Genomic DNA, 82379 nt, shown 5'->3' with positions numbered 1-82379 from the left:
ACCATGCAACTGTCGTAACTATTGTAGGCGAATCGTACCGATTGAAGGATCATTTCGTTCAAGAGGACAAGTGATTTTGTACATCCTTAAACAAGCAAAAGTGTACATGTTTATGTTGACATTTACACTTGGCTTCAAATTCATCTCTGTCTCTCTCAAAATCCTTCGTCCATTTATACATCATTTTCAACATCTGGATATCCGGTTTATAGTGACACTTTTCAATACCCAGCTTTTGCTTCATGAACCTAACGAATATTCTAATTCTGCGTTTCCATAACGGTGTATCCAGAAAGATGATCGTATCAGCCATTTCATATAAGCATTGATAAGATGCACGATCTGTTCCTTCAAATATCCAATCTCCGTCTTTATCCATTTCCAAAATGACCTCGACCTGTTCATCTGCCGTGCGTTTAACTCGTCCAGCCGCCGTTTGATGATGAACGATAGAATCCAGCTCATGCCAAGGAATATTTATCTTTTCCGATAATCGCTTGGCCAATGTTGTTTTGCCACTAGCTACAATTCCTATGATAAGAACTTTTTTCACATGTGCTCCTTATTTCTCCCAAAGCTCGATCAGTCGACCGTCAGGGTCTTCAATCCAAATAAACTTGCCAAAATCACTAACCTCTTTTTTCTTCGCAAGGGGTACGCCAATTTGTTCAAAATGCTGAATAGTCTCGTTTAGATCATAGACTTGGAAGTTCAGCATCACCTGTTGTTCTGTTGGAAAATAATCGTCATTCTCGGTAAAAAAAGAAAAGATAGTCTCATTTCCTAATTCAGGTTTTATCACAGTCCCATTCCAATTTTCTATTTCAATCTTTAGTACTTCGCTGTACCATTTTTTTATCGCTTCAAGATTCTTAGTTCTCCAAAATATTCCGCCGAAACCTTTTATCATCGTATCCAACTCCTGTCTGTCATCAAATTTTCTGCTTTCCGGCTTACATTAAACGTACTCTATCTCTTCTCGGCCTTCTGTACGCTCGTATCGAATCCAACTCATCTCTTGAATACCGAGCAGCTCCTTAAACGTCTCTACCGCAACAAACTCTTCCTCATCGAACGCGAGATTGCCGGCAAATAGTTGTTCAAGTGATTTTATCTGCTCTTTCTCCAGCTCGAAAACGCTAAAGGCCTCGGCACGAGGACGTAGTTTCATGTATCCGTTCAAAACCGAGGCATCCGCTTCCTCATCTTCATCCATCATTTCTTCGTCTTCGTCGTCCATCAATTCATACAACACCTGAAGGCTCGATATGGCCTCTCCCTTATCGAAGATATCAAACCCCCAGCCATGATCCTCTAAGTGGGTAAAATACAAGATCGGACAACGTTCGGATAACTTCTCAAGCAGCAGCGGAGCTACAAACTCCCCGTCTTCTGGTGTAAAGAATGCAAACCAATCCTCGCTCAGCTTAAGAGTTGGCGTACCTTTAGGCAAGTGCTCGACAAGCTTGGTTTGGTCAACGTTCCGAATAATATTGCCGTAAGTAAATTCACTCATTCATTGTACCTCTTCTCTATATCATTCATTCTTTAAACTCTTTTGAAAGATATTTCTCATTATTCGGGGGTGCCCCGTAAAATTCCTTCATTAACTTTAACTTCCACCTCGCTCGATGCCATTCTCCAGCCTAAGCTTTATTTCCTAGTCTACAACATCCACAACGATACCGGTCTAACCGTTTATTTCCGTTGAACAGCCTTATGATCAAAAAAAATCGCGAAGCCCGCTGCTTCGCGATTTCTCATACCTATAGCCGCTTCAGGAACGATACGATCGTCAGAAGCCCTTTGTCGAAATTGGACAAATTAAAATGTTCATTCGGCGCATGAAGATTCTCGTCCGGAAGACCAAAGCCCATCATAACGACAGGAGCCGCAAGCTCGCGGTAGAAGGTTTCAACGATCGGAATCGACCCTCCGTCTTTCGTGAACAGCGCTCGCGTGCCATAGACATCTTCGTAAGCATCCGCAGCCAACTGCAGCATTCGGTCGGAAGGATCGATGTTGAAAGCACGGGCCTTCTCGCCGTCTTTGACATGCAGCTTCGCACCGGCCTGAATATGCTTCTGCAAATGCCGTTTAATCTTGTCCAGAATATCCTGCGGGTCTTGATCTCCAACTAGGCGGCAAGTGATCTTGGCATGCGCCTCCTTCGGAATGACCGTCTTGGTGCCTTCGCCCTGAAATCCGCCGTAAATGCCGTTCAGTTCAAGCGTCGGCCTTGCTCCGACGCGTTCCACAAAGGAGAAGCCATCTTCGCCGTACAATGCGTCAAGTCCAAGACTTGCCTTTAATTGATCTTCATCCAGCATCTGCTTGGCGAACTCTTCTCTCATGAGCGACGAAAGCTCTGGCACGCCTTCATAGAATCCGTCAACGCTTACGCGGCCCCGATCATCGTGCAAAGTCGTAAGCAATGAGACGAGGGCATGAAGTGCATTAGGTACGCCTCCGCCATAGGATCCGGAGTGCAAATCAGTATTCGCAGTGTTCACGGTAACCTCAAGCGAACACAATCCCCGAAGTCCCGTACTGATGGCGGGCTTGCCTGGCTCGAGCAGCGAGGTGTCCGATATCAGGATAACATCAGCGGCCAGCTTGTCCCGATTCATCGTCAAGAAAGGGGGGAGGCTCCGGCTAGAAACTTCTTCTTCGCCCTCGATACACAGCTTGATGTTGACCGGAAGCTGCTCTTCCTGCTTCAATATAGCTTCTATCGCTTTAATATGTAGAAATACCTGGCCTTTGTCGTCCGTCGCGCCCCGCGCGTACAACTTACCATCCCGGATGTCCGGCTCAAAGGGAGGCGTCGTCCATAAATGCAGCGGATCGACTGGCTGCACGTCGTAATGGCCGTAAACAAGCACGGTAGGTTTACCGGGAGCATGCAGATGATCGGCATACACGATCGGATGCCCGTCGGTTTGATGCACTTCCACATTCTCGAGTCCCGCGCGGGTGAGCGCGTCCGCAAGCCATTCGGCCGCTTTGTTCATATCCGCTGTATGCGCGGACAGAGCAGAAATGCTCGGGATCGACAACCATTGCTTCAGCTCGTCCAACTGCTGTTCCCTTATGTTTTGAAAATAGGCTTCATAACTCATCGGTGATTTCATCCTCCCATTCAATTTATATCCATATCATATACCTCCGCCAAGTAATTATGCCAGAATAGCCTTGATAATACGAATGCAGTAAGCATAGCGATGGCGACACCTAGAGCGTCAATTCAAGTAATGACCAATAAGGCTACCTGCCCTACCACTATTCCGCCGAAGCCCGCTCCTGCAGCCATGGCAAGCTGCTTTATCAAAGCTGCTTTAATAGTATAGCTGCAGCTCCTGAGATGATGGCTGCCGTAAGACAGTGGAACAGGTATTTCTCTTTTTGAAAATAAACCAAAAACATCGTTAGCAGCGCAAATCCAATGGAGATATTCGAAGCAATGAATGCTCCTGCCAATAGATCACCCGCCTTGAACGGAACCATCATAACAATCAAGTTCAGAATGAGGCATATAAAAAAGACCGTTTTTTGTTTCCCTGTTAGTTTTCGATAGCTCCCCTTCCTTCTTACAGCAAAAGTTATTACGGCAGCAATTCCAATTAAGGCAATGATGTACGGAAAAACAAGCTGAAACATGGGTATCTCCCTTCTCATAAATAAATTCCAATTTACTCCATATAAGGTTACCATAATGACCACCATACGTCAGCCTAACTAGTGCCTGATTTTAGCTTGCTTCTAATCTCCCGAACATCAATAATAGATAAACAACAGACATAATTGGAAATGGACATAAAACCCTGTTAAGGAGGAAAAAAAATGCTTAAACCTACTCGGCTGCAACCTGGATCTAAAATTGCCATCCTCTCGCCCTCAAACGGCTTGCCATTTTTGTTCCCGGGCATTTACGAGCTGGGGATTCGCAATTTGCAGGACATTCTGGGCTTCGAAGTCGTTGAGATGCCAAGTGCGCGAATGTCTCCAACTCAGCTGTACAACCAACCGCAATTACGGGCTGATGATTTTAATCAATGCTTTAAGGATGACACCATAGCAGGCATCATCACTTCCATCGGCGGCTATGAATCGATTAGAATACTTCCTTATTTGGATAAGGAGCTCATTTCAGCTAACCCCAAATTCGTTATGGGTTTTTCCGACGCGACGACTTTCCTTACTTATTTCAATCAGTTGGGTCTGGTCACCTTTTACGGCCCTTCGGTCATGGCCGGCTTTGCGCAAATGCAAAGTCTTCCACCTGAGTACACGGAGCACTTAAAAGCTATTTTGCTGGGGGATCAGTATCCCTATGCCTACGCTCCTTATGCGAACTGGACCAACGGCTATAAAGATTGGGGCATAGAGGAGACGCTCGGCGAGTGTCTGCCGTTTCATGCCAATGAGACGGGATGGACATATTTGCAGGGGGAATCCCCCGTGGAAGGACGTTTATGGGGCGGATGCATTGAAGTATTGGAGTTTATGAAAGCAACCGCCTATTGGCCGAGCCCTTGGTTCTGGGAGGATAAAATTTTGTTCTTCGAAACCTCGGAAGAAAAGCCTACCCCCATGCAGGTTGGCTATATGCTTCGCAATTATGGCATGCAGGGCATATTTTCAAAGATTAAAGGGGTTATTTTTGGGAGGGCAAAGGACTATAACGAAGAAGAGAAGCTAACGCTGAACGAAACTATATTATCGATCATACATGGCGAATTTGGCGCAAAACATATACCAGTCATTGTTGATTTTGACTTCGGCCATACGGACCCTAAGCTTATTTTGCCGCTTGGGTGCATCGTCGAATTAAAGCCTGCAACGAAACAGGTGATCTTGCTGGAGAGCCCCTTCTGCGCTTAGCAGACAAGACAAAGATCCCCACAGCTTCGAGGCTGCGGGGATCTTTGTTGAATTGATTGTGATGCACCATTGGGAGCATTGGCCTGTTTCTTGCTTCCCTTACTCCCCTTGTATGGATGCCAAATACGTTTCCAGTTGATCGAATGTGCCGCCAAAACCTTGCTTCATGGAATCGAACATTTCTAAGAAAAATTGCTGTTCTGCCTCAGTAGCGTTGATTGGTCCGCCGCGCAGCGTCAGCGTTGTCTTGCCGTCATGCTCTTCGAAAGTTAAAATATTTTCAATTTCTAGAGGGAACGCTTCATTAAATGCTGCACGGACAGCATTTCCTTCTTTATCTGAGAACGAATTAACAAATACGATTTTCTCCGGGGCAATGATTTCTCCAAATACGAATCTGCCCCACATCTCATCACCCTCTGGTGAAACCATCCTATCATGAAACTTGCCGCCTGGTTTGAAATCCAGCTTAGCATAGTCAATAGTCAGCGCTGTCGGCCCCCACCATTTATTCAAATGCTCAACGTCAGACCAAACTTTAAATACCAATTCACGCGGCGCATGAAGCACGCGGGTAATCACGAGTGGCTCAGCCATATTCATCCTCCAATTGTGCCTGTTTCGTAACTCAATAAAATGAAATAGATATTTACGATTTAGTCGCTGCGTAAGTAGACCATTCTTCTGGGTCGCGGCGCTAGCCGGATTCTTTGGTTTCATTAACATTTAAAGCTGAGAATTAAGCTAAAAAGGCGAGCAAATTTTTTCTCCAGAAAGCTCTTCTCGCTTCGCTAAACCTTCAGGTTTAAGTTTTACTTGTTAATTTAGCCAACATCTTAAGTTCGTTCCATAGTCATTTCCAATTTTATTTGGTGTCGCAATTCATATTACAATCCTTCCACATAAAAAAACAAATAAACCGCTCATAAGAGCGGTCTACTGGTCGATGTTATGATTTAAAGCGATTCTCTACTCTCTTTCTCTTTCTCTCTTTAGCTTTCTAGCTTCCCTTCACTTGCATCCAAATGCTCTTGCGCATACTGCTAAATCGCCGCCTTCTCCTTGCGCAGCTCCTCTTGCAGCTTCGCAATGGCGACATCGGCCGGATCTACCTTGGTCAGCACCGCCAGGGCCGCCGCCGTTCCCGCCGCTTGGCCAGTGGCCATGCAGCTTGGCGTCAGCCGGGTGGTCGCAAGCGCCTCATGCGAGGTCGATATGCATCTTCCTGCTGCCAGCAAGTTGCGCACATTGCGCGACAACAGACAGCCGTATGGAATATCGTAAGCGCCATCTCCCGAGATGAAGGCGGCGGTCACGCCTTTGCCCGAAGGATCATGAATGTCTATCGGGTAGCCGCTGCGGGCGATCACGTCGCTGAACTTCCGGCCTGCGACTACATCCTCCTTCGACAACAAATAGTGGCCGACAATCCGTCGCGATTCCCGAATGCCGATTTGCGGGGCAACCACGGAAATTGAAGCACGCTCAAAGCCCGGCACATCGCGCTGCAAAAACTCGGCCATCATCAGCACCTGACGGCGTCCCTCCTGCTCCGCTTCGGTCAAATCCTCGGCACTGGTCGCATCTAGCCCCTGCACCCTAGTGCAGTTAATGAGCACCTCATCATCGGCAGGACCGGTGAAAAACAACACCTGATCGCGGTTGATCGGCACGTTCGCCTTTTTCCACTGCGAGTAGAATCCGCTTACGCCAGTCAGAGGCAGGTGAGGCAGCTCTGCAATGGGCGTCTTTTTGTAAAACTCCTCCGGATGCTCAATCATATAATCCTTCACTTTAGCCAGATCAACGCCGCGCATCCGAAACTTCATCGTCATCGGCTGCGCTTGATTGTCTCCCTCGCGCCCTTGCAGCGTTTCTGCTCCGGACAAGTGGGCAACGTCGGCATCGCCGCTCGTATCAACGAAGGTTTGGGCACGTACTAGCGAGCGGCCTGACTTGTTCGTAACATATACGCCTTCAATCAAATGATCCTTAACGACAACCTCGTCTACAAAGCTGTGCAGCAGCAGCTTTACGCCTGCCTCGCGCAGCATGTCGGCCGCAACCACCTGATAAATTTCTGGATGATACGGGGTCAGCGTATGCACGAAGCCGACGGTATCCCTCAGATGTCCCGGCGAGCCGCCGCGCTCCTGAAGCCGATCCACAATTTCCTGTGCGATGCCTTTAATGACTTGCTCGCCGCTATCGGTATGAAAGGTCATCCACGGATAGACCATCGCGGCAGTGGACATACCGCCTACGAAGCCGTAGCGCTCGATCAGAACCGTCTTGACGCCTTGCCGTCCGGCGGCAATTGCCGCCGCTATCCCAGCTGGACCGCCGCCAACGACGACGACTTCCGCTTCTATTGTGTTGTTCACGCAAATTTCTCCTTTCGCCGCTCCTCTTATTCCTTAAGCCCAGTCATGGCTACCCCTTCAATAATGCGCCGCTGCGCCATAAAAAATACGATTAACAGAGGCACTGTCGCCATGACGGTCGCACTCATCAAATAATGCCAGGATGTGCCTACTTCATCTGTAAACAGCGACAAGCCAAGCGGCAGCGTCATCAGCTCACGCGAATTAATAAAGATCAACGGGTCAAAAAAGTCATTCCATACCGTCACAAAAGTGAAGATGGTCAGTGTCGCGAGGCCCGGTTTCGCGATCGGCAGCATAATTTGCGCATAGATCCGGAACCGGTTGCAGCCGTCGATCATTGCCGCTTCTTCCAGCTCCGTTGGCACCGTAATGAAAAACTGCCGCATGACGAAAATGCCGAACACGCCGCCTGCGCCGAAGATCGGCAGCAGGATGATCGGCAGATGCGTATCGATCCAATTCAATTGACGCATAAATAGAAACATCGGAATCGCCGTAACCTCATGAGGAATCATCATGGCGCTTAGCAAGATCAGAAATACGAGATTTCTGCCCTTAAACGGGATTTTCGCGAACGCATAGCCAGCCAGCGAAGCAAAAAACACGGTGCCGACTACAACGAGAAATGCGATATATACACTGTTGAAATAAAACCTGTGAAACGGGATCAGCTGAAATACATCAGCGTAGTTTTGAAACCTGAACGTGGATGGGATCAGCTCTGGCGGATAGGTGAAAATGTCCTGCGGCTCCTTGAAGGAGGTGGACAGCATCCACAGAAATGGCACGAGCATAATAAACGCGATAACGCTAAGCACCGCATACACGCCTAACGCCTCAAGCGGCCTGCGCTTGTCCAAATTAGGTGTCGCTTTCATTGAACACCCACCTCTTTCTGAGCTGCCACTGCAGCAGTGTCAGGATTAGCACGACAAAGAACAGAACGAATGCGAGTGCCGAGGCGTACCCCATTTGAAACAGTTTGAACGCTTTTTCCCATATATAATACACCAGCACCTTCGTACTGTTGCTCGGCCCTCCTTGCGTCATGACATAGATTTGGCCAAACACCTTCAGTGAGCCGATTACGGTCATAACTACGGTTAGAAACAACGTCGGCGTAATCATGGGCAGCGTCACATTAAAGAAGCTTTTGCTCTTGCCTGCGCCGTCGAGCATCGCAGCCTCGTACAGCGAACGCGGCACCTGTTGAATAGCGGCGATAAAAAGCACCATATTGAGGCCGACATTTTTCAGCACACTCGTTACGATGACCGCCGGCATCGCCAGCTTCTCGTCATACAGCCACGCCGGCCCCTTAATATCCACCAGCAGCAATAGCTGGTTGATTAGGCCTGAATCTGTTGCGAACATATACTTCCAGACAATGGACCATACGATCAGAGAAGTCATGACCGGTACAAAAATCGCCGTGCGGAACAGTCCGATTCCCTTCATGCTTTTGGATAGCAGTAGGGCGAGAAGCAGTGCCAGCACAATATTTAGCGGGACCAGGCCCACCGTAAAATAGACCGTGTTCCCGAATATTTTCCAAAACATAGGATCTGTCGCAATATTCCGATAATTTTCAAGCCCAATAAACTTGTGATCGCCTAGCAGCGGCCAATCCGTCAAGCTCATATAAAGCGCCTGCCCCATGGGGAACAGCAGCAGCAAGGTAAAACCCAATACCATTGGCGAAATAAACAACCAGCCGGTCCATTGCGCTTCCCGGGCAAGCGGCCCTCTTCTTTTTTTGCCCGTTTTCTTCATCAAGGTACACCGCCCTCTAGCTCAGTCTATCCATTGCATTGCGGAACTCACTTACCGCTCTCCGGAGCTCATCCTCCGTCTTTCCAACCACAATGGCTCCCAGCATAACCGCTTTTACGCCCGCATCCCGAAGTGCCGCAATATCGCCGGGCACAAAACGCCGCTGCGAAGGAATAAAGACGGGTAGTCCCGAATGCTTCGCCAAATACCGATATTTCATCACATCCGCAAAGCTGAGCGGCGTGCCATATTCGCTCCCCGGCACAATGGAAGCTTCCAAAGCCGTAAACCCAAAATCGCTGGCGGATTGTACAAGGTCCAAATCGTATTGCTCATTGATGGCAAACGTCCGGTCAAGCCCATGGTTCTCCAGCATGAACGAAGGAAGATGATGCGCATAAATCGAATAAAAATCAAAGCCAAGAGGCGCGAGGCGCATAATATCCTCTTTGGAAACGCCCTCAAGACTGCCGGACGGCACAACCCCAAACGGTCCATCGAACTGTTCGCGGATGCTGCGGAATTCCGCTTCGTATTCATCGAGCGAACCAAAGTGCGTACCGCTTGCGCGATGCCCCACATTAAAATGGACCTTAAGCGCATCGGCGCCTTCTTCAAGTGCCGCTTTAGCCAGCACTGCATCATTCGCGGGCAGGCTGATGAACAAGGATAATTCATGGTCTTTCATTCGCTGCTGTAATTTCCCCACTGCGTTCCACTCCTTTGCTTGGTTGGAGGGAAAGCCGGTCGCGAAGCGGACCGGACATTCCGCATCCTCTGCTTACTTCAGTACAGCGTCTACTTCGGTTTGCATTTTAGCTAAATTGTCCTTCGCGGTTCCCGAACGGCCAAACAGCCGGTCAAAGCCCTGCAGCACGGTATTGTCGATATCCTGCCAACGAATATGTCCCGGAATAATACGGGCTTTTGGCATTTCGTCAATAACGGCTTGAATAATATGCTCCTTCGGCGGGTTGTTCGGCTGATTCAGGAACAGATCCGAATTCAACACCGACGTACGCGGCGGTACGAAGAAAGTCGATGTCTGCTCGATACCGGATTGGCTTGCGAAATATTTCAACAGCTTCTTCGCTTCCTCCGGATGCTCGCTGTCCTTAAACAGCGTATAGCCCGCTTGTCCAAGCATAGGCACGCTGCCCTGCGAACCGGACGGCATTGGCGCAATGCTCCACTCGAAATTCGTTATTTCTCTAGCTTTTGAAACATAGCTGTAGTTGTCGAAGAACATGCCCACGTTGCCCGCATCAAAGCTTACTTGCTCGCCAGCCTTCGGATGGGAGAGCTCGGTGAACATCATGCGCTCCAGCAATTCGAAGGTCTCCACGCCATATTGGTCGTTCCAAGTAAAGGCGGTCATATCATCATTGAACGGGCCGCTGCCGTTGGACCAGGAATACGAAGAGAGAATGGCCCAGGTTTTCCAATCACGGAAAAAGTTTGCGCCATACACGCGGTTTTTGGCATCGCTGCTCGAAATCTCTTTTGCGCTTTGCTCGAACTGCTCCCATGTCCACTCGCCTTTGGCAGCCAGCGTATTCGGATCGGTCAATTGTGCTTGATCAAACAACGATTTATTGTAAAACATAACAACGGGCGGCGTAGAGAAAGGCAGACCCAACAGCTGATCGCCATCGCGGAACAGATCCAGCGTGCTTGGAATGTAATCATCCAGCTTAAAATCGGCATCATCTTTAAATTCCGACACATCCGCCAAAATTCCGTTTGCCTTAAACTGAGGAACCATCCGCTCGGATACCCATGCAATGTCCGGCAGCGATTTGCCTGCTGCAAGCACCGAAATCTTCTGCTGGTATTCGGCGAAAGGCACCGATTCCATCCTCACCTGAATTCCCGGATTTTCCTGCTTAAAGCCATCAATGAGCTTGTTGTAGACGTCCATATGCCCTTGATTGCCCCACATGAGAAACTTCAACTCAACATCTTCTTTTTTCTCCGCTGCGCTGTTTACGTTTTTGTCGGTATTCGAACTGCATCCGATCGCCGTAACAAGCAGCGTGGTAGCCATGAGTGCCAAACCTGCCTTTTTCATAAAATCCCCCTTAACGGTCGCTAGTTTGTGATGACTACTTAAGTATATCGGAGGAGCTTGCAGCTCTTAAATCACTTAGATTACAGGAAAGGTTCGTTTTATTTATCTCTTTGTCACTTTATCTAACTTAAGCTGCTATGCGGATTAAATTGATTGCGGTATTCGCCTGCTGTCAGCCCCGCCTGCTGCTTGAATACGAGCATAAAATGTTTAGGGCTCTGATGCCCGGACAGCCTCGCCACATCATAAATTTTGAGCTGCGTATGTGTCAGCAGCCATTTCGCGCGTTCAATACGCGCCTCCGACACGTAATCCGAATAGAGAACTCCCGTCTCTCCCTTAAACAGCTGGCTCAAATACGTGGCGTTTAGGCTCACTTGGGAAGAGACGGTCTGCAGGCGCAAATCGCCATCTAGATGCAGCTTTACATACTCCTTCACATCGCGGATAATTTTTCTAGCATCCCTGCCAGCCTCCATAGCGTCTGAATCCGTTTCGAGCTGCGGCGCAGATACACCATATTTTCGATCCAACAGCAAGCGCGCCTTCTGCAGCACGGCTACCAGCTCATGACGCTCGATCGGCTTCAGCAAATAGTGGAACACCCCGCATGCAATCGCCCTCTGCGCGTATTCAAATTCTCCGTATCCGCTCAAAATAATGACGAGCAGATCAGGATACATTTGCTTCACCTTCTCCATCAGCGTCAGCCCGTCCATCTCTCTCATCCGAATATCGGTAATCATGACATCAGGCATGTCGGATTTCAAATAAGCTAGCGCCTCTGTGCCGCTTGCCATCTCTCCCGTCACCTCGAACGAATGTGCCGACTGGCGAATCAGCTCCCGCAGTCCCTGACGTATGACCAGCTCATCCTCTACGAGCAGCACCTTATACATCCTGTTCTGCCTCCTTTTCCTGTAAGGGTATCGTTATCGTAACCGCCAAGCCTTGCCCCAAACTTCCCTCCACCGTCAGACTGCCGCCTTCGCCGTAAATCAGCAATATGCGCTGATAAATATTGTTCAGCCCCAGCTCATCCTCGTCATTGCGCTGCAAAGACTGATAGGAAGGCAGCTTGCTTATCTCCTCGTTTAGCGCATCGATCTCCTCTTCGCCCATTCCCTTGCCATTGTCCCGCACGGTAATGAGCAGCTCGTCTTCAAATCGCAGGGCCGAGATCCAAATAGTGCCTCCCTCTTCCTGTCCGTCAATGCCGTGATAAACGGCGTTCTCGACGAGCGGCTGCATAATCAGCTTCGGTATTCGGCAGTCTTGGACCTCATCATCAATGTCATAGAATACCTGCAGCTTGCCCCCATAGCGGACCTGCTGAATTCGCACATAGGATTGAACAAAATCGATTTCCTCCTGCAGCGAAATAAGCCTGCCGGCTTTGTCGATCGTATAACGCAGCAGCTTGCCGAGTGCCGAAACCATGTCGGATACCTCGGCATGCTTCCGCTGAACAGCCATCATATTGATCGACTCCAGCGTATTGTAAATAAAGTGCGGGTTAATCTGGCTCTGAAGCGCAGACAACTCCGCCTCCTTCTCCCGTATGCCAAGCACAAAAACCTCGTGAAAGAGGCGATTGATTTCCTCCATCATTTTGTTGAAGCCACGTCCGAGCTGGCCGAATTCGTCGTTGGTAAGCGGAGTCACCCGCTTGTTGAAGTCGCCTTGTTCGACGCTTGCCATATTTTTCTTTAGGACAATCAACGGCCTTGTTATCCGGTAGGAAAGCATCACGGCCAGTATCATCACTATGGCGACGCACACAACAGCAAACCATAAGGTGAACTTCATAATCTCGCGCGATTCCTTCTGAATAACAGCGATTGGCGTTAGTCCGATGACCGAAAGACCTGAGTACGAAGAATGATGCTGAACGAACAGGTAGTCGCTGCTGCCCAGCCGTTTCCTATGCCCGCTTTCGAATTGCTGCGGCTGCCCCTGCTTCATGATCTCCTCATAGGCGGAAATGCCGTCCGCCGACACTCGCTCATACAATAGTCGCTGCAGGCCATCCACAATCATCAGCCCCGCTTCCTTCTCCACATTCAGATTGGATAAAATGCCGCCGAACGCTTCCAGCTTCACATCAATCAATATATAACCAAGCCGGGCCAGCGTCTTCGGTTCGCGAATCACTCTGGCAACCGAGATATAGGCTTCCGCATCGGAACCGCTATAATAGGAAGGCTTATGCGGAGGGATAATTCTCCACTCCCCTTCCGATCTTGCAAGCGACGTGAACCAGTCATCCTGCCTGCCGTCCCATACGGCATCAATAGCCATCGCATCGACATTCGAGAATAGAACACCGCTGTTGCTAATCAGATGGATGCCGCGAATCTCGGGGCGATCGTATGCCTGCCCGGAGGTATAAAGCTTCATTTTCATATAATCATCGGATTGTACCCACGTGCCCGAGCCCATGGACCCATTGTATTTGGCCAGAATGGACAGCACCATCTGATCGTACAGCGGCATAAGGGACAGCCTCTCGAAGTCCTTGAGCTGCCGATCCAAATTGGCACTGATTTGCCGAACAATGTCAATCGTATATTGCTCCGTCTTGTCATTCATCGTTGCCGAGAAGTGACGATAAGTCACCATGCCCTGCAGGCTAAGCGGCAGCAGTATAAGTACGGTGAACAGGATCAACAGCCTTGTACGCAGGTTGCTTTCTCTGAAATGGCCATTCATCCACTGAATCAAGGGTGTTTCCTCCTGTCGTTATGTAAAGTGACATCCTACTATTTATAGAAGTTTATCGTATAATGAGCATCGATTGGAATCCTATCCTTTAGATTTCGGAAGTGGTATGGAATATTCAGCTGATGTAATATCGTTTCTAAATTCATTATTTCCGCTTACCTTTCAAGAGTTTCGTTATCTTGCTCTTACACTCAAAAAGGGGTACATCCGTTCACTTTGAGGGTTATACTGTTTATGGAGGTGAGCCCTATGAAGTCGCGGTTTTTCGAGGAATGGACAGAGGAAAAATGGCAGCCTGCTCATTGCTGAAGTTGGCTCCCACGTAGGGCTGCACAATACGCCTTATTTCATTATTTTGTTCAAAAAAAAGACAGGCAGCACACCTGCCGATTATCGGCAAATGCAGCATACCAACTAAAAAGAGCTCATTGAATATTTGCAAGGATTACGCCAAAGCTTCACCTTACTTCAGCATTCTCTTGACGAGCATGGCTTCGCAAAGATATCCTCTCTATTAACACAACAGCAATGCGAAGAAGTAATAGTTACCTATGATAGGGCCGCGTATTTTTGAAGCAGCATCAATAAGTCCAGATACCGGTTCGGGCAAGGCGAATACAAATATTAGAGCTATCCGCTCCCGCACATGCTAATTCTGGGCATGATTTTTCATAATGCCAAATAAAGCATGATCGCGAGCCCAAGGAGGAACGCTAATGTCAGTCATTCAATCATTAACCTCTGAACAGGTTTTTATATGCACATAGACTATTTAACCAAACAGCCAAAGACGCTTCTGAACAAAGGAACCGGATTTCTGTCCGGTTACAGCCACTCGCTTAATCCCTATACGGGCTGCTCGTTTGCCTGCTCCTATTGCTACGTTCGGAAAATGCCGGTTTCGACGTTTAGAGGTGCGGAATGGGGAACGTGGGTCGATATCAAAAAAGACGCTGCCGCCATTTTGCAAAAGGAACTAAAAAAGGCCAAAGCCAAAGGGCCGGTCACGATCTTTATGTCTTCCAGCACCGATCCTTATCAGCCCATTGAACACAAGGAGCAAATCACCCGTTCTTTGCTTGAGGTGATGGCCGATGATCCGCCTGATTTTTTATTGGTGCAAACGCGAAGTCCACTTGTCCGAAGAGATATCGATCTGTTTCTGCGCCTAGGCGATAAAGTGCGGGTAAGCATGACGGTGGAGACTGACCTCGAGGATATTCGCAAGCATTTTTCGCCAAGCGCCCCGCCGATCAGCGCCAGGTTAAAGACACTCGAGCTTCTTGCCGAGGCTGGTGTTCCAGCGCAAGCAGCCATTGCCCCTATGCTGCCGAGCAGCGAACGGTTTCCCGAACTTTTGCGTCCGCTCGTCGACCGGGTCTGCCTTGATGACTATTTTATGGGAGATGGAAGCGGCGGCAAGCGAACCCGTCAGATGGCGATTCAATCCCTGTACGAGCAGCTCGGTCTGGAAGAGTGGTATCACCCCTCCGCATACCAAAAAGTGTATGAACGGTTGAAGCAAGTTTTCCCCGAGGAACAAATCTATATTAGTCAGCAAGGCTTTGAGCCTTAGTGCAATTTGCCGCAGCATATGGAATAATAGGCTTAAACAGGCCGTCCTGAACAAAATAAGGACAGCCTGTTTTTTTCATGCATGAAAACCTCAATAGGGCCAATCAACCTATCCGCAAGCTTATCGTTTTCCTTTTGTCTTCCGCTTCATGCCTCGAATCATTTGCTTCGCAGCTTGGTCTACTCGATACGATTCCGTTATTTTTTGCAGAGCTTTGTTGTAAGTGAAGTCATCTAGCGAGTTATTCTCCAAATAGGCAAGCGTCGGCCCAGGCAGCTTGATGTAACAGATCGATAAGGCCCACGCTAGCGCCATTTGAACGTAATAAGTCTCGCGTTTGGTCTGGTCCAACAGCCTAAGTACCCAATCGATATAGGGCTCTTCGATATAAAAGTCGAGCAGCATGACGACTCCGAAGCGTATCTCGTATTCTAGATCAGAAGCCAAATAAGGCTGCAAAAACTCCCATACCGTTTCCTTATGATTGATAGTAAATTTCAGGCCGATGCAAAAGCTGTCGCATACCGACCAATTGTTTATTTTCGGAACAAACGCCGCCACATGACGCAGCATTTCTTCGATTTCAGCATCCACTGTGCCGATCACCATGCCCTGCAGCATGACCTCTTCAAAATAATCGTTTTCCGCATTGGCCAGATAGGTCCGCCAATCCCCCTTCGCAATGACCTTAGCCAGCTTGCGAAGCAGCGGCAGCCGCACCCCTAGCACATTATCAATGTTCGGGATCAGTGCCGCAGTAAATTTCTGAAAATCCGTTTCAGCCATCCCCAACAATTGCTCTTTTATGCTTTGTTCCATTAAAGTTCCCCTTTCGTTATTCAAATGATAGTTGCCATAAATAAATCGATGCGATCGAGCCAAGCGGCGAATACCGCTTCCGGTATTCTTCGAACTGTTCCTTCGTAAGAGCAGGGAGTCCGTATAGCTTCAGCATGCCGCGTCGAATGGCAATATCGCCCCAGCTTAAGACATCACGGCGCTCCAACGCGTGAATGAGCAGCATCTCGGCTGTCCACTCGCCGACGCCCTTCAAAGTCACGAGCTTACGGATAACCTCCTTATCGGGCAATTGATGCAGCTCGTCCAGTTGGAATTCGCCGTGCGCGATCTTCTCCGCAATGGCAATCATGCTGCTGGCTTTTTTCATCGTTACGCCGCAAGACTGTATCGTTTGAACAGTCTGCCCTGCTATATTTTGCGGTGATATTTCGCCCAGCTTGTCCAGCATTCTCTGCCATATGGTATGTGCCGCCTTCGCCGAAATAAGCTGGCCAACAATTGCATGCATAAGAGCGGCGAACAGATCGGGAATGATCAAGCGTTCCACCTTGCCAAGCCGTTCCATCGCTCCCCCCAGCTCTTTGTCCAAGCTTTTGAGAGTATCGATTTCCTCCTGCCCATAATCAAAAAACTTCGTTATTACGCCTCCCACTTGCCCTGCCTCCGATCCATCACATTAAGCTAACTATACCTTACCAACTTACATTTGTGCTTATCTCGTAATAGAACAGCAAGATAACGAATGAAAATCAATTCCTTAAAGTCGTTGTCAGGTTCTGTTCCACGATTAAAAAAGCAACCTTCCCTTAAAAGTAAGGAAAGGCTGCTTGCTGTTTAATAGATGCGATGCTTCCAGCCACTCAGCTTGGCGATAGCCTCGATGTAATAATAATCGCCATAGATTAGCGAGCCTTCCGCTTCCGCGGATACACTGCTTGACCCGTGAAGCAGAATTGCCTCATGGTCTGAATTGTCCCACGTTGCGTAATTTTCCGTAAGTGACCGAAGAATGCGTTCTGCTGCGCCAGCATAAAGGCTTTTCTCCCCTGCCGGTACGACCTCAGCGATTTCAAGCAATCCTGAAGCGGCAATTGCGGCTGCCGAGCTGTCTCGGTAGCGGCCTTCCACCGACTCAAAGCGGAAGTCCGAATAAGGTACATGATCCTCGGGAGAAGCTGCGATGAAATAATGTGCAATCCGCTTCGCCGTATTTAGAAAACGAGCATCGCCAGTGTTGCGATAAGCATTGATGAAGCCATATAGCCCCCACGATGTCCCGCGGCTCCATGATGATTCCGCGGACAGCCCTTGCCCGCCGAAGTTCTCAATATAGGCACCTGTCTCTGCATCAAACGATAAAATATGCTTGGTCGAGCCATCCTCACGGATGCCATGCTCCATCGTCGTTTCCGCATGTGCAATAGCGATGTGCTTATAACGCGGATCGCCAGTCACCTTGCTCGCCCAGAAGAGCAGCGATATGTTAAGCATGCAGTCTATAATGGCCCAGCCATACATATCTCCATTCCATGCGCGAATGAATCTGCCTGCCGGATTATATCGGGCAGCTAGGAAGTTAGCCGCTTCAATGCCCCGGCGAAATGCGTCCTCATCGCCTGTTATCGTATGCTTAATGACAGCCGTGGAAAGGAATTGGAACCCTACATCATGATGCATCTCTACCGTTGGTTTAATAAACCATTGCTCAAGCTCCTCATCCCAGCGCCAAGCCGCGTTCTTATAATGCTCTTTTCCCGTCATATCGTGCATAATCCAGAGTATCCCTGGCCAGAAGCCCGTCGTCCACCAATCGGAGCCAATATCGTCAAACTTGCCGTCCTCGCCAGCAAAATGCGGACATTTATCGCCCATTTGCGAAATCGTTCGTGTTACTTTTTTATCAAGCCGTTCCATGATTTCATTCCAATAAGTGACGTTCATCCTTGTAGCCTCCAGCTTTTTTTCTTGATTATAGCTTGACAAAGGCTGAAAATGTGTTAAATTCCTGCGTAGAAATGTTGATATCTTGCGCTACTGAATTTTTATTTTGGCATCTGCCGCAAACTCCTGCTTGTAGATCGAGCCTCTCTTCCTTGGCCTTACTCTCAGATAGAGCTCGCTTTAATTGATCAAAATGGGACAAATCAGCTTGATACAGCTCCAGCCCGATTCCATTGCTGGCTTTTGTTATAAGCGCCGTTCCTTTTCCATGTTTGGTTTTCATTATAATGTCCTCACTCAATATGTTCAGCTTCGTTTTACTTCTCAGTGATGTGTTCAGTCTATAGTCACACAAACAAAGAGGAAGGTGAGATGGTTGAGCGCGCTTCAACCCCTTACCATTAAGGAAACCGCGGAGCAAACGGGGATCACGGAGGATACGCTTCGCTATTTTGAGAAAATCGGTCTGCTCCCGCGTGCGGAGCGCAAGAGAATAAACACCGTATCTATCGGCCGGATGATGTCGCTACCATGAAGCTGATTGCGACCATAAAGACCAAATCATCTTCATAAGGCATTATTTTCTGCCCAACCAACATAAAATCCCTGAACGTTTCAAGTTTCCTTGAGACGATCAGGGATTTTTTCATCAATCACTCTTTAACAAATTAGCGGTCTACTCCTCATTGTCAATAACGTTGATCGTTACCGGATTGGAAGTAGCGCTGCCCGATAGGACCCGACCGTCTGGGAAAGCAAATCGGAAAGCAAGGCCTGCTTGATTGACAAAAATTTGACTATCCGGCTCGGATACCGCCGTTGCCCGGAATTTAACCGTTGTGCTTGCTTTAGCGGCTAACGTGCCTAGCGCAATTCCAGCAGTCGGATTTATCGCAGGGAATGCGACCCCGTCAATGGTAACACTGCCTGCTTCAAGGACAAGACCCGCTGGCAGTAAATCAGTCAATACGACGTCGCTTAGCGACAGCGTACTCGGATTTTGAACTACAATCGTGAAGGCTAGCGTCTGTCCGACTTCAATTTCACTCGTATTAGCTGATTTCGTAAGAGTAGGAACAGGCGGGCCCAAGACTGGAATATTTACGGTATTCGTCGTCGTCGAACCCGTAAAGTTGCGAGTATTCGGCAGCGTGTAAGAAAAATTAATTTTAGCTTGATTCGTAATAAAACCGCTAGGAGGAACGGACACCACACGCACTTGGTAAGTGATCAGGTTCGTTTCATTATATTCCAATGTCCCAATGAAAATGCTGCTGGATGGGTTCGTTCCCGGCAATGGCACACCGAACGCTATCACGCTATTTTCTACAAAGACCGTGCCCGCAGGAATTGGATCGGAGAAAATGGTTTCTACGTTATACGTACCTGAATTTGTTACAGAAACCGTATAGTGGATAATATCGCCTATCGTTACAAAGGTTCGGTCTGCGACTTTAAAAGCCGTAATAATTGGCTGGGCAACCTGCACGTTAATCGTATTTGAATAGAAAGTGAGCGGCAAGGTGCCCGACAGGAACGAAACATTTGCGGTATCCAAAATATAAGTTAGCTCGGGAATCGTTATGATCTCTTCCTCGAAAGTAATGGTCGCTACAGCGCCAGGAGCTAGATCGGGAACGGGGATGCCCGTCGTCGGATTCACGCCTGCTACTTGCACTCCATTGACCGTCACACTGTTAGCAACGAATTGCGTTCCCGGCGTTATGGTGTCCCTAACGATAATAGAGGTTGCCGTTTCTGTTCCTGTATTCGTTGCAGTAACCACAAAGGTAATCTTGTCTCCGATGCTTCCAATCGGATCATATACCAATTTGACCAGATTAATATCAGAAAACACATTTTGAATCGTGACGATGTTGGACGGCGTGCTCCCGTTTAGTATCCGGCCATCGGGCGGTTGATAGGTATAGGCTACCGTACCCTGATTGTTCAGAAGCTGATCGGGTGGCCAACTAACGATGACGATGTTAAAGGAAACCAATACGAATTGCTGCGGTGATATGGAACCAAGCGGAATCCCTATTGCGGGATCAGCCGCCGGTAAAGAGACCCCATTGACGAGGACGCTCCCTGCCACAAAAGCTTCCTGAGGTACCAGCACGTCAGTTAGCGCGCCAACCACTGCTATGTTACCTGTATTTTGCACGGTAAATGAAAAATTCACGGTATCTCCTGTTGCAGCAATCCTCAAGTCACTCCGTTTGACTACCGTAAGCGCAGGCTGGAATACCGGAGTCGTTACCGTGTTGGAGAGCACCATTTCAGGTACGGCCCCAAATATATAATTGACCGTAGCTTGATCTGTAATTACCGCAGGATTTGGCAAGGACACCACGGTCACTTGAAAGGTAACCGGAACTGTAGCACCTGGTGCAATGCTGCCTATAGAAATGCCTGCTGCAGGATTGGCAGAAGGCTGAGCTAATCCATTCACTGTTACACTGCCCGATACAAATGTCGTTTCCGATTGAATGACATCCGTGACAGATATTGTATTGATCGGGGCAGCATTATTATTCGTAACATTAATGGTGTATGTCAATACATCACCGATGACAGCATCGATCGCGTTCACCAGCTTGTTAACCAGTACAACAGGTGCAAAAACCGGTATTTCAATTACATTGGACATGGCTGTGCTTTGAAGAACCCGCCCGTCCGGCAGCATCGCTGCGAATGGCACATTAAACTCATTCGTTATCACTCCGGATGCCGGAATTCCGATAACCGTAACTTGGAAGGCAACTGTTGTAGTAGCTCCAACAGCAACCGTAGCAATGTTTATGCCAGCTGACGGTGATGCTGTTGGCTGTGAAACACCATTGACTGTGACGCTGCCTGATACAAAAGCGGTCTCGCTTGGGATAGAATCGACTACCGAGCCTGTGACAGCAATGTTGCCGGTATTCGCTACAAGCAAGGTGAAGGTAACTGTATCTCCAACCGTAGCAACCGTTTCGCTTGCACTTTTAGTTAATTGCAGCCTGGGATCATAAACAGGCGTCGTTACGATATTGGACGGAATCCAGTCCGAAATAATAGGACTTGTCGGGGTAGGCTGATAAGTATACGCTACTCTCGCTTGATGAACCAGATTTGAAGGATTCGGAACCGAAACGACAGTTGTCTTAAAAGTAATGGTGGTCATTCCGCCCGCCGGTATGTTGCCAATGGGGACGCCAAGCGCTGGGTTGCCATCAGGATCGGCTACGCCATTAATGGTTACACTTCCTGCCACAAATGCGGCACCAGCGGAAACGATATCAAAGAACATGGCATCAATGGCATCCACTACACCCAAATTTGTGGCCACCACGGTATAAGTAACCGTGTCCCCAACAACGGCATCAATCTGGCTCGAGGATTTAACGACGCTCACCAGTGGCGTATTAATGTTGATTTGCAGTCCGTTAGCATTGACGAGGTAACCATCGCCATTGGTCGTCAATTGAAGGACAGCCGAGGTTTGATTATTAAACAAGGTTCCACTGACATCTACCGCGGTAATGTCATACCCTTGCCTGCCCCCTACGATATTAGTGCCCGGATTCCCATTCACTTGGTTTCTGTTGCCGAAGGTTCCGCTCATATTCAAGGTTCCGTCATCTTGGTTAATTTGCGATGCAAAAAAATTGTTGGCAAAATTATTAGGACCCGAAAGTACCGTCAGGCTTCCCGCATCTGGACCAAATAGCGCCTGATCCCCCGTCTTGTTCGCATCGCCCTCTTGCGCGCTTAAAAAGGCACGGCCGTTCAATGGGCCCATGACGGGCGTCGCAAACCCATTAACGACTGTGCTGACAGGCCCTGATGAGCTGAGAATTACCGTTGCTCCTACCCGAATTGACAGGTTTCTGAGCGGGAACGTTGGGTTTTGATAAACAACAGCAAGTGTCCAGCCCGCATGATTGGAGGTCGGATCAGGTATAACAATTGTTCCTACCACCCCGCCGGTCGTATAAGTGCCTGCTCCTGCAGCTTGAATCAAGGAAGTTACTTGTGCCGATCGAACATAAGCAAAGGTAGGCGAGAACGGCGCGCTGTTGGACAAAAGAACGCTCTGCGCCGTATTCGGATCCGGTGCCACGTTCACTAATCCGGTTGGCGTTGTAAACTGAACGTCATTGTCAATAAATGCGCTCAAATCAACTCCATTATCAATATACGTCCCGCCCCAAATCAGCTCCGCATACAAAATAGAGCTTCCTGCGGGAAGCACAAGCACTGCCGAAGAGGAGTTTACAGCAAAATTGCCCGTAGTCCCGGCCGGGTAAGTGCCAAAGGTCTGCGTAGTATCCGTCGTAATAAAGGCTCCAATACTGTCCACTGTTCCAGGAACGCCAACCGTATTCGAACGGCTAAGGCCTAGCGTATTTCCCGTAAAGGTTATTCCTCCATTCGCGTTAAGCAAAAAACGATTCACAAAAGGCATAGTCCACATCCTTCGCCAATTTCTTCTAAAATTAACTTATGACAAAAATTAGTGTGAATATGTCATACCCTGTGGAAATAGTTGTCGGTTAAATGAATGCCTACCCGATTGAGCTGCTATCCAAATTATGCTAATGTAAAGAGAAAGATAGTGATCCAGGGTAAGATACAATCCAAGGGAGCAATTGCTCTCAACCCGAACGAGAAAGGTGTGCGGTAATCACATGAATCAGGAAGTTACCGAATTTATTGAGAGCAACCCCTTACAATGGCAGGTCGAAATCAGCCATGGACTCCGGCAAATGGTTCATCAAGCCATTCCCGATGCTGCGGAACGCATTCAATACAAAAAACCTCATTTTCTTAAAAATGGAAAATATGCTGCCGTCATCTCTCCTTCCAAAAAAGCAGTTAGCTTTACGATTTTTAATACAGCAGAGTTAACTTTACCCGAAGATAAGTTCGAGGGCCCGCCAGAGAGAAAAACGATTAAAATTGGCGAAGGACAAGCTGTCGATTACGAGTGGCTGGGAACGCTGCTTAAGCAAGCTTCCGAGGGGTTATAATAAATTTTGAGATATCAATCGATTAAATAAACATATGACAACCATTTAGCCTTCTTGTTGGCGAGCTGGTTGTTTTTTTATGGGGAATAGTTAGCCTTTGACTTTATAAACAAGAAAGTTGACAAAGTGGTTTGAAACCTCTATCGTTACTTTATAAACAAATATCTTTATTTAATGGTTAGCCATTCACTCTACACCGTTTAAAGGAGAGAAACGTTAGTGACAACAGAGAAATCAACTCCATTTATGGATATTACGATTATCGGCGGCGGGCCTGCTGGCATGTTTGCGGCTTTTTATGCGGGCATGCGTCAGGCCAGCGTCAAAATTCTCGATAGCATGCCGCAGCTTGGCGGACAGCTGGCTGCGCTTTACCCCGAAAAGTACATTTACGATGTTGCGGGGTTTCCTAAAATAACCGCGCAGCAGCTTGTCCATAATCTTACTGAACAAATGAGGCATTTCCCCGTGGAAACCTGTCTTGAGGAGAAAGTACTGCAAGTAATTAAGAGAGCGGAGCATCACTTTGAGATCATCACGGATAAAACGACTCATTACAGCAAATCTATCGTAATTACCGCTGGAATAGGCGCATTTGAGCCGCGTCGTTTAGACTTGCCGGAGGCTCGGCGGTTTGAAAAAACCAATCTGAACTACTTCGTGAACGACTTAAGCATGTACGCAGGCAAGCATGTCGTTATTAACGGAGGCGGAGATTCGGCCGTGGATTGGGCGTTGATGCTGGAGCCCATCGCGAAAGAAGTTACCCTCATTCATCGCAGGAACAAATTTCGTGCCCATGAGCATAGCGTGGAAAATCTGCTGAATTCCAAGGTTAAGGTGGTGACTCCGGCGGAGATTACAGAGCTGCATGGGGAGAATTATCTGGAGAAAATAACGGTGAGGTACGAGAAATCCGAACAGCCGCATGAAATAGAATGCGACGAGCTTATTGTCAGCTTTGGCTTCATCTCTTCGATCGGTCCCATTTCGGAATGGGGGCTGGATATTCAAAACGGCTCGATCTGTGTGGATACGCGGATGGAAACCAATATTCCGGGTATTTTTGCCGCAGGCGATATTACAACCTATCCCGGTAAGCTGAAGCTGATTGCGGTCGGTTTCGGTGAAGCTCCTACGGCGATCAACAATGCCAAAGTCTATCTGGATCCTACAGCCAAGCTTTCGCCAGGGCACAGCAGCAATATGAAACTTTAGCACATGGCAGAACTATTCTCGTGCCGGGAAACGTCTGATGAGACGTTCCCGGCATTTGCTGCTTATCAATCACTCACAGGCGGATCGATATGGATATCCTCATCGGGCGCCGTTCCAGTCCAGCGTGTAAAAGCCACCTTTAGGCCTGCCCTTGTTGGCGCGCAAAGAAACGGACCCGCTTGCTGAATCCCTTCATTAAAGAATCGGGCAACCCGAATCGTTCGCCATGGATGATTTTGCGTCCTTGCCCTGAGGATAACTGCATCCTGAGAACGGGAGGCACGGATCGTTACAAGCTCTCCCATCCATTCCGGCACCGGCGAGAGGGACCAATCCGAATAAGTATCCGTGACGACGGCCCCTATATGAGGAACGCCATCGTTTATCTCAATGCCTGCTTTGATCCAGCTTGTCCTGCTCTGCCAGAGCATAATGCCCGCTTGGTCATAGAGCTCCGTGAAACCCTTTAATTCAAAGCTGATTTCAATCGCCTCTTGCTCTTTCCACGGAGCCAAAAGTGCATGGCCATTATCATGCTCAAAGCCGTACATCGTTTTTTGCCAGTAATCGCTCCCCTTGACCGCCTCTACCACTACCCCCGTGCCCTCGTGCCGATAAGACACAGGCTCTGTCGACCAGATTCCCTCATTCCAAGCAATCACTCTCGTCATCTATGTAGCACCTAGCTTTCAACTAAATTTAACGAACACACCGAGCCGTATCATTCATCCTCTGCATGCTCTTTTTTATTATGATTCATTGTGAAAATTATGCAATGGTTGTGTCCGACCTGCCATAGAATGTGTCCAACCTGCCATTTTGGTAGAAGAGGGTGGAATAGATCTACTTTTTAGATCTCCGCCCTATAAAGCCTCCATACTAAAAAGGCTGCTAAAAACGATCGCAAAAAAAGGGCCAACCCGACAACTCGGGTTAGCCCTTTTTACCATCGAGGATGTCCTCGCAAAGCTGCTGCTCGCAGCCTTATCGCGCATCCTCAACACAATTACAGATTATTTCGATACCGACGTAAACCACTCATTCACTTCTTTAGTGATTTGATCTCCGCCGTTTGTTTTCCAGTTCGTTACGAAGCTGTCGAAGGCGTCGATTGGCAATTTTCCGTAAATGATTTTGTTGAACGTCTCCAGCTCGGATTGACGCAGAAGGCTCCATTTTGAAATCATCGTCGTTGTTGCCGCTCCCGTAAAGAAGTTTTGTTTACGAATATCGATTTGTGACATGACGATTTTTGCAGAGTACCAGTTTTCCGGTTTACGGAATTCAGCGGTATTTTTCTCATATGGCGTTTCAGGCGCCGCTCCGTCAGCAAGCTTCACGAGCGTTTTCATATAAAGGTCAGGAATACGCGCAGGTCCAGTAAGGAACGGGAACTCATTGTTGAAATCTTTGATTTTGTCTTTGTTGTTCGTTGGCTGACCGTCTACTTCATCCCAGTCATATCCCTTAGCAAAACCATACTCATATGCACTTCCAGCGGCAGGGTTAGCCAAGTTATCAAGCAAATAGTTGTAGTACAGGAAGAACGCTTCCGGATGTTTTGCATCCTTGTTGACCATAAAGCTGCTGTTTACGCCAGAGTTTTGCCATTTCGTTCCGATCAGGCCATCAGGGCCAGCAGGAACGGGGTAAGCTTTATATTTAGCGCCTTTTACGTTTTTGAGCAGATCCGGTGCCGGCCAGTCAGGAACCCAGTTCGCGCCTGGCAGTACGCCTGCTTTGCCGTTCGTCCAAATTTCAGCTGTTTTGCCTTCATCCCACAAAGCCGCATCCGGGTGGATATAACCTTTGTCCATCCATTCCTTCAGCTTAGCAAGAGCTTGCTTTGCTCCAGGATTAACGGAGCCGTATTCCAGGTTGCCATCAGCATCCTTGTTCCATTGCTCCTCGATTGTGCCGTAAGCACCGTATAACCAATCAAGCGAGCCCATCCAAGTGTTAGTGTTGTTTTTCAAAGAAATCGCTAGCGGATATACATCCTTAGCTGCCAATCCGTCAGGATTCTCGTTTTTGAATTTATCAAGAATGTTATCTAAGTCAGCAATGGTTTTCGGAGCTTCAAGGTTCAGCTTCTCCATCCAGTCTTCACGCAGCCACAGAAGCGTATCGTCATTGTCGGTGTACTCAAGAATTGGAATGTTCCACTTCTTGCCGTCCTTCGTGAACGGGTACCATAATTCCGGATGCTGTGCAGCGTGGTCTTTCCACGTTTGGTTCGCGTATTTATCGAATAGTTCGTCAACTGGCAGGAACTGTCCGGAATCAATCAGCTGGTTAGTCAAGATTGCATCCGTTGGCACGAATACAAAATCAGGAAGCTTCTCGCCGGATGCAATGGCAAGCTGAAGCTTCTGCTTGTATTGATCGTTGCCGGCTGGGTACCAAGTGTCCTTGTGCTTCATGCCGAATTGCTCCAGCATCCAGCGGTCATGGACATTGTCTTCTTTCGTATCGCCATTCGTGTATTTCTTAGGCATAATAACCGTGCTGAACTCAATTGGCGGATCGTATTTCCCTTTAGCAAATGCCTCATCGGAGGCGGTTGTCGTCGTTCCGGTAGTTGCGCCGCTGTCCGTGCCCTTATTATCGTTCTTGCCGGCATTTCCGCTGCAAGCACTTACGATAAAAGCCATAGCAACGAGCAGCATTCCTGCTTTTCTAAGTTTACTCATGTTTAAGTCCCCTTTGAAGTAAGATGATCACATATGCTACTTTACCAACTTGTCGGGGAGGTCATCTATATGATTTTGTTAGTTTCCATAGGACTCTGTCATGTTGTTAGTTTCCATGCCTGTAATCCTGCGGGGTCACGCCGAACTGTCTTTTGAACACCTTTATAAAGTACGCTGGCTCCAAATAACCGATCTCCGTGCTGATTTCGTACACTTTTTTCTCGGTCGTTTTCAGCAAGTGGCATGCTCGCTCCATCCGAAGCCGGGAAATATAATCGCTTATCCCCTCGCCAGTTTCAATCTTATAAATTTTAGATAAATGCGTCGTATGCAGATTCACATGATCAGCCAGCACACGCAAGGATACGTCCAGATGAAGATTTTTTTCGGTAAAATCCTGAACCTTCTTGACGTACAACGAGCGAATGTCATTCACTTCATTGGCCGTCCCCTCTTTCAGCTTGCCGATCACTCCGATCGACCAATTGCGCAGCTTGCTTATCGAGGAAAAAGCCTCTCCGCTTTGCAGCAGCTCCATATCTGAGCCGAGCAGCTCCGCAAGGGTGTGCCCGTTCCGATGGGCAAAATGGGTAAATGAGGAAGCAATCAGAAAACCAGCTTCCATGCAATGCTCCCAAGAATCGGACCATTTCTCGTCCAGCTCGGCAAATACGCCCAGCAGCTTCTCCTCAAGCGCATCCCAGCGTACGGCCTCCAGCAGATTGTTCAGCGTAGGAGGCGCATGGATGGCATCCAAAGCGCCTTGTGATACATGCTGCTTCAGCTCACTGACACGCATCACAAATTCACGCTCATCGCCGACGATTTGCCGGAAGGAAGATGAAGCCTGCCTATAGCTGCCCTGGAGCTGCTCGGGAAACAAGAACGGCTCCGTGATCACAATCGACAACGAGCCCTTGAGGAACTGCTTCACCTTGGACTGCAGCTGCACTGCGAGCTTCTCTAGCAGCAAATCCTGCTTGGCTGACGGGAATTCATCCTTGAATTGCAGCAGGAAAGCCAAGTAACCATGCTCTTCCTTGACGCCCCACACCTTCATATATTCCCCAAAAATTTCTTCTGCAATGTTAATAATCGCATATTCCATCAACTGCTGACCGTTATGCCGGTACTGGCTGAATTCATCCTCCATGCGGACAAGCAGCAGAGCACAGTCTCCGAATACGATCGGCAAGCTATAATTCTCTAGCTTCCGGCTCCATTCCTCCGCAGCCATCTTCTCGCCGCGCAATCCGTCAAGCAGCAGCTGTCCGCGCAGCAGCGGCAGATTTTCACGCAGCGTATATTCCGTGCGCTCATGGGAGCTAATGCTCTCCCACTCCTCCTTCAGTTGATCAATGGCGACTCTTACCGCTCCGAACAGTTCATCATCGGTTGGCGGTTTAAGAAGGTACTCGACCGCCTGATGCCGGAGCGCCTCCTTCGCATAATCGAAATCGGAATGCCCCGACAAAATGATGCATTTGATCCGTTTGTCGTATTCGCGTATCTTTTCAATAAGCTCGATGCCTGTCATCTCCGGCATGAGTATATCCGATATGACGATATCAATCGGATTCGTCTCGATAATTTGCAGCGCTTCCCGCGCAGAATAAGCTTTGTGTACCTGTTCAATGCCCAGTGTATGCCAAGGCTTGTGCATGGACAGATTATCTACCCAGTGGGCTTCGTCATCAACGATGATCATTTGCATGTGGTGTATCTCCTTGTTGAGTTGATGGTTGAGATAATTCTGCTGCGGCAGGCGTCTGCCAAATAATCTCGGTCCGGAAACCTCCAAGCGGCGAGGCGGTAAAATGTAAATAAGATCCTTCTCCGAACTGATGGTAAATCCGCTGATTGGTGTTCCATAGCCCGCAGCCCATTTCTTCCTGGAGCGGCTCTTTCATCTTGCGGTTCAGCGCTTCCTGCCCGTCCGCGCTCAGGCCTGGCCCATCATCGTCGACATAGACGCGGCAGCAGCCGCCGGAGATTTCGCCTCTAATTCGAATTTCGCCGGACGAATACGACTTGCCGACGCCGTGGATGACGGCATTCTCGACGATCGGCTGGAGCATGAGCCGCGGAACCTGCTGCTTCAGCATTTCATCCGGAATATCGATCTTGTATTCAATTCTTTCATTGCGCAGCTTTTGAATATCCAAATAATTGACCAGCAGCTTAATTTCCTCTGCAACGGTCGCAGTCTCCCGCTCCATCCTTGTCGTGTAGCGGTAATACGCGCTCAAGTTATAAGCCATGGAAACTACAGCTTCCTGCTCCTTCATCTGCGCCATATTAATTATATAGCCGAGGCAATTGTACAGGAAATGGGGATTAATCTGCGCCTGGAGCTGCTTTAACGTCGCCTCACGCGCACGAAGCTTCTCGCCTAGCACCTTCTCGACCAGATCTTGAATTTGCCGCGACATCTCATTGAATCGATAAAATAAAAAAGCAAACTCATTATTCACGTTCGACTTGATTTGCACGGAGAAATCGCCCCGCTGCACGCTCTGTAAGCCGCGAATCAGCTTGATAATCGGACGCTGCACATTGCGGTACAGCAATACAGAAGCCGATATTCCGACCACAAACAGCAAAACCATCGATAAATAAAACAAATTTCGGCTGGATGAAATAGGTCCCAGCATCTGATCCAGCGGCACAATATCAACCAGATACCAGCCTAGCTGCGGCGATTTGACTGCGCTTACCAAATAATTTTTATGATCGAGCAGGACCACCTCTTGATTCGTATCCGCCAGCTGCTTGCCATCCAAATAAAGCGTCAGCTCAGAAGCCAGCTTCTTGGAGGCGCTTCGGTTCAGAATCGGCGTTTCCCCTTCATGGTAAAAGATAGGATCACCTTGTCCGCCTGCTTTATACGTGTCCAGCATATTTTGAATATTCTCGTGTCCGAAGCTCGCCTGCACGACGAGATTGCTGCCCTTAAGCGTTCCCTGATGGCCAAAAGAATCGGTATAGAACCAATTAAACGATTTTTGCGTCCCGGCTGTCGCCACTCTTCCGTCCCCGTAGGTCCAATCCCCTGTCATATTATTTTTCAGATAGTCCTCGTCATATTTGACGGTATCTTTATTATTAGATATCGCCTCTTTGTTCTGCTGAGAATAAACCGTATAGGTCACCGGCCAAATATTCATGACGCCTGACTGCAGCATCATTTTCTCCTGTACGACATACCGAGTCTGCATCTTGTCGTAAAGGTCATCCCAAAGATTAAGCCCGTTAAACTTCTCGACATTCGGGTCCTTCGAGAACGTAATGACAAAGTCCACGGTCTGATTGATTCTGGAGTCAATTTGGCTCGACAGGAACGAAAGCTGCTTAATGTTCGACGCCTGCAGCTCCTTGCTGATCACATGCGATGCCACCTGATTGGAATAGGTAAATAGGATGATAATCGGAATGAACAACAAGAGGATTAATATATTCATTTTGGCAAAGAGACTGACCCTTGCCCCTAGTTTTTTTTTGAAAAAAGGCATGCTTTTATTTAGTACCATGATCCTACCCCTCCAAATGATCTCCCTAACAAAAACCTATGAATCCTAACATTGTCTTATAGTTTCGAGCTTACGCACTTTGTTACTATTTATATCAGGGTTTCACAGGATACACAAATATGATTTTATGGAAAGGGAGAACTATGGACTCTAATACCCTACAACAAGCAAACCCTAACGTCGCCCCTAAAGTGAAAAAAGATCGCGGCTACAAGCAGCCCTGGACGCTTCATTTGATGGTACTGCCAGCTGTTCTGCTCGTCCTTGTTTTTGCTTATTTGCCTATGACGGGACTTGTAATGGCATTTCAGGATTATAAGGCCGGCTTAGGAATATCCGGCTCCCCATGGGTCGGCTTGAAGCATTTCCGATATATGTTCGAGAATGAATACTTCTTGCAAATTACATGGAATACGTTATTTTTTGCCTGCTCCAAGATTGTGATGAACTTGATTATTCCGTTCCTGTTCGCCTTACTGCTCAATGAGGTGCGCAACATGGGACTGAAGCGCTCCATTCAAACGCTCGTCTACCTGCCCCACTTCTTGTCGTGGGTAACGCTATCCGGTATTTTGATCGACGTGCTTGCCCAAACCGGCATTGTGAACCAATTCTTAAATAGCGTGTTCGGCATTAAGCCGATTTTCTTCCTGGGTGACGGCTCATGGTTCCGATTTACGATTATATCCAGTGACGTCTGGAAGGAATTCGGCTTCAACACGATCATTATCCTTGCTGCGCTCTCCGGCATTAATCCGGCGATGTATGAAGCAGCCGAGGTTGACGGCGCAAGCCGCTTGAAACAAACGATGCATATTACGATTCCTTCGCTGATCCCGATGCTGATCGTTGTAGCCACGCTGGCGCTTGGCAACGTGCTTAACGCCAACTTCGACCAGGTATTCAACCTGTACAGCCCTCTCATTTATCAGCAAGGCGATATTATCGATACCTTTGTCTACCGCGAAGGCTTGCTCAGCGGACAATTCAGCTTTGCTACGGCCGTCGGCTTCTTCAAATCCATGATCAGCTTGATACTGATCGTTATCTCCTACCGACTTGCGTACAAATTCGCCGGCTACAGGATCTTCTAGAAAGGGTGACTGCATATGTACCACAAAACAATACCATACCGTATATTCAGTATCATAAATAATACCGCGCTGTTGATCATCTCGATCGTCTGTCTGCTTCCGCTGCTTCACCTGCTAATGGTATCCTTAAGCTCGTCTGCGCCGGCCAATGCCGGCATGGTTACCTTCTGGCCGATCGGCTTCACATTTGAGGCTTATGCCAAAACGTTTGAAAATGCCAATTTCCTATCGTCCTTGTGGGTATCTGTGCAGCGGACCGTAATCGGAACGGCACTGGCGATGATCGTCAATGCGGTTGCTGCTTACGCCCTCTCCAAGGACTCGCGCATTTTCCGGGCGCGCAACGTATACCTCTGGTTTTTTGTCGTAACGATGCTCTTCAGCGGCGGCTTGATTCCAAGCTACATTCTAATTCTGAAGCTTGGCCTTATGAACACGCTGATGGCGCTAATCCTCCCGGTTATGGTGTCGGTTTACAATATTATTCTGCTGCTCAACTTCTTCCGCACGGTGCCGAAGGAGCTAGAAGAAGCAGCCTTTATTGACGGAGCCGGCCACTTGCGCAGCTTTATTCAGATTTATCTTCCGGTTTCCATGCCGGCGATCGCGACGATTTCCTTGTTTACGATGGTTATGCATTGGAACGCTTATTTTGACGGCTTGATCTATATTAAAGAATCCATGAACCTGCCGCTGGCGAGCTTCCTTCAAACGATTATCGTCCAAGCGGATATGACCAAATTCGATCCGCAAATGGTAGCGAATATGTCGCAGCGTACGATTCGCGCTTCCCAAATTTTCATCGGAGCGTTGCCGATTCTAATCGTCTATCCGTTCTTGCAGCGCTACTTCGTCAAAGGGATCGTTATCGGTGCGGTAAAAGAATAGCTTGCTGTACTATATAAGTTGAACTAAAGTTTCTCGTTTTGGTCGCTGCGCGAGTAGATCATTCTTACGATCGCGGTTGTAACCAGATTCTTTGATTGACTAAGACCTTTAAAGGTAAGAATCCGGCTACAAAGGCGAACACTTCGTTTCTCCAGAACGATCTTCTCGCTTCGCTTACACTACATTTCTTTTGTTCCACATTTATAGAAGTGCCATACCAATCAACAGCAATGAATTTACGAACTAGAGGGGCTGCAAAACATATGTCTAACGAAACGAACCAAACCGTACAAATCGGTGGTAACCCTATAACTTTGAACGACTTGATCGGGAAAATGACGCTTGACGAAAAAATTGCGCAGCTCATTCAGCTAGCTGTTCCTTTCTATGAGGGAGCTGAGGATGCCGGACTGATTACAGGTCCAATGGAATCGCTTGGCATCACCGAAGACACAGTCCGCAACAGCGGTTCCGTGCTGGGGATGGCCGGAGCCAAAGACGTCATCAACGTACAGCGCACGCATTTGGAAAATAACCGTCTAGGCATCCCTTTGCTGATGATGGCCGATATCGTTCACGGCTTTAAAACAATTTTCCCTGTTCCGCTTGCGATCGGCTGCTCTTGGGATCTTCCGCTGGCAGAGCTTAGCGCTGAGATTGCCGCTAAAGAAGCAGCTGTATCCGGCGTCCACGTGACATACGCGCCAATGGTTGACCTTGTCCGTGATCCGCGTTGGGGTCGCGTGATGGAATCCACAGGCGAGGACCCTTACCTGAATGCCGAATTTGCGCGCGCATTCGTTCGCGGTTTTCAAGGAACGGACCTGGCTGGCGATTATGACCGCGTAGCGGCATGCGTGAAGCATTTTGCCGCTTATGGCGCAGGCGAAGCCGGCCGCGATTATAACACGGTTGATTTGTCGGAGCGTCAATTGCGCGAGTTCTATTTGCCAGGCTATAAAGCAGCACTCGATGAAGGCTGTGAAATGGTTATGACCTCCTTCAATACGGTCGATGGCATTCCGGCGACGGGCAACTCGAATTTGATGCGCAAGCTGCTCCGCGAGGAGTGGGGCTTTGACGGTATCCTCATTTCGGATTGGGGAGCGGTTAAAGAACTGATTGCCCACGGCATTGCTGCCGATGAGACGGAAGCCGCAGCCAAAGCGCTCAAAGCAGGTGTCGACATCGAGATGATGACCTCCTGTTATGCGAAGAACCTTGCTGATTTAGTGGCAAAAAATGAAATCGACGAAGCGCTTATCGATGAAGCGGTTATGCGCATCCTTACTTTAAAGAAGAAGCTTGGCCTATTCGAAAATCCTTACCGTGCTGCTGATCCGGAACGCGAGAAAGAAATCGTATTTTGCGATGATCACCGCGCGGCATCGTTCGAGCTGGCATTGAAATCTTGCGTGCTGCTTAAAAATGAATCCGTTCTTCCGCTTCAGCCTGGGCAGAAGATTGCCGTTATCGGCCCGTTCGCCCAAAGCGGCGATTTGCTTGGACCATGGTCTTGGACCGGCTCGCATGATGCTGTTGTCCGTTTGGCCGACAGCATCAAGAACAAGCTGAGCCAGCCATCCTCCTTGCTCGTTGCGGCTGGCTGCGATATCGAGACGTCAACAGAAGAGCAATGGCAGGAAGCTCGCGCAGCGGCTGAAGCTGCCGATGTGATCGTGCTTGCGCTTGGCGAGCATTCCGATATGAGCGGCGAAGCTGGCTGCAGAGCAAACATTCAGCTGCCTGCGGTTCAACTTGAATTGATCCGCAAGCTAAAAGCATTAAACAAACCGATGGTTGCTGTCTTGTTTAATGGCCGTCCGCTTGACCTACATGGTGTATATCATGAAGCAGATGCGATTCTGGAAGCTTGGTTCCCAGGCAGCGAAGGCGGCAATGCGGTAGCCGAGCTGCTGTTCGGCGGCGCTAACCCATCCGGTCGCTTGACGATGTCCTTCCCGTACAGCGTTGGACAAGTGCCTGTGTATTACAATGCGTTCAACACCGGACGCCCGCAAGGCGCGGCTGACGCTCAAGTGCGCTATGTATCGCAATATCTGGACATTCCGAATGAGCCGCTTCTTCCTTTCGGCTTCGGGCTAAGTTATACCCATTATGACTACAGCGAAGCGCGCATCTCCTCGGACACAATGACAGCCGAGCAACCGCTGACGGTTACCGTGAAGCTGACGAATACAGGCAAGGTTGCAGGCGAGGAAACTGTGCAGCTTTATGTTCGCGACATCTCCGGCCAGGTTGTACGCCCTGTCAAAGAGCTGAAGGATTTCCGCAAAGTGCTGCTTCAGCCGGGCGAAAGCCAAGAAATCGAATTTACGCTAACCGAGAACCAACTGCGCTATTATCACTCCGACCTTCAGCATTTTAGCGATGCGGGTGAATTTGTAGCTTTCGTTGGACCAAACAGCAAGCAGACAACGGCGCTTGCGTTCAAATTAGTGAAATAACAGACACAACAAAAACAACCAACATGCCCTTGCAGCGTGTTGGTTGTTTTGCTTTATTAATGAAGCAATAAAAATACGTATTAATAAATGATCCTGTTCTGCTTCCCTTATTGCTCTATACGCCCGCTTTTGCCGTTAGCCTCTCCAATGGCTGCGCATTGCCGTAAACGGGCCGTTGGCGTCCCACGGGCTGCGCCCATTTCACGGCATTGGTGATGACGCGCTGAATGTCGGCGTTGTGATAGGTCGGGTACGTTTCATGGCCCGGCCGGAAATAAAATACTTTGCCGTTCCCGCGTATGAACGTGCAGCCGCTGCGGAACACCTCTCCGCCTTCAAACCAGCTGGTAAAGATCACTTCATCTGGTGCAGGAATATCAAAGTGCTCGCCATACATTTCTTCTTCCTCAAGCTGAATGTATTCGCCGATTCCTTCCGCGATAGGATGGCTAGGGGCAATGACCCAAAGCCGCTCCTTCTCCCCTGCCTCGCGCCATTTCAAGTCGCAGCTTGTACCCATCAGCAGCTTGAAAATTTTCGAAAAATGACCGGAATGCAGGACGATCAAGCCCATGCCATCCAGCACGCGCTGCTGCACTTTACGAACGATCTCATCACTTACTTCACCGTGAGCAAGATGTCCCCACCATACGAGCACATCGGTGCTGTGCAATACTTCATCGGTTAAGCCATGCTCCGCTTCATCAAGCGTAGCCGTGCCCGTTTCAAAGCCCGCTTCCGTTAAAAATTGTGCAATTGCGCCATGAATGCCTTGGGGATAAATCTGTCCTACCAGCGGATTAATTTTCTCGTGACGATTCTCGTTCCATACCGTTATCCTTGCCATTGTAAGATCCTCCTCGAAAACTTGTTAATCCCAGTATAAAAAAACCGCTGCTTACGCGTAATGCTAAATGATGCTTATTTATTATTCAAAAGTGCTATACTCAGAGTGGAGGTCATGTCCATGTCCGTATACCCTACGACAAGAGAAGCCTATTTCGAGGCTGTGAATGAAGAAGTCGTCTACCAAAACCCGCTGCTGTTTCTAAAAATATGGGAAATCCGGGGAGAAGCAGGCCAATCCAGCACCTTGGAGCAGCATCCCTGGCACTGCCACAAAGAAGTCGAATTTCTTGCCGTCATTGAAGGCAGCTTAGGCGTGCAAAGCAAGCATGGCTACCTTGTTCTCGGTCCTGGCGACGTGATGGTATTGGGTGCCTCGCAGCCGCATCGATCACATAAGCCTAATGCCGATACGGTGCTTTATTATATCGTTTTTCAAATTGATCTGGGCAAGCATTTCGACCAGAGCACGATGCCGTATTTGTATTGTTTCTCGGAGCTGACTCAGCCGCTCGATATTTTAAATTATATTTTTGCGGAAAACGCGCCGGCCAAGCTGCAGGCACATGCTTACATACTCGAAATCTTCAATGAGTCACAAACGAGGATGAGAGGCTACGAAATCGCCATCAGCTCTGCGATCAAGAGATTGCTGCTGCTACTGCTGCGGAGCGATAACCGGAATCTGCTGAACGATACGGAAGAAAGCGAGCTTAGCCGCTTAAGACCGGTGCTTGATGACATCGACGCAAGACTGAACGAGAAGCTCGTCGTGGAAGAGGCATGTGCCATGCTCAATTTGAGCTATCATTATTTTATTAAATATTTCAAAAAAACGATGGGCGTTTCCTTCGTCGATTACGTAAATTACAAACGGATTAAAAAATCCGAGCAGCTGCTGCTGACCAGCGAGCTCAGCATTATGGAGATCAGCTACGAGGTGGGCATCTCCAATCTCGCCCAGTTCTATAAGCTATTCAAACGGCACAATCATTGCTCGCCAAGGATCTTCAAGCAGCGTATGCGCAGCGAATCCAAATCCGCGATGGAAGCCAAGCGGCACGCTGTGGAGGAAACTTGATTTTTCAATCGAAGCCATATAAGCCTTGCGTTTCCTCTGCGATTTTATAGCTTAGGACCTGAGACTGATCAAACACGAGACCTCGGTCAAGCTCTGCGACCGTGTCGATCGTCACGATATCTCCTTCCTCAAGTGGGATATCTGAAGGAAAGCCATGTGCGTTCACGTCGTTGACGGAGGCACAGATTACATATTGATAGCCCTTGTAGTTCTTAGTGTATAAATTGGCGCCGTGCTTCAAAATAAGGTCCTTGAATCGCAAGTTCCATAAATTATCTGTTGGCGGGGCGCCGATCCTTCTCAGGCAAGCCTGCATAATGTTCCGGCGCCATTTTGTAGACGAAATATGCGCGGACGTCCGACTGCCACAACCGGAGCAATCCTTGCAATACGTTAGGCGCTGTCTGTTATCGGTATTGCCACGGCTGATGTTCGCCCATTCTGTCAGGACTTACTCGCATCGCTCTAAGCTCCGCTAAGCAATACAAATAGAATAGACATCAAAAAAAGCCGATTCAGCGGCTTTTTTATTTGCATATAGCAGATTCTTGACTACAAAAAGAGGCGGATCGATCCGGTATTTGCGTTAGATCCTTGCTTAGTTACTATCGAAATCATAATTAGTTCCACTGAATTCAAACCGAATGCCGGTAACTTCGGATAAATCAAGTTGATTATTGTCGTCGTCATTAACGGAGATATTCCACGTTGTAAACGGACCTAACGCTGCATAATTTGATTTGCCTTCTTTCATGCCGAAATTGACTTCTTCAATGACTTCTAACGAATCTAATTTGTAAATAAAAGGCTTATTGACTGGTTCATGAGTAAAGCTGAATACTTCACCGGACTGGCTGACAATTTCCTCTTTGCCCGAATGTGTAATATGAACCCTTACCTGGTTATCGGCCGTTTTTACCCCATCGATCCAAACTCTAACCTGCTTTACTCTTACATTGGCCATTCTCGCAAATGGATTCATGCTGTCGCCGTTCTTAAGAGTTGTTCCTAACGTAACGGTTGGAATAAGAATCATAGCTTGTTTCGATTCTATGAAGAAATCGACAGCTTCTGGTGAAAGCTCATAAATTAAACCTTTGAATGCTGAGCTATCCGTTCCGAAGCTTTCTTCCGTTCTCAGAGAAGCGCTAATTAATTGGTTTTTTATTGCTAATAACGTTGCGTAATTGATTTGCGGAAGTGATTTGCCTTGATAAATACTAGATAGCGAATGATGATCGGATAGAGACCAGAACCGGTAAGCGCGAGCCGTTAAATCCAGCATCTCTATGATTTGATTCCTTGCCAAATAAATTGTACTGGACATAAAAGTGACGAGATCCGGAACATCCGGAGACATACGATCCAGAACAACGTCATTTAGCTGTTGACTTTGAGCATCTGCGTTACCAATCAATTCGAGTTTTTTCATCATGAGAACGACGCTAGCGTTATAAGATAAGATTTCATTGTTTCTTGCAATAATCGGCGTGATGTAATCTTGAAATACTTTTTTTAAATGGTCTAATTGTTTCGGGAAGTTTTCATAAAAATCGTCTAAAAAGCTGAGAAGTTCTTTTTCGGATGCAATCAACTTTCCCGCAGAAGGATCGTCGGGAGATAACGTTCCGTTATTCAGTAAGTTATAGCCTTCTTCTAAACTGTTTATGTCAGCTTCTACCGTACTTATCTGCCTAACCATATACTTCTTATTTACCGGTATACCCTTGTCGTTCGTAATTTTTGTCTCTGCGTTGTGAATAAACTCACCGATCGTAGCAGCGATCATAAAAACAGATTCCGGGGCAAAGGCTAAAGTTGATAATGAATGAATCAAATTATCTATATTAAAATCAAAGTATTCTTTAATATCTACTTCAAGACTAGTTAAGGCATCTAACAGCTTTTTTTTCAAGGGAGGCAAAATATACTGATAGCTATCAATCACCTTCTCCAATTTTAGAACACGATGTTTTAATTGATCGATGTCATCTTGCGCATTTCTTTTAATGATAGTTATGGAATCTCTTGCCTGCTTCACATGCTCCATTTCAGCTGTATTGTCTTTCAGTTGTTGAAAATAGTTGTTGTATACGGTTTGCAGCATACCAAAGTTGTCGATGAGCTCATCTAATGTCTTCTCATAGACTTCAAAGGACACTAACGGCACGTGGGTGCTATCAAAGCCGAACATATCCATGCCGTTCTTAAGTTGATTAAGGAAGTTCGTGGATTGGTTGTAAACATTTCTTAATTGTGTAACGGCACCCACTGCACCAATCATCGCTTCATTCTCGTTGTAAAATTTCACGAGCTCGGAATCGTCTTTCGCGCTATTGAATAAGGCTGTACGGGATTGCAAACGCAGAAGTAAAATCAGAATATCCTTAACGCCTTGCGGATTTGATACGGGATCGATGGTCAAATACATTAACTTGATCTTTTCCAGTAAGCGGGTGCATTGACTCGGATGAATCATCATAAAGGGCGAATATGATTTTTCAATCAGGTTCAGTGGTTTATCAAATAAGATATTCTGCAAAGTGCCCGGCTTTCCCATATCTCCATTATCGCCATTCGTTAAGCCATCTCCATATACGCCGTAATTTCCGCCAGATACATCAATAGACGATTGTAAGGACATATTCAAATTCCTTAAAAGTCCTTGAAGCGTAAATGAAACGTTTTCAAATGCTGAATGGATAATTTCCATTGCAACTGGTATTGTAAAGAGATTCGTTTCCACCACTGCAGCTTCCCTCAATGCACCGGCTAAAGTTTCTCTTATGTCAGAAAGATCTTCTGCATCGGGGATCAGCGTCAGCAATTCAACTATTCCATTTTGTATTCCGTCTAACGTCGATAGCTGATCAATTTGTCTAAGCCTGGAAAGCCAATCTAAATAAGACGATCCCATAAGCACTACCACGTTACCGCCGTTGCCGCCGTTGCCGCCGCTTCCCCCGTATCCGCCTTGTACTGATCCGCTCTGGCCTGCGCCCCCTGATCCACCACATGCTGAAACATGGAGAATCGGAGATTGGACATCTGCCGTTTCTACATAAATAGATAAGTTCCCCCCCGACTCCCCATCACCTCCGCTTATACCTGACTCGATCGATTTTCGAATCAATTCACTGCTTCCCTGCTTTCCAGAAACATCAAGCACGCCCTTGCCGGCAACGGAAAGAGAGTGGGCGGATATTACGCCGTTCTTCAATCGGAATGCAGTCGATAATAGCATACCCTCGGTATAAATATATACATGGTCTCTATCCGAATAATCGTCGCCGAATTCAGCTCGCGGGTCAATTTGCAGTAAATCTCTTACACTCACAACAATCAGGTTGTTGTTGATCTTAACGATTTGAAAATCTTCAAGCGGTTGAGAAAGAAGTATATTGGGAACTAGAATTGTATCACTACTCATTTGGATGTACACCCCCTTCAAATAGGCGTCGGCGTTCTTCGATCACATCATCCCATTGCCCTCGTTTATTTTCATTTTCTTGTTTTTCCCTTTCCTTTTTTTCCAGCTCACGTTCTGCATTTTCTCTCTCTGAATTAGCTTCCTCTGCCTTCCTTTCCAATTCCATGATTTCGCTTTGAAGATTCATTTTCAATTGCATATAATTTTTGTCCATATCATCTTCCGGTTCTTTTGTTAGCATTTCGTTAAGTTCGTTTAAGGAGCTTCGCTTGGTCTGCAACTCTTCACTTGTTTCGGTTATAGTGGTGTTTGCTTGCGTCAGCTTTTGTTGAATGGTTGAAGCATTTTCCTCCAACCAGTGAGCTTTATTTGCAACTAATTCTTCTCGAACCCTCATTCTAATGTAGTTTTGAGAAGCGTCTAATGTATCAAGTTTTTTAAACTGAGGTTCTACAATTTCTTCATTAAGTAGGCTAGTAACACCATCAAGATGAATCTCCTTAAATAGGCTGTTAAATACACTTTCGTTTACCATTGCCGATTGGATGACGAAATCACTAATCTCTTTTTGTACAGACTCCAAAAGATCGTAATTTAACAGTTGCTCCTCCACTTGATCCATGTCTTGAGTAAATGGATCCTCCATAGCCTCTAATCTCTTAGCTACTTCTGAATGGATTCTCTTATCAATATCTTTGCATGCATTTACCCAAACATTTCCCCTGTCCAAATATTCACCAATTTGCTGTGCGGATTCAGCTAGATCACTCCAAATTTCGTCCATCTCTTCTTTGTCCATATTGCCTTCATACTCTGTAGTTCCAATTTTCTTGTTAATACTCAGATCATTTACTGTGTATGATTTCGTATATTCACCTGTTTCATTATTACGATACCAGGTCATTATACCCTGCACCTTCAAACGATCAATAGGCGTGTTATATTCACTTTTTATCACTACATTTGAACTTTCAACATCTTGTACAGATGTTACCAATATACCGTCAACTGGCGTTTCATCAAATACGGCTTTAGCTATTGCTCGATTGTAATCGGCAATCTCATAATCATTATATACCTCATCTATCGTTTCATCTGGTTTAAAAACTTCAGGATTCTGTTTCTTGGCCTCTTCAAATATTAAATGATGTATATTTTCTTTATTTTTTTTGTTATTTATATTGCTTGGATTGTTATCATGAGTCAAATTTAAAAGAGTCTTTTGGTCCGAAACAGTAACTAGAGCCATTGATTTTGCATCATTGGCATTGAGTGTTTGCCAACGGGGTTTTTCTCCTGGATTGTGTATCAGAACACATATTTTAACAATCGTCTTCCCAGCGGGATTTTGATATCGTTGATATTCAGGGAAGTTCGTATCAAGATGTCCTTCTGCTTCTGAAGAAAAGTATACGCCTTGAGTGCCATCATTATCTTTCTCATCCACACCGGTCCAACGATTACCTTTATCTAGTTGAGGTGGAAGCTTTACTGTTACTATATCTCTTGGTGCTGTAGACTTGTTCTCCCAAAAACCAGTATAACGGTATAAAGCTTGTCCTTCATTTAATTGCGTCGTATAAGGTTCTAATCCTGTTCTCCTAATGACCGCTACTGCTGCATTATAATAAGCTCTGAACCTGATACCATCTTTTAATCTAGGCATGATTATCCTTCTCCCTGGACGACTTGTCCTACGATAATAAAGTCATACGGTGTTTTAATTCCTTGCGACTTGTCAAATTGAATCATATGTTTGCCAGGTGCCAGTAAGTTTGTTGTGTTGAGAAAATTCAACCCATGAAATTCAAGATAAATGGAAGGTATAATCAAAGGAAGTTCTTGAGAATACAAGGGAGGAATACTGCTTTTACCACCTAAAATATCCGAATCCAATTTCACTTTTTCAAATTCAAGTATAAAGTCGCCACGTGTCACATTTAAAACTGGACGAATGATATCATTCTCATCTAGGGTAATAGGTATCGGTCCTTTGTTTAACGTTACAGTAATCCTTACTTCTCCCATTACTATACCGTTATTATCTAGTATTCTTGAAATATCCAACCAAGATGAAAGTGCTACTACTCTCCAATGAAGGTACAGTTCCCCCTCTTGTATCTCCAAATGAAGGGAATCGGCTTCATAATTTCCACCTATTTGTTTGTACTCCCATTTATCATGTATGAAAGGTCCCCTTGGCCCTGATACTCCTGTTAAATCTGTTACTCCAGCGATAGCAGCAATGGGAGGATTTGGTTTCACGACTATGCCTTCTTGTCCGGTATCATCAGGATATTCATATCTTAATTGAGCCAATTCCGGTTGTAGGAATGCTTTATTCACCAAAGAGTTAGAAAGGATCAAGGAAGCTGAATAGCCAATTGGTATAGGAGACATGGATTGATCATTAGGCTGGAATGCAGGCGACAAGCTACCGGGAGGATTGCCGCTTTCCTTTGTTTGGATATATAAGCTTAGAACCCCGTCTTCATCGTCGCCCATGGAGGCAAATACGAAAGACGATGGCGTTAGAACCGTTTGGCCGGAGCTCGGAATTTTATTGTTTAACGTGGACAACGCGTAATCGATTTCACTAATTTTTGTTTGGAAATATTCGCTTAGAACCGGTAAAAAGTAAGTGACAAGCGGGTCTCTATCTTTAGGCTCCGGATCTGGTTTAATGGCATAGGTGGTTCCTTTTTCGTTTCTAAAATGAATAATGACATGCGTATCATGTTCTTTACTGTCATTGAACTCGATAATTCCGCCTTGTTCAACCACTTTGCCTGTATCGCCGCAAATCGCTGCAAGCGGGACGATCGCATGAATACTATATTTGCCGGCAGGAATCTCAATTGTTCTAGTAGGTTTATCCGAGCCTTCAGGTAGAATAGAATAGGAACTTGCCTCGATGATAGGCATAATTAAGCTGGCATAGCCGGATCTGCCGCTGACAAATGACAGCTTTGGAGAAGCAAATTGAATATGGTAACGAATTGTATATTTTGACCCCGATAATGGATCTTCGCGATCTGTACTTAGTTGAATCTCTCTGGCCAAACTCCCCGCATCATACTGTGCAAGTAAAAAGTTGTTTAATTGCTCAACATTGTAGGAACAGACGATATCCCATTGATTGGTTGTAGGCTCGTTTTGCATGGCTTGTACAAGTTCAACTAAATCCTTGGAGATTATAGACATAAAAGCACTCCTTTTTATTCATTGTCATTTCAGAAGTTGCTTATTAGTGACTTTACGATTTTGGCCTAAGCCTTAAGCGCCGTCCCCTGCTTTTCTGAAGTTCCATTTAGCTATATTCTAAGATGGTCGGTCATAAAAAAAAACCTACCTAAATAGGTAGGGTGACGGGGAAAACGGGTAGCTATCGCGTTACATGAGATGATGATATGGCTTCACCTTCAGAATCGCTTGGGAGCGGCTTTGCACGCCTAACTTGCGATAAATGTTTTTCACATGAAATTTCACAGTATCAAGCGAGATTTGCATTCGGGGGGCGATCTCCTTGTTAATTAATCCTTCAGCGATCCAATGGAGTACTTTCGCCTCCTGCTCCGTCAATCGCATTTCAGCGGGCAGCACGTCTGTATGCATGGCGAGGGATGCCTTTAGCAGCTTTGCAGCATACCTGAGGGACACTGCCTCAACTTGCTGTTCATGCTGAGTTTCCAACAGATCAATGAGCATCTCGGCCACCACTGGTCCTTCATCGATGAAACTGCGAATATAATTCGTCGGTTCTGATAGTTGCAGAGCCGTCTTCAAGGGTACAAGTGCGGCTTGTGGCTGATCCGAATACCGAAGAATAGAACTCTTCACTACCAACAGCTTGATATGAATTCTTAAACATTTCTCTTTCTCGGCCAATTGTTCCAGTATATTCATTAAATGATACGCTTCCATCATCCGTTTACTTGCCGCAAGCACTCTTGCCAGCACCAGATATTCCTCCATGTGCTGCAGTGTGACCTCATCGGTATGCAACAGTCCGCTTTGTTCCGACCAATCGATAGCCTTCTGGATATGACCTTGACGCAGCAACAGATGTGCTTGCTCTTTCTGGATAATCTGCATAATTAGATCATGATCTGGCGATTCAATGCGTGAACCGAACCGGTCCAGCGCTTCGATGGCTTCACGATCTCTGCCATGAGCCTGCTCTAGCCATGACGAAATCAGATGAAGCTGAACTCTCATCCACATGTTATGCTGTAAATCCTCTCTTTCCATCGCCTGTCCAAGATACAGTTCAGCCTCTTCCAGACGATTCTGCTCGTAGAGAAGCATGCAATAAGGAATATATAGAAAACCAATAAACGGATAATGCTCTTTCTTCTCCCAGGCTTGAATCCACTTCAACAGGAATTGCTCCACGACTTGAAGATCATTGTTAAGCGAGAGTAGATCCGTGAACAGATAATAGTCTTGATATCGATTGCTTCTTATATTCTGAAAGCTGCTGCCTTCCGGCAAATAATAATCAAGCTGCTCAAAATAATGTGACGTTCTAGTCAAGTTTCTTTGCAGATAACAGATGATTCCACAGCAATAATAGAGATTGCCCATCAAATGCTTCCATTCCTGTTCAGGAATAACAGTCCGGAGGGTTTCAAACCGAATCTCAGCTTGTTCAGCTCGTTGCAAGGCTTTGTTCCAATTCCCAATTTCCATTAACTTGGATATATAGAATAATTCGAACGTGGGTTTGTGTTCATAGCTGCCTTCGGGTAGGGACGTAATCCACCTTATTAGCACATGTACCTTCGAATGCATGAGCTCTGGAAGAAGATGTTCAATTAATCGAAGAGCATCATCTACCTTCTGAGCCTTGATATAATGCTCCACTGCTTCCTCCATGAATCCTTGTTTTTCAAACCAATTCGCGGCGCGAACATGGAATTTCATCCACTTCTTTGGATGCTCTTTGGCGCCAAGCTGCTGCAAAAAATCCGATAGCAGATGATGGTATCGATACCACTCACGCCTGTCATCCAATGGAATGAGAAACAAATTGAGCTGCTCCAGTCGATCCAACTGCTCCTGGCTGTCTGTGTGCCATGTGACTGCCTGGCACAAATCCCGGTTCATCCGGCTGAGCAAGGACGTCGCAAGTAAAAATTGCTGAATCGATTCCGTCAGGTTCCCATATACCTCTTCTAGCAGGAATCTGGAGATATGCCGCTGCTGTCCGTTGAATTGGTGAATGGAAGCAGCAAGGTTGCTGCTGTTCTTAAGCGAAATCGCCGCAAGTTGAAGTCCGCTCACCCATCCCTCCGTTTGTCGAAACAGTTCGCGTATCTGCTCATTTGTTAATGAGATTTTCATCAATTCTCGAAAAAAAACAACACCTTCGTCCAAACTAAACTGTAAATCCTTCATATCGAGCTGCAGCATCTCGCCTTTAGCGATTAGTCTGGCGGTAGGAAAAGTAAGCCCCGAACGACTGGAAATAAATAGATGGACATGGGGAGGCAAATACTCAAGCAGATAGCTCAGGGAATGGTGAATGGCCGGCAAAGTGATGACATGATAGTCGTCTAGAACGAGGATAAGCGATTCATTCAGTTGATTCAGCTCATTCAAGAGCGCGGATATTCCCGAATTGAACGCCGCAGCTGACTCCGCATCCGTAAGTAATGTCAGCATCTCCCCGAAAGCGGGAATTCTCTCACGAATGGAGATTAATACGCAGTTCCAGAACGAAGCCCAATCGTCATCCAGTTTATCCAGGGAAACCCACGCTACTGGAGATCCACATTGTTTGGCCCATGTGCTGAGCGCTGTCGTTTTGCCATAACCGGCCGGTGCGGTAACAAGCGTAAGCTTGGACTCCAATCCGTCATTTAATTTGTCGATCAGCCCTGGCCTGGATACAATGGATTTGCGAGCTTGGGGAATTTCAATTTTAATTTGTATAAACAAAGATACATACACCTCCGACAGAACAAATCTATGTATGTATATTCGATAATTTTCGATATTTCACCTCTTCAATTTCGATTCTTTTTGAGATTTTGATGAACAGGTTAAAGGCAGACGGAGCATTTGAATGAATCTGGAGAAGCATCAGCGGTCATTCTATATGAAGAGATACCATCCTAATTCGTTGATTCAATTTGCTGCTCAAACTAAGTTAAAAAGAGCCATCCCATCGTCAATATAATGACTCATGGGATGGCCACTTGAAGATTCGTATTTTATACGCTTACATAGATTTCAACGCATTCGCAATTTCAATACAGAGAACTTTGCAATCCACGATCATTCTCAGATAAAACTTGGATAGGCGTTAATGAGGTCTCATTCCACAAACTTAGCCTCTTTGCATCGTTAAGGAGATCTTAAGGATTTGATAAGGAGATAATCGCACACTTATTAAGAACAGCCCTCTATACTTGCCTTATGAATAGGAAGAAACAAATGAGGCGGACCACCTGTATCCGGCTGGACCACTATTTGTTGGAAGATGAAGGGGGACTATAGAACGTGCAATGGGTTAAACAAAACAAAGCTTGGTCGCTTGCGATTGTTCTTATTTTTATGCTTGCCTTTTGGCTAAGGGCTGACTTTCTTACCTCGGTTACACACTCTATCTCACACGACACGAAGTATTATAATGAAATGGTGCACCGGCTGCTCGATCAAGGCATCTATTCTTACAAAGAAGAAGTTCCCAATGCAAGGGTAACGCCAGGCTATCCTTTATTTATGGCTGGCCTTTATGTGGTTGCGGACCAACTTTCCGTTGACCCGTTTCCACTGATACGATGGGTACAAGTATTGATCAGCTTGGGTGCAATGCTGCTCATCTATACGCTTGCGATGCAGGCTACCCAAAATAAATGGGTGGCAATCATCTCGCTATTGATCTCGGCGATATATCATCCTTTTATTTGGACGAACGGGGCGGTACTGACCGAATCGCTTGCATTATTTTTGTTAATGGCCTATTTATCCATGCAGCTCTATGCTTTCCGAACGCAGCGGAAGCGCGACGCCGCCTTTGCAGGTGTGTTGCTTGGGCTTACCGTGCTGGTCCGCGCAGAGTTTTTGCCTTTATTTGTTCCGCTGTACGGCGTGTTTTTGCTTCAGCAATGGTTTAGGGCTAAGTCTCCTCAAGAAGAGGCCCATTCCTCAAAGCTCGCGATGTTCAAAAAAGTCGCGCTGCTCGGTGTCATTACCGGCCTGTGCCTGTCCGCGACGATGCTGCCCTGGTGGATTCGCAACCTCGTAACGCTGAATGAATTCGTGCTGACGGCTTCCCAGTCCAATCCGTTTAGTGCAGGTACGTATCCGGACAAGGACTATACCGATAAAATTGTGGAACGCAATGGCATGTCGCAAAACGAATATGCTTGGGCGCGCATCAAAGCGGGCTTTACCCAGCAAACTTGGAAATACGTAAAATGGTACACCGTCGGCAAGCTGAAATATACGTATACGCATATGTTCTTCGGCTCCGGGCACTCGCCTATCTATTACGCTTACCCGCATGTCGCCTATTTGCACTTGCTTATCCTATACAGCACAATTATCCCGCTGCTAGCGCTGATTCGGAAATGGCGGCATCCGGCCGTCATGCTGGCGGTAGTGATCATCGTGATGTCGCTGATTAGACTCTTGTTCGTACCGGAGTACCGTTACAATTTTACCGTTATGCCGTTGTTTATTATTTTGTCATCTTGTCTCGGGGTATATCTATTGAAGCATATCGGGGCATATCTCATATTTCGAAAAGCAGCAACCAAATCGTATACACCGATTCCACTACCAGAGGATGCCTCTCTTTCAAAAAAATAAGCGCCTTTCGGCGCTTACGAAACTTTCGGTGCTATTAACTTCGGTAGACCCCGGGAAAATATAAGACACGACGAACATGGCCCGGAATACGTTTCTAGCTTAATCCTACTGCATATTAACCTTCACAGAGTGAAGCTTCCTCAAGCGTTCCGGACTCCGGCGCGATACGGAACGTCTTCACCTCAAATCCGCTTAAGCTGACTTCTTCGCGTATGCCAAGCTTGGGGATGCTGACCGTTGTCGAGCCGCCCAGGCCGGTCGGCTCAAACAAGCGTATCACGTAGCCATCTCCCTGCTCCTCTTTCTTAAAGGCGCTAAGCTGAATAGCGTCATCCTCCAGCGTAAGGAACGAATCGAGGCCTTCCCCTTCTCCCGAAGGAAAGAACGACAACGCATAAGGCTGCTCGTTATGAAGCAGGCTTTCCCTGTCTACCTTTTGTCTTCGATCTGCAAGCTCTCCCGCATTCAACCAGAAGGTATAGCTGCGCTCGCCCTGATCCATGCGCGGCTGGAAGCGGTCCTGAACCATAATGGGCCTTTCTCCAATCGGATGCGCGCAATATCCGGCGCTCCGCAGCAGCGACAACCGCACCTCACCTTGGCGGAAATCGCTGCCGTAGATGCCGTTATTCAGACAAGTAACTGCGAGGTTTTGAGCAGAATCCTCCACCGAAATCCATTTTTGCGATACGGTCTCGTTGCCCTCCCGGTCCAGCGGGTTGACGCCAAAGGCCGTTTGGCCGAAGAAATCCCCTTGCTCCAAAGCGGTAGGGATGGACAGCTTGAGCATCTTGTCCTTCTCGTTCCAGTAGACCCGCAGCTCGATCTCCACCTCGGTTCCTTGCTTCGGCAACTTATAAACCTGGCAGATCGAAGAACTGCCATACTGAAATACTGCTTCAATGACCGTGCGAACCGCGCCGTCCTCGATCACCCGCACGGCAGGCAGTGAACTGTTCACACCTGAAAAAAGGCTGCTCTCTTCCGGACTCATAAGCGAGAAGCTGCCTTCGATCTGGTCAAAAACATTCGTATCCATCCGCCACGGATCTTCATTGTCCTTCATCACCAATGCCGCAAACGCATTCGGGCGCAAGAAAGAGACGTTTCCTGCCACGTATTCATCAAGAAGCCCCGTTTGCGCATTAATAACCACCCGTAGCTCCGCCGTCTCGAACGTGTAGCGGCCCTCCTTTTCTTTCAGCACAGGCAGCGGCTTGGCAGCGAGCATCTTGATTCGGCAATCGAAACGGTTCATCGATGAAGGAGCAAGCTCAGCTGCGAAGACGACTCTTTTTCTCCAGTCCAAATTCAAGTTGCTGCGTTCCTTCTCTGGCTGGCAAGGCAGGAGCTCTCCGTCCTGGTATACCAGCGGCATCGAAAACTCTTCTTTCCAGTTCTGGTCCTCAAGCATGAATTCACATTCAAATATCCCTTTAACCGGAAACGGATGCGGATTATAAATTAAGATCGGATATTCTTTAAGCGCTGCCTTCGGCTGGCCGGTCGCAAGGGCGAAGAACGCTCGCGCTTTCAGCCGTGCTGCGATTTCAAGCCCATGGTCAATTAAACGCAGCGATGCTTCTTCTGCAGGCTGGATCGACGACCCCGGCAAAATATCATGAAACTGCGCAGTCAACAAATCGCATAACGCTTCGTGCAGCTCGCTTGCGGGGTAAGACAGCAGCCCTTGCAGCGCTGCGGTTGAGAGCATTTTCTCCGTCATAAAAAATTCATTCTCGAGCTGGCGGTGCTTCTGCTTAATGCGGATCATGGAGGTGTAGCAGCCTACAAAGCGCGGATTCAAATCCCCGGCATAGGAAGGCAGGTCTTCCTTCTGTTTGTCCTCAAAATACCGTTCCGGCGTAGAATGGATAATCTCATAGTCCTCGCGCTCCTGCATCAACAGACGAATCTGCTCAAGGTCGATGCGTGACGGCCCACCGCCGTGATTGCCTACGCCCCACAGCACCAGACTCGTTTCTTCCTCGGGATGGTCAGCCAGCCATTGCTCTATTTTATCGCGGGTTTTGCCCATCAGCGTGTTATAGCCGCCCTGAACTTTATGGGCCATCACCTTGCTGCCGTTATACCCCTCCCATATAAAGTCTATGGCAGGAAGCTCCTCCATTTCATCCGGACGCATGAAGAGATAGGAATCATAGCCGGCCTGCTCCAAAATTTGAACCATCCCTCTCGTATGGCCGAAGGAGTCAAAATTGATGGCTGTCGTCGGCTCCTTCCCGAACTTCTCCTTGAAATAGGCTTTGCCCAGCAAAATCTGGCGTACGAAGGACTCGCCGGACAGCATATTGCAATCGGGCTGCAAATACCAGCCGCCCATGATATTCCACTTGCCCTCTTGCACCAACCGCTGGATGCGCTTAAATAATCCGGGCTCGTATTCCTCGATCCATTTGTAGAGAATGACTTCATTATGATTAAAAATATAACCAGCATATTCCTCGCAAAATTCCGCCGCCGCGCGAAACGTAGATACGGCTGCTGCTGCCCCTTCTTCCCATTCCCATTGCCATACCGGGTCAAGATGGGCGTTGCTAAGCAAATGTAATCTCTTCATTGTTGCTGCCTCCTCAATAAGATAGCTAATCTGTATGATCTATTTTGAGGCCGCAGCGTTGCCAAGTACATTTCCAATTCAAGCATATATTTGTCCTATTATGATATAATCGGGAGAAAAAACGGAATGAAGTTAAACCGATATGGACCTTAACGACTGGAAAATCACCCTACCTCCTGTATTCAATCGTTTATGCCGGGAGATTCGAATCCAAGATGCTATCATCGAATGGGTAGATATCATTTTTGAACAAATCGGCACAGCCAGCAAATGCCCGCCGCACGCCCACACCTGGTTTGAATTTAATTATGTGCTCGAAGGAAAAATGGAAACGCGATTTGACGGGGATTCCCTGTCTGTTCGGAAGGGTGGCTTCTTCCTCATCCCGCCAGGCATGGTCCATTCCCATTCGTATACCCGCGGCAATTCGCATGAAGGCCTCTGCTTCAGGTGGCGGATTAGCCGTGCCGAGCCAGAACTGGAAGGAAAGCCTAAGGAGTCACTATATGCTCAGCTCGAGCTTCTTCACAAATGGAAACCCGGTGCTTATCACGATGAAGCAGGCTTTGGCAAGATGCTCCTTCATTTCTTGGAAGAAGCCAGTCTAAACCGCTCGGAGCTTGGACTTCAGCTCCTGCTTGTGCGGCTGCTCGAGAGCCTTTGTCTGCTGCAGCAGTCGGCCGGGGGGAAAGTTGAATTAGTGAGAACCGCTCAGGAACCGCTAGTACGCAAAGTGGAGGTCTACCTGGAGGACTTTCAGGGGGGCCGGCTGAGCGTAGCTGAGCTAGCCGCATCCCTGCATATGAGCTATGGGCATTTGTCGCGCCAATATAAGAAGCTTACGGGGAATACCATTGTAGAGCGAATGAACCAGATCCGCCTTGAGAAAGCCAAGGAGCTGCTGCTCCTGCCTGGTTCGCTCATATCCGAAGTGGCGGAACAAGCAGGCTTCGCCGAGCTGTGCTACTTCAGCAAAGCCTTCAAAAAAAAGTATGGGCAAAGCCCCCAGAGCTACCGGAAACTTCATATGACAAGGAATTCCGAATAAAAAAATACGTTGTGATGGAATAAAGGTGATCATCCCTATCGCTCGTACATTGGCTCTAAGGACTGTCTTATTTTTATTCCCGCCAAAAAGTGGAACAATCTTCCTTATCCAAAATATTAAACTCAATCATTTTCTCAAGCAAGGCGTAATCAACCGGTTGATTCCACTGAATTCGCATCAGCAGCTTTGTGTGATCATAACCAGCCTGCACAATCGAATCAGTAAACTGAGTGATTCCTGCCTTTTCAGGGGCAACAGCCAAATGTTGTTTGGATACGCTAAAGCCAATAATATAGGTGTCGTGATCGGTAAACATAGGCTGTTTCCACGCTATTTTCGGCAATAAACTCGGGAATTGCTCCGTTACCCAAGTCAAAACCTCTTCCGTACGGGCCTGATGCAGCGGGTTATCAATTTTCGCTAAATAATCTGCAAATACTTCCATGTTGTTCCCTCCTAACCTTATTTTCTATTAAGCATTCGGAAATCTTTCATTCAGAAAAGCAACCGATTGCTCTATTAATTCTTTCAATACAGCAACATCGATATCCGCAACTTTATTGATATAGACACAGGCTTTTCCTGCAGTATGTTTTCCAAGGTTTTGCAGCAATGCAGCTCTTTCCGTATCGCCGGTCGCAAAATATAAGCTGACTTTTGCTTTTCTTGGCGAGAATCCCGCCAGCGGTGCATCCCCTTCGTGGCCCGTGTCATAGCGGTAATGATAGGAACCAAACCCAATGATGCTCGGTCCCCACATCTTAGCTGGATACCCTGTTGCTTCCGTAAAAATATCTAACAGCTTATAGGCGTCCTCGCGCTTCTTATCATTCTCGATGAGATCAAGAAACTCGATGACACTGTTGTCGGTTTCTTTTGTTTTCTGTTCGTACATGAGGTGAAAATCTCCCTTCTAGTTACGTTTTATCGAACAATTTCAAAAGATAGCGACATTCGAGTTGTTCATTCATCTGTTACCCTTTTGGAGCAAAGGACAGTCCCTTCTCTTTAAGCACTTCATTCAGAATCCTCACTGCTTTAGGTCCTACGCCATGCAGCTTCAATAGTTCTGCTTCCGTTATAGCTGTGAATTGTTCAAGTCTATATATGCCTGCGTTTGAGAGTGCACGAATGGCTGGCTGGCTTATTTGGGGCAAATCAGTTTCTGGTTTTGTTTGATCATGATTGCTCATAAACATACTCCCTCCTATTTGAATTCATTTTCCCCATTATACACCGTGCTTGGCATCCTAATACTTCACTAGCTGCAATTATAACCTCTAATTATTTCTGCTTTCGCCAGTTTGTAGGACTTAGACCTGTTTTTCGTTTGAACTCTCCACTAAAATGATGGATATTCGGATAGCCTGTTTCTTCTGCTACCTTTTGGATCGGCATTTCCGTAGTGGATAAGTACGTTTTGGCTGCTTCCATTCGCAGTTCCAATAAGTAATCAATCGGAGTAAATCCCGTTTCCTCTTTGAATCTTTTAATTAAGTAGGTTGCTTGAAAATTACTAATACGCGTTAAATCATTTAATGTAATTTTGCTTTTATAGGTGGACTCCATATAACATGCTAACGTTTTGATTACTTCTTTGCTTAAAGAATAACCTGATGAGAGTGCAGTGCTGCTGTTACTCAACTTCATATCTTTTCCATACAACTCGAGCGCACCCCTAACCAGGAGTAAAATTTTTTGTACGTTTAGTAGCAGTAGTTGTTCGCCACAGAACTGATCGTGAATCTTCATGTCCAGCATTTGGCTGATTTCACTCAGACATAGCTGCAAGAGAGGGGCCGATGTGAAGTGAGGATCTAATCCGGATTGTAACCTATTCCATAATAAAATATTTTGTAATTTGGAGAGATACGATTCTTCCTCAATACCTGTTAATTCAATATACCAAAAAACAGCTTTTTTGGAGTGGATGATTAAATCATGAGGGGTATTGGGCGTCAAAATAAATAAAGAAGAAGATGAGACTTCGTATTGTTGACCTAGCCAATGCAGTTGGAAAGAACCAGAAGCAAGATAAAGCAATTCATGGGTAGGATGTATGCCGCCCGTTTTGTAATCAGGTGTAATAGAAACATTAGAATCATGATAAACGTTACCATAATTTCTTAACTTCAATTCATTCCACCTCCCTTTTCCACTCACATCTTTATTCCTAACTTTAGTTAAAATCCATTCGCTTGTAAACCATTTTCAAGTTCATAGTTGTGAAGGAGTGAAATATTATATAAATATAAAATATATATAGGGGTTGAATAAGTAGAATTTAACAGCTATTTACGTGAATTCAAGTAAGATTTAATAAATACTTCGAAGGCTATATTTCTTACAATGAAGTTGGAATGATATCCACACATTAGCTATAGAATGGAGCTTGTAATATGAAAGCATTGCAAATTGTAGGAAAAGAGCAGTATACCATTATTGAGACTGCAATTCCTGATGTTAAAGACTTCGAAATACTGGTGGAGCTTCAAATCGTTTCGACTTGTCCACGCTGGGATATGAATATGCTTGGGGGAGTGAATATGTTCGATTATTCGATTGCTCCCGAGTATCCTTTGCCATACGGTTTTCCCGGACATGAAATGGCGGGTGTAGTTAAAGCGATTGGAAGTGGGATTCGTAAATTTAAAGTGGGTGATCGTGTTGCAGCGCTTGAACATATTGGAGATGCTCCAGGTGCTTATGCGCAATGTGTTTGCTTTAGAGAAGAGGATTTACTGAAGCTGCCCGACTCTATAACTTATAAACAAGCGGTTTCATTTGAGCTGCTTAAATGCGTCATGATCGGAATGCTGCAGCTTGGGGATTTGAAAGGGAAAACCATACTGATTTCAGGACTTGGACCTGCAGGAATTCTGGCTGTACAAATGGCTAAATTATGGGGAGCTTCCCGTGTTGTTGGGATTGACTTAAACCAAGAACGTGTTCAGTTCATCAATGATCTTGGTCTTGCTGAAGCCAAGCTAGTTAGCGATTTGACCGTTGAAAAGTTCGACCTTGGCTACGACTGTGTAGGAGCAGCACCTTCCGTGCAAAATCTATTCAACTTCGTAGAGGAGCATATCGTTATTTTTGGCGTATTACGAGGGGAATTGAAATACGCCGACCATTTATGGTTTAAAGGCTTCAAGCTGGAGTCTTACAAATATCGAGGACTTGTTCAAAGAGATCATGATTTGTTGATCGACCTGGTAGCGAATAAAGGCTTAAACATGGAGTGCCTCCAAACCCATCATGGTTCCTTTACTAAATATGATGAAGCCGTGCAACTCCTAAGAGAGCAAAAAGCGATTAAGGTTTATTTCCACCCCCAAGAGGACTTCGAAGAAACTTTCGTTAACGGTGAATCGCTATGATAGGAAAAGGCGTCGTTTTTACTGAAAAACTGAAGGTAGCCTATCAAGATGTCCACATACCTGCTCTACAGGATGATGAGGTTTTGATAGACATCGAGCATTCTTGGATTAGCAATGGAACGGAGTCCTCTTTTCTCCGAGGCGAGAGAATAGATGGGGAAACACCGTTCAGGGATGGTGATTCGCTTCCTTTTCCACAAGTAGCAGGGTATCAAAAGGTTGGCATAATCACTTCACTGGGAAAAGATGTGCAAAGCTTTGCAGTTGGCGATCGAGTCTTTGCTACGATCAGTAAGGTTAATGGAATGTTTTATTCTACTGGAGGACATGTCAGTCCTGCTGTCACCCATGAAAGCCAGGTATGGAAGCTGCCGGCTGAAGCTGATCCTATTGCTTATTCAGGGCTCGTATTAACTCAGGTTGGTTACAACTGTGGCACGTGTCCACCCGTTAAGAAAGGCGATTATGCAGTCGTTATTGGAGATGGAATGGTTGGGCAATGGGCTGCTCAAACGCTAATGCATCGTGGAGCTCATGTTATTGTACTCGGTAGACATAATGACCGCTTGGACCTGCTTCCTGAAGGTATTCATAAAGTAAATACGAAAGTATCTTCGATTAAGGAAGCCCTCCAGGATGTCAGGGATACATTCTCGATCATCGTGGATACGGTGGGATCATTAGCAACGGTAACCGAATTAATTTCATTCGCGCAGTACGGCTGTCACTTAGTTTCGGCTGGATTTCTCGGCGAGGATGGCCGGATTGATATCCAAATGCTGCGAACCAAACAGGTCACTTTGCATTGTCCATCCGGCTGGAGCCAAGAAGCTATGGATGAGACTTTGCGAGGGATCGCAGAAGGTTGGCTTCAAACCACATCACTTGTTACCCATCACTTTCCTGTCGAACAGGCAAAGGAAGCATGGGATTTAATATTGGATTCGAAACAGGCGAAGCTTGGCGTTATTTTAGATTGGATTTGATAGGAATTAAGAAGGATCAAACCCAAGCTTTCGTATAATGTAAAACGCAAGTATCAAAACGACAAGAGAGACTCCAAGGCAAGTGCCTTGGAGTCTCTCTTCATTAATTTCACAACTAATCTTATATGATTCCCAGCTTCATCTCTGTGGTCGATCTTCCGGCAACCGAATGCGAGCAATCAATCTTTCTGGATATCCAACCTATCTTTCCCCTTCGCCAATCCTTATAGCAGCTTTATCTGCTGCAGCCCATTGCGCCCAAAGCTGCTCATCCGCATCTAGAAATCCAGAATTCGCACGAACATCCAATTGCTCATCCACTCCGAATAACCGCAGAATGCGATGATCGTTACGGCTCCTTGCATCCTTGATGATCCCTTGTACATTCGGTCCGTTATGATTATCCGTAGGTTTAAGCCAGCTTTTGTTGTAATAGACGCTGAAAAAATATCGGGTATCACCCGATGTATTGGGCGTACCGCTATGAATGAGTCCATTGTGTGTTACAGCAACGTCTCCAGCTTTCAGATTAAGGACTTGTTCATCCCTATGCGGTTTATTTCGATCTTCTTTGTTAATGTAGACTTTCTGGCGATGGGAACCAGGAATTACCCTTAACGGCCCATATTCGTCAGTCAATTCCTGCAGATAACTGATGGCATTAATTGAAAGTGGACTTACATAGTCTTCGGTCGATGGGAAGGCTGCCCAACGGTCACGATGCCAACCGCTTACTTTGCCTTGAGCCTCAGCTTTAGATGTGGGAGGAAACCCTGCCAAAGATAAATTGTCCAATTGAACGAAAGGACCTAGAACGAGTTCTGCAAAATCCATAATCAATGGGTTGGCTACAGCAGGAAGCATTTGTGTTGGAGCCAGCTCACAGGTATTGGCGAACCACCGCGTCTCAAATGCTGTACCTTTGACCGATTCAAATAAACGATGGTACGTCTCTTTGTGCAGCTCAATGTCCTCAGGAGTATAAACTCCCTCAAATAAGGTATAGCCTTTCTCCTTAAATTCCACGTAATGCTCTGCTAGCGATTTATTAGATTTAGATGGTGTCATGAAATAATTCCTCCTACTCGACTTAACTACAATCTAATCTTAGCAATGGACTGCTCGTAGGAGAATACAGCGATCCACAGAGTTGTTGTCTGATTTTCAGTTTATATAGTGGTTTTTTAGATAGTCAGATGGAGAATATCCAGTTACCTTCTTGAAAATTCGGCTAAAGTAAAACGGACTCGAGAATCCAAACCTCTCCCCTACCTCAAATATAGTAAGCTTCCCGCTCTTCAATACTTCCGCCGATTTGTCTATCCTTAACCTTAGGTGGTAATCTAGGATACTTAACCCTGTTTTTTTCTTGAATACTTCACATAAGTAGTTGTAATTCATCTTCATGATTGAAGCGATAAAAGGACCCGAGATTTTACGTTCACTATTCTTCTCGAGAATTTCGATGATTTTATGAACGGTGATATCCGCCTTGGAATTTATTTTGCGAGCCTCTGATTGCTGGTATAGCTCTAGAAAAAACGCTAGAGTATGCATGCTAAGCAGAAGATGACGTAGATCGTTGCCCGATTGATATAGCTGCAGCATTTCCTTTAATTTTCTTTCCGTGTGAGCAGCATTAGAGACTTCTATTTTTTTCGGTAATTTGAACGAGGTTTGATACACATCAGGTGAAAACCAACTTACCCCTTTATTTAAAAAGGAGAGCGGCATCATCTCCGGTTTGTGGAGGAGACTCGGAGAATGTTCAAAGAAATGAATGAAAAACCAGCGTGAACCAGGTTCATTAATAGGTTGCCCCCATTGACGGACTCCCTTTTTCAAAAATAGTCCATGTCCTTTTTGCAAAATATATTCGCATTCGTCCTCCCACAGGGTCAACTGGCCTTCCGTAACAAATAAAAACAGATGATAGTCCATTAATCTGTCCGGATGTGCCCATGCTGGTTCCTGTGCCCCATATTCACCTATATCCCTGATTAACGGTAGCTTATCACAGTCAAGCCATATATCATGCATGCTTAGGTCACCTCATTTAAAGAATATTCCCCCGTTACTTTAATCGCAAGTGGTGAATTTGAAAGTACCAGGGGCAATACTCAATAGAGGCCCCTAAGGCGACTTTGCGCACCGGAGCCTCTACCTTACTTATCTCTTATTTCAATGCCCCTACAAGCACACAATTATCATTGTTCTCTTACTGACTTACTGCGCGCCAACTACGGAGTGGGGAACATACAGCTCTTCAAGCGACGCAATCTCATCATTCGATAACGTAATTGTAAGAGCATCTACTGCCTCTTCGAGATGGACTAATTTTGTAGCACCGATAATGGGTGCTGTCACTGGTTTTTTCTGCAATAACCAGGCAAGTGCAATTTGAATACGTGGAACACCACGTTTTTCTGCGATCTCAGCTACACGATCTACTATTAACCGGTCAATATTGGCTGTTGCATCGTATTTCATTCTCTGGGCTTGGTCGGTTTCGGAACGATGTGTAGTTTCGGACCAATCGCGGACCAATCTTCCTGAAGCAAGCGGGCTGTACGGAATAACACCGATTTTTTCTTCCGCACAAAGCGGCATCATCTCCCTCTCTTCTTCACGGTAGATGAGGTTAAGATGATTCTGCATGGATACAAATCGGGTCCATCCATGTTTCTCAGCAACATGCAGCGCCTTAAGGAACTGCCATGCGTACATGGCAGATGCCCCGATGTATCTTGCTTTCCCTGCTTTCACTACATCATGCAAAGCTTCCATCGTCTCTTCAATCGGTGTATTGTAATCCCAGCGGTGAATCTGGTACAGATCAACATAATCAGTGCCTAGTCTCTTCAGGCTCTTATCGATTTCACTCATAATTGCCTTTCGGGAAAGGCCTGCACCATTGGGTCCTTGATGCATTCGGAAATGAACTTTCGTAGCAATAACGATCTCATCTCGATTGGCATAATCCTTCAAAGCTTGCCCCACAAATTCCTCACTTGATCCAGTTGAATAAATATTAGCCGTATCAAAAAAATTAATTCCTAGTTCCAACGCCTTTTTGATAATCGGACGACTATTCTCTTCATTAAGTACCCACGGATGTGTCCACCGCTCGGCTACCCCAAAGCTCATGCATCCAAGACAGAGACGCGATACATCCAATCCGGTATTTCCGAGTTTCACATATTCCATTTTATTTGCCCACTTTCCAAATCGTATTTTCCCATCGAATATCGTTTTCTCAGATGATTGTTTCCAGTAGATAGTTTATATTATCTCATCTGAAGTTAACTCTAAGTCAAGGGGTAATGCAGTCACCAGGCGCCTAATTGCAGTCCCATCTTACCTAGTCGAACTCCTTTTGTGCTTAATTAAGCTTTACTTTAGAGCGTTTTCCAGACCAAACAATTAGCAGTGCAACGACCACGAAGGCTAGCGCAAGCATAAGCGTACCTCCTGTTAGCGCATTCGAGACGCGATGAGCCAAAAGCTCTTTCTCGTTCATATTGGTTGATCGGGCAGCGGCGAATAGGATGACGAGTATGCCTAATCCCAAGGAACCCCCGAGTTGATGTGCGACATTCACGAGCCCCGATGCGGCACCAGCGTCCTTGGGTTCGACTCCTGAAATTCCCGAAGCGGTTAGCGGTCCAAGTGAAGCACCCTGACCAATCCCTATCAAGATCATTGGAAGCGCAATACCCATGCGATATGAGCTATCTGCTGATAAGCGGCTAAGCCACGCCATTCCGATTAGCGTAATGATAAGACCGCTGGCGAGCAGACGCGCATTGCCAAATCGCCGCGTAAATGTTGGGACATTAACAGCAATAACAAAGTTGATGACCGTCATCGGTAAAAAGGCGATACCTGCCTCGAACGGACTGTAATTTCTAACGCCTTGGAGAAATTGAGTAATGAAGAACCAAAAACCCATCATAGCCCCAAGAAACAAAAATCGCGCTATATAAGCACCCGTTCGTTCTCGACTTCTGAATAAGCGAAGCGGCATAATCGGCTGTGCTGCACGCCACTCATTGAATATGAAGAGCGCTAACAGCGCGATAGCGGCTGTTAATGCACTAGCGGTGAGAAAATCCCCCCATCCAGCAGTGGCGGAGTGAACGATGCCATACACAAGTGCAGTCATGCCAAGGGTTGAACTTATCGCGCCGATCGCGTCAAACCGACTTGGAATAGGTTTGGTTTCCGTAAGATATCTTGGCGCGGCTAACATCATGGCAATCCCAATGGGAATATTGATAAAGAAACCAATGCGCCAAGAGATCCAGTCGGTTAGAATTCCGCCGAGCACTAGTCCTAGACTGGCACCTATACCTGCAACAGCGCCATAGTAAGCAACCGCACGAGTGCGTTCTTTACCTTCAGCAAAGCTCGCTGTCAGCAGAGCGAGTGTCGATGGCGCTAAGATAGCGGCACCTATACCTTGTAATATGCGTCCGCCAATCAGCCAAGTTACGGAATGCGACAAGCCAACGGCCAGCGATGCTAATGTGAATAGCGCGATGCCAGTGATAAACATGCGACGCCGGCCAAGGATGTCGCCCACTCGCGCTCCAAGCAGTAACAATCCGCCGAAGGCCAACGTATAAGCGTTCTGTATCCAGGAGAGACCCGTGGCCGAGAAGCCAAGATCGCTTTGCATTTCCGGAAGTGCAGTAATAACAATCGAGATGTCGAGAACGATCATCAAATAGCTGATCAGTATGATCGAGAGAGCCGCATTCTGATTTGAACGAGGAATAGATTCCACACTCGTCTGCTTGGCCTTAGAGTAACTTTGCTCTGTTTGGTCTTGATAATCGCGAGTCATCTTCTTCTCCTTTCTCTTTTCGATACATCCCACTAGGATAAGGACGGCTCCGAATTTCACCTTTCTATCGCATAACTGGAGGTATGCAATAATCTCGATTTTAGGGGCAATGCTATGCTAGGCGGAGAAATCGATTATCTCTTGAGTCTCTGCAATGCCGCCTACAAGCGTGCCGTCCACGCGAAGCAAGGACAACTAAGCATCGACATCAGGGTTTGCGGCGACTCAAGACGGTTACTTCCGCGACTAATTCATGTAACAGGATTAAATATCAAATTTCGCTGTACCGATCCATTTTACGATTTCAGGATCGTTATGGGAGAAGAACAAACTTGTTTTCGTATCTAACGCAGAAATTATCTCCATATCCTCTTGACTTAATTCAAAATCAAAGATATTGAAATTCTCGATGATTCTTTCCTTACGAACGGACTTGGGAATAACAACGACTTCCCGTTGAGTCAGCCAACGCAGGATCACTTGTGCAACAGACTTCTTATATTTTTCAGCTAATGAGACTAATACCTCATTCAGGAACATTTCATTTCTTCCTTCAGCAAATGGCGCCCAGGACTCGATCTGAACCTGATTTTCTTTCATCAGCTTCTCACTTTCAATTTGTTGGCAGAAAGGATGGGTTTCAATCTGGTTTACAACCGGAATGACTTCATGATGAGCCATCAAATCAACCAAACGATCCATCTGGAAGTTACTTACGCCGATGGCTTTGATTTTCCCTTCACGGTATAGTTCCTCCATAGCGCGCCAGGAACCATAGATATCGCCAAATAGCTGGTGCTCCGCTTGATCGCTTGACCAACCGCTGCTTCATTCTGATAAGCTGAAGCGGTATCGATCAGACGATAACCAGCCATGAGAGCCTCATAAACGCTGTGTTCGCATTCCTTTGGATCTGGAATCTGATAAACGCCAAAGCCCAGTATAGGCATTTCTACGCCATTGTTCAAAATGACTTTTTGCATATCAAATCCTCCAATCTTGAATAAAATCACTCTTAATACATTAATGCACTACCGTCTATCATTATATCTTGATACAAAAATTCTACAATTGTTAGATGAATGAGATTTGTTAATTAGTGAACAATATCTTAATCATTGTTTATTATCTCTGAAAAAAAATGTTTTAATATGCTTGTGACTCATGTATTCATGACCCGCATATCTTTGCAGGGTCAATTCCAACGGTAGCATATTCAATAGATCATCTACAGTAAGGTTTTCGTTTAATACCGCAGTAAATTCTCTTCCGTCTAATGTTAATTTTAAAGATTTCCCCACTGCTCTCCCCCTTCCTTAATACATTCTCTTTAACTTATACCCGCTCATTTTATTCAGGTTTATTCACGCCTAAACTGTTGCGAGCACCCCATTCAGGATTGGTCGCCAGCTTAACAATCAGGTCTGCAACGCTCTTTCTCGATACGGAAGAACCTTTAAAAGGCTCGCCTTTCACTGTTGTCTCGTAGTCAATTTCGTTTACATTCGTAAACCATGCTGGTCTAATGATCGTATAGTTGAGGTCAGAGGATTCGATCACTTGAGCAGATTTGCGAAATGGATTTAGGATGCTGCCATACTTTTCGCCAGAAACCTCGTCGTAAATACCCATGGAGCTGATAAAAATAATACGTTTGACACCAGTCGCATTCATAGCCAACACGATATTCTTTGCCATCTTTTCCAAATCACCTGCCAAATTGGCATAAACAACATCTTGTCCAGTCATGGCTTTCTTAAGGTTTTCACTATCCATCACATCGCCTTCCACGACTCGTACACGAGTAGATTCCATATTATGAAGTCTGTGCGAGTTACGCAGATATAGTGTCAATTGTGCATCCGTTTCTTCAAGGAATAAATCGATGGCAGTACGAGCAATTCCACCGTTTGCTCCAAGGATTAATACATTGCTCATATTTAAAACCCCTTTTTGGATATTTTAACGTTTAGTGAGTAAAGAAATTTTGATTCAACATGGTTTATTTTATCCGATATGCCAATGGGGAAACGATTAGAATGTCATGCCAAGCACCGGCTGAGGCACATATGCCCCTTCCAGAATTGCAATTTCTTCCGTTGAAAATGTAATCGAAAGTGCCGCCACTGCATCTTCGATATTTTTATCGATTTCATTCATAATGACCTTCCGGAAAAGGCCAGCACCATTCGGACCATCAGATGTTGGGTAAAAAACTTTGGTAGCCAGTACAATTTCATCCCGATTGGCATAGTCGTTTAGAATCCTTCCCGTAATCTCCTCACTCGATCCGTTAGAGTACACATTCGCCGTATCAAAGAAGTTGATACCTAATGCAAGAGCCTTTTTGATCATGGGTCGACTTTGTTCCTCATTTAGTGCCCATGGAAAAATCCGCGTGATTTAATAAGTAACTCCTGTGTATTATTATAATTAGAATAAATAAATCTCCAATTGCTAAAATTCCAGATTCCGAGCATTAGTGCACAACTTGATTCAAAATGATTATTATTTTTACGAAAGCTTGGTGACCCTACAATGTCTAAGGTGGACCGAAGAATCATTAAGTCACAAGAAGCAATCAAAAAAGCAGTTATCGAACTGATGGGTGAAAAAAACTTTAATCAGATTACCATACAGGACATATCCGACAGCGCGAATGTTAGCCGAAGGACGATCTATCTTCATTACCTGGATAAATATGATTTGCTGGATAAACTGATTGAAGAACATATTAACGAGCTGCGGAAATTGCGGAAATCGTCCTCTGAAATGGATTTTATTGATGGGGGCCTCATATGGTTTGAATACCTTGAGCGTAATTTTTTATTTTTCTCGACGATGTTAGCTAGTCAAGGTGCTCTTTCTTTTCGAAACCAGTTCCTTGAGTTTGTTCTGGAAGGATTAAAGGAAGAAGTCAATTCAGAGGAAAGCAAAAACCACGGATTACGCCAAGAGATCGTTCTTCGCTTTGTCGCTGGAGCTTACGTTGAGATCGTCGAATGGTGGTTTAAGAACGAAATGCCTGAGCCACCTCGTGTAATGGCAGAGCAAGTGGGGGTCTTGATTGAACGGATCGTATAATTTTCAAGGCTCCGACGGTAATTACATCAAGAAAGGGTTAACCATTTGAGATGGTTAACCCTTTCTTGAAATATAAGAATTTATAAGTTTGTTAGCTTATAAAGGGCTTAAATTTCACCGTCAAAGCTACTTCAGCGTCTAAAGGACGCCGAAGGCGTTTTTGCTTACAAAATTAATTAACAAGCTTTCACGATCACTCCAAGCAAATAAACACTCAGCGTAAGAATTCCTCGATTTCCGATTTATTCGGAATACTATCTAGGGCACCCTTTCGTGTAACTTTAATTGCCGCTGCAGCAGTAGCAAATCGTAGAGTCTCTTCCGAAATATTCTTTGAACCGGTCGTTGCAGCCAATACTCCTATGAAGGTATCCCCAGCTGCTGTCGTATCAACGGCTTGAACATCGAAGGCTGGGACATGTATAACCATACCATTACTATCAGTAAACAATGAGCCTTTATTTCCTAATGTCAGTACGACTTTCCCTGCTCCTCCCTCTATTAATTTTGCAGCTGCTTGAATGGCTTGAATATCATTAGATACAGTAATTCCAGTTAAGGACTCGGCTTCAGATTCATTAAGAATTAATACATCAATGAAATGAAGGATATCCAACGGTATTTGTAATGCTGGGGCGGGATTAAAATAAACACTGATTCCCCGTTTATGGGACTCTTCCATCACATATCTCGTAGTTTCCCAATTTATTTCGTTTTGAAGCATCACAATATCGGCAGAATCAAACAACTCAAGAGAATCTTTTATATCATTTACGGTTAACAACCCGTTAGCTCCCTCAGTAAGAATAATATGATTTTCTCCTGATGCATCCACTGTAATTGAAGCTAAACCTGAATTCCCATCTTTTTTAAACAAAAAATCTGGCTGGACACCAATTCTATGGATAGCAGACAATAACTGCGAAGCGAATGGGTCATTTCCAACAGCTCCAATGAATATAACCTGAGCGCCAGCTAGAGATGCTGCTGCTGCCTGGTTTGCTCCCTTTCCTCCAGGATTATAGTCAGTTTTCAAGCTTTTAATTGTTTCACCAGGGAGAGGATGTTTCAATACATGATTCACTACATCCATATTAATACTGCCTATTACAAGTATTTTTGCCATAAGTACACACCTCAAATCATTTTATGATGTTTTGCATCAGCTTCAAAGGCTCAAATCCATGTTTTCGTTCACATAGAGTTCGCTCGGCTCAATCCGATGCTGGCCGGTGTGCAGCAGTTCTGGCAAACGCGCCATCCGCTCAGCCACACGGGAAAGTTTTTGCTCATGAAAATAAGATAACCCCGTATGAATTCGGTCCTCGAAAGGCTGAAGCCATCTTGTTTCCAAGCTGTTAGAACCGAAATAAACGCCGAGAAGTGAACCCGCTGTTGCCCCAAAGCTGTCCGTGTCGTTGCCTTGCATCACCTGCTTGCATATCCCGTCACCGACATTTTCTGCAAATCGAAAGGTATTAATTAAGGTGCCTATTTCCTGATAAACCTGACAGTGGGAATAATTCGCATACTTATGATTAATGCTCTGATAGGCTCCCAGCCAGTTATCTGCATTCGCTACCATCTGCAGGCAATCCTGAGTAACCTCATAAAATCGGCTCCTTCTAGGTACGAATTGCAGTGCAGTACTTATGATTTCAATCGGATCGCGAAGCACATGCGCGACAGCAATCGCAGCGGCAATGAACATGGTTGCGTAGATACCGGTACGGCGATGTGTAAAACTTGCATCCCGCCATGCCAGCTCCGCAGCAAGGGCTGGTTGACCAGGGCAAGCATAGCCGTAAGCATCTGCGCGAATCGCTGCTCCGCATAGTTCCGTATCCTGTACCATGAAGTCGGGCCAAGCCTCTATTTCAGCATGATTGAATATGTCCCTATCATGTTCCAAATAGCTAATCCCCGATCGCAGCAAGATGGCTCTCTCCGGACCCCAAGTTGTACTTATCGGAAGATGATTTATCCATAAATCTCTTAAATTTCTTTTCGTAAAACCTTCGCCGAATTGCTCTAGCACAATCATTCCCATTAAGGTGTAATTGATATCATCATCAGGTGCCACATAACGAATTTGCCCCCGTGCCGTCTCATGCCAAGACCAATGACGACGACCCAACGCATGGAGGATTTCATCAGAAATATAATCGTTCAGCGGCCATTCCCCCACCGATGTTAGTGCTTGACGCAATTCCGATAGGGTGGGGTTTATCTCAATAGGCTTGCCCAACATGGAGCCGCAGACGGATGCGAGAAATGCCGCCTCTACTCGCTTGGCACTTTCCTTTAGATTCAGGATTCCGACCTGGCCGAGAGGCCTTGTCGGATCACATTCCAGCCATATCTCCTCTAAATCGTTTGGCTCATAGTAAGCCCAATGATCCCTCATTGGAATGGCAGCCAAAGTATTTGCGAATTCCAGATAGGCATCATAGCTTTCGGGAAGCTGTGCCAGCTTAGCTAAATAACCCGAGGTTTGATACCCCTGCTCGAATTTGTTTCGTAAAATCCCCTCCAATTGACGTTTAAGAAATGTGAGTGATGGTAGCATATTTTGTATCTCCTTTGTCCGATTATCGATTTACATCACACGGCTTACAAGAATATGGATTATTCCTTTACTGATCCTAGCGTGATCCCACTGATAAAGAATCTTTGCAAAAAAGGATAAATAATTAAAACAGGAATCATCGCAATAAAGATTTTGGCTGCGTTCAATGTCTGATTAGAAAGCTCGCTCATCTTTTGAATTTGTTCTGCAGTCATGGTTTGCGCATCAATGATGACGACCAATTGCTGAATGTAGGTTTGCAGCGGATAATGATCGGCATTGGACATCAGTACAAGACCATTAAAAAACTCATTCCAATGATAGACTATACTGAATAAAGTAACCGTAGCCAGCACCGGAACAGCCAGAGGAGTGAAAATTTTAATAAGCATCTGCCACGGCCCCGCTCCATCTACCAACGCCGCCTCTTCTATTTCCTTAGGCAGATTGCGAAAATAGTTAATAACGAGAATAACATTAAATACCGGAACGCTTTGCCCTAGCACAAGTGCCCAAATATTATTGATCAAGCCAAGTGATTTAATCGTTTGATACCAAGGAATCAAGCCGCCGTGAAACAGCATAGTAAACACCAAAATCCACATGAATACATTTCGAAAAGGCAAATCTTTGGAATTTTTGGATAAAGGATAACCTAAGAGAAGGATGATTACAAAACTAAGACTTGATCCTAATACTACACGCTGTATTGAAATCCAAAACGAATTAAAAAACTTGCTGTCGCCCATAATTTCTTGATACGCACCAAAATTAAACCCCACCGGCCATAATCCAACCCGACCTGCGGAAGCCGCCGCATTCTCACTTAACGAAACTACAAGCGTGTACCATAAGGGAAGCACACACAAAAGTGCAATACCACCCAGAAGCACAACAAGCAAAACATCAAATGCTTTGGAGCCAAATGTTTTTTCAATAACCATAGTATTGCTCCTTTATATTAAACGTGTCGTCGTGAAAGACGGATCTTACGGTTAAAAAATACGATAATTTGCAAACTTAGCAGCCAAGAAATAGGAAGTCGTAATTAAAGTAAAGCTAATAACAGATTTTAACAGCCCCATTGCCGTTGCTAATCCATACTGTAAATTCAACAAGCCGGTTCGATATACCCAAGTATCAATGATATCTCCACTTGAATAAACAAGCGGATTATAAAGGTTAAATATTTGGTCGAATCCCGCATTTAAGACATTGCCAAGACTTAGCACAGAGAGCAAAATAACCGTTGTAATCATTCCAGGCAGTGTGATATTTCGCAAACGCTGCAAGCGCGACGCACCATCGATGGCAGCCGCTTCATATAAAGAAGGATTGATTCCCGTCAAAGCCGCCAAAAAAATAATCGTGTTAAATCCAAACTCCTTCCAAACATCGCTTCCAACAACGATGAAGGGAAACAAATCTGCTCTGGCAAAAAATAAAGTAGGACTTATACCGAACACAGACAAAATAGCGTTAATCGGCCCATTGAAAGAAAAGATATCCAGAAGAATACCCGAAAGAATAACCCATGATAAAAAATGGGGCAAATACACAATCGTCTGAATCCATCTTTTCAAAATGGTCACGCGCAATTCATTCAATAACAAGGCAAAGATAAGCGGTACGATCAAATTCGCCACAATTTTCATCACAGCAATAAAAATGGTATTAAAAAATATCGTTTTACTATCATTAAGCGTAAACATATATTTGAAATTTTCCAAACCAATCCACTCAGAATGAAACATGCCTAAGCCAGGATTAAAGTCCTGAAAAGCAATAATAATCCCAAACATAGGAACGATACTGAAAAGAGTCAACCAAATAAATCCGGGTAGGAGCATGAGATAGTAATGCTTGGCATAACCCTTGGTTTTCATTTTGTGAATCACTTCCATTCTCACTTGATTAAAAAAAGGCGGCAGATTTCGCTGACGCCTCTAGGGATTTTACGGTTTTGCAAATTCGTCTACTTCTGCAAGAATCTCATCTCCGCCTTGCTTCTTCCAATCGAGTACAAACTGATCAAAGGAATCTAACGGCGCTGCACCCATTATAATTTTGAGGAATGTTTCCTTTTCCAATTTATCTAATGCAGACCATTTTCTTTCCATCGTTTTGGTCTGTGAATAGGTAACACTGTATGTTTTCTTATAAGGCTGCTGCAAAGGGGATATGCCGACAAATGTAGAATACATTCGTTTCCATACGCCTATATCCGCATTCGGATTCCAATATTGAATATCATAATTGTCGTAAGGCTCCAATTTAACTTTTTTGATGTTTTCAGCATCGGCCTTTAATAAGTTATATCCGGGAAGATCTAAGTCTTCCGGTTGTTTCGTACCCGCCAAAACCTCTTTCAACATATTGTAGGTAACATCCATTACATCCATCGAGGCATAGACCATACGCAATGGATAATTGCTAATTGCAACATTCACATCGAATTTCGATTCGTCGCGATACAATAGATTTTGCATTTTAATTGCTGCTTCAGGATGCTCGTAGCCCTTTCGGACAACAAGATATTGATTCGATGGGTTGCCCATATGTGGAGTGAATTCACCATTACTATCAAGAGGTACAGCATATGCCTGCCAATTTGCTTCTGGGTTATTCTTGATCGCATCCGATAACGGGCCATACCCGCCTGACCACCATACTCCAAAATAAATGCCTGCGGTTCCATTCTTGATCAATTCCTGCGCATTCTTACGAATACTCATTTCCTTGTCAATTAAACCCTTTGCATAAAAATCACGCAGCTTGGAAAGCGCTTGCTTTGTTTCCGGCTGAATAGAACCATAAGTTGTTTTCCCCTCAGTATCCTTCACCCAAAATCCGGGATAGGAATGAAAAGAAGCGAAAATGGGGTCAAACCCATAATTGTTATTATTCGGATTCATGAAATCCGCATTGATATTTCCTCCCAATTGCGGGCCCGAGATAGCGACCGTATCTGCCTTCCCGTTTCCGTCAGGATCCTGTTCGACAAAAGCCTTAGCCACCTTTTCCAGATCATCTATCGTTTTTGGTGGTTCTAGTCCTAGCTTATCTAACCAATCCTTGCGGATCCACATGTAATGAACCATGTCTGATTCCGGTGTTACATTTGGCAAGGCATACATTTTCCCATCCACTGTGACTGATTTGAGTGCCAGCCCATTCGTTGTTTCAACGATGCCTTTGATGGTTGGCGAAGCATATTTATTATAAACATCGGTTAAATCCTCAAGCTGGCCGCTTTTTACCATTTGCCTAAACTGCGTCTCTTTCACAACTAGCGCATCAGGCAAGTCATTACTGGCAATGGATAAATTTATCTTCTGTTCGTAATCTTTGCCTGCAGCAGCCTGCCAAACAATCTTCGTATCTATATTCAATTGTTCTTTAATATAACGGGTATACTGGTTGTTCTCAGGAGAATCCCCGGCTGGTAAGCTTTTATCCGACGCATCAATTTCTTTTCCAATTCTAATCGCGATAGGTTCCACGGATTTCCCAAAAGGATCTGCTTCCTCTTGACTCTCTCCTGTTTGTGCTCCTTGCGTTGCAGGCTTTGATGGTTCTTTGGAAGAGCCTGCATTATTGCATGCTGGCAATACAACTAACATTGCTGCAAGTAACATTAGAATGCATTTTTTAGACTTGCTCATGTGTGTTCCTTCTTTCACTTTTGTATTTGTCCTCACCTAAAAGGTAACACACATAAGCTTCTCGTTTAGATAGACATAAGTACCACGTTTAGAGAGGTAAATGACCGAAAATGATTAAAGCTTTGCGATTATTTTCATCGCTATCCAGCATTTCCCTCCCTATTTATCGGTCAAATCTCTACCTATATCATTCGCTTTATCATGCGTTTGCCGATATTTACTCGGAAGCATATCCGTTTGCTCTCGAAAGGTACGGCTAAAATACTTTTCATCCATATAACCAACGTTTTCTGCAATCCAAAGAATGGTTTTGTTGGTATACAGCAAAAGCTCTTTTGCTTTTTCAATGCGAACCTGACGTAAATAGTCACTAAAATTCATACCAACAATTTCTTTAAAGCATTGGCTAAAGTAGCTTCGACTCATATTGACCCTTTTAGCAATGTTAGCCGCAGTAATCTGCTGATTCATCTCGTCATGAGCAATATGTACCGCTTTAATGATGCTCTCGACAACCTCTTGGGAAAATGCAGGTTTAACGATAGCGCTGCGGATCTTATTACGTATGGTTCTACACCATGTATCCACTTGATCCCAGGAATCAAATGAATCCGGTAGTTGAATTTTCACTAAGCTCACTGGATAGAATAAACGATTCCATTTATCGATTAACGAATACAATAGCCCCAACAGCATCGCTTGAGGCAGCCTCATCAACTTCAAAGCATGAAGCTGATCGTTAAATAAGCTTTCCTGATAAATCCATTCGTAAGACGACCATTGCTCCTTCACTAGATTTATGCTTTCTTCAGGTCTTACTTCCTTGTAAATGTCCCACTCTTGCAGCAAAATAGACCGAACACTAGCATGCGAATCATAATCGTAAAAGAAATCCTTCTCTCTATATTCTCTTAACCGGCGATGTACATCTTTATGAAATTTGCCGTAAAGGCCATTCAGGTTTACCAGATTCCACCCCGGTTTAGTGCAGGTTACCTTTGAAAGCCGTTCTAACCATAATTCGTTTGACGACTCTATCGGCTGCGTCCAGAACCAAAGATTAGTATCTACCTCAATCATGAATTGGTCTGCCTTATCGCTCCAATCCTTTATCCAATGCGCTCCAACAGCCCTGTTAATGGAGAGCAATGCATAACCTCGATCCATTGCAAAAATCTCATTTGCATTTAGATCTCGTTTTCGTTCTTGCACAATTCGGTTGTAGATTCTTTCAAGCACTTCCTCAAAACGTTCTTTTTCAAGCTGGACTTTAGCAATGTAATCAATCGCGCCTAATCTGAGAGCCTCTTGGATATACTCAAAATCCTGATGGAGCGTTAAGACTACAGTATAGATATGGGAAAACTCTTTACGGACATTTTTTATTAAATCAATCCCGGACATCACAGGCATAGCAAGATCAGTGAGCAGTAAATCAACACTATTGGATTCTAAAAATTCCAATGCTTTTTTGCCGTTACTTGCTTCACCAACAACCTCCATATCGTAATTCTTCCAAGGCATTGCCGATATAAGTCCCTTTCGGACTAATTTATCATCATCAACAATCATCACTTTAATCATGATTTGGTTCAACCTCCATGAGGGGCAAGCTTAAAAAAATGCTCGTCCCTTTCCCTAGCACACTATTAATTTTCAACTCTGCCCGCTCGCCATATTGGGATTCAATCATGCGCTTCACATAGTTCATCCCTATGCCCATGCCAACCTTGTTGTTTTCAACTTCTGAGCTGTTTAACAAATTTTCGATGGTTTCTTCTGACATCCCTGACCCGTTGTCATGAATAGAAATATGGATCATTTCTGTTAATTTCACATCAACTCGAATGAAACCCTCATCGCTTAAACCATGATAAAGGGAATTTTCCACGAGTGGTTGGAGGATGAACCGCGGAATCGGCATTTTCAATACCTCTTCATCCATATGAATCTGCACATCAAATTGGAAATCATAACGAATTTGCTGCAAAATAAGATATTGCTTCAATGCCTCGAGCTCTTCTTGGATCGTTGAAGATTGCCCTAGCTTGCCTAAATTATAATGCAGCAGTTTATTTAATGACGATACAAGACGATCGATCTCGTTCTGCCCGTTCATGACAGCCAGCCAATGCACCGTATCCAACGTATTCATCAAAAAATGAGGATTGATTTGATAGAGCAGCTTCTCGACTTCAAGATCCGCTCTGCGCCTCTCCTTCTGTTCAACTTCCGCAAACAAATCCCAAATTTGTACTTTCATTTGCCGAAATTGATCCAAGAGAAAGTCAAACTCTGGTATTCTTGTTCTTGCTATACCCGTCTGAATTCCATTTTGAGCCATCAGCTTAATTTCTTTATTGAAGCCATTCAATGGTCGATACACCATTTTCCACAATAGCCAGGCCAAAAATAGACTCAGTCCCAAAAAAACAATCGAAAATAGCAAAATTTGAACGAACCATCGATTCATCTCTTTGTTATAGTCTGCTTTAGGGATCACGGAAACAATGCTCCAGCCTTGACTGCTTACTTTCCTAAACCATTTATACCCATTGTGGGTACCGAAAGGCTTTCCCTCTTCAATGCTAGGGAATGTTGTATCTATTGCAAATGTATCCGGTAATTCGCTATAGGCAATTCTACCATCATTATCAAGAAATATATGGGAGTTCTTCCCCCCGGTTTGATCATTGCTAAGGATGCTTTGCGTCAAATGTAATCCTGTTTCTATGTAAACATAAACATCATTTCGATTAGGTAGATCGACTTTTCTTAAAGCAGACAACACATATTGATTTTCAAAACGGTTATTGCTTACATGCGGCCCATAATAGGAAATTCCAGAATACTCGGCAAGCAATGGCGATTTTTCCGGAGAAAAGTTATCCTTGACTCCCGAATTTTCAAGATCATAGGAATGATCGTCTTGGAAATAATACAAGGTTAATCCGATGCTAGGATTCGTAAACGTGATGAGGCTTAATTCTTCCCTCAGGTTGCTTATCATTTTGTATCGTTCGAATGGTTTACGATCTTCACTTGATAACAATTCATCTAATTTCTTGCCTACACTGCCTTCAAAAGCAAGCTGTTGGGATACATGGTTTAAATTACTGATCGTGTTCTCTAACGAAAGTTCAACTTGGTTTAAATTGCTTTGAATGCCATTTTGAATTTTATTGGTAAGAATGGAGTAGATCGTATAGTAAGAAATTAAGCCTATACTAATAAACGGAATCAACGAGCTAAGTAAGAAGATAATAATAATCCTCTTTTTCAAGGTCAGGTATTCATAAAGAAATGATTTGAACTTTCCCTTCATGTTGAAAAACATAGAACTGCACGCTCCCAAAAAATAATAGATTCTTAATCTCGCTAGTTAAAATCCCCCCTGTACTATAATCATCATACCATGACTAATTTCTTGTTCTTTGTAATGGAAACTCTAGCGGGGCTAAATTGAAAACAGTGGATCTATATATCTTGAAAGCAGGAAATGGGTATAATAAAAAAAACGACAAAGCCTTATTTCTGCAGCTTTGCCGTTATTATTTTATTAGGGTGTTTTTGCCCCTCGAATTGCCGTTTGACTCATGTTGGTTATTAAGGTCGGGCGGATGTTCCATCCGGCAGACGGGCCAACGTCCAAGCGGGAACCACGTTCTCACATTGGAATTTAGCAGCCATTTTCTCATCGATATCAATACCTAGGCCAGGTTTCTCATTCGGGTACACATATCCATCTCTGGACTCAGGTATACCTGAGAATACTTCGTAAATCTCGTCTTTAAAACCATTCCATTCCTGAATACCGAAATTGATGCTGCTGACATCCAAATGCACGTTCGCCGCATGTCCTACAGGAGAAACATCGCCAGGACCATGCCATGCCGTACGAATGCCATAAGCCTCGCAAAGCGATATCATCTTTTGGGCTGGTGTGATTCCGCCGATTTGGCTTACGTGAATACGAATATAGTCAATCAAACGTCCTGAAATTAACGGCATCCATTCGTTCGGATTGTTGAACAACTCGCCCATCGCGATAGGTGTCGTTGTATGCTGGCGGATCAGTTTAAACCATTCAATTTGCTCCGGAGGCAGTGCATCCTCCAAATAGAACAACTGGAATTTCTCTATTCGCTTAGCAAAGCCGACCGCATCGATTGGTGTCAGTCGTTCATGAATATCATGGATCAACTCCACTTCCCAACCGATGGTACTTCGTAAATGTTCAAACATTTCAATAATGCCTATCATATATCCCTTAGGATCATAATAGACACCATCCAACGCATGATCCGGCTTCACGATCTTGTGATCACGTCCACCGTACAATCCCATTTGACAGCGAACATAACGATAGCCATCCTCTAGACAGGCGCGCACGTTTTTTTCAACTTCTTCTTTGCTGCTGCCATCGGCATGCTTATAGATTGCTGCACCTTCGCGACACTTCCCACCGAGCAGTTGATATACAGGTAGTCCGGCTATTTTTCCTTTAATATCCCACAAGGCCATATCTACCCCGGACAAAGCATTATTAAACTCCGGTCCATTTCTCCAATACCCGCTGACCATTGCTGTCTGCCAAATATCTTCGATACGGTGCACATCCTTACCGATTAAGAACGGCTTCAAGTGGTCTTCAATTGCCGAAGCTACGGTCAAATAACGCTGTGTAAATGTAGCACAGCCCAGGCCATACAAACCGGGCTCTGAAGTTTCAATTTTAATGACAACCAGATTAATTCCCTCTGGAGCAGTCAGTATTGCTTTAACATCGCGGATCGTAATCATCTATTTTCTCCTTTATCCATTCCTGCAAATAAAACCTGAATGTATCCTTTTTTCACTTTTGAATTTGCCATATCAAAAAGGTAGCACATAAAAGCTTACCGCTGGGATAGACATAGGTAACACGTTTAGAGCGGTATATGACCGAAGATTTACAAGACTTCGCGATTTTTTTCGCGGCTTTCCAGCATTTGTCCCCCTATTCATCGGACATATCTCTACCTATAACCACAATAGTCTGTATATAAAAAAAGAAGAGCCCTCTCGCAAAGCAAATGTGCTCTACGGTAGCTCTTCCTTGCGCAGCTAGCTTACTGCTCCGCGTATGGTGCATAGGTGCATACCTCCAACTCTACTCAAGCGTCGTAGCTAACCAAGTAGGGGTGCAGTTGCGTGTTGTAAATTCCGATGCTGTATTCAATGAGATTGCCTTCGCTATCATATGAGCGCCGCAGCCGTTTGAGCACTGGCGCTCCCGGCTCCAGCCCTAGAACTGCTGCGGTCTCCGCCGCTGCCGACTCTACCAGAAAACGATCGCGGAAGCTGTCCAGCGTGATATCCTTTTCCTCCAGCCATTCATACAAGGAAGAGAATAATGCACCTTTATCGTTCTCAGCCTGTACTAGTGCGACGCCCGGCGTAATGTAATGCTGAAAATGAATATAGGGCTGCTCATCCAGCAAATACAGCCGCTCAATGCGTTGGCAGCTCTCTCCGAACAGCTCCAACAGTTCTGCGTCTGCCTTCGTATTCACCATCTCTGCTCCGAGCAGCCGTTTCTCCATGCGATGCCCCTGTTCCACCAGCAGCTCTGTGAAGCGCTTGCCCTTGGATAGTTTGGTGGAGGACGTATTGCGCAGCACGATTGTGCCTACCCCGCTCTTTTTCTCGACGTAGCCTTCCGTAGACAGCTCACGAATGGCATTGCGCACGGTCATTTTGCTTACTTGAAACTCCTGCTCCAGCACCGGCTCCGCCGGGATGAAAGTCCCAAGCGGGTACACTCCGTGCATGATCCGATCCTTTATAATTTTTTTGATTTGCAAATATAGCGGACCTTTTTTTCGCGAAATGGACACCGAATGTCCCCTACCTTTCCAAATCACCTGTCTCGTTATGGATGGCCTTCTCAATTTCCTCGCGCGTCGACATCGGCGTATCCCCCGGAATCGTGTGAGCCAGCCTTGCAGCTGCCGCTGCAAATTCAACCACTTGCTCCAAAGGAAGCCCGCGCAGCAGACCGTCTATAATACCACTGGCATACGCATCGCCCGCGCCTACGCGATCATGAACAGAGAAGCTATGCTCCCTGCCCATAACGAGGCGATCATTGCTGAATATAAATCCCTTTAGCGAATGAGTATTGTCTCCGTTAATGCGGCGATGAGTGCCTGCGATTATCTGGATATCATATTGTTTCGCTACTGCCGGAAGCAATTCCTTTAACTGCTGCTCCCGCTCAAGCGCAGCCGTCGGCATACCCAGCACGAACATGGCATCCTTTTCGTTCATCATCACGATATCCGCTAGCTGAAGCATCTGCTCATAATGATATTTTGCCCGCTCATAACCAGCTTCTCCCCACAGCGTAGGGCGGTAATTGCAATCAAATACAATCTTCCGTCCTTGTCGCTTGGCTTCACGAGCAAGGTGGAGCATACTGCCGCGAACCTGATCGTTCATCGCCAGCGTAATGCCGCAAAAGTGGAGCACCTCCGCCTCGGCGACCGCTGCAGCCAGCTGCTGATCGCCAAACGTTGCCGTATTGAAGCTGCTGCCTAAACGGTCGTTATACGTTACCTTGCTTGCCCTTGCGCCAAAGCCCTTCTCCAAGAAGTACATGCCCAGATATTTACCCGAGCGCATAACATGGCAGGTGGACAAGCCCAGCTTGCGCAAGTTCGCTATAGCCGCCTCGCCAAGCGCATTGTCAGGCAGCGCAGAAACGAGATAAGCCTCATGGCCAAACCGGGACATCGCTGATAGGACATTGACACCGGTGCCCGAGAACGAATATTTAAGCTGATTCTCCTGTTCAAGCGTGCTGTAGCCAGGTGTCTCAAGCCTCATCATGACCTCGCCGAACGCAGCAATTTTACTCATATTTATCCACCAAATGCTTGAGAGTCTCTAGCAGCTGTTTCACCTGCTCAGGCCTTGTTTCGCCAGTAGCCGAATCAATGATTGAAGTGTACACATGCGGAATCACTTGAGGCACGCCCGCCTCCAGCGCAATTTCCAAGATAGCGGAAAAATTGTCCATGTCAATGCCGCCAGTAGGCTCCAGCGCAAATCCCGCTTCGGCGCAGGCCGCCGCCACGGCACGGTACTCCTCCTCGTAACGCAGCCCATGCATCGGATAGTACTTCAAGGCATTGCCGCCCATATCACGGACCAACGCAATGGCTGCTTCTACAGGCACAATCGCCTTCTGCTCCAGAGGCGCACTGTGGACGCCGGTTGAAATATTCACATAGCCCGCCTTACCGCATGGAGATACAAGTGCGTTGATCCAGCCCGCCCGATCCTGAAGGTTAGCTCTAGTAGCCCCTACAGCAGGGAAAATCTGATTGATATGCGCGCCTTCATATTCCCGAACGATCTCAGCGACAACCGCCGCCTGGCGGTTATCGCCTGCGCCTAGTCCGATCGATACCGCGTCCTCAATATGCGATCCATGAACACGCATGGCCTCCACGGCTGCTTCGACCGTGCTGTAGCTCTTGGACAAAATGCCAACCACGACATGCCCTTCTGCCGCAGCGAAAACCCGCATCGTATTTTCCAATGATCCTGTCAGCACGTTAAGTGCCGCTCTATTTCTATATAGGCGTTTCTCCAGCTTAGACATGTGTTGTCCCTCCTACGATTTGTTGTATCCGCTCAATGATTACTGCAAGATCATCTCCCTGAAGGGATCGCGGGTCCAAATCAAAGTAACCTTGGCGCACGCCATAATCGCGCGTATACACCGCAATATCCCCATCACGAAGCTGATCGTTCACTTCGCCCGCGCTAATGCCCGCAATAGATGAATCCAGCCGAATCCGGCCTCTGAAAATGGAACGTCCTGCCTCATCCTGTACGATAGCGACAGCCACTCCCGGCAAATCAGCCAGCACCTTCAGCTGTTCTAATGCCTGCTTCTCCTGCCCGCTTTTATCCTCCTTGACCAGATACTCGTCAAGAGCAGCCAACAGCCCAAAAACGACCTCCTTGCCCACCTTCATGCTTCGGCCGATGCCATGAAGCTGCATGCGCACCCAATCCACATACGGACTGCGACCGGCCACAATGCCCGAAGTCGGGCCTTCAATAGCCTTAGAGCCGCTGTAAATGACCAAATCCGCAAGCTTAACGTAGCTGTACAGATCCTCCTCCGCCGCAGCATCCACAATGAGCGGTATCCCGTGACGCTTGGCTACCTGCTGCGCTTCCTCTAGGCCTATCATATTTTTTTGCACGCAATGATGGGATTTGACGAATAGGATAGCCGCTGTACGCTCGCCAATCGCCTGCTCGAGATGGTCCGCTCGTCCTTCGTTGGCGTAGCCAACCTCGACCAGCTTCCCTCCGCCTAAATAGATCATCATTTCGACAGGCACCCCGTATTGGACATTGTGGCCCTTGAACATAATGATTTCATTTTTCACTATTGAATCCTGATGAAGCCGAAGGGTGGAACGCTCCGAACCTCTTGTCACTACAGCCGCAACAGACAACGCAATGCCGCTAGAAGCCGAATTAACAACGACCGCTCCCTCCGCGCCCATCACTGAAGCGACATGCTCGCCGGAACGCTTTACCAGCTCAGCGATTTCAACATAGCTCTGGCCGCCCTGCTTCATCGCTTCCATCACGTTATCCGTCGGAGCGGATACGCCAAGAATGCTCATGCGCCCACTCGCATTCACAACTCGCTTAAGGCCATATTTAGATTGCAATGTAATTGCCATTTACGACTACCCCTTCCGGTCTGATATGCTGCATTCCCAGACGAGTCTCTCCCTCTGAATCTGTCAGGGACACCTTTTCATCTTGCACTGAGAAAATGGTTAAATTTGCGATGTCGCCCTTCTGTATCCGCCCAAGCTCCGGGCGCTTCAGCCAGCTTGCCGGCCTGCTAGTCACCCGTGCAATCGTTTCTTCAAGCGAATAACCAAGAAGAAGAAATTTATCAAGCGTATGCGCCATGCTGTACACAGGCCCATGCAACCGATTGCCGCGATAGATATCCGTACTGATTGTGTCTGGTGCAATCCCGGCCGCGCGCGCACGCTCTGCTACCTTGAACGAGAAGCTTGCCGTGCCATGTCCGACATCCAGCAGCACGCCTCGCTCCCTTGCAGCGACAAGCTCGGGAATCGCTCTTCCATGCTCATCAAATAAGCCGTTAGCCTTGCCGTTGAAAGCATGCGTAATCATATCATTGCCGCGCAAATAAGGCAGAATCTCTGTGATGGAAGGTGGCCCCGAGCCGATGTGCAGCATTAGCGGCAAGTCAAGCCGATCAGCAAAGCCTCGAGCCAGGCGCAGCGGTTCAATTCCCTGCTCTTTGACTACGCTGCTGCTGACTCTCGCCTTCAAGCCCACAATAAACTCGCCATACCGCTTAGCCGCTTCACGCAGCAGCTGTTCGTTTAACCAGGCCAGCTGCGAGAGCTCATCCGTCCGTGTCAGGCCGATATGCGATACATTCAGCAGGGCAAGTACATTGGTCAGCGCTTTCTCGCTTGCTGCATGCAGACCGCCGATGCGATCAGCTCCGCAGCTGCCCGCATCCACAATCGTGGCAACGCCCTGAGCAATGCCAATCTCGTCGATCTCATCTCCGTACGGCTCCAGCGCGGCATCCGCGTGAACATGCAAATCGATCCAGCCGCTGGAAACGTAGGCCTCCCTGCCATCCACTCTGCAGCCTGCCGCATCTGCCGGGAGCTGTGACGCTATATCGATAATTCGCCCGCCGCTGACTACAATCGCCGTCTTCTTGCCTGACAATAGCCTGACATTGTGCAAAATAAAATCCTTCACTTCATCTCTGCCCCTCTCTGGCTCATTAACCCTATGCCCATTCGAAAAGCTGCTCCAAACTTTTTTTCAAAAAACAGCGTAACACAATCTAGCGCCAAAATAAATATAACGTTATAATGTTTGTATGGATCAAGGTCAAGGTAAAACGGCTATCGCCGTCCTTTGGCGGCGCGGCGCGTTTCATTCCGAGAAATATAGAGAATGTACAGCCTAAGGATATACTTTCCTATATTTGAAGAAAAAGGAGCGTACCTGTGCATCATTTCAAAATACAAGCAAATACACTGACTCAGTTCATTAGCAAATATTGGAGCCAATACAAGTCTCGCCTGCTGTTCAAATATGCGGCCTCCTACATTTTCATGTTTCTGATTCCGCTTACAGTCGTAACGATCTTTATTTATGAAAATGCAGCCTACAATTTGCGCACCGAAATTGAACGCGCCAATCTTAATCAAATGACACAAGCCAAACTGACAATTGATGGCCATATGTCTGATCTCTACGAAATCGCCAGCCGCATATCCTATGATGAGCATTTGACTCCTTATATGATGAGCGATCCCTATCGCAGCCGGGAAGGCATTAACACGCTCGCGAGCTACACGGCCAACAGCAGCATTGTGGAGCAGCTCTTTCTCTATTACCATGACAGGAACGAAATTTATTCCTATGAAGGCATGACCAATCCTACTACCCTCTTCAACAAGGTATATACCTATCATAATTGGAGCAGCGCAAGCTTATTGAAAGCGCTTAACGAGTCCATTGCTCCACTTATTCGTCCTGCTGAGCCTGTCTCTATTTATTCGAGGGAGGAAGCTCTGCTTACATTGCTCATCCCGATCAAGCCCAATGACTCCTACCCGTACGGGTCGGTCATGTTTCTGCTCAAGGAATCCAAGCTTACCGGACTTATGGATACCATACTCAACCAGTACAAGGGCAACAGCTACATTCTGTCCCCCACCGGCGAGGTACTGACCTCCAATGCGAACGGAACATCGCTCTCTAGAGAAGCACTGACTGACATTGCAGAGCTTGAGACAGGCATACACAGCATCCGTCTGGATGAGGAGGCACAATCCGTCGTAGTGGTGAAATCGACCGAAAACGGCTGGAGCTACGCGACCACTATGCCAACTTACCAGTTTTTTGAGAGTGTGGTTCATATCAAAACCCTGATCATGCTTGTATTTGCTATCGCTGCTCTTACCGGGATTGTGGTCGCAATTATTTTGGCAAGACGCCAGTATCATCCGATTAAAAATCTGATAGACTTTGCTAGGCTGCAAACCGGCAGCCGTGATGAAGCGCTCAAGGTGCGCAACGAATGGGAATGGATCACCCAGACCTTTCGCGACTATAAGGCTCGTATTCACTGGCAGACGCCGTATGTCCGCAATCAATGCCTGATGCTGCTGCTGAAGCATGGCAAACCAAACGATCCCGAAATCGAACGGATGATTATGGAAACGGGTCTTGAGCCGCCGGATGCCGAAGGAGCTTATTTCTCAGCCGTACTCTCCTGGGATTCTCCACCGGAAGACGAGGCTCAGCAGCCGGATCATATGCTGCAGTTAGAGCTGCTCAGCCAACTGTCATTTCCAGAGCTGGGGGTTCAAGTATACGGCGTTGAATTTTCTGTCCGTGACCGTTTTGCGCTTATGGTGCTGCTGCCAGACCAAAGCCCCGAACTGCAGGAGGCTGCGATTAACCGCCTGTTTGAGAACATTCGGGCGATGCTGCTGGAGCAGACGGATACGCTGCCGCATATAGGCGTAGGCACCATTTATCCGAGCTTGTCCAAGATCAACCAATCCTTTATTGAAGCCTCTACCGCCCTTGATTATCGGCAGCCGGGAGAGCCGGGCATAACCTTCTTTGACCAGCTCCAAAATAAGGAGGCCGTGTCGCAAACCACGTTCTGGCTGTCCAAAAAAACGATCCTTAAGCTGGAGCAAAGCCTAAAGCAAGGAAACGAGCCGCTAGCGCTGTCCATGCTGTCCAGCATGGTGCAGGAAATCAAGCAGGAGTCGCTTTCCGTTCCTATATTGCGTCTGATATGCTTCGACATCCTCAACACGATTTTACGAACCGCAGCCGATTTGAGTATGGGCGACGTGTTTGGCCGCGTAC

The 82379-nt window shown here is 46.2% G+C and carries 66 protein-coding genes and 4 pseudogenes (1 of these 70 only partly in view); 16 read left to right on the top strand and 54 right to left on the bottom strand.

Translation table 11 applies throughout. The features are described 5' to 3' along the window. Positions 1-58: 58 nt before the first annotated feature. From E0496_RS02625 to E0496_RS02605, 5 genes are all read right to left on the bottom strand, one after another. On the bottom strand, positions 59-553 hold the full coding sequence (locus E0496_RS02625; protein ID WP_141500061.1) for a EutP/PduV family microcompartment system protein: 495 nt from the start codon (positions 551-553) through the stop codon (positions 59-61). Positions 554-562: 9 nt separating this feature from the next. Next, entirely contained in the window at positions 563-910 is a 348-nt protein-coding gene (locus E0496_RS02620; RefSeq protein ID WP_141500060.1) for a VOC family protein, read from the bottom strand. 48 nt (positions 911-958) lie between these two features. After that, positions 959-1516 carry a hypothetical protein gene (locus E0496_RS02615; protein WP_141500059.1) on the bottom strand — a complete coding sequence of 186 codons (558 nt, stop codon included), beginning with the start codon at positions 1514-1516 and terminating at the stop codon, positions 959-961. Between the two features lie 250 nt (positions 1517-1766). Continuing rightward, on the bottom strand, positions 1767-3122 hold the full coding sequence (locus tag E0496_RS02610) for a dipeptidase (RefSeq protein ID WP_141500058.1): 1356 nt from the start codon (positions 3120-3122) through the stop codon (positions 1767-1769). Between the two features lie 205 nt (positions 3123-3327). Beyond that, on the bottom strand, positions 3328-3660 hold the full coding sequence (locus tag E0496_RS02605; RefSeq protein WP_141500057.1) for a hypothetical protein: 333 nt from the start codon (positions 3658-3660) through the stop codon (positions 3328-3330). Positions 3661-3843: 183 nt separating this feature from the next. On the opposite strand from E0496_RS02605, the gene E0496_RS02600 reads away from it, so the two are divergent. Further along, entirely contained in the window at positions 3844-4884 is a 1041-nt protein-coding gene (locus E0496_RS02600) for a S66 peptidase family protein (RefSeq protein ID WP_141500056.1), read from the top strand. Between the two features lie 99 nt (positions 4885-4983). Here the strand turns inward: E0496_RS02600 and E0496_RS02595 are convergent, their stop codons facing one another. The 8 genes from E0496_RS02595 to E0496_RS02560 all read right to left on the bottom strand — a co-directional run bounded on the left by E0496_RS02595 (position 4984) and on the right by E0496_RS02560 (position 13839). Next, a complete protein-coding gene (locus E0496_RS02595; protein ID WP_338325814.1) occupies positions 4984-5481 on the bottom strand; it encodes an SRPBCC family protein in 498 nt (165 codons plus the stop codon). 446 nt (positions 5482-5927) lie between these two features. Beyond that, positions 5928-7268, bottom strand: coding sequence for an FAD-dependent oxidoreductase (locus E0496_RS02590; protein WP_141500054.1), 1341 nt, complete (start codon positions 7266-7268; stop codon positions 5928-5930). A 26-nt stretch (positions 7269-7294) separates the two neighbouring features. Then, positions 7295-8149, bottom strand: coding sequence for a carbohydrate ABC transporter permease (locus E0496_RS02585; protein ID WP_141500053.1), 855 nt, complete (start codon positions 8147-8149; stop codon positions 7295-7297). After that, positions 8133-9044, bottom strand: a complete 912-nt coding sequence (locus tag E0496_RS02580) for a carbohydrate ABC transporter permease (protein ID WP_141500083.1) — start codon at positions 9042-9044, stop codon at positions 8133-8135. Before E0496_RS02580 ends, E0496_RS02585 begins: the two co-directional genes overlap by 17 nt. Before the next feature lie 16 nt (positions 9045-9060). Next, on the bottom strand, positions 9061-9753 hold the full coding sequence (locus E0496_RS02575) for a hypothetical protein (protein ID WP_241674522.1): 693 nt from the start codon (positions 9751-9753) through the stop codon (positions 9061-9063). Positions 9754-9825: 72 nt separating this feature from the next. Beyond that, positions 9826-11115 (bottom strand): ABC transporter substrate-binding protein, encoded by a 1290-nt coding sequence (locus tag E0496_RS02570; protein WP_141500052.1) that lies wholly within the window; start codon positions 11113-11115, stop codon positions 9826-9828. Positions 11116-11237: 122 nt separating this feature from the next. Next, a complete protein-coding gene (locus E0496_RS02565; protein WP_141500051.1) occupies positions 11238-12014 on the bottom strand; it encodes a response regulator transcription factor in 777 nt (258 codons plus the stop codon). Next, on the bottom strand, positions 12007-13839 hold the full coding sequence (locus E0496_RS02560) for a cache domain-containing sensor histidine kinase (RefSeq protein WP_141500050.1): 1833 nt from the start codon (positions 13837-13839) through the stop codon (positions 12007-12009). The genes E0496_RS02565 and E0496_RS02560 overlap by 8 nt, the downstream gene beginning before the upstream one ends. A 295-nt stretch (positions 13840-14134) precedes the next feature. On the opposite strand from E0496_RS02560, the gene E0496_RS02555 reads away from it, so the two are divergent. Together E0496_RS02555 and E0496_RS02550 are read left to right on the top strand one after the other, a co-directional pair. Continuing rightward, the gene (locus E0496_RS02555; RefSeq protein ID WP_141500081.1) at positions 14135-14257 is read left to right on the top strand and encodes an AraC family transcriptional regulator; all 123 of its coding nucleotides are present in this window, start codon (positions 14135-14137) and stop codon (positions 14255-14257) included. Between the two features lie 339 nt (positions 14258-14596). Continuing rightward, positions 14597-15415 carry an SPL family radical SAM protein gene (locus tag E0496_RS02550; RefSeq protein ID WP_141500049.1) on the top strand — a complete coding sequence of 273 codons (819 nt, stop codon included), beginning with the start codon at positions 14597-14599 and terminating at the stop codon, positions 15413-15415. 120 nt (positions 15416-15535) lie between these two features. Here the strand turns inward: E0496_RS02550 and E0496_RS02545 are convergent, their stop codons facing one another. The 4 genes from E0496_RS02545 to E0496_RS02530 all read right to left on the bottom strand — a co-directional run bounded on the left by E0496_RS02545 (position 15536) and on the right by E0496_RS02530 (position 18440). After that, the gene (locus E0496_RS02545; protein ID WP_141500048.1) at positions 15536-16234 is read right to left on the bottom strand and encodes a DNA alkylation repair protein; all 699 of its coding nucleotides are present in this window, start codon (positions 16232-16234) and stop codon (positions 15536-15538) included. A gap of 16 nt (positions 16235-16250) precedes the next feature. Further along, complete coding sequence (locus tag E0496_RS02540) at positions 16251-16868, bottom strand: DNA-3-methyladenine glycosylase family protein (RefSeq protein ID WP_141500047.1); 618 nt, start codon at positions 16866-16868, stop codon at positions 16251-16253. A gap of 182 nt (positions 16869-17050) precedes the next feature. Next, entirely contained in the window at positions 17051-18157 is a 1107-nt protein-coding gene (locus E0496_RS02535) for a glycoside hydrolase family 88 protein (protein ID WP_141500046.1), read from the bottom strand. Positions 18158-18185: 28 nt separating this feature from the next. Further along, positions 18186-18440, bottom strand: a complete 255-nt coding sequence (locus E0496_RS02530) for a hypothetical protein (RefSeq protein WP_141500045.1) — start codon at positions 18438-18440, stop codon at positions 18186-18188. 93 nt (positions 18441-18533) lie between these two features. Here E0496_RS02530 and E0496_RS02525 point away from each other — a divergent pair. Continuing rightward, a pseudogene (locus tag E0496_RS02525) lies at positions 18534-18712 on the top strand (MerR family DNA-binding transcriptional regulator); the annotation flags it as partial. Between the two features lie 121 nt (positions 18713-18833). Here E0496_RS02525 and E0496_RS02520 read toward each other — a convergent pair. Beyond that, positions 18834-22610, bottom strand: coding sequence for a beta strand repeat-containing protein (locus tag E0496_RS02520; protein WP_141500044.1), 3777 nt, complete (start codon positions 22608-22610; stop codon positions 18834-18836). Between the two features lie 223 nt (positions 22611-22833). Between E0496_RS02520 and E0496_RS02515 the strand changes: the two genes are divergently transcribed. Both E0496_RS02515 and E0496_RS02510 read left to right on the top strand, forming a co-directional pair. Beyond that, on the top strand, positions 22834-23175 hold the full coding sequence (locus E0496_RS02515) for a DUF1801 domain-containing protein (protein ID WP_141500043.1): 342 nt from the start codon (positions 22834-22836) through the stop codon (positions 23173-23175). 246 nt (positions 23176-23421) lie between these two features. Beyond that, positions 23422-24393, top strand: a complete 972-nt coding sequence (locus E0496_RS02510) for an NAD(P)/FAD-dependent oxidoreductase (protein ID WP_141500080.1) — start codon at positions 23422-23424, stop codon at positions 24391-24393. 65 nt (positions 24394-24458) lie between these two features. Here E0496_RS02510 and E0496_RS02505 read toward each other — a convergent pair whose 3' ends face one another. The 4 genes from E0496_RS02505 to E0496_RS02490 all read right to left on the bottom strand — a co-directional run bounded on the left by E0496_RS02505 (position 24459) and on the right by E0496_RS02490 (position 30616). Further along, positions 24459-25064 (bottom strand): DUF1349 domain-containing protein, encoded by a 606-nt coding sequence (locus E0496_RS02505; RefSeq protein WP_141500042.1) that lies wholly within the window; start codon positions 25062-25064, stop codon positions 24459-24461. Positions 25065-25406: 342 nt separating this feature from the next. Further along, complete coding sequence (locus E0496_RS02500; protein ID WP_141500041.1) at positions 25407-27086, bottom strand: type 2 periplasmic-binding domain-containing protein; 1680 nt, start codon at positions 27084-27086, stop codon at positions 25407-25409. Positions 27087-27192: 106 nt separating this feature from the next. Next, positions 27193-28800 carry a response regulator transcription factor gene (locus E0496_RS02495; protein ID WP_141500040.1) on the bottom strand — a complete coding sequence of 536 codons (1608 nt, stop codon included), beginning with the start codon at positions 28798-28800 and terminating at the stop codon, positions 27193-27195. Next, positions 28781-30616, bottom strand: a complete 1836-nt coding sequence (locus E0496_RS02490) for a sensor histidine kinase (RefSeq protein ID WP_241674520.1) — start codon at positions 30614-30616, stop codon at positions 28781-28783. The genes E0496_RS02495 and E0496_RS02490 overlap by 20 nt, the downstream gene beginning before the upstream one ends. 143 nt (positions 30617-30759) lie before the next feature. Between E0496_RS02490 and E0496_RS02485 the strand changes: the two genes are divergently transcribed. The 3 genes from E0496_RS02485 (at position 30760) to E0496_RS02475 (ending at position 35066) form a co-directional block, all read left to right on the top strand. Further along, complete coding sequence (locus E0496_RS02485) at positions 30760-31710, top strand: ABC transporter permease (protein WP_141500078.1); 951 nt, start codon at positions 30760-30762, stop codon at positions 31708-31710. A gap of 15 nt (positions 31711-31725) precedes the next feature. Then, complete coding sequence (locus E0496_RS02480; protein WP_141500039.1) at positions 31726-32598, top strand: carbohydrate ABC transporter permease; 873 nt, start codon at positions 31726-31728, stop codon at positions 32596-32598. A gap of 263 nt (positions 32599-32861) precedes the next feature. Then, complete coding sequence (locus E0496_RS02475; protein WP_141500038.1) at positions 32862-35066, top strand: glycoside hydrolase family 3 N-terminal domain-containing protein; 2205 nt, start codon at positions 32862-32864, stop codon at positions 35064-35066. Positions 35067-35181: 115 nt separating this feature from the next. Here the strand turns inward: E0496_RS02475 and E0496_RS02470 are convergent, their stop codons facing one another. Then, positions 35182-35913, bottom strand: a complete 732-nt coding sequence (locus E0496_RS02470) for a ThuA domain-containing protein (RefSeq protein WP_141500037.1) — start codon at positions 35911-35913, stop codon at positions 35182-35184. 120 nt (positions 35914-36033) lie between these two features. Here E0496_RS02470 and E0496_RS02465 point away from each other — a divergent pair, with 120 nt between their 5' ends. Further along, the gene (locus E0496_RS02465; protein ID WP_141500036.1) at positions 36034-36993 is read left to right on the top strand and encodes a helix-turn-helix domain-containing protein; all 960 of its coding nucleotides are present in this window, start codon (positions 36034-36036) and stop codon (positions 36991-36993) included. A gap of 4 nt (positions 36994-36997) precedes the next feature. Here E0496_RS02465 and E0496_RS36415 read toward each other — a convergent pair. From E0496_RS36415 to E0496_RS02440, 5 genes and pseudogenes are all read right to left on the bottom strand, one after another. Next, positions 36998-37249 (bottom strand): annotated as a pseudogene (locus E0496_RS36415) (M24 family metallopeptidase); the annotation flags it as partial. Between the two features lie 342 nt (positions 37250-37591). Next, positions 37592-40423: a hypothetical protein gene (locus E0496_RS02455; protein ID WP_141500034.1), complete on the bottom strand. Its 2832-nt coding sequence runs from the start codon at positions 40421-40423 to the stop codon at positions 37592-37594. Beyond that, positions 40416-42089, bottom strand: a complete 1674-nt coding sequence (locus E0496_RS02450; protein ID WP_141500033.1) for a hypothetical protein — start codon at positions 42087-42089, stop codon at positions 40416-40418. The genes E0496_RS02455 and E0496_RS02450 overlap by 8 nt, the downstream gene beginning before the upstream one ends. Positions 42090-42091: 2 nt before the next feature. Beyond that, positions 42092-43627, bottom strand: coding sequence for a hypothetical protein (locus tag E0496_RS02445; RefSeq protein WP_141500032.1), 1536 nt, complete (start codon positions 43625-43627; stop codon positions 42092-42094). Positions 43628-43816: 189 nt separating this feature from the next. Further along, positions 43817-46366 (bottom strand): winged helix-turn-helix domain-containing protein, encoded by a 2550-nt coding sequence (locus tag E0496_RS02440; protein ID WP_141500031.1) that lies wholly within the window; start codon positions 46364-46366, stop codon positions 43817-43819. A gap of 564 nt (positions 46367-46930) precedes the next feature. Here E0496_RS02440 and E0496_RS02435 point away from each other — a divergent pair. After that, complete coding sequence (locus E0496_RS02435) at positions 46931-48244, top strand: phospholipid carrier-dependent glycosyltransferase (protein WP_141500030.1); 1314 nt, start codon at positions 46931-46933, stop codon at positions 48242-48244. Positions 48245-48359: 115 nt separating this feature from the next. Here E0496_RS02435 and E0496_RS02430 read toward each other — a convergent pair whose 3' ends face one another. After that, complete coding sequence (locus E0496_RS02430; RefSeq protein ID WP_141500029.1) at positions 48360-50825, bottom strand: glycoside hydrolase family 38 N-terminal domain-containing protein; 2466 nt, start codon at positions 50823-50825, stop codon at positions 48360-48362. Between the two features lie 142 nt (positions 50826-50967). On the opposite strand from E0496_RS02430, the gene E0496_RS02425 reads away from it, so the two are divergent. Continuing rightward, positions 50968-51873 carry an AraC family transcriptional regulator gene (locus E0496_RS02425; RefSeq protein ID WP_141500028.1) on the top strand — a complete coding sequence of 302 codons (906 nt, stop codon included), beginning with the start codon at positions 50968-50970 and terminating at the stop codon, positions 51871-51873. Between the two features lie 73 nt (positions 51874-51946). Here the strand turns inward: E0496_RS02425 and E0496_RS02420 are convergent, their stop codons facing one another. The 4 genes from E0496_RS02420 to E0496_RS02405 all read right to left on the bottom strand — a co-directional run bounded on the left by E0496_RS02420 (position 51947) and on the right by E0496_RS02405 (position 54009). Next, positions 51947-52318 (bottom strand): iron chaperone, encoded by a 372-nt coding sequence (locus E0496_RS02420; protein WP_141500027.1) that lies wholly within the window; start codon positions 52316-52318, stop codon positions 51947-51949. 27 nt (positions 52319-52345) lie between these two features. After that, positions 52346-52768, bottom strand: coding sequence for a DUF1801 domain-containing protein (locus tag E0496_RS02415; protein WP_141500026.1), 423 nt, complete (start codon positions 52766-52768; stop codon positions 52346-52348). Between the two features lie 79 nt (positions 52769-52847). Then, positions 52848-53066 carry a helix-hairpin-helix domain-containing protein gene (locus tag E0496_RS02410; protein WP_141500025.1) on the bottom strand — a complete coding sequence of 73 codons (219 nt, stop codon included), beginning with the start codon at positions 53064-53066 and terminating at the stop codon, positions 52848-52850. Between the two features lie 91 nt (positions 53067-53157). Beyond that, positions 53158-54009 (bottom strand): AraC family transcriptional regulator, encoded by an 852-nt coding sequence (locus E0496_RS02405; protein ID WP_141500024.1) that lies wholly within the window; start codon positions 54007-54009, stop codon positions 53158-53160. A 263-nt stretch (positions 54010-54272) separates the two neighbouring features. On the opposite strand from E0496_RS02405, the gene E0496_RS02400 reads away from it, so the two are divergent. Next, entirely contained in the window at positions 54273-55253 is a 981-nt protein-coding gene (locus E0496_RS02400) for a zinc-dependent alcohol dehydrogenase (protein ID WP_141500023.1), read from the top strand. After that, positions 55250-56239 (top strand): zinc-binding dehydrogenase, encoded by a 990-nt coding sequence (locus E0496_RS02395; RefSeq protein WP_141500022.1) that lies wholly within the window; start codon positions 55250-55252, stop codon positions 56237-56239. Before E0496_RS02400 ends, E0496_RS02395 begins: the two co-directional genes overlap by 4 nt. A 201-nt stretch (positions 56240-56440) precedes the next feature. Here the strand turns inward: E0496_RS02395 and E0496_RS02390 are convergent, their stop codons facing one another. From E0496_RS02390 to E0496_RS02350, 8 genes and pseudogenes are all read right to left on the bottom strand, one after another. Continuing rightward, the gene (locus E0496_RS02390) at positions 56441-57307 is read right to left on the bottom strand and encodes a phytanoyl-CoA dioxygenase family protein (RefSeq protein WP_141500021.1); all 867 of its coding nucleotides are present in this window, start codon (positions 57305-57307) and stop codon (positions 56441-56443) included. Positions 57308-57403: 96 nt separating this feature from the next. Next, a complete protein-coding gene (locus E0496_RS02385; protein ID WP_141500020.1) occupies positions 57404-58279 on the bottom strand; it encodes a helix-turn-helix domain-containing protein in 876 nt (291 codons plus the stop codon). A 186-nt stretch (positions 58280-58465) separates the two neighbouring features. Beyond that, a complete protein-coding gene (locus E0496_RS02380) occupies positions 58466-59446 on the bottom strand; it encodes an aldo/keto reductase (protein ID WP_141500019.1) in 981 nt (326 codons plus the stop codon). 175 nt (positions 59447-59621) lie between these two features. Further along, a complete protein-coding gene (locus tag E0496_RS02375; protein ID WP_141500018.1) occupies positions 59622-61088 on the bottom strand; it encodes an MFS transporter in 1467 nt (488 codons plus the stop codon). 264 nt (positions 61089-61352) lie between these two features. Next, positions 61353-62071 (bottom strand): annotated as a pseudogene (locus E0496_RS02365) (aldo/keto reductase). A gap of 132 nt (positions 62072-62203) precedes the next feature. Further along, complete coding sequence (locus E0496_RS02360; protein ID WP_141500017.1) at positions 62204-62389, bottom strand: cyclophilin-like fold protein; 186 nt, start codon at positions 62387-62389, stop codon at positions 62204-62206. A 49-nt stretch (positions 62390-62438) separates the two neighbouring features. Next, positions 62439-63026, bottom strand: coding sequence for an SDR family oxidoreductase (locus E0496_RS02355; RefSeq protein WP_141500016.1), 588 nt, complete (start codon positions 63024-63026; stop codon positions 62439-62441). 195 nt (positions 63027-63221) lie between these two features. After that, positions 63222-63491 (bottom strand): annotated as a pseudogene (locus E0496_RS02350) (aldo/keto reductase); the annotation flags it as partial. Positions 63492-63626: 135 nt separating this feature from the next. On the opposite strand from E0496_RS02350, the gene E0496_RS02345 reads away from it, so the two are divergent. Then, the gene (locus E0496_RS02345) at positions 63627-64172 is read left to right on the top strand and encodes a TetR/AcrR family transcriptional regulator (RefSeq protein ID WP_141500015.1); all 546 of its coding nucleotides are present in this window, start codon (positions 63627-63629) and stop codon (positions 64170-64172) included. A 214-nt stretch (positions 64173-64386) separates the two neighbouring features. On the opposite strand, the gene E0496_RS02340 is transcribed toward E0496_RS02345, so the two are convergent. The 13 genes from E0496_RS02340 to E0496_RS02280 form a co-directional block, all read right to left on the bottom strand. Further along, positions 64387-65298 carry a ribokinase gene (locus E0496_RS02340; protein WP_141500014.1) on the bottom strand — a complete coding sequence of 304 codons (912 nt, stop codon included), beginning with the start codon at positions 65296-65298 and terminating at the stop codon, positions 64387-64389. 42 nt (positions 65299-65340) lie between these two features. Then, positions 65341-66741, bottom strand: a complete 1401-nt coding sequence (locus E0496_RS02335) for an ADP-ribosylglycohydrolase family protein (protein ID WP_141500013.1) — start codon at positions 66739-66741, stop codon at positions 65341-65343. Positions 66742-66800: 59 nt separating this feature from the next. Beyond that, positions 66801-67685: a carbohydrate ABC transporter permease gene (locus E0496_RS02330; RefSeq protein ID WP_141500012.1), complete on the bottom strand. Its 885-nt coding sequence runs from the start codon at positions 67683-67685 to the stop codon at positions 66801-66803. Between the two features lie 51 nt (positions 67686-67736). After that, on the bottom strand, positions 67737-68627 hold the full coding sequence (locus E0496_RS02325) for an ABC transporter permease (protein ID WP_141500011.1): 891 nt from the start codon (positions 68625-68627) through the stop codon (positions 67737-67739). Between the two features lie 69 nt (positions 68628-68696). After that, positions 68697-70406, bottom strand: coding sequence for an extracellular solute-binding protein (locus E0496_RS02320; protein WP_141500077.1), 1710 nt, complete (start codon positions 70404-70406; stop codon positions 68697-68699). Positions 70407-70565: 159 nt separating this feature from the next. Then, complete coding sequence (locus E0496_RS02315; protein WP_141500010.1) at positions 70566-71990, bottom strand: response regulator transcription factor; 1425 nt, start codon at positions 71988-71990, stop codon at positions 70566-70568. Beyond that, the gene (locus E0496_RS02310; protein ID WP_241674519.1) at positions 71983-73731 is read right to left on the bottom strand and encodes a sensor histidine kinase; all 1749 of its coding nucleotides are present in this window, start codon (positions 73729-73731) and stop codon (positions 71983-71985) included. Before E0496_RS02310 ends, E0496_RS02315 begins: the two co-directional genes overlap by 8 nt. Positions 73732-74012: 281 nt before the next feature. After that, positions 74013-75209, bottom strand: coding sequence for an enolase C-terminal domain-like protein (locus E0496_RS02305; RefSeq protein WP_141500009.1), 1197 nt, complete (start codon positions 75207-75209; stop codon positions 74013-74015). 353 nt (positions 75210-75562) lie between these two features. Then, a complete protein-coding gene (locus tag E0496_RS02300; protein WP_141500008.1) occupies positions 75563-76285 on the bottom strand; it encodes a GntR family transcriptional regulator in 723 nt (240 codons plus the stop codon). A 10-nt stretch (positions 76286-76295) separates the two neighbouring features. Continuing rightward, positions 76296-77309 carry a sugar kinase gene (locus E0496_RS02295; RefSeq protein WP_141500007.1) on the bottom strand — a complete coding sequence of 338 codons (1014 nt, stop codon included), beginning with the start codon at positions 77307-77309 and terminating at the stop codon, positions 76296-76298. Continuing rightward, positions 77302-78057 (bottom strand): 2-dehydro-3-deoxy-phosphogluconate aldolase, encoded by a 756-nt coding sequence (gene dagF, locus E0496_RS02290; protein ID WP_141500006.1) that lies wholly within the window; start codon positions 78055-78057, stop codon positions 77302-77304. The genes E0496_RS02295 and dagF overlap by 8 nt, the downstream gene beginning before the upstream one ends. Beyond that, on the bottom strand, positions 78050-79162 hold the full coding sequence (locus tag E0496_RS02285) for a DgaE family pyridoxal phosphate-dependent ammonia lyase (protein ID WP_141500005.1): 1113 nt from the start codon (positions 79160-79162) through the stop codon (positions 78050-78052). The genes dagF and E0496_RS02285 overlap by 8 nt, the downstream gene beginning before the upstream one ends. Then, a complete protein-coding gene (locus E0496_RS02280; protein ID WP_141500004.1) occupies positions 79140-80240 on the bottom strand; it encodes an amidohydrolase/deacetylase family metallohydrolase in 1101 nt (366 codons plus the stop codon). The genes E0496_RS02285 and E0496_RS02280 overlap by 23 nt, the downstream gene beginning before the upstream one ends. Positions 80241-80494: 254 nt before the next feature. Between E0496_RS02280 and E0496_RS02275 the strand changes: the two genes are divergently transcribed. Beyond that, positions 80495-82379: the 5' portion of a helix-turn-helix domain-containing protein gene (locus E0496_RS02275; protein WP_241674518.1), read on the top strand. It continues 446 nt past the right edge of the window; 1885 of the gene's 2331 nt are visible here — the first part of the coding sequence; the start codon lies at positions 80495-80497; its stop codon lies off the right edge, out of view.

The organism is Paenibacillus luteus, assembly GCF_006542765.1.
Classification (GTDB): Bacteria; Bacillota; Bacilli; order Paenibacillales; family Paenibacillaceae; genus Pristimantibacillus; species Pristimantibacillus luteus.
This window is presented reverse-complemented; position numbering and strand designations above follow the sequence as displayed.

Coding starts and splice junctions, on each gene's coding strand:
- E0496_RS02620 (WP_141500060.1), bottom strand. CDS start 910: ATGATAAAAGGTTTCGGCGGAATATTTTGGAGAACTAAGAATCTTGAA.
- E0496_RS02615 (WP_141500059.1), bottom strand. CDS start 1,516: ATGAGTGAATTTACTTACGGCAATATTATTCGGAACGTTGACCAAACC.
- E0496_RS02610 (WP_141500058.1), bottom strand. CDS start 3,122: ATGAGTTATGAAGCCTATTTTCAAAACATAAGGGAACAGCAGTTGGAC.
- E0496_RS02605 (WP_141500057.1), bottom strand. CDS start 3,660: ATGTTTCAGCTTGTTTTTCCGTACATCATTGCCTTAATTGGAATTGCT.
- E0496_RS02600 (WP_141500056.1), top strand. CDS start 3,844: ATGCTTAAACCTACTCGGCTGCAACCTGGATCTAAAATTGCCATCCTC.
- E0496_RS02595 (WP_338325814.1), bottom strand. CDS start 5,481: ATGGCTGAGCCACTCGTGATTACCCGCGTGCTTCATGCGCCGCGTGAA.
- E0496_RS02585 (WP_141500053.1), bottom strand. CDS start 8,149: ATGAAAGCGACACCTAATTTGGACAAGCGCAGGCCGCTTGAGGCGTTA.
- E0496_RS02580 (WP_141500083.1), bottom strand. CDS start 9,044: ATGAAGAAAACGGGCAAAAAAAGAAGAGGGCCGCTTGCCCGGGAAGCG.
- E0496_RS02570 (WP_141500052.1), bottom strand. CDS start 11,115: ATGAAAAAGGCAGGTTTGGCACTCATGGCTACCACGCTGCTTGTTACG.
- E0496_RS02565 (WP_141500051.1), bottom strand. CDS start 12,014: ATGTATAAGGTGCTGCTCGTAGAGGATGAGCTGGTCATACGTCAGGGA.
- E0496_RS02550 (WP_141500049.1), top strand. CDS start 14,597: ATGCACATAGACTATTTAACCAAACAGCCAAAGACGCTTCTGAACAAA.
- E0496_RS02545 (WP_141500048.1), bottom strand. CDS start 16,234: ATGGAACAAAGCATAAAAGAGCAATTGTTGGGGATGGCTGAAACGGAT.
- E0496_RS02535 (WP_141500046.1), bottom strand. CDS start 18,157: ATGAACGTCACTTATTGGAATGAAATCATGGAACGGCTTGATAAAAAA.
- E0496_RS02530 (WP_141500045.1), bottom strand. CDS start 18,440: ATGAAAACCAAACATGGAAAAGGAACGGCGCTTATAACAAAAGCCAGC.
- E0496_RS02520 (WP_141500044.1), bottom strand. CDS start 22,610: ATGCCTTTTGTGAATCGTTTTTTGCTTAACGCGAATGGAGGAATAACC.
- E0496_RS02515 (WP_141500043.1), top strand. CDS start 22,834: ATGAATCAGGAAGTTACCGAATTTATTGAGAGCAACCCCTTACAATGG.
- E0496_RS02510 (WP_141500080.1), top strand. CDS start 23,422: ATGGATATTACGATTATCGGCGGCGGGCCTGCTGGCATGTTTGCGGCT.
- E0496_RS02505 (WP_141500042.1), bottom strand. CDS start 25,064: ATGACGAGAGTGATTGCTTGGAATGAGGGAATCTGGTCGACAGAGCCT.
- E0496_RS02500 (WP_141500041.1), bottom strand. CDS start 27,086: ATGAGTAAACTTAGAAAAGCAGGAATGCTGCTCGTTGCTATGGCTTTT.
- E0496_RS02495 (WP_141500040.1), bottom strand. CDS start 28,800: ATGCAAATGATCATCGTTGATGACGAAGCCCACTGGGTAGATAATCTG.
- E0496_RS02490 (WP_241674520.1), bottom strand. CDS start 30,616: ATGGTACTAAATAAAAGCATGCCTTTTTTCAAAAAAAAACTAGGGGCA.
- E0496_RS02485 (WP_141500078.1), top strand. CDS start 30,760: ATGGACTCTAATACCCTACAACAAGCAAACCCTAACGTCGCCCCTAAA.
- E0496_RS02480 (WP_141500039.1), top strand. CDS start 31,726: ATGTACCACAAAACAATACCATACCGTATATTCAGTATCATAAATAAT.
- E0496_RS02475 (WP_141500038.1), top strand. CDS start 32,862: ATGTCTAACGAAACGAACCAAACCGTACAAATCGGTGGTAACCCTATA.
- E0496_RS02470 (WP_141500037.1), bottom strand. CDS start 35,913: ATGGCAAGGATAACGGTATGGAACGAGAATCGTCACGAGAAAATTAAT.
- E0496_RS02465 (WP_141500036.1), top strand. CDS start 36,034: ATGTCCGTATACCCTACGACAAGAGAAGCCTATTTCGAGGCTGTGAAT.
- E0496_RS02455 (WP_141500034.1), bottom strand. CDS start 40,423: ATGAGTAGTGATACAATTCTAGTTCCCAATATACTTCTTTCTCAACCG.
- E0496_RS02450 (WP_141500033.1), bottom strand. CDS start 42,089: ATGCCTAGATTAAAAGATGGTATCAGGTTCAGAGCTTATTATAATGCA.
- E0496_RS02445 (WP_141500032.1), bottom strand. CDS start 43,627: ATGTCTATAATCTCCAAGGATTTAGTTGAACTTGTACAAGCCATGCAA.
- E0496_RS02430 (WP_141500029.1), bottom strand. CDS start 50,825: ATGAAGAGATTACATTTGCTTAGCAACGCCCATCTTGACCCGGTATGG.
- E0496_RS02425 (WP_141500028.1), top strand. CDS start 50,968: ATGGACCTTAACGACTGGAAAATCACCCTACCTCCTGTATTCAATCGT.
- E0496_RS02420 (WP_141500027.1), bottom strand. CDS start 52,318: ATGGAAGTATTTGCAGATTATTTAGCGAAAATTGATAACCCGCTGCAT.
- E0496_RS02415 (WP_141500026.1), bottom strand. CDS start 52,768: ATGTACGAACAGAAAACAAAAGAAACCGACAACAGTGTCATCGAGTTT.
- E0496_RS02410 (WP_141500025.1), bottom strand. CDS start 53,066: ATGAGCAATCATGATCAAACAAAACCAGAAACTGATTTGCCCCAAATA.
- E0496_RS02400 (WP_141500023.1), top strand. CDS start 54,273: ATGAAAGCATTGCAAATTGTAGGAAAAGAGCAGTATACCATTATTGAG.
- E0496_RS02395 (WP_141500022.1), top strand. CDS start 55,250: ATGATAGGAAAAGGCGTCGTTTTTACTGAAAAACTGAAGGTAGCCTAT.
- E0496_RS02390 (WP_141500021.1), bottom strand. CDS start 57,307: ATGACACCATCTAAATCTAATAAATCGCTAGCAGAGCATTACGTGGAA.
- E0496_RS02385 (WP_141500020.1), bottom strand. CDS start 58,279: ATGCATGATATATGGCTTGACTGTGATAAGCTACCGTTAATCAGGGAT.
- E0496_RS02380 (WP_141500019.1), bottom strand. CDS start 59,446: ATGGAATATGTGAAACTCGGAAATACCGGATTGGATGTATCGCGTCTC.
- E0496_RS02375 (WP_141500018.1), bottom strand. CDS start 61,088: ATGACTCGCGATTATCAAGACCAAACAGAGCAAAGTTACTCTAAGGCC.
- E0496_RS02355 (WP_141500016.1), bottom strand. CDS start 63,026: ATGAGCAATGTATTAATCCTTGGAGCAAACGGTGGAATTGCTCGTACT.
- E0496_RS02345 (WP_141500015.1), top strand. CDS start 63,627: ATGTCTAAGGTGGACCGAAGAATCATTAAGTCACAAGAAGCAATCAAA.
- E0496_RS02340 (WP_141500014.1), bottom strand. CDS start 65,298: ATGGCAAAAATACTTGTAATAGGCAGTATTAATATGGATGTAGTGAAT.
- E0496_RS02335 (WP_141500013.1), bottom strand. CDS start 66,741: ATGCTACCATCACTCACATTTCTTAAACGTCAATTGGAGGGGATTTTA.
- E0496_RS02330 (WP_141500012.1), bottom strand. CDS start 67,685: ATGGTTATTGAAAAAACATTTGGCTCCAAAGCATTTGATGTTTTGCTT.
- E0496_RS02325 (WP_141500011.1), bottom strand. CDS start 68,627: ATGAAAACCAAGGGTTATGCCAAGCATTACTATCTCATGCTCCTACCC.
- E0496_RS02320 (WP_141500077.1), bottom strand. CDS start 70,406: ATGAGCAAGTCTAAAAAATGCATTCTAATGTTACTTGCAGCAATGTTA.
- E0496_RS02315 (WP_141500010.1), bottom strand. CDS start 71,990: ATGATTAAAGTGATGATTGTTGATGATGATAAATTAGTCCGAAAGGGA.
- E0496_RS02310 (WP_241674519.1), bottom strand. CDS start 73,731: ATGAAGGGAAAGTTCAAATCATTTCTTTATGAATACCTGACCTTGAAA.
- E0496_RS02305 (WP_141500009.1), bottom strand. CDS start 75,209: ATGATTACGATCCGCGATGTTAAAGCAATACTGACTGCTCCAGAGGGA.
- E0496_RS02295 (WP_141500007.1), bottom strand. CDS start 77,309: ATGAGTAAAATTGCTGCGTTCGGCGAGGTCATGATGAGGCTTGAGACA.
- dagF (WP_141500006.1), bottom strand. CDS start 78,057: ATGTCTAAGCTGGAGAAACGCCTATATAGAAATAGAGCGGCACTTAAC.
- E0496_RS02285 (WP_141500005.1), bottom strand. CDS start 79,162: ATGGCAATTACATTGCAATCTAAATATGGCCTTAAGCGAGTTGTGAAT.